General features: G+C 71.2%; 99 protein-coding genes and 1 riboswitch (1 of these 100 only partly in view). Of the genes, 33 read left to right on the forward strand and 66 right to left on the reverse strand.

Going from position 1 to position 114,249, the window contains the following annotated elements:
* The first annotated feature begins 418 nt into the window (after positions 1-418).
* Positions 419-868 (forward strand): PTS glucose transporter subunit IIA, encoded by a 450-nt coding sequence (locus ACFY10_RS50005; RefSeq protein WP_390672082.1) that lies wholly within the window; start codon positions 419-421, stop codon positions 866-868.
* Between the two features lie 77 nt (positions 869-945).
* On the forward strand, positions 946-2,616 hold the full coding sequence (gene ptsP, locus ACFY10_RS50010; protein WP_390672083.1) for a phosphoenolpyruvate--protein phosphotransferase: 1,671 nt from the start codon (positions 946-948) through the stop codon (positions 2,614-2,616).
* A 78-nt stretch (positions 2,617-2,694) separates the two neighbouring features.
* On the opposite strand, the gene ACFY10_RS50015 is transcribed toward ptsP, so the two are convergent.
* Complete coding sequence (locus ACFY10_RS50015) at positions 2,695-3,588, reverse strand: hypothetical protein (RefSeq protein WP_390672084.1); 894 nt, start codon at positions 3,586-3,588, stop codon at positions 2,695-2,697.
* A gap of 22 nt (positions 3,589-3,610) precedes the next feature.
* Positions 3,611-4,825, reverse strand: a complete 1,215-nt coding sequence (locus ACFY10_RS50020) for an MFS transporter (RefSeq protein WP_390672085.1) — start codon at positions 4,823-4,825, stop codon at positions 3,611-3,613.
* Positions 4,826-4,936: 111 nt separating this feature from the next.
* Here ACFY10_RS50020 and ACFY10_RS50025 point away from each other — a divergent pair, with 111 nt between their 5' ends.
* Entirely contained in the window at positions 4,937-6,256 is a 1,320-nt protein-coding gene (locus tag ACFY10_RS50025) for an aminotransferase class I/II-fold pyridoxal phosphate-dependent enzyme (protein WP_390672086.1), read from the forward strand.
* 10 nt (positions 6,257-6,266) lie between these two features.
* Here the strand turns inward: ACFY10_RS50025 and ACFY10_RS50030 are convergent, their stop codons facing one another.
* Positions 6,267-8,234 carry an acetoacetate--CoA ligase gene (locus ACFY10_RS50030; RefSeq protein ID WP_390672087.1) on the reverse strand — a complete coding sequence of 656 codons (1,968 nt, stop codon included), beginning with the start codon at positions 8,232-8,234 and terminating at the stop codon, positions 6,267-6,269.
* A 214-nt stretch (positions 8,235-8,448) separates the two neighbouring features.
* Between ACFY10_RS50030 and ACFY10_RS50035 the strand changes: the two genes are divergently transcribed.
* The gene (locus ACFY10_RS50035; RefSeq protein WP_390672088.1) at positions 8,449-10,815 is read left to right on the forward strand and encodes a TIM-barrel domain-containing protein; all 2,367 of its coding nucleotides are present in this window, start codon (positions 8,449-8,451) and stop codon (positions 10,813-10,815) included.
* A 1-nt stretch (position 10,816) separates the two neighbouring features.
* Here the strand turns inward: ACFY10_RS50035 and ACFY10_RS50040 are convergent, their stop codons facing one another.
* Together ACFY10_RS50040 and ACFY10_RS50045 are read right to left on the reverse strand one after the other, a co-directional pair.
* Complete coding sequence (locus tag ACFY10_RS50040) at positions 10,817-11,353, reverse strand: NUDIX domain-containing protein (protein ID WP_390672089.1); 537 nt, start codon at positions 11,351-11,353, stop codon at positions 10,817-10,819.
* A gap of 47 nt (positions 11,354-11,400) precedes the next feature.
* Positions 11,401-12,210 (reverse strand): M15 family metallopeptidase, encoded by an 810-nt coding sequence (locus ACFY10_RS50045; RefSeq protein WP_390672090.1) that lies wholly within the window; start codon positions 12,208-12,210, stop codon positions 11,401-11,403.
* A gap of 77 nt (positions 12,211-12,287) precedes the next feature.
* Here ACFY10_RS50045 and ACFY10_RS50050 point away from each other — a divergent pair, with 77 nt between their 5' ends.
* The 4 genes from ACFY10_RS50050 (at position 12,288) to glpK (ending at position 17,680) form a co-directional block, all read left to right on the forward strand.
* Positions 12,288-12,734 carry a Zn-ribbon domain-containing OB-fold protein gene (locus ACFY10_RS50050; RefSeq protein ID WP_390672091.1) on the forward strand — a complete coding sequence of 149 codons (447 nt, stop codon included), beginning with the start codon at positions 12,288-12,290 and terminating at the stop codon, positions 12,732-12,734.
* Positions 12,731-13,921: a lipid-transfer protein gene (locus ACFY10_RS50055; RefSeq protein WP_390672092.1), complete on the forward strand. Its 1,191-nt coding sequence runs from the start codon at positions 12,731-12,733 to the stop codon at positions 13,919-13,921. The genes ACFY10_RS50050 and ACFY10_RS50055 overlap by 4 nt, the downstream gene beginning before the upstream one ends.
* Positions 13,922-14,029: 108 nt before the next feature.
* Positions 14,030-15,682 carry a GGDEF domain-containing protein gene (locus tag ACFY10_RS50060; protein ID WP_390672093.1) on the forward strand — a complete coding sequence of 551 codons (1,653 nt, stop codon included), beginning with the start codon at positions 14,030-14,032 and terminating at the stop codon, positions 15,680-15,682.
* Positions 15,683-16,168: 486 nt separating this feature from the next.
* The gene (gene glpK, locus ACFY10_RS50065; RefSeq protein ID WP_390672094.1) at positions 16,169-17,680 is read left to right on the forward strand and encodes a glycerol kinase GlpK; all 1,512 of its coding nucleotides are present in this window, start codon (positions 16,169-16,171) and stop codon (positions 17,678-17,680) included.
* Positions 17,681-17,749: 69 nt separating this feature from the next.
* On the opposite strand, the gene ACFY10_RS50070 is transcribed toward glpK, so the two are convergent.
* Genes ACFY10_RS50070 through ACFY10_RS50090 form a run of 5 tightly spaced genes read right to left on the reverse strand, consistent with a single transcriptional unit; the run spans position 17,750 to position 25,750 of the window.
* Positions 17,750-18,355, reverse strand: a complete 606-nt coding sequence (locus ACFY10_RS50070) for an ATP/GTP-binding protein (RefSeq protein ID WP_390672095.1) — start codon at positions 18,353-18,355, stop codon at positions 17,750-17,752.
* Positions 18,336-21,965: a hydantoinase B/oxoprolinase family protein gene (locus tag ACFY10_RS50075; RefSeq protein ID WP_390672096.1), complete on the reverse strand. Its 3,630-nt coding sequence runs from the start codon at positions 21,963-21,965 to the stop codon at positions 18,336-18,338. Before ACFY10_RS50075 ends, ACFY10_RS50070 begins: the two co-directional genes overlap by 20 nt.
* A 24-nt stretch (positions 21,966-21,989) precedes the next feature.
* Positions 21,990-22,385, reverse strand: coding sequence for a DUF742 domain-containing protein (locus tag ACFY10_RS50080; RefSeq protein ID WP_390672097.1), 396 nt, complete (start codon positions 22,383-22,385; stop codon positions 21,990-21,992).
* A gap of 9 nt (positions 22,386-22,394) precedes the next feature.
* Entirely contained in the window at positions 22,395-22,832 is a 438-nt protein-coding gene (locus ACFY10_RS50085; protein WP_390672098.1) for a roadblock/LC7 domain-containing protein, read from the reverse strand.
* Positions 22,829-25,750, reverse strand: a complete 2,922-nt coding sequence (locus tag ACFY10_RS50090; protein WP_390672099.1) for a nitrate- and nitrite sensing domain-containing protein — start codon at positions 25,748-25,750, stop codon at positions 22,829-22,831. The genes ACFY10_RS50085 and ACFY10_RS50090 overlap by 4 nt, the downstream gene beginning before the upstream one ends.
* Before the next feature lie 417 nt (positions 25,751-26,167).
* Here ACFY10_RS50090 and ACFY10_RS50095 point away from each other — a divergent pair, with 417 nt between their 5' ends.
* Entirely contained in the window at positions 26,168-26,698 is a 531-nt protein-coding gene (locus ACFY10_RS50095) for a hypothetical protein (protein WP_390672180.1), read from the forward strand.
* A gap of 31 nt (positions 26,699-26,729) precedes the next feature.
* On the opposite strand, the gene ACFY10_RS50100 is transcribed toward ACFY10_RS50095, so the two are convergent.
* From ACFY10_RS50100 to ACFY10_RS50115, 4 genes are all read right to left on the reverse strand, one after another.
* Positions 26,730-31,367 (reverse strand): hypothetical protein, encoded by a 4,638-nt coding sequence (locus ACFY10_RS50100; RefSeq protein WP_390672100.1) that lies wholly within the window; start codon positions 31,365-31,367, stop codon positions 26,730-26,732.
* Between the two features lie 37 nt (positions 31,368-31,404).
* A complete protein-coding gene (locus ACFY10_RS50105; RefSeq protein ID WP_390672101.1) occupies positions 31,405-32,295 on the reverse strand; it encodes a hypothetical protein in 891 nt (296 codons plus the stop codon).
* Between the two features lie 31 nt (positions 32,296-32,326).
* Positions 32,327-33,853: a hypothetical protein gene (locus ACFY10_RS50110; RefSeq protein ID WP_390672102.1), complete on the reverse strand. Its 1,527-nt coding sequence runs from the start codon at positions 33,851-33,853 to the stop codon at positions 32,327-32,329.
* A gap of 133 nt (positions 33,854-33,986) precedes the next feature.
* The gene (locus ACFY10_RS50115) at positions 33,987-34,691 is read right to left on the reverse strand and encodes a GntR family transcriptional regulator (protein ID WP_390672103.1); all 705 of its coding nucleotides are present in this window, start codon (positions 34,689-34,691) and stop codon (positions 33,987-33,989) included.
* A 176-nt stretch (positions 34,692-34,867) separates the two neighbouring features.
* On the opposite strand from ACFY10_RS50115, the gene ACFY10_RS50120 reads away from it, so the two are divergent.
* The 5 genes from ACFY10_RS50120 to ACFY10_RS50140 are packed head-to-tail and all read left to right on the forward strand — an operon-like array spanning position 34,868 to position 39,248.
* A complete protein-coding gene (locus tag ACFY10_RS50120; RefSeq protein WP_390672104.1) occupies positions 34,868-36,163 on the forward strand; it encodes an MFS transporter in 1,296 nt (431 codons plus the stop codon).
* Positions 36,160-36,981 carry a putative hydro-lyase gene (locus ACFY10_RS50125; RefSeq protein ID WP_390672105.1) on the forward strand — a complete coding sequence of 274 codons (822 nt, stop codon included), beginning with the start codon at positions 36,160-36,162 and terminating at the stop codon, positions 36,979-36,981. The genes ACFY10_RS50120 and ACFY10_RS50125 overlap by 4 nt, the downstream gene beginning before the upstream one ends.
* A 19-nt stretch (positions 36,982-37,000) precedes the next feature.
* Entirely contained in the window at positions 37,001-37,759 is a 759-nt protein-coding gene (locus ACFY10_RS50130; RefSeq protein ID WP_390672106.1) for a LamB/YcsF family protein, read from the forward strand.
* The gene (locus tag ACFY10_RS50135; protein WP_390672107.1) at positions 37,756-38,373 is read left to right on the forward strand and encodes an allophanate hydrolase subunit 1; all 618 of its coding nucleotides are present in this window, start codon (positions 37,756-37,758) and stop codon (positions 38,371-38,373) included. Before ACFY10_RS50130 ends, ACFY10_RS50135 begins: the two co-directional genes overlap by 4 nt.
* Positions 38,370-39,248: a biotin-dependent carboxyltransferase family protein gene (locus tag ACFY10_RS50140; RefSeq protein ID WP_390672108.1), complete on the forward strand. Its 879-nt coding sequence runs from the start codon at positions 38,370-38,372 to the stop codon at positions 39,246-39,248. The genes ACFY10_RS50135 and ACFY10_RS50140 overlap by 4 nt, the downstream gene beginning before the upstream one ends.
* A 64-nt stretch (positions 39,249-39,312) precedes the next feature.
* On the opposite strand, the gene ACFY10_RS50145 is transcribed toward ACFY10_RS50140, so the two are convergent.
* The 5 genes from ACFY10_RS50145 to ACFY10_RS50165 form a co-directional block, all read right to left on the reverse strand.
* Positions 39,313-40,161: an SGNH/GDSL hydrolase family protein gene (locus ACFY10_RS50145; protein WP_390672109.1), complete on the reverse strand. Its 849-nt coding sequence runs from the start codon at positions 40,159-40,161 to the stop codon at positions 39,313-39,315.
* The gene (locus tag ACFY10_RS50150) at positions 40,158-41,315 is read right to left on the reverse strand and encodes a glycosyltransferase (RefSeq protein WP_390672110.1); all 1,158 of its coding nucleotides are present in this window, start codon (positions 41,313-41,315) and stop codon (positions 40,158-40,160) included. Before ACFY10_RS50150 ends, ACFY10_RS50145 begins: the two co-directional genes overlap by 4 nt.
* Positions 41,312-42,457: a glycosyltransferase family 4 protein gene (locus tag ACFY10_RS50155; RefSeq protein WP_390672111.1), complete on the reverse strand. Its 1,146-nt coding sequence runs from the start codon at positions 42,455-42,457 to the stop codon at positions 41,312-41,314. The genes ACFY10_RS50150 and ACFY10_RS50155 overlap by 4 nt, the downstream gene beginning before the upstream one ends.
* 186 nt (positions 42,458-42,643) lie before the next feature.
* Positions 42,644-44,062: a HEAT repeat domain-containing protein gene (locus ACFY10_RS50160; protein WP_390672112.1), complete on the reverse strand. Its 1,419-nt coding sequence runs from the start codon at positions 44,060-44,062 to the stop codon at positions 42,644-42,646.
* 301 nt (positions 44,063-44,363) lie between these two features.
* The gene (locus ACFY10_RS50165) at positions 44,364-44,756 is read right to left on the reverse strand and encodes an ankyrin repeat domain-containing protein (RefSeq protein ID WP_390672113.1); all 393 of its coding nucleotides are present in this window, start codon (positions 44,754-44,756) and stop codon (positions 44,364-44,366) included.
* Positions 44,757-45,017: 261 nt separating this feature from the next.
* Between ACFY10_RS50165 and ACFY10_RS50170 the strand changes: the two genes are divergently transcribed.
* Positions 45,018-45,212, forward strand: a complete 195-nt coding sequence (locus ACFY10_RS50170; protein WP_099934012.1) for a hypothetical protein — start codon at positions 45,018-45,020, stop codon at positions 45,210-45,212.
* Positions 45,213-45,252: 40 nt separating this feature from the next.
* The gene (locus ACFY10_RS50175) at positions 45,253-46,887 is read left to right on the forward strand and encodes a hypothetical protein (protein ID WP_390672114.1); all 1,635 of its coding nucleotides are present in this window, start codon (positions 45,253-45,255) and stop codon (positions 46,885-46,887) included.
* Between the two features lie 60 nt (positions 46,888-46,947).
* On the opposite strand, the gene ACFY10_RS50180 is transcribed toward ACFY10_RS50175, so the two are convergent.
* The gene (locus tag ACFY10_RS50180) at positions 46,948-48,447 is read right to left on the reverse strand and encodes a PLP-dependent aminotransferase family protein (RefSeq protein ID WP_390672115.1); all 1,500 of its coding nucleotides are present in this window, start codon (positions 48,445-48,447) and stop codon (positions 46,948-46,950) included.
* A 98-nt stretch (positions 48,448-48,545) separates the two neighbouring features.
* On the opposite strand from ACFY10_RS50180, the gene ACFY10_RS50185 reads away from it, so the two are divergent.
* The 4 genes from ACFY10_RS50185 to ACFY10_RS50200 all read left to right on the forward strand — a co-directional run bounded on the left by ACFY10_RS50185 (position 48,546) and on the right by ACFY10_RS50200 (position 52,002).
* Positions 48,546-49,199, forward strand: a complete 654-nt coding sequence (locus ACFY10_RS50185) for a YitT family protein (protein ID WP_390672116.1) — start codon at positions 48,546-48,548, stop codon at positions 49,197-49,199.
* Positions 49,196-49,963, forward strand: coding sequence for a glycerophosphodiester phosphodiesterase (locus tag ACFY10_RS50190; protein WP_390672117.1), 768 nt, complete (start codon positions 49,196-49,198; stop codon positions 49,961-49,963). The genes ACFY10_RS50185 and ACFY10_RS50190 overlap by 4 nt, the downstream gene beginning before the upstream one ends.
* A 62-nt stretch (positions 49,964-50,025) precedes the next feature.
* Entirely contained in the window at positions 50,026-51,360 is a 1,335-nt protein-coding gene (locus ACFY10_RS50195) for an MFS transporter (protein WP_390672118.1), read from the forward strand.
* A 267-nt stretch (positions 51,361-51,627) separates the two neighbouring features.
* Complete coding sequence (locus tag ACFY10_RS50200; protein WP_003977404.1) at positions 51,628-52,002, forward strand: RNA polymerase-binding protein RbpA; 375 nt, start codon at positions 51,628-51,630, stop codon at positions 52,000-52,002.
* Between the two features lie 98 nt (positions 52,003-52,100).
* Here ACFY10_RS50200 and fxsA read toward each other — a convergent pair whose 3' ends face one another.
* The 4 genes from fxsA to ACFY10_RS50220 form a co-directional block, all read right to left on the reverse strand.
* A complete protein-coding gene (gene fxsA, locus ACFY10_RS50205) occupies positions 52,101-52,658 on the reverse strand; it encodes an FxsA family membrane protein (protein WP_390672119.1) in 558 nt (185 codons plus the stop codon).
* Positions 52,659-52,761: 103 nt separating this feature from the next.
* Entirely contained in the window at positions 52,762-53,556 is a 795-nt protein-coding gene (locus tag ACFY10_RS50210; protein ID WP_390672120.1) for a polyprenol monophosphomannose synthase, read from the reverse strand.
* A 536-nt stretch (positions 53,557-54,092) separates the two neighbouring features.
* On the reverse strand, positions 54,093-55,694 hold the full coding sequence (locus ACFY10_RS50215; protein ID WP_390672121.1) for an amidohydrolase: 1,602 nt from the start codon (positions 55,692-55,694) through the stop codon (positions 54,093-54,095).
* A 95-nt stretch (positions 55,695-55,789) separates the two neighbouring features.
* Positions 55,790-56,230 carry an Lrp/AsnC family transcriptional regulator gene (locus ACFY10_RS50220; protein ID WP_030946711.1) on the reverse strand — a complete coding sequence of 147 codons (441 nt, stop codon included), beginning with the start codon at positions 56,228-56,230 and terminating at the stop codon, positions 55,790-55,792.
* A 269-nt stretch (positions 56,231-56,499) separates the two neighbouring features.
* Between ACFY10_RS50220 and ACFY10_RS50225 the strand changes: the two genes are divergently transcribed.
* Complete coding sequence (locus ACFY10_RS50225; RefSeq protein WP_390672122.1) at positions 56,500-56,934, forward strand: hypothetical protein; 435 nt, start codon at positions 56,500-56,502, stop codon at positions 56,932-56,934.
* Between the two features lie 10 nt (positions 56,935-56,944).
* Here ACFY10_RS50225 and ACFY10_RS50230 read toward each other — a convergent pair whose 3' ends face one another.
* On the reverse strand, positions 56,945-58,042 hold the full coding sequence (locus ACFY10_RS50230; protein ID WP_390672123.1) for a phosphotransferase family protein: 1,098 nt from the start codon (positions 58,040-58,042) through the stop codon (positions 56,945-56,947).
* A 12-nt stretch (positions 58,043-58,054) separates the two neighbouring features.
* Positions 58,055-59,155: a hypothetical protein gene (locus ACFY10_RS50235; RefSeq protein WP_390672124.1), complete on the reverse strand. Its 1,101-nt coding sequence runs from the start codon at positions 59,153-59,155 to the stop codon at positions 58,055-58,057.
* Positions 59,156-59,293: 138 nt separating this feature from the next.
* Between ACFY10_RS50235 and ACFY10_RS50240 the strand changes: the two genes are divergently transcribed.
* On the forward strand, positions 59,294-59,542 hold the full coding sequence (locus ACFY10_RS50240; protein WP_390672125.1) for a hypothetical protein: 249 nt from the start codon (positions 59,294-59,296) through the stop codon (positions 59,540-59,542).
* On the opposite strand, the gene ACFY10_RS50245 is transcribed toward ACFY10_RS50240, so the two are convergent.
* Positions 59,505-60,677 (reverse strand): acyl-CoA dehydrogenase family protein, encoded by a 1,173-nt coding sequence (locus tag ACFY10_RS50245; RefSeq protein ID WP_390672126.1) that lies wholly within the window; start codon positions 60,675-60,677, stop codon positions 59,505-59,507. The genes ACFY10_RS50240 and ACFY10_RS50245 overlap by 38 nt on opposite strands.
* Before the next feature lie 350 nt (positions 60,678-61,027).
* Between ACFY10_RS50245 and ACFY10_RS50250 the strand changes: the two genes are divergently transcribed.
* Complete coding sequence (locus ACFY10_RS50250) at positions 61,028-62,260, forward strand: glycoside hydrolase family 18 protein (RefSeq protein WP_390672127.1); 1,233 nt, start codon at positions 61,028-61,030, stop codon at positions 62,258-62,260.
* A gap of 51 nt (positions 62,261-62,311) precedes the next feature.
* On the opposite strand, the gene ACFY10_RS50255 is transcribed toward ACFY10_RS50250, so the two are convergent.
* The 5 genes from ACFY10_RS50255 to ACFY10_RS50275 all read right to left on the reverse strand — a co-directional run bounded on the left by ACFY10_RS50255 (position 62,312) and on the right by ACFY10_RS50275 (position 67,416).
* On the reverse strand, positions 62,312-62,971 hold the full coding sequence (locus tag ACFY10_RS50255; RefSeq protein ID WP_390672128.1) for a TetR/AcrR family transcriptional regulator: 660 nt from the start codon (positions 62,969-62,971) through the stop codon (positions 62,312-62,314).
* Between the two features lie 125 nt (positions 62,972-63,096).
* Positions 63,097-63,237 (reverse strand): SCO1431 family membrane protein, encoded by a 141-nt coding sequence (locus ACFY10_RS50260; protein ID WP_390672129.1) that lies wholly within the window; start codon positions 63,235-63,237, stop codon positions 63,097-63,099.
* A gap of 144 nt (positions 63,238-63,381) precedes the next feature.
* Positions 63,382-64,734 (reverse strand): peptidase C39 family protein, encoded by a 1,353-nt coding sequence (locus tag ACFY10_RS50265; RefSeq protein ID WP_390672130.1) that lies wholly within the window; start codon positions 64,732-64,734, stop codon positions 63,382-63,384.
* 207 nt (positions 64,735-64,941) lie between these two features.
* Positions 64,942-66,396, reverse strand: coding sequence for an amino acid permease (locus ACFY10_RS50270; RefSeq protein WP_390672131.1), 1,455 nt, complete (start codon positions 66,394-66,396; stop codon positions 64,942-64,944).
* A gap of 69 nt (positions 66,397-66,465) precedes the next feature.
* Positions 66,466-67,416 (reverse strand): hypothetical protein, encoded by a 951-nt coding sequence (locus ACFY10_RS50275; protein ID WP_390672132.1) that lies wholly within the window; start codon positions 67,414-67,416, stop codon positions 66,466-66,468.
* 219 nt (positions 67,417-67,635) lie between these two features.
* Between ACFY10_RS50275 and ACFY10_RS50280 the strand changes: the two genes are divergently transcribed.
* Positions 67,636-68,289, forward strand: a complete 654-nt coding sequence (locus ACFY10_RS50280; RefSeq protein WP_390672133.1) for a uridine kinase — start codon at positions 67,636-67,638, stop codon at positions 68,287-68,289.
* Positions 68,290-68,716: 427 nt separating this feature from the next.
* Positions 68,717-70,582, forward strand: a complete 1,866-nt coding sequence (locus ACFY10_RS50285) for an AAA family ATPase (protein ID WP_390672134.1) — start codon at positions 68,717-68,719, stop codon at positions 70,580-70,582.
* Between the two features lie 103 nt (positions 70,583-70,685).
* Here the strand turns inward: ACFY10_RS50285 and ACFY10_RS50290 are convergent, their stop codons facing one another.
* From ACFY10_RS50290 to ACFY10_RS50330, 9 genes are all read right to left on the reverse strand, one after another.
* Positions 70,686-71,771, reverse strand: coding sequence for a hemolysin family protein (locus ACFY10_RS50290; RefSeq protein WP_390672135.1), 1,086 nt, complete (start codon positions 71,769-71,771; stop codon positions 70,686-70,688).
* Positions 71,768-73,093, reverse strand: a complete 1,326-nt coding sequence (locus ACFY10_RS50295) for a hemolysin family protein (RefSeq protein WP_390672136.1) — start codon at positions 73,091-73,093, stop codon at positions 71,768-71,770. The genes ACFY10_RS50290 and ACFY10_RS50295 overlap by 4 nt, the downstream gene beginning before the upstream one ends.
* 176 nt (positions 73,094-73,269) lie before the next feature.
* Complete coding sequence (locus ACFY10_RS50300) at positions 73,270-73,713, reverse strand: PH domain-containing protein (protein ID WP_390672137.1); 444 nt, start codon at positions 73,711-73,713, stop codon at positions 73,270-73,272.
* Positions 73,714-73,727: 14 nt separating this feature from the next.
* Positions 73,728-74,585 carry an ATP phosphoribosyltransferase gene (hisG, locus tag ACFY10_RS50305; protein WP_390672138.1) on the reverse strand — a complete coding sequence of 286 codons (858 nt, stop codon included), beginning with the start codon at positions 74,583-74,585 and terminating at the stop codon, positions 73,728-73,730.
* A 51-nt stretch (positions 74,586-74,636) separates the two neighbouring features.
* Positions 74,637-74,909 carry a phosphoribosyl-ATP diphosphatase gene (locus tag ACFY10_RS50310; RefSeq protein WP_030946750.1) on the reverse strand — a complete coding sequence of 91 codons (273 nt, stop codon included), beginning with the start codon at positions 74,907-74,909 and terminating at the stop codon, positions 74,637-74,639.
* 34 nt (positions 74,910-74,943) lie between these two features.
* Positions 74,944-75,429, reverse strand: coding sequence for a 6,7-dimethyl-8-ribityllumazine synthase (gene ribH / locus ACFY10_RS50315; protein ID WP_003988915.1), 486 nt, complete (start codon positions 75,427-75,429; stop codon positions 74,944-74,946).
* A 33-nt stretch (positions 75,430-75,462) separates the two neighbouring features.
* The gene (locus tag ACFY10_RS50320; protein ID WP_390672139.1) at positions 75,463-76,752 is read right to left on the reverse strand and encodes a bifunctional 3,4-dihydroxy-2-butanone-4-phosphate synthase/GTP cyclohydrolase II; all 1,290 of its coding nucleotides are present in this window, start codon (positions 76,750-76,752) and stop codon (positions 75,463-75,465) included.
* Positions 76,749-77,390 (reverse strand): nicotinamide riboside transporter PnuC, encoded by a 642-nt coding sequence (gene pnuC, locus ACFY10_RS50325; RefSeq protein WP_390672140.1) that lies wholly within the window; start codon positions 77,388-77,390, stop codon positions 76,749-76,751. The genes ACFY10_RS50320 and pnuC overlap by 4 nt, the downstream gene beginning before the upstream one ends.
* Positions 77,387-77,992, reverse strand: coding sequence for a riboflavin synthase (locus tag ACFY10_RS50330; protein ID WP_390672141.1), 606 nt, complete (start codon positions 77,990-77,992; stop codon positions 77,387-77,389). Before ACFY10_RS50330 ends, pnuC begins: the two co-directional genes overlap by 4 nt.
* A 146-nt stretch (positions 77,993-78,138) precedes the next feature.
* Positions 78,139-78,269, reverse strand: a riboswitch (FMN riboswitch).
* A gap of 231 nt (positions 78,270-78,500) precedes the next feature.
* On the opposite strand from ACFY10_RS50330, the gene ACFY10_RS50335 reads away from it, so the two are divergent.
* The 3 genes from ACFY10_RS50335 (at position 78,501) to ACFY10_RS50345 (ending at position 80,444) form a co-directional block, all read left to right on the forward strand.
* Positions 78,501-79,388, forward strand: coding sequence for an RNA polymerase sigma-70 factor (locus ACFY10_RS50335; RefSeq protein WP_390672142.1), 888 nt, complete (start codon positions 78,501-78,503; stop codon positions 79,386-79,388).
* 124 nt (positions 79,389-79,512) lie between these two features.
* On the forward strand, positions 79,513-80,247 hold the full coding sequence (locus ACFY10_RS50340) for an SDR family oxidoreductase (RefSeq protein ID WP_390672143.1): 735 nt from the start codon (positions 79,513-79,515) through the stop codon (positions 80,245-80,247).
* A 38-nt stretch (positions 80,248-80,285) separates the two neighbouring features.
* Positions 80,286-80,444, forward strand: coding sequence for a hypothetical protein (locus tag ACFY10_RS50345; protein ID WP_390672144.1), 159 nt, complete (start codon positions 80,286-80,288; stop codon positions 80,442-80,444).
* On the opposite strand, the gene ACFY10_RS50350 is transcribed toward ACFY10_RS50345, so the two are convergent.
* Positions 80,411-81,895: an ROK family transcriptional regulator gene (locus ACFY10_RS50350; RefSeq protein WP_390672145.1), complete on the reverse strand. Its 1,485-nt coding sequence runs from the start codon at positions 81,893-81,895 to the stop codon at positions 80,411-80,413. The two genes, ACFY10_RS50345 and ACFY10_RS50350, sit on opposite strands and share 34 nt — an antisense overlap.
* Before the next feature lie 139 nt (positions 81,896-82,034).
* Between ACFY10_RS50350 and ACFY10_RS50355 the strand changes: the two genes are divergently transcribed.
* Complete coding sequence (locus ACFY10_RS50355; RefSeq protein ID WP_390672146.1) at positions 82,035-83,246, forward strand: MFS transporter; 1,212 nt, start codon at positions 82,035-82,037, stop codon at positions 83,244-83,246.
* 27 nt (positions 83,247-83,273) lie between these two features.
* Here the strand turns inward: ACFY10_RS50355 and ACFY10_RS50360 are convergent, their stop codons facing one another.
* On the reverse strand, positions 83,274-84,533 hold the full coding sequence (locus tag ACFY10_RS50360) for an alginate lyase family protein (protein ID WP_390672147.1): 1,260 nt from the start codon (positions 84,531-84,533) through the stop codon (positions 83,274-83,276).
* A 201-nt stretch (positions 84,534-84,734) separates the two neighbouring features.
* Entirely contained in the window at positions 84,735-85,850 is a 1,116-nt protein-coding gene (locus ACFY10_RS50365) for a glycoside hydrolase family 6 protein (RefSeq protein ID WP_390672181.1), read from the reverse strand.
* A 162-nt stretch (positions 85,851-86,012) separates the two neighbouring features.
* On the opposite strand from ACFY10_RS50365, the gene ACFY10_RS50370 reads away from it, so the two are divergent.
* A complete protein-coding gene (locus ACFY10_RS50370) occupies positions 86,013-86,699 on the forward strand; it encodes a DUF5995 family protein (protein ID WP_390672148.1) in 687 nt (228 codons plus the stop codon).
* Between the two features lie 88 nt (positions 86,700-86,787).
* Positions 86,788-87,720: an LLM class F420-dependent oxidoreductase gene (locus tag ACFY10_RS50375; protein ID WP_390672149.1), complete on the forward strand. Its 933-nt coding sequence runs from the start codon at positions 86,788-86,790 to the stop codon at positions 87,718-87,720.
* A gap of 15 nt (positions 87,721-87,735) precedes the next feature.
* Here ACFY10_RS50375 and ACFY10_RS50380 read toward each other — a convergent pair whose 3' ends face one another.
* The 13 genes from ACFY10_RS50380 to rpe all read right to left on the reverse strand — a co-directional run bounded on the left by ACFY10_RS50380 (position 87,736) and on the right by rpe (position 101,167).
* Positions 87,736-89,436, reverse strand: a complete 1,701-nt coding sequence (locus ACFY10_RS50380; protein WP_390672150.1) for a flavin monoamine oxidase family protein — start codon at positions 89,434-89,436, stop codon at positions 87,736-87,738.
* A 41-nt stretch (positions 89,437-89,477) separates the two neighbouring features.
* Complete coding sequence (locus ACFY10_RS50385) at positions 89,478-90,266, reverse strand: carbon-nitrogen hydrolase family protein (protein WP_390672151.1); 789 nt, start codon at positions 90,264-90,266, stop codon at positions 89,478-89,480.
* A 278-nt stretch (positions 90,267-90,544) separates the two neighbouring features.
* Complete coding sequence (locus tag ACFY10_RS50390) at positions 90,545-90,919, reverse strand: DUF742 domain-containing protein (protein ID WP_390672152.1); 375 nt, start codon at positions 90,917-90,919, stop codon at positions 90,545-90,547.
* Complete coding sequence (locus ACFY10_RS50395; RefSeq protein WP_390672153.1) at positions 90,916-92,877, reverse strand: nitrate- and nitrite sensing domain-containing protein; 1,962 nt, start codon at positions 92,875-92,877, stop codon at positions 90,916-90,918. The genes ACFY10_RS50390 and ACFY10_RS50395 overlap by 4 nt, the downstream gene beginning before the upstream one ends.
* 56 nt (positions 92,878-92,933) lie before the next feature.
* The gene (locus tag ACFY10_RS50400) at positions 92,934-94,142 is read right to left on the reverse strand and encodes an MFS transporter (protein ID WP_390672154.1); all 1,209 of its coding nucleotides are present in this window, start codon (positions 94,140-94,142) and stop codon (positions 92,934-92,936) included.
* Between the two features lie 135 nt (positions 94,143-94,277).
* Entirely contained in the window at positions 94,278-94,730 is a 453-nt protein-coding gene (locus tag ACFY10_RS50405; RefSeq protein WP_099927428.1) for an Lrp/AsnC family transcriptional regulator, read from the reverse strand.
* A gap of 10 nt (positions 94,731-94,740) precedes the next feature.
* Entirely contained in the window at positions 94,741-96,243 is a 1,503-nt protein-coding gene (locus tag ACFY10_RS50410) for an amino acid permease (RefSeq protein ID WP_390672155.1), read from the reverse strand.
* A gap of 233 nt (positions 96,244-96,476) precedes the next feature.
* Positions 96,477-96,965: a GNAT family N-acetyltransferase gene (locus ACFY10_RS50415; protein WP_390672156.1), complete on the reverse strand. Its 489-nt coding sequence runs from the start codon at positions 96,963-96,965 to the stop codon at positions 96,477-96,479.
* A 73-nt stretch (positions 96,966-97,038) separates the two neighbouring features.
* Positions 97,039-98,481: a GuaB1 family IMP dehydrogenase-related protein gene (locus tag ACFY10_RS50420; RefSeq protein WP_390672182.1), complete on the reverse strand. Its 1,443-nt coding sequence runs from the start codon at positions 98,479-98,481 to the stop codon at positions 97,039-97,041.
* Positions 98,482-98,632: 151 nt separating this feature from the next.
* Positions 98,633-98,950: a barstar family protein gene (locus tag ACFY10_RS50425; protein ID WP_390672157.1), complete on the reverse strand. Its 318-nt coding sequence runs from the start codon at positions 98,948-98,950 to the stop codon at positions 98,633-98,635.
* A complete protein-coding gene (locus ACFY10_RS50430) occupies positions 98,947-99,318 on the reverse strand; it encodes a ribonuclease domain-containing protein (protein ID WP_390672158.1) in 372 nt (123 codons plus the stop codon). Before ACFY10_RS50430 ends, ACFY10_RS50425 begins: the two co-directional genes overlap by 4 nt.
* A gap of 40 nt (positions 99,319-99,358) precedes the next feature.
* Positions 99,359-100,402, reverse strand: coding sequence for a sugar-binding transcriptional regulator (locus ACFY10_RS50435; RefSeq protein WP_390672159.1), 1,044 nt, complete (start codon positions 100,400-100,402; stop codon positions 99,359-99,361).
* 78 nt (positions 100,403-100,480) lie between these two features.
* On the reverse strand, positions 100,481-101,167 hold the full coding sequence (rpe, locus tag ACFY10_RS50440; protein WP_390672160.1) for a ribulose-phosphate 3-epimerase: 687 nt from the start codon (positions 101,165-101,167) through the stop codon (positions 100,481-100,483).
* Positions 101,168-101,301: 134 nt separating this feature from the next.
* On the opposite strand from rpe, the gene ACFY10_RS50445 reads away from it, so the two are divergent.
* Positions 101,302-103,461: an MMPL family transporter gene (locus ACFY10_RS50445; RefSeq protein WP_390672161.1), complete on the forward strand. Its 2,160-nt coding sequence runs from the start codon at positions 101,302-101,304 to the stop codon at positions 103,459-103,461.
* Here ACFY10_RS50445 and ACFY10_RS50450 read toward each other — a convergent pair.
* Both ACFY10_RS50450 and fmt read right to left on the reverse strand, forming a co-directional pair.
* Entirely contained in the window at positions 103,442-104,860 is a 1,419-nt protein-coding gene (locus ACFY10_RS50450) for an RsmB/NOP family class I SAM-dependent RNA methyltransferase (protein WP_390672162.1), read from the reverse strand. The two genes, ACFY10_RS50445 and ACFY10_RS50450, sit on opposite strands and share 20 nt — an antisense overlap.
* Positions 104,861-104,924: 64 nt before the next feature.
* The gene (fmt, locus tag ACFY10_RS50455; RefSeq protein WP_390672163.1) at positions 104,925-105,857 is read right to left on the reverse strand and encodes a methionyl-tRNA formyltransferase; all 933 of its coding nucleotides are present in this window, start codon (positions 105,855-105,857) and stop codon (positions 104,925-104,927) included.
* A gap of 291 nt (positions 105,858-106,148) precedes the next feature.
* On the opposite strand from fmt, the gene ACFY10_RS50460 reads away from it, so the two are divergent.
* Positions 106,149-106,691, forward strand: a complete 543-nt coding sequence (locus tag ACFY10_RS50460) for a hypothetical protein (protein ID WP_390672164.1) — start codon at positions 106,149-106,151, stop codon at positions 106,689-106,691.
* 754 nt (positions 106,692-107,445) lie between these two features.
* On the opposite strand, the gene ACFY10_RS50465 is transcribed toward ACFY10_RS50460, so the two are convergent.
* From ACFY10_RS50465 to pyrF, 7 genes are all read right to left on the reverse strand, one after another.
* Complete coding sequence (locus ACFY10_RS50465) at positions 107,446-109,599, reverse strand: primosomal protein N' (protein ID WP_390672165.1); 2,154 nt, start codon at positions 109,597-109,599, stop codon at positions 107,446-107,448.
* Between the two features lie 177 nt (positions 109,600-109,776).
* Entirely contained in the window at positions 109,777-110,985 is a 1,209-nt protein-coding gene (metK, locus tag ACFY10_RS50470; protein ID WP_390672166.1) for a methionine adenosyltransferase, read from the reverse strand.
* A gap of 240 nt (positions 110,986-111,225) precedes the next feature.
* A complete protein-coding gene (coaBC, locus tag ACFY10_RS50475) occupies positions 111,226-112,428 on the reverse strand; it encodes a bifunctional phosphopantothenoylcysteine decarboxylase/phosphopantothenate--cysteine ligase CoaBC (protein WP_390672167.1) in 1,203 nt (400 codons plus the stop codon).
* 113 nt (positions 112,429-112,541) lie between these two features.
* Entirely contained in the window at positions 112,542-112,814 is a 273-nt protein-coding gene (rpoZ, locus tag ACFY10_RS50480) for a DNA-directed RNA polymerase subunit omega (RefSeq protein WP_003977348.1), read from the reverse strand.
* A gap of 53 nt (positions 112,815-112,867) precedes the next feature.
* Positions 112,868-113,461 (reverse strand): guanylate kinase, encoded by a 594-nt coding sequence (gmk, locus tag ACFY10_RS50485; RefSeq protein ID WP_390672168.1) that lies wholly within the window; start codon positions 113,459-113,461, stop codon positions 112,868-112,870.
* Positions 113,462-113,520: 59 nt separating this feature from the next.
* Complete coding sequence (locus ACFY10_RS50490; RefSeq protein ID WP_003977346.1) at positions 113,521-113,844, reverse strand: integration host factor; 324 nt, start codon at positions 113,842-113,844, stop codon at positions 113,521-113,523.
* Positions 113,845-114,154: 310 nt separating this feature from the next.
* Positions 114,155-114,249: the 3' portion of an orotidine-5'-phosphate decarboxylase gene (pyrF, locus tag ACFY10_RS50495; RefSeq protein WP_390672169.1), read on the reverse strand. It continues 751 nt past the right edge of the window; 95 of the gene's 846 nt are visible here — the last part of the coding sequence; its start codon lies off the right edge, out of view; the stop codon is at positions 114,155-114,157.

The following is a 114,249-nucleotide window of genomic DNA, read 5'->3' on the forward strand; positions in this document are numbered from 1 at the left end:
CTGGCGTTGATTTTTGGCACGCTGTTGAGTTCTCAAGGAACGGACGCTTCCTTCGTACTCACCCTCGCGGGCTTTCCTCCGGGCGCTTCCCTTCGCTGCTCCAAACTCTATCAGTGTTTTTCCGTCTCTCTCACCACCTGCCTGCAGGCATGCAGAAGGTGACCCCGAGATAGGATCTGACGAGTTTGGGTCCTGCTGAACCAAGGACGCTTGGTCGCGTCGCTCGGCCTCAAGCAGGAGTACGACTGTACACGGGGCTGGGAAGCGGGTGCAAATCGATTGAGGCTGGTGGTCTAGACCACTATCCGGTATCTTCCATACGGAACCGTCAGTTCATATGACATACCCTGCTCCACAGTGCGCCGTCCGGTACAGGCAGTGACGGCCCATATGGATCTCCACCCCTGGGAGGCTTCCCATGACCACCGTGACGTCCCCGATTGCAGGACGCGCCATCGGCCTGGCAGCAGTGCCGGATCCAGTCTTCTCCGGGGCCATGGTGGGCCCGGGAACGGCGATCGACCCCGTGCGCGAGCCGTCCGAGGCAGTCGCTCCTGTGGACGGAGTCATCGTCTCTCTGCACCCGCACGCCTTTGTCGTCGTCGACGAGCAGGGGCACGGAGTGCTCACCCACCTCGGTATCGACACCGTGCAGCTCAACGGTGACGGTTTCGAGCTGCTCGTGAACAAGGGCGACACCGTGACGCGGGGGCAGGGCGTGGTTCGCTGGAACCCTGCCGCCGTGGAAGCCGCCGGCAGGTCGGCGGTGTGCCCCATCGTGGCGCTCGAGGCCACTGCCGAGGCTCTCTCCGATCTTCGTGACGATGGTGACGTGAAGGCGGGCGACACTCTTTTCGTCTGGAAGTGACGTCAGTGCCGTCGTATGACGGCAAGCAGACAACCACAGCGGCGGCGGGACCCGCCGCACTATCGGAGACGGGTGAGATGGAGACAACGCTGCGAGGCGTCGGTGTGAGCCACGGTGTGGCGATCGGCGAGGTTCGGCACATGGGAACGGCGGTGCTGGAACCGCCTGCCAAGCAGATTCCGGCGGAGGACGCGGAGCGTGAACAGGGGCGCGCTCGCCAGGCCGTGGTCGCTGTGGCAGCCGATCTGATGGCGCGCGGCAATCTGGCGGGGGGCGAAGCCCAGGCGGTGCTCGAGGCGCAGGCCATGATGGCGCAGGACCCCGAGCTGATGGCGGATGTCGAACGGCGTATCACCGTCGGGAGCACGGCCGAGCGCGCCGTGTACGACGCGTTCGCCGCGTACCGCGCCCTGCTGGCCGGTGCCGGCGAGTACCTCGCAGGTCGTGTGGCCGACCTGGATGACGTGCGGAACCGTATAGTCGCCCGGCTGCTCGGCGTGCCGATGCCGGGTGTTCCGGACAGTGACGAGCCGTACGTTCTTATTGCACGTGACCTTGCGCCTGCCGACACGGCGCTGCTGGATCCGACCCTGGTCCTCGGTTTCGTCACCGAGGAGGGTGGGCCGACCAGCCACAGCGCGATTCTGGCGCGGGCGCTCGGTGTTCCGGCCGTGGTGGCGCTGCCGGGTGCCGGGGAGCTCGCCGAGGGCACGGTGATCGCTGTCGACGGCAGTACCGGCGAGATCTTCGTGAACCCCAGCGATGAGAAGAAGGCGCAGTTGGAGGCCGCGGCCGCCGAGCGCAAGGCGGCGCTCGCCGCCTCGACCGGTCCGGGCGCCACCTCCGACGGTCACAAGGTGCCGCTGCTGGCCAACGTCGGCGGTCCCGCGGACGTGCCGGCCGCCGTCGAGGCCGGGGCCGAGGGTGTGGGTCTGTTCCGCACCGAGTTCCTCTTCCTGGACGACAGCAAGAACGCCCCGTCGGAGGCGAAGCAGGTCGAGGCCTACCAGCAGGTGCTCGAGGCGTTCCCCGAGGGCCGTGTCGTCGTCCGTGTCCTGGACGCAGGCGCGGACAAGCCGCTGGATTTCCTCACGCCGGCCGACGAGCCCAATCCCGCGCTGGGTGTGCGCGGTCTGCGGACCCTGCTCGACCACCCGGAGGTTCTGCGCACCCAGCTGACGGCGCTCGCGAAGGCTGCCGAGGGTCTGCCGGTCTACCTCGAGGTCATGGCCCCGATGGTGGCGGACCGTGCCGACGCCAAGGCGTTCGCGGACGCGTGCCGTGAGGCGGGGCTGCAGGCGAAGTTCGGCGCGATGGTCGAGATTCCTTCGGCCGCGCTGCGGGCCCGGTCGATTCTGCAGGAGGTCGAGTTCCTGTCGCTGGGGACCAACGACCTCGCGCAGTACACGTTCGCGGCCGACCGCCAGGTGGGTGCGGTGTCCCGTCTGCAGGATCCGTGGCAGCCGGCGCTGCTCGACCTGGTGGCGCTGTCCGCTGAGGCGGCGAAGGCCGAGGGCAAGAGCTGCGGTGTCTGCGGTGAGGCTGCATCCGACCCGTTGCTCGCGTGTGTGCTGACCGGTCTTGGTGTCACCTCCCTTTCCATGGGCGCGGCGTCAATTCCTTATGTGCGGGCGACTCTTGGCAAGTACACGCTGGCCCAGTGCGAGCGTGCTGCTGCTGCGGCCCGGGCTGCGGAGAGCGCCGAGGAGGCGCGCAACGCGGCTCAGGCGGTGCTGTCGGGCGAGTAGCCGGGCCGGCGTCGGCTGTTGTTCCGCCGGCTGTTCTTGAGAGGCGCTCCACCCGCGGGTGGAGCGCCTCTCGTGTTTTCAGTGGCGGTGCCCCGGTGTCTGTCCTTCGTCCCCGAGGTCCGGCGGTACGCAGTAGTCGACGTCCGATTCCGGGGAGATCAGGTCTCCGGATTCGATGTCGGTGCAGTAGGCGTCGAACACCTCGCCGGCCGTGAGGGGTTCGAGGCCTTCTCCGCGCAGACGCCAGCCGTAGACGCGGTCAGTGGTCCCGGGGGCGCTGGTGCGCATGACGAGCCCGCCGGGGCTCTGGGTGGCGATGCCGAGGGCCAGGACTGTGGTGAATTCGAGGGCTTCGGCCTCGTCGAGTTGGATGGCGCCACGGTCGTCCTCGTCTGCGTGGAGGACGGAGACGAGTGTCTCCGGTGTTGCCGAGACGCTGCAGACGAGGTGGCGGTTGCCTGCTCCCGCTGTGTCGAGAATGCGTACGAGGAGATGGGAGGCGCGGGTGAAGGCGGCGCGGCCGATGTCCTCGCCGCACGAGGCGCAGGCGCCGAGGCGGGCGAGGAGTGTGGATGCGTACTCCCAGGTGGCCTGTCGGACGGCTTCGTCGACGAGGGCGGGGACGAGGTCAGTCAGAGGCTGGCCCTCGTAGGGAAGCACGGGTCCTGTGGTCGCCAGTTCGGCGGTGAAGCGTGTGCGGCTGGACTGGACGTCGGGGTCGAGGCCTGTGTCCGCGCAGAATTCGGCGTACTCCTGCGGGTCGAAGAGGGCGACCGCGGTGTGGCTGCCCTGGGAGGCGCGTGTCTTGAGGAGCGCTTCCACCTGTTGGAGATAGCTCGTGTGGTTGTCGAAGGTGAAGCTGCGGTAGCGCCGCATGGCACGGAAGTCGTGCTCATCGGTCAGCAGGCCGATGGTGCCTGCGATTTCACGGCGCAGGACGCGTCGCATGGTCTGGTGGTCGGTGTGCGCCATCTTTCCCCCTGTGCATGGTCGATCAATGCTCACTCACAGTAACCGTCGGCACTGACAACGGCGTCCGAGTGAGGCGATCACGGACTAGGCGGCGCTGAATCAGGCAGGTCAGAGCGATGATGGCGCCGAAGGTCGTCCAGCCGGCCGGGCCAGTGGTGATGGCCGCGGTGACGGCCAGTGGTCCGACGCTGCGTTGGGCGGACTGGGCCAGACCGTGTACGCCGAGGTAAGCGCCCTGCGCGGTGCCGGGGGCGAGGGCGACGGACAGTTCCCAGGAGATGGTGGCGTGGAGCATCTCGGCCAAGGTGAAGGCGGCGGCCGCAGCCGTGAGGAGCAGGGTGGCGGTGACGGCTCCCCCGGTGGCCGAGAGCGCCATGGCGATGCCGCCGAGAGCAAAGGCGGCTGACAGCGGAAGGAGGAGCGCGCGGGCGGCCGCAGTAGTGGTCCCGAAGCGGGCCAGGGGGACCTGGAGGGCCACCACCATCACGTTGTTGAGGACCAGCAGCAGGGGCGCGAGGCCGTGCGGTGCGTTGTCCGCGTGAGCGATCCACAGGGGCAGGCCGACCTTGAAGACGGCGTCGTCGAGGAAGAGGACGGTTTCGGTGGCGACGTAGGCGAGGTAGGTGCGGTCACGCCAGGGATTGGCGCGTGTCGGCTTGGTCGCGGGTGCCGGGGTTTTCGAGGTGGTGACGGTGCGCGAGGCGGACGGGGGTTCGCCGCAGCGCAGGGTGAGGAGGGCGGAGGCGAGGAAGGAGAGTGCGTCGCCGGCGAGGAGCCACTGGTAGGCGGTGGTGGTACCGAGGGCCAGGGCCGCCGCGGCGGCGAGGCCGCCCAGGGCCCAGCCCGCGTTGGCGATGGTGCGGTGGACGGCCTGGTAGCGGACGCGGTCGGGTCCTGCCACGCGGGTGGCGTAGAGCCTTGTGAGGACGCTCGCCGCGCGGTCTCCGAGGCTGCCGACTGCAGAGAAGGCGAGGAGCAGGGCGTAGTCGTTCGTGGTGAGGAGCGCCAAGGAGGCCAGTGCGCGCAGGAGTTGGACGGCGAGCAGGACGCGGGTGAGCGGGAACCGGTCGGCGATGCGGCCGCCCAGGGGTGCGCCGGCGATGCCGATGGCTCCGGCGGTTGCGGCGAGCGTGCCGACCTGGGCGACGGAGAGTCCCGAGACGTAGGTGAAGTACAGGACGGACACCGAGGCCCACAGTCCGCTGCCGATGCGGTCGACGAGCGCGATGGTGAGCATTCTGCGTCCGTCGCGCCCTCCTGGTATGCGGCTCGACCATGCGGCTGCGCGGCGCATCGGATGCACTGCTCCCCCTTGCGTTCAGTTATGTACTGGTACATAATTTCCAACGTGGCAACACAATATGGGATCTCTGGTACGACGGCCAAGGGAATTGCCGCGTCCGTCGAACGGGCCGTGGCGGAGGGATCGTTGGGGCCGGAAGCCGCGCTGCCTCCGGTGCGACGGCTCGCGGACGACCTCGGGGTCAGTCCCGGCACGGTCGCCGCGGCCTACAAGGAGCTGCGACAGCGCGGAATCGTGGTCACGCGCGGGCGGGGCGGGACCGTGGTGGCGCCGGCTCCCGCGGTCGCGTCGCGGCGGCCGCCCAAAGTCCCTGAGGGCCTGCGGGACTTGTCCGGCGGGCACCCGGATCCCGCCCTGCTTCCCGCTCTCGTACCGCCGTCACGCCTGTCCCCCGGCGCCCGGGCGCATCGCTCGACGCCCAGGCTGGCGCGGCTGGAACAGCGTGTGCGCGACTCGATCGGGCCCGAGGGTGTCCCCGTGGACCACGTGACCTTCGCGCATGGGGCGCTGGATCTGATCGGCCGACTGCTGTCCGTGGAGTTGCGGCCCGGCGATGCCGTGGCCATGGAGGATCCCGGATACCACCATCTGCTGGACCTGGTCACGGCGTTGGGGCTGCGCATCGTCCCAGTGACCGTGGATGACGAGGGCGTGCGTCCCGAGGCCCTGCGCGGGGCGCTGCAGGCTGGTGTGCGGGCCCTGGTGTGCAGTCCGCGGGCGCAGAATCCGTACGGCGGCTGCTTCTCCGTTGCGCGCCGGGACGCACTCGTGGAGGTGCTCCGGGACGAGCCAGATGTGCTGGTCGTCGAGAACGACCACGCGTCGGCGGTGTCCGCCGCCCCGCTGCACTCGCTGACCGTCGGCGGGTTGGCGCGCTGGGTGCATGTGCGGACGGTGAGCAAGTTCCTCGGTACCGACCTGCGGTGGGCGACGGCGGCGTGTGATGCGACCACGCTGGCCCGCCACGACGGCCGGCTGCTGCTGACCTCGGGCTGGGTCAGTCATCTGCTGCAGGAGATCGTGTACGGGTTGCTGGCCGACGACGGCACGCGCGCGTTGGTGGCCCGCGCCCAGGAGACGTACGCGCTGCGCCGTGGCGCCCTTCTCGACGAGCTCGGCGCGCGAGGTATCGGTGCGCACGGGGCGAGCGGGATGAATCTGTGGGTGCCCGTGCGGGACGAGTCGGCCGTGGTGAACGGGCTGCGCTCGTATGGCTGGTGGGTCGCGGCCGGGGCCCGGTTCCGGTCGTCGTCACCACCGGGGGTGCGGATCTCCGTGGCCGAGCTGGAGCCTGCCGACGCGGCGCGGCTGGCCTCGGACTTCGCTGCCGTGCTCGATGAGTCCGAGGCCACCTACGGCGGTTGAGCCGCCCCCGTCAGGCGCGTTTGCGGGCGAGGTCCTCGTAGAAGTGCAGTAGATCCAGGTTGTCGATGGAGCCCGGGTTGACGGCCTTCTCCAGTGGAGTGCCCTGGAGGAGGCGCTTGACCGGGACCTCGATGCGCTTGCCGGTGAGGGTGTGCGGAATGCCGGGTACCTCGATGATCTCGTCGGGGACGTGGCGCGGTGAGAGCTGTTCGCGGATGGTCTGCTTGATGCGGGCCAGCAGGGCCTCGTCCAGGGTTGCTCCGGGGACCAGGTGCACGAAGAGGGGCATCCAGTAGCCGCCGTCGGGCTGTTCGATGCCGATGACGAGAGATTCCCTGATCTCGGGGATGCGCTCGACGGCTTCGTAGATGTCGGCCGAACCCATGCGCACGCCCTGGCGGTTGAGCGTCGAGTCGGAGCGGCCGTGGATGACGACGGAGCCGCGGGTGGTGACGGTGATCCAGTCGCCGTGGCGCCACACACCGGGGTAGGTGTCGAAGTAGCTGTCGTGGTAGCGGCTGCCGTCGGGGTCGTTCCAGAAGTGGATCGGCATCGACGGCATGGGGTTGGTGACCACGAGCTCGCCGACCTCGTCGATCACGGGCTTGCCGCTCGGGTCCCAGGACTGCAGGTCGGTGCCGAGGCCGGGTGCCTGGAGCTCGCCGATGTACACCGGGAGGGTGGGTACGGCTCCTGCGAAGCAGGAGCACACGTCCGTGCCGCCGCTGACGGATGCGATCCACAGGTCGTCGCGGACCTCGTCGTGCAGCCAGCGGAACCCGTCAGGGGGCAGGGGAGATCCGGTCGTGGCGACGCACTGCACCCGGGAGAGGTCGAAGTCGCGCGCCGGGTGCACGCCGGCCTTGCGGCAGGCCATGACGTAAGCCGCCGAGGTGCCGTAGAGGGTGGCTCCGGTCCGTTCGGCGATGCGCCACTGGGCGCCCGTGTCCGGGAAGCCGGGGCTGCCGTCGTAGAGCACGATCGTCGTGCCGGTGAGGAGGCCGGAGACGAGGAAGTTCCACATCATCCAGCCGGTGGACGTGTACCAGAAGAAACGGTCCTCGGGGCCCAGGTCGCAGTGCAGGCCGAGCTGTTTGAGGTGCTCGATCAGGATGCCGCCCTGGGACTGGACGATGGCCTTGGGCAGGCCGGTCGTGCCCGAAGAGTAGAGCACCCAGAGAGGGTGGTCGAAGGCGACCTGCTCGAAGACGGGCTCCACGTCCGCGCTGGTCAGGGCCGACCAGTCCAGGGCGCCTTCGGGGGGCTCGGTGCCGAGGAGGGGGATGTGGACGACGGCACGCAGCGTGGGCAGTTCGTGGCGCAGCTCGGCGACGATGTCGCGGCGATCGTGCTCCTTGCCGCCGTAGCGGTAGCCGTCGACGGTGAACAGGACGACCGGTTCGACCTGCTGGAAGCGGTCCAGGACGCTACGGGCGCCGAAGTCGGGGGCGCAGGACGTCCAGACGCCGCCCACGGCGGCCGTGGCGAGGAGGGCGACGACGGCCTGCGGGATGTTCGGGAGGTAGCCGCTCACGCGGTCTCCGGGGCGTAGGCCGAGGGCGCGCAGCTCGGCGGCCAGGGAGCCGACCTGGCGACGCAGCTCGGACCAGGTCACCGGGCGCGGCTCGTGCGTCTCGTCGACGTAGAGGAGGGCCGGTTCGTCCGCGCGGGTCGTGGCGGCGCGCAGGGCGTGCTCGGCGTAGTTCAGGGTCGCCCCGGGGAACCACTGGGCACCCGGCATCGAGCGGTCGCCGAGTACGCGCGCGTAGGGTGTCGAGAACCGTACGTCGAACCACTGAGTGACGGCTTTCCAGAAGGTGTCCAGTTGGTCGACGGACCAGCGGTGCAGTGCCGCATAGCCGCCCTCGGCCGGTGCGCCGTGGTGCTCGGCCGCCCAGGCCTGGAACTTTGTGACCTGCGCCTGGGCGATGCGTTCCGGATCTGGCTGCCAGAGCGGCTGGGGGTTCACGGTCGACATGGGGCGGCTCCCGGACTGTGCGCGTCGTATGCGTCGGTCGCGCACGTGCTGGGGTTGTGCGCGTGACGCGGCTGACACGGACGATGCCATGTGATCGACTTCTACACCAGGGCGCGCCCCACATAGTCCGGGTCGTGAAGATGTGGTCCCGGCACGGGTGAACGGCAGTTGAACGACACGCGCGCGTGGGGCGGTCAATGGCAGGGTGAGCAGCATGGACGGTCGTGACCTGGTGCGTTCGATAAGGGTGGTCGGTTCGGTGAGGGCGGCCCAGGGGTTGCGTACCGTGAAGGCGGCATGGCGGAGGAGGCGTGCCGACGCCTCCGCGCTGCCGTCGCGGGGCGCCGAGCGAGCGCGGGTGCCCGGGCCCGTGCAGGAGGTGGAGCCCGGTCCGGGTGGCGGCGTCGTCCGGTTCAGCCGGTCCGAGCTGCGCATCTTCGTCGCTGTGAACGGGGCGGTCTTCTGGGGCTGGGACGGGGCCTCTCCGGAGCCGTCGTACGCGCTGGCTGGCCGCTGCCCGGAGCCGGATCCCCGGGCCGTCCTGGAGCCGGACAAGGACGGCGGCTGGCGGGTGGTGGCCGAGCGGGTGACGGTCGTCGTCTCGCGGCACGGGGCAGTCGAGGTGCTCACACCCGGAGGCGTGACCCTGCGCCGTGATCTGCCGCCCCGGTGGTGGGAGCCGGTCGGGGGCGGTGTTGCACGCTGGATGCAGCGCTCGGAGGTGGCCGCGGACGCGCGGTTCTTCGGGCTCGGCGGGCGGGCATCGGGCCCACGGCTGCGCGAGGGAACGTACCGCCTGTGGAATACGGACCCGGGGCGCACGTTCGGTCCCGGCGACGATCCGCTGTACATCACGATGCCGGTGCAGCTGGTGGTGGCCGACGCGGCGACGCATCTGGTGTTCCACGACACCTCGTGGGACGGCACGGTGACACTGCGGGAGGGCGAGGAGGGCGCCGGTTCCGGGCACGACCGTGCAGGGATGTGCGAACTGCGGGTGGACGGCGGTCCGTTGCGCTGCTGGGTGGTCGTGGGCACCCCCGCGCGCGTGCTGCACACCTGGGCGTCTCTGACGGGTGCGCCTGCGCTACCGCCCGCGTGGGCGCTGGGTCATCATCACGCGCGCTGGGGCTTCGGCAGTGAGCAGGAGGTGCGGCGGATCGTCTCCGGCTACCAGGAGCGCGGGCTGCCGCTCGACGCCGTCCATCTGGACATCGACCACTACGACGAACACCAGGTGTTCACCGTCGCCCACGAGCACTTTCCGAAGCTGCCGGTGCTGGCCGAGGAGCTGCGGCGGGACGGGATCCGGCTGGTGTCGATCGTCGACCCTGCGGTCAAGGCCGCCGAGGGCAACGCGGCGTACGACAGCGGGACCGCCGTGGACGCGTTCGTGCGGGACGCTTCGGGGCGGCTTGTGCGCGGGGTGGCGTGGCCCGGGGAGGCGGTCTTCCCGGACTTCACGCACGCGCGTGTGCGTGAGTGGTGGGGCGCTCTGTACGAGGAGCGGCTCGCCCAGGGGTTCTCGGGTTTCTGGCACGACATGAACGAGCCCACCTCGTTCGCCGCCTTCGGGGAGTCGACGCTGCCGCGTTCGGCCAGGCACTCGCTGGAAGGACGGGGCGGGGACCATCGGGAGGCGCACAACATCTACGCGCTGTGCATGGCCAGGGCGGCCTACGAAGGGCTGCGCGAACTGGCTCCCGAGGAACGGCCGTTCATTTTCTCGCGCTCCGGTTGGGCCGGCCTGCAGCGCTACGGCGGCACCTGGTCCGGAGACGTGGCCACGGGCTGGCCCGGGCTGCGGGCCTCACTGTCGCTGGTCATGGGGCTGGGTCTGTGCGGGGTGCCGTATTCGGGGCCGGACGTGGGCGGTTTCGACGGGAGTCCGTCGCCCGAGCTGTATCTGCGCTGGCTCCAACTCGGTGCGTACCTGCCGCTGTTCCGTACCCACGCGAGTCTGCGGGCGGGGCGCAGGGAGCCTTGGGAGTTCGGTGCCGAAGTGCTGGAGCACGCGCGCGTGGCGCTCGTCGAACGCCGGCGGCTGCTGCCGTACTTCATGACGCTCGCGCATCTGGCCCGACGCAACGGAGCGCCCTATGTGCGGCCGCTGTGGTGGGCGGCGCCCGAGGACCGTGCGCTGCGCGACTGCGAGGACGCGTTCCTGCTGGGCGACTGTCTGCTGGTGGCGCCGGTGCTCGACCCGGGCGCCGACCGGCGGGCGGTGCAGCTGCCCCGGGGGCGCTGGTACGACACGGTGACGGAGCAGGTGTACGAGGGGCCGGCGCAGGTGCTCCTCGAGGCCCCCTTGTCGCGGATTCCGGTGCTCGCGCGCGCGGGTGCCGTCGTCCCCGTACGCGGGGACGACGGCGGGCTGGAGCTGGAGGTCTGGGCGCCCGCCCGGGGACGGAGCGGTGGCGGACTGGTGGTGCAGGACGCGGGTGACGGATGGGCCGAGCCGGAACTCGAGCGCTACGTCGCCCGTTGGACGGGACGGCGGCTGGTGGTCGAGCGCGAGGGCGAGGGCGGCGCCGGCGAGCCGCCCTACCCGGTGCGTGTGCGAGGCCTGAAGGGGGACTGACTCAGACGTACCGGCCCTCGAACCACGCCCGTACGGCCAGCGTGTGCAGGGGGAAGGCGAGCTCCTCCGGCCTGCGCAGGAGGTGCCAGCCCTCCGTCTCGTCGGTGGCCGTGGACTGCGGGAGGCCCTCGGCCGGGCGCTCGGGGAGGAGCCCGAACAGCAGCAGGTGCCCGTCGGGCGAGCTCATGGCGTCGACGAGCCGTACGTCGCGGCCGGCCGCGTCGATGCCGGTCTCTTCCTTGAGCTCGCGGACGACGGCCTGCCGCCAGTCCTCGCGGTCGTCGATGTAGCCACCGGGCAACGCGATGCCTCCGCGCGCGGGGGCGACGGTTCGGGTGATGACGACCAGGGCGGTGCCCTTCGTGTCGTACACGGGCTGGAGCGCGATCGCCACCGGCAGGGGGTTGCGGTAGGCCACCGCGTGGCAGGCCGGACAGGTGCGGGGCCAGCCGGAGACGCCCTCTCCGTAGGGCGCTCCGCAGCTCGAACAGTGGGAGTCGGGCGCGGAATTGGGGGTGGAGGCTTGAGTTTCGGACACGAAGCGGAATGTATCCGATCAAGTGAAGAGCGTCTTCCGGGGGCGCCTCAGTGCCCGCTGGTGAGCGACTTCCGAGAGACGGGGAAGTCGAAGTAGGTGTCCGGGTAGGGCTCGGGCTTGTACGTGTAGTGCCACCACTCCTCGGCGAGGTTCACGAATCCGAGCCCCTCCATGGTGCTCTTGAGGAGCAGTCTGTTGGCGCGCTGTTCGCCCTCGATGCGCGGGTCCAGGGTGTGGGCGAGGGTGTCGAAGCAGTCGAACCCGGTGCCCATGTCGACGGAGTTGTCGGGGAAGCGCTCGTCCCTGGGCGCATAGCAGGGCACGAGGGGCTCTCCCGGGTGGTACGGCCGGGTCGGTCTCGCAGGGAGCTTCACGATGGTGAGGTCCATGGTCGAGCCACGGCTGTGGCCGGATTTCTCCGCGATGTAACCGTCCGCGAACAGACGGGTCTTGTCGACGTTCGGATAGAACTCGCCCTTCGTCGCCTGGTCGTCGAGGTCCTCGGCCCAGCGGACGAAGTGGTTCACGGCGCGCTGCGGCCGGTAGCAGTCGTACACCTTGAGGGTGTAGCCCTCGCGCAGCAGCTTCGCCTGGGCCTTGTGGAGCGCTTCGGCGGCCGGCCGGGTGAGGAGGCAGATCGGCTGCTGGTAGCCGTCGATGCGCTCGCCGACGAAGTTGTGCGGGGTGAAGTAGCGCATCTCCTGGATGATCGTCGGGTCCACGGTTCTCAGGGCCACGAAGTCCTGCGGTGCTTTGGGCTCGGTGTTCGCCCGGGCGGTGGCCGAGGCGGCCGTCACGGCCAGCAGGGCGGCCAGGGCGGTGATCAGACCGCGTACTGAACGGGTGAGTCGTGTCATGTCTCCTGCCCTGCCCAATTCCGGATGCCCGTGACACACTTCTGACGTTCCGTCAGATCGTATGCCAGGGAGGGGCTTTGTCTCGTACACGCACGCCCGTCGTCGACGGATGGTTCACCGGCGACGGGGACGGCTTCAGGCTCCTCGGCACCCGCTGCGCGGCGTGCGGTTCGGTGTTCTTCCCCCGCGAGGACACCCACTGCCGGAATCCCGGATGCCCCGGCGGAGATCTCGAGGAGGTGCCGCTGTCCCGGCGCGGGCGCGTCTGGTCGTACACGGACAGCCAGTACCGGCCACCGTCACCCTATGTGAGCAATCCGGAACTTCCGTGGGAGCCGTACACGTTGATCGCTGTGGAGCTGGAGGCCGAGCGGATCGTGGTGCTGGGGCAGGCGGCGCCCGGGGTCACCGTCGCCGATCTGACGGTGGGCATGGAGGTGGAGGTCGTGCCCGGAGTGCTCCATGAGGACACGGAGACGACCTGGACGACCTGGCATTGGCGGCCGACGGGGGTGAGGGCATGACGGGTGAGGTGGCGGTGCTCGGCGCGGGCATGCACCCGTGGGGCAAGTGGGGGCGCAGCTTCGTCGAGTACGGGGCTGCAGCCGCCCGTGCGGCGCTCGCCGACGCCGGGCTGGAGTGGCGGGACATCGGCTCGATCGTCGGCGCCGACACCGTGCGGGGCGGCTATCCGGGCTATGTGGCCGGTGCGACCTTCGCGAAGGCCCTGGGCTGGCAGGGCGCCCGGGTGGCGAGCGTGTACGCGGCGTGCGCGTCCGGGGCACAGGCCGTCAACACCGCGCGGGCACAGATCCTTTCGGGTCTCGCGGACGTGGTCCTCGTGGTGGGCGCCGATGCGGCGCCCAAGGGGTTCTTCCGGCCGGCGGGAGGCGACCGGCCCGACGATCCGGACTGGCTGCGCTTCCGGGTGCTGGGGGCGACCAATCCCACCTACTTCGGGCTGTACGCGCGCCGTCGCATGGCCGTGCACGGCGACACGGTCGAGGACTTCGCACAGGTCAAGGTGAAGAACTCGGCCCTGGGGGCGCTCAATCCGAACGCCCGCTACCGCAAGCGGGTCACCGCCGAGGAGGTCGCTGCCTCCGTGGTGGTCGCCGATCCGCTGCGGCTGCTCGACATCTGCGCGACGTCGGACGGAGGTGCGGCCCTGGTGCTGTCCAGCACGGAGTTCGCACGTCGGCACGGGGCGGACCGGCCGGTGCGGATCCGGGCCGTGTCCACGGTGACGCCGCGTTACCCCAACACGGTGCTGGATCTTCCGGACATCGCGACGGACTCCGCCGTGGCGGTGCAGCCTGCCGCCGACACGTTCCGCACGTCGATCGCACAGGCGGCCTACGAGGAGGCGGGCCTCGGCCCCGAGGACCTCTCCCTCGCCGAGGTCTACGACCTGTCCACCGCCCTGGAGTTGCAGTGGTACGAGGATCTGGGGCTGTGCGGGCAGGGAGAGGCCGCGAAGCTGCTGCGGGAGGGCGCGACGACCCTCGGCGGGCGAATACCGGTGAACGTGAGCGGTGGGCTGGCCTCCTTCGGAGAGGCGGTTCCCGCTCAGGCGATTGCTCAAGTCTGCGAGCTGACCTGGCAGTTGAGGCGGGAGGCGGGTGAGCGGCAGGTCGCGGGGGCGCGCGTGGGGATCACGGCGAACCAGGGGCTGTTCGGGCACGGGTCGGCGGTGATCGCGGTGCGGTAGGCAGGCGGAGCAAGCCCTTTCTCGCACGCTGCGTGATCGCCTCGAAATCCTGCGTGAGCGTCTCATGAACTGGGCCTGGGCGTGCGTCGGCGGAGCCATCATGCTCCCGTGCACTCCTGGACGGATACTCTCCGCTTCGCCTTCCAGCCGGTGGTCAACCTGACCACCGGAGGGGTCGCAGGGCTGGAGATACTCGCCCGCCCGGAGGCCGGCGACATCCTGGCCGAGGCCCGTCGAGACCCTGAACTCGACGGCCGGCTGGCGGTGTTGGCGGTCCGTGCGGCGGCTCACAAGGAGACACTGCTGCCGCTGCACGTCAACGTGTTCGCGGGCACCCTCGCCGACCTGGGAGGCCTCACCCCGCTGCACGCCGCCGTACGCGAGGCGGGACGGCTGCCGTGGGAGGTGACGATCGACATCGGGCCGCCGTACACGCACGTCCCGCAGCAGGCGCTGCTGGAGGCGGTGAGCGCGCTGCGGACGCAAGGCTTCCGGATCAGTGCGGACGGCGTCGGAGACGGGGACGTACCCCTGCGGCTGCTCACCGACATGGGGCCCGACCTGGTGAAACTGGATGCGTCGCTGCTGGCGCGGCCGGCGGCGGTGAAGGCGATGCGGACGCTGTGCGAGCAGCTGGGAGCGCTCCTGTCCGTCGAGGGCGTCGAGACGGAACTGCAGTGCGCGGCCGCGATCTCGGCCGGTGCTCAGCTGGCGCAGGGCGAGCTGTTCGCACCGCCGGCCCGGTTGCCCGCGGCGGACGTATACGTTCCGCCTCGTTCCTCGGGCGCCGTGACGGTCCCGAAGTCGGGGCCTTCGGTGCGGGAGTTCGTGCGGCCCGCCGCGCTGCTGCCCGCCACCGCGTCGGCCGGTCAGGTACGGGCGCTTCTGACCGGTTCTCCGGAGGTGTCGGGCGTGCTGCTCGTGGACGCAAACGGACTCCCGGTCCGGTCGGTGCACCGCTCGCGGTTCCTGCTGTCGATGTCGGGGCGCTACGGACATGCTCTGTACGCCGACCGGCCCGCCGCGAAGCTCGGGGATCCGCCGCGGACGGTGGGTGTCGACGCCACCGCATGGGAGGTCCTGGACGTGGTGGCCGTCGGCGGCCGGGGGCGCACGTCGGACGATGTGGCGGTGGTGGACCGGATCGGGCGGTGCGTGGGTGTCGTACGGCTCGCGGACCTCGTGCGGGCACTGGCCGAGAGCCGGGTCGAGGAGGCGGCCGGGCTCAATCCGCTCACGCGCCTGCCCGGCTCGGACGCGATCACCGGCGAAGTGGACCGCCGCATCGCGGACGGCCGGCCCTTCGCCCTGAGCTGGCTGGACGTGGACCACTTCAAGCAGGTCAACGACGGGGCCGGGTTCGCGGCGGGCGACGAGCTGATCCGCTCGGTGGGGCGGGCGCTGCAGCACGCGGCGTCCGGGAGCACCCGCGTGGGCCACATCGGCGGGGACGACTTCCTGGTGCTCGCCGAACCGGAGTGGCTGGATCCGCTGGCCGCCTCGATGCTGGACGCGCCCTGGTCGGCCGGCGGGCGTCCCGTCACGTTGTCCCTGGCCACAGTCCTGTGCCCGCCGGGCAGTGTGACGGACCACCGGCAGGCCGCCGCGTGTCTGGCGCCGCTGAAGAAGGCCGCGAAATCGCTGCACGGGGCGAGTTGGGTGCTGGGCCGGGCGGGTCTGCCGGGCCACGAGATCCGGCGCGGCTCGGGGACGGCGCCCGCCCAGGCCGGGTGCGCGGTGGCGGAACCGGGCCTAGGCTGATCGTCGTAACCGACCGACCGTAATGCCCTTCGCTCGGAGACAACGGCGGCTGTCACCGTTGGTGTCGGCGACCTTGACGCTCTGTGGGCGCCGGTGAACACTTCCGGTGTCAGTCGACATCGCCGTACATACACGGTGTATCCAGGCACGCGCCGCGCGGGCCCCGCCTGAAGAACAGGCCCGTTCCCCCACGGGCGATTCGGCTGCGACGGCACGCTCGTCACGGACGCCGGACGGGGCGCGGGAGCTCCCCCGCCTTCGGCTGAAGTCGCCACGGGAAACGCACCCTGCACCGAGGACCGGGGTCGATCACCCCGGGACAGGGCCCTAGGAGCCGCCATGAGCAACGCAGACATCCACGGCGAAGGCCACGGCATGTGGATCCCGGTGGTCGGACCGCTGATCGGCGGGGTGCTTTCCGGGCTGATCTTCACAGCAGCCCTCTGATTCAAAGCAGCCTTCTGAAGGAACGACGAAGGGGACGTCATGACGGACAAGTTCGTCGCCGCTATCGACCAGGGCACCACTTCCAGCCGCTGCATCGTCTTCAACCAGGACGGCGCGATCGTCGCTGTCGACCAGCGCGAGCACCGCCAGATCTTCCCGAAGCCCGGCTGGGTGGAGCACGACGCCACGGAGATCTGGTCCAAGGTGCAGGCCGTGGTCGCCGGAGCGATCGCCAAGGCCGGGCTGCGCGCCGACCAGCTCAGCGCGCTCGGCATCACAAACCAGCGCGAGACCACGGTCCTGTGGGACCGCGCGACGGGCAAACCCGTGCACAACGCCATCGTGTGGCAGGACACCCGCACCGCGGCGCTGACCAACCAGCTCGGCGGCTCGGATGGGCAGGACCGTTTCCGCGAGCAGACCGGACTGCCGCTGGCCACCTACTTCTCCGGCCCCAAGGCCGCCTGGCTGCTGGACAACGTGCCCGGTCTCAGGGCCCGCGCCGAGAACGGTGAGATCGCCTTCGGCACCATCGACTCCTGGCTCATCTGGAACCTGACGGGCGGCACCGACGGCGGACAGCACGTCACGGACGTCACCAACGCCGGCCGCACCATGCTGATGAACCTGGAATCCCTCCAGTGGGACCCGTCCATCCTCGCCGCGATGAACATCCCCGAAGCCGTCCTCCCCGAGATCAGGTCGTCGGCCGAGGTGTACGGCACCGCCGTGGGCCAGCTGGCCGGGGTGCCGGTCGCCTCGGCCCTCGGCGACCAGCAGGCGGCCGTGTTCGGGCAGGCCTGCTACGACGTGGGCACGGCGAAGAACACGTACGGCACGGGCAGCTTCCTGCTGCTCAACACGGGCAACCGGCCGGTGGCGTCGAAGAGCGGGCTGCTGACGACGATGGGCTACAAGATCGGCAGCGAGGCACCGGTCTACTGCCTGGAGGGGTCGATAGCCATAACGGGTGCCCTCGTGCAATGGTTCCGCGACCAGCTGGGCATCATTCGTACCGCCGACGAGATCGAACCGCTGGCGGCGAGTGTCGAGGACAACGGCGGAGCGTACATCGTGCCCGCCTTCTCCGGCCTGTTCGCGCCGTACTGGCGCTCCGACGCGCGCGGTGTGATCACGGGCCTGACCCGCTACGTCACCAAGGGGCACCTCGCCCGAGCCGTGCTCGAAGCGACAAGCTGGCAGACGCGCGAGGTCGTGGACGCCATGTACCAGGACTCCGGGGTGCACATCACCACCCTGAAGGTGGACGGCGGCATGACCAAGAACAACCTGCTCATGCAGCACCAGGCGGACGTGCTCGACGTTCCGGTGGTCCGCCCCAAGGTCTCCGAGACCACCTGCCTCGGCGCCGCGTACGCGGCCGGGCTCGCCACCGGCGTGTGGAACGACCTCGACGAGCTGAAGTCCCACTGGCAGAAGGATGTCGAGTGGACGCCGGCCATGGAGGCATCCGTCCGTGACCGCCAGTACCACAACTGGCGCAAGGCCGTTGAGAAGAGCTTCGGCTGGGAGGAAGACGGCGAAAACTAGGCACGCGCGCGCGTGCCCATGGCTGCGGCCCGTACCCCGGTCGGCGGGGGTACGGGCCGCGCACATGGTTCAGGTGGTGACGGTCTGGCGGCGGTCGGCCGCGTACGCCATGGCGTGCTGGACCACGCCGATCAGGACCTCCTTGACGGACTCCCGGTCGCGGGCGTCGCACAGCAGGAGCGGTACGTCGTCGTCCAGGTCGAGGGCCTGGCGGACGTCGTCGGCCGGGTAACGGGAAGACCCCTCGAAGCAGTTGACGCCGACGAGGAAAGGTATGGAGCGCCGCTCGAAGTAGTCGACGGCGGCGAAGCAGTCCTCCAGGCGGCGGGTGTCGGCGAGCACGACGGCGCCGAGGGCGCCCTCGGAGAGCTCGTCCCACATGAACCAGAACCGCTCCTGCCCGGGCGTGCCGAACAGGTACAGCACGAGGTCCTCGCGGAGGGTGATGCGGCCGAAGTCCATGGCCACGGTGGTGGTGTTCTTGCCCTCCACGCCGCTCGTGTCGTCGATGGGCCGGCCGGCCTCGGTGAGCAGTTCCTCGGTGCGCAGCGGCCTGATCTCGCTGACCGCGCCGACGAGGGTGGTCTTGCCCACACCGAAGCCGCCGGCCACCAGGATCTTGAGCGTGACGGGCTCGACCGGAGGCTTCCCGCGCTCAGAACGCCCGAAGATCATCGTTCTCTTCTCCTGCTTGATGGGGGTGGGACGACGGCGGGCCGTAGCCTCCGCCGCCGGGGGTTTCGATGACGAGTACGTCGTCCGGGCCGACGTCCGCCGAGTCGCTTCCGCCGAGCGCGGTGACCGTGCCGTCCGCGTGCTCGACACGATTGGCGCCCAGCGCACCGGGCTCGCCGCCCGCCATGCCGTACGGCGGGACTCTGCGGTGCTGGGAGAGCGTGGAGACCGTCATGGGCTCGTGGAAGCGGATGCGGCGCACCGCACCGTCGCCGCCGTGCCACCGACCGCGCCCGCCACTGCCGTCCCGGACCGCGAACTCGTCGAGCTGTACGGGAAGCCGCCACTCCAGGACCTCGGGGTCGGTGAGCCGCGAGTTGGTCATGTGGGTCTGTACGACGGGCGCGCCGGGGAAGCCCTCTCCCGCGCCGGAGCCGGAGGCGACGGTCTCGTAGTACTGGTACCGCTCGTTGCCGAAGGTGACGTTGTTCATGGTCCCGGAGCCCTCGGCCTGGACGCCGAGCGCGGCGTAGAGGGCGCCGGTGATGGCCTGGGAGGTCTCGACGTTGCCTGCGACCACTGCGGCCGGCGGTTCGGGCGCGAGCATGGAGCCGGGCGGGACGACGATGTCGAGGGGGCGCAGGCAACCGTCGTTGAGCGGGATGTCGTCGGCGACGAGAGTGCGGAACACGTACAGGACGGCCGCGTTGACCACTGCGAAGGGGGCGTTGAAGTTGCTCGCCAGCTGGGGGGAGGTACCGGTGAAGTCAACGGTCGCGGAGCGGTTTTCGCGGTCCACGCGCACGCGTACGCGGATGACGGCGCCCGAGTCGGTCTCGTAGGCGTACTCGCCGTCGTCCAGGGCGTCGACGACCCGCCGCACGGCTTCCTCGGCATTGTCCTGGACGTGCTTCATGTACGCCTGCACCACGTCGAGGCCGAAGTTCTCGATCATGCGGGCGACTTCGTCGACGCCCTTCTGGTTGGCGGCGATCTGGGCGCGCAGGTCGGCGAGGTTGGTCTTGGGGTTGCGGGAGGGGTAGGGCGCCTCGGTGAGCAGGCGGAGGGTCTCCTCCTCGCGGAAGCGGCCGTTCTCGGCGAGCAGCCAGTTGTCGAAGAGGATGCCTTCCTCCTCGATGGTGCGGCTGTTGGCGGGCATGGAGCCCGGGGCGATGCCGCCGATCTCGGCGTGGTGGCCGCGGGAGGCGACGTAGAAGAGGATTCGGTCACCCTGCGTGCCGAAGACCGGGGTGATCACCGTGACGTCCGGCAGGTGAGTGCCGCCGTGGTACGGGTCGTTGACGGCGTACGTGTCGCCGGGCCGCATCGAGGTGCCCCGGCGGCGGATGACCTCCTTGACGCTCGTGCCCATGGAGCCCAGGTGGACGGGGATGTGCGGCGCGTTGGCCACCAGGTTTCCGTCCGGGTCGAAGAGGGCGCAGGAGAAGTCGAGCCGCTCCTTGATGTTGACGGACTGGGCCGTGGACTCCAGCCGGGCGCCCATCTGTTCGGCGATCGACATGAAGAGATTGTTGAAGACCTCGAGGAGAACCGGATCAGCTTTTGTGTCGAGATCGGAACTCTCCGTAATCGCCGCGCGTTCCATGACCAGATGCCCGTCGTCTCGTGCCACGGCCTGCCAGCCGTCGTCGACGACGGTCGTCGCACTGGATTCCGTGATGATCGCGGGGCCGGTGACGGTTTCGCCGGGAGGGAACTCCTCGCGGCGGTGCAGGGGGACGTCGCGCCAGGCGCCGCCGGTGTGGAGGCGGACGGTCCCGGGCGCGGCCGAGCCGTCTGTGCGGGCGGCTTCGTACGGGGCGAGAACAGAGAGATCGGGGGGTTCTGTGATGCCGGTGGCTTCGACGGAGAGGGCTTCGACGACGATCGGGCGGTCGAGCGTGAAGGAGTACGTGGCGCGATGACGTTCTTCGAAGGTGTCACGCATCGTGTCGGGCTCGGTCAGCTCGACGGACAGGGTGGTGTCGGTGCCGTCGTAGCGCAGCTGTGCGCGGCGGGTGACCCGGATGCGGTCCTCGGGGACGTCCTCGGCGAGAAGTTCCGCGCGGGCCGCTCCCTCCAGGTCGTCGGCCGTCTTGAGGACGGCGGGCATGGACGCGGGCTCCAGGGAGGCTTCGACGGACTGTTCGCGCATGGCGGTGGTGTCGGCGAGGCCGATGCCGAGTGCGGACAGGACGCCGGCCATGGGCGGTACGAGAACGGTCCGGATGCCGAGCGAGTCGGCGACCATGCATGCGTGCTGGCCGCCCGCGCCACCGAAGGTGGTCAGGGCGTAGCGGGTGACGTCGTGGCCCTTCTGGACGGAAATCCGCTTGACGGCGTTGGCGATGTTGGCGACGGCGATCTGCAGGTATCCCTCGGCGACCTGCTCGGGGGTGCGGTCGTCTCCGGTCCTTGTGCGGATCTCGCGCGCGAGGGCGGCGAAGCGGTCGCGGACGAGATCCGCGTCGAGAGGCTGATCGCCGTCCGGGCCGAACACCTTGGGGAAGTAGGCGGGTTGGATCCGGCCCAGCATGACGTTGGCGTCGGTGACGGCGAGCGGGCCGCCGCCGCGGTAGCAGGCGGGCCCCGGATCCGCGCCCGCCGAGTCCGGCCCTACGCGGTAGCGGGAGCCGTCGAAGTGGAGGATCGAGCCGCCACCTGCTGCGACGGTGTGGATGTCCAGCATGGGTGCGCGCAGCCGGACGCCGGCGATCTGTGTGTTGAAGACGCGCTCGTACTCACCCGCGAAGTGCGAGACATCGGTGGAGGTTCCGCCCATGTCGAAGCCGATGACGCGGTCGAAGCCGGCCAGCTGCGACATCCGGGCCATGCCCACGATGCCTCCGGCCGGCCCGGAGAGGATGGCGTCCTTGCCGCGGAACTGCCCGGCTTCGGCGAGCCCGCCGTTGGACTGCATGAACATCAGCCGTACGCCGTGGAGTTCATCGGCGACGTGCTGGACGTAGCGGCGCAGTACGGGCGACAGGTAGGCGTCGACGACCGCGGTGTCCCCGCGCGGCACGAGCTTCATCAGCGGGCTGACCTCGCTGGACAGCGAGATCTGCGGAAAACCGAGGCGGGCGGCCAGCTCCCCCACGGCCTGCTCGTGGGCGGGGTGCAGATGGCTGTGCATGCAGACGACGGCGACGGCGCGGATGCCGTCGTCGTACGCCTCCTGGAGGGGGCCGAGGAGGGCGTCCAGGTCGGGGGCGCGAAGGACGGTGCCGTCTGCGGCGATCCGCTCGTCGACCTCCACGACCCGCTCGTGGAGCAGTTCGGGGAGGTCGATACGGCGGGCGAAGATGTGCGGGCGGTTCTGGTAGGCGATGCGCAGCGCGTCACGGAAGCCCCGGGTGACGACGAGCAGTGTGCGTTCGCCCTTGCGTTCCAGGAGCGCGTTGGTGGCGACCGTCGTCCCCATGCGGACGGCCTCGATGGGGTCCTGGGAGCCGTCCAGCAGTTCTCGTACGCCCGCGACCGCTGCGTCGGAGTATCGCGCCGGATTCTCCGACAGCAGCTTGTGCGTCAGCAGGCGGCCGTCCGGGCGCCGCGCGACGATGTCGGTGAACGTGCCGCCTCGGTCGACCCAGAACTGCCAGCCTGTCACGTCAGTACCCCGCTTTCGCGCCGCTCAGAGCGCCCGGAGGCCGTTGATCACGTCGCGCAGAATACTCTCGTCCGGCAGTTCGGCTGGGGGTACGGGCCGCGTCACATGGACGAATTCCCCGGTGACGAGGTCGCCGACCAGGACGCGCACCACTCCGATGGGCAGATCGAGTTCGGCGGCGAGTTCGGCGACCGACTGGGGGGCGCCACGGCACAGATCGACGATGTCCACGTGTTCCGGCGACAGCGTCACGTCGGCATCCGGATCGTCCGCCTGGGGCTCCGTGACGACCACCGCGATCAGGTCGAGGCGGTGCTGGCCCGCACTGGTGGTACGGCCGCGCGTCATCGCGTACGGGCGGACGACCGGGCCGGCTTCGTCGTCGAACCAGTGGCTTCTTCCCTGACCGTCAGCGCTCATGACATCCCACTACCCACCTGCGGGCAGATCGGTGCGCGGAGCGGCGCCCAGATGCACACCGACCCGCTTCACGAGGAGCGTCATCTCATAAGCGACCTGGCCGACGTCCGAGTCGGCGTCCGAGAGGACGGCCAGGCAGCTGCCGTCGCCGGCGGCCGTCACGAAGAGGAAGGCGTCGTCCAGTTCGACGACGGTCTGCCGGACGTTGCCGGCCTCGAAGTGACGGCCCACGCCCTTGGCCAGGCTGTGGAATCCGGAGGCGACGGCGGCGAGGTGCTCGCTGTCCTCCCGGGACAGATCCTGGGACACGCCCGTGGCCAGGCCGTCGCCGGACAGCACGATGGCTTTGCGGATGCTCGCGACACGGTCCACCAGGTCGTCCAGGAGCCAGTTGAGCTCCCCGGACTTGGTGGTCGCAGTGTGGCCGGTCGCCTTCGGTGCGGTCATCGACCGTCCCCCTTTGTCGTTCGTTGTGGTGCTGCGCCGCTGTGGGCGTCGTCGCCCGCGGCGTTCTCATCACGGCCGCGCTGCCAGCCGCGCTGGAGCGAGGCCATACGGCTGCGTACCTCGTCGGCGTCCCGCTCCACGAGCTCCGGGTCGTCCTCGGTGCGGCGCTGGGCGCTCTGCTTCAGCTGCGGAGCCAGGTTGGCCTGCCGAACCCGCCGAGGCAGCGGGCCCGCGCCGGGGCCTGTCTCCTGCGGTGCGGTGCCGGGGCGCGGGCCGGCGGTGTCCTGGCCGCTCGGTGCGATCGCGGTGGGGCAGCTGCGCATGGGGAGGGCGGGGGGCTGCGGGCTCTCGCCGCGGCCTCCTCGCTCGGGTGCCGGGGATGCGGCGCGTTCAGCGGGCCGGTCGGCCCCGCCCGTGCCCGGGCGCAGCGGTGAGGCACCGCGGCGGCGGGTGGGCAGCGGTGGCGCGGCTTCCTGGTCGGGCCGGCCCGGACCCCGCCCAGCCGACGGCTCCTCGGCGCGACGACGGGACGGCAACGGTGCGGCGGCTTCCGGCCCGGGGCGTCCCGAACCCGTCGGCGGCTCGTCTGCGGCGTCCTCGCGCCACGACCGCTGCTCGGTGACCGGGCGTCCGTGCGAGCTGACCAGCTTGGGCGTACGGCGGCGGGGCAGCGGGACCGGCGCGCCCGTGTCGTCGCCGGGGGCCGCCTCATGGAGGTGCGGGTCGCCATGGAGCTGACCGCCGTTGCGGCCGGTCGTCTCGTCCTCCGCGAGGGCAATGGAGCGACGGGGGCGGAAGAGCCCTCCGCGTTCGCTGTCCTCGTCGTCGAGCGCGCCCGGGAAGTCCTCGATGGCGTCGAGGTCGACCGGTGCCTCCAGTTCGACCGGGCCGTCCAGGAGGCCGGCGGGCAGACCGGGAAGCGGCACGGGGCTCCGGGAGAGCGCGCTCCCGTGGCCCTGCTCCAGCTCGGCCTCCTTCGAGTGGTGGGGCCGGTCGAGTCGGAAGCCGATGCCGTTGGTGTCCGGGACGTCGTCCGTCAGCAGGGCGTCGGGGACGAAAAGGACCGCGGTGGTGCCGCCGTACGGGGACGGCTGCAGGGAAACTCGGACGTTCTGCCGCTGGGCGAGCCGGCTGACCACGAACAGGCCGAGGCGGTCGGTGTCGGACAGCTCGAACTCCGGTGTCTCGGCGAGCCGGAGGTTGGCGTCCAGGAGGGCGTCGGCCGCCATGCCGAGGCCGCGGTCGTGGATCTCCAGGGTGAAGCCGTTGGCGACCCGCTCGCCGAGGACCTGGACGGCCGTGTGCGGCGGAGAGAACACCGTGGCGTTCTCCAGGAGTTCGGCCACGAGATGCGTCAGGTCGGCGACGGCCGGACCGGTGACGGCGATCCGCGGCAGGCGGCGGACCTCGATGCGTTCGTAGTCCTCGACCTCGGCGACGGCGGCCCGGACGACATCCATGAGCTGGACGGGCTTGCGCCACTGCCGGGAAGGAGCGGCGCCGGAGAGGATCACGAGACCCTCGGCATGCCGCCGCATACGGGTGGTCAGGTGGTCGAGGCGGAACAGGTCGGCGAGTTCGTCGGTGTCCTCGGTCCGGCGTTCCATGGTGTCGAGCAGGGTGAGCTGCTTGTGGAGCAGGACCTGGCTGCGGCGGGCGAGGTTGACGAACACTTCGGAGACGCCGGCGCGCAGTTCGGCCTGTTTGACGGCGGCCTCGACGGCGGCACGCTGCAGAGTGTTGAGGGCCTGGCCGACCTCGCCGATCTCGTTCTTGTCGAACTCCAGGCGGGGGACCTCGGTCTCCACGTCGACCTGTTCGCCCGCGGACAGGCGCCGCATGACGCTGGGCAGCCGTACGCCGGACGCCTCGTGGGCCTCCAGACGCAGTTGACGCAGGTCGCGGATGAGAGTGCGGCCGATGCGCGCCGAGACCACGAGCGAGAGCAGCACGGCGACCAGGCCCAGGACGCCGGCTACGGCCGCCTTGACGATGACGTTCATCGCGACCGGTTGCACGCGGTCCCGCAGACGGTCACCGGCCTGGTCGTTGAGGGTGGCGAGTTGGTTGAGGACGCTGTCCGCGGTGGCGTCCCAGCTCTTGGCGTCGACCGAACGGGGCGTACCGGCGCCGGAGTCGATGACGGACCGCTCGGCCGAGCGCAGCGGGGCGGTGGCGGCGTTCTTCCAGAACCGGTCGTAGCGTTCACGCTCCGCCGACGGCAGCACCGGCAGGCTGATGTCGTACAACTGGGTGCGCTGCGCGACCAGGTCGGAGACCTCGCGGACCTCCTCGCGGGTGAGCTTGCCGACCACCAGTCCGGAGCCGAGCAGGGCGTCCTCTCTGGAGAGGAGTTCGCGAGCGCGGGTGATGTTGACGAGGGCGCGGGCCTGCCGGTCCATCTCCACGTTGTCGACCGCGTCGAGGGCGGCCAGGAAGGCGTAGCAGGGGTCCACAAGGCGGTTGTAGAGGTGGAGGGCCTCGGCGCGGCTCACCGTGCCCTGCTCGGCGCTGCTGCGCAGGGAGTCGACGCCGTTGAAGGCGTCCAGGACGGCGGTGAGGCGTTCTTGGTCACCCGCGTTCAGTCCGTCGCGGACGTCGGGGTCATTCGCGTTCTTGCGGACCTTGGCGATGGCCTCGTCGGAGGCGCGGCGGGTGCTGCGCAGCGCGGCGAGCGCGTCCGAAGCCCGCGGGTCGGCGAGATAGACGAGAGTCTGGCGGCGTTCCTGCTGGATCACACGGACGGTGTCCTCGATGGGATAGCCGACGTCCTCGACAGCGGTCGACACCTGGAACAGCTGAGTGACCGCCCGTCCCGTCAGTACCGTGGCGAATCCCCAGATCGCGGTCAGGGACACCAGCGGCACGAGAAGCAGCGCCACGATCTTCCGGCGGATCGACTTCCCGCGAAAGCGCATGGCCTCCCCCAGCTCGACCCCCGCGGGCCGGGGGTACACATGTGCGTCAACAAACGGCGCGAGCCTACTACCGACCCACAGTTAACTCGAAGACCCGTCCGGAGGCTGAACTACCGCACTGGCTCAGCTGGATGGGGAGTTGTCCGGGCATTGCGGGAGATTGCCGCCCGCAATCGTGCGGCGACCACCCGTACAGATCCGGTCGGCGTGGACGGTCAGTTGGCCGGAAATTTTCGTTTCTTGGGAATCTTCGGGACGCGCCGTTCGTCCTTCTCTTCGGGAAATGAGGGCGGAATCGGCCACACGAGCCGCATCCCGCAACCGGGCGGCGTAAAGCAGCGCAAGCCGGGCAGCCACTGGGGAGCCGTGCGTTCGGACACGGGCGGGGGTCTGCTGGCGGTGGGGAGTGACACGTTGATGGGCACGGCGGAGCGGCGCGAGGCGCCCACAGAGGGCGATGCGGCGCACCTCACGGTGCGGCGGAGTCCCGAGGCACGGGATCACGACATTCCGGCGCACGGGGGCGGGACCGGGCCCGCTGGGCGCGCCACGGCTGAAGAGCAGCCGTACAACCGGCCCTTGTGGGTCGAGGAGTCCGCACGGCGGCGTCGAATGCCCGATCCGGTGCGTACGGCCGCGGTGCGGGCGGTGCTGATCATCGCCGTGACGCTGATCCAGGCGATGGTGGCGTTCCTGTGCACTCTGGCCGGATCGTGGCTGACCTTCCCGATGGTCCTCAGCAGCGTGGCGAGCACCGTGGCGGCGACCTGGGCTGCGCTCGACGTCTGGGTGACCCGCCAGGTGTGGAACCAGCGCAACGGCGTGGTGTCGGTCCCGAGCAGCACCGCCCGTGCCCTGCGGCGCGAGCGGCGAAGGGCACGGCGGCAGGCGCGGGCCCAGCAGCGGATACGGCGGCGGGGCGGAGCAGGGCAGTTGTCGCACTCCTGAGAAAGCCCCGCATCGCCCCGGTCGCGCGCCTCTATGGGGTTGCAGGCGCTGGGCGTTTGAACATCCGCGTCGCCGTGATCTCGCTGTGCACCGCCTCCTCCGCCTGGGACTGCTGGGGCAGTCCGGGGCGGAGGTGTTCCTCCACGCTGATGTACTTGAGGCCGGCGCGGAGGTCGGCATCGTTCCGCAGCCGGATCACCAGCGGGAACTCCGCGAGCGCCGTCGTGTCGAACAGGCCGGTGGTGTAGAGGAGTTGGACACCCAGCGCGTCCGAGACGGCCCGTTGCAGCTCCAGCAGATAGGTCGCGTTGGCACGGCCGATCGGGTTGTCAAGGAACAGCGTGCCCGCATGGCGGTGCTTGTCGCGGCCCCGGTCGTTCGACCGCAGCGCGGCCATGGTGCAGTACAGGGCGATGGCCGCGGTGAGCAGCTGGCCGCCGGAGAACACGTCGCCCATCTGCCCGACGGGCACCCGCTCGGCGCGCAGCACGGCGTCCGGCTTGAGGATCTCGACGGCGATGCCCTTGGGCTGGAGTGCCGCGCCCACGCCCCTCAGCAGCAGGGACATGCCGTCGCGTCGCAGGTCGGAGTTCTTCTTCACGGCCGCCCGGGTCGCCTCGTCGATGACCTCGCCCAGCCGCTCGGTGAGCGTGGCCTGGTCGGGCTCCTCGAAGCGGATACGCAGGAACTCCTGCCCGGACCACTCCCCCAGCCCCTCCGGCAGCCGGGACAGCCGCTGGGCGGACCGCAGCGTCGCCAGTGCCGACTCCACGAGGCCGCGCAGCCGGTCCACGATCGAGTCCCGGTTGCGCTCCAGCTGCGCCAACTCGTCGGTGAGGACGCGGAGTCGGGGCGCGAACGCGTCCGCCCACTTCTGGGCGTGCTCGGGCAGCGCGGCGGCCGGCAGCTCGCGGATCTGCTGGCGTGCGGGGGTGCGGACCTGCTCGTAGCGGGTGGAGTTGGCGTGCCGGACCAGCACGTCGCTCGCCTCGCGTACGGCGGCCTCGGCCGCCGACAGGTCTGCGGCGCAGCCGCGCAGGGAGCGGCGGGCCTCGGCGGCGGCCTGCCGGGCCTCCTCGATGCTGCCGGGGTAGGGCTCCGGCTCCTCCTGCTCCTCTTCCAGGGCGTGTTCGCGCAGCAGATCGCGGAGCATCGCGGCGATCTCGTCAAAGCCGCCGGCCGCGTCCTCGGCGGCGCGGTGGGCGTCGAGGAGCTCGGCGTGCGCCTCGCGGGCCTGGCTCAACGCCTCGGTGCGGGAGGCGAGTTCGGCCGTCGCCGTGCGCAGCAGCGCCTGCGCGTGCTCGGCGTCGCGCGGCTGGAGTTCCTCGGGCAGCTCGGTGTGCGCCTCGCCGTCCTCGGGCGCGTGCCGCTCGGCCTCGCCGCGCAGCCGCCCGAGCTGCTCGCTCGCGGTGGACATCCGGGTCTCCAGGAGCTGCACCAGTTCCTCGGCCCGGGCTGCGGCCGCCTGCCGGGACGGCCCGTCGGACCCGTCCGGCGACTGCAGCAGCTGCTCCGCGCGCGTACGGACCTTGTTGCTGAGGCGGTCCAGCTCGGCGCGGGCGGCGCTCTCGTCGCTCTCCGCGCGGGCCTGCTCGGCGCGCAGATCGGCGCCGACGCCGACCTTCTCGTAGACCTGGGAGGCGGCGCGGTAGGCCTCGCGGAGTGCGGGCAGCGACGACCTGTCGGCTGCCCCGTCGTCCTCGGGTACGTCGTCGGGGGCGCCCGCGATCTCCGCGCGTTCGGCGCGCAGTGCCCGTGCCGTGCGGCGGGCGTCGTCGGCGGCGCGCTGGGCGCCGCGGCGGTCCTCGTCGGCGGCGCGGGCGCGCTCCAGGCAGGCCTGGGCGCGGGCCTCCGACTCGACGCCGTCGTCGGCCAGTTCGCGCAGTTTGACCTGCCAGCCGGCCCGCTCGCGCAGCCGGAAGGCGAGTCCGGCGAGGGCGTCGGCCGCGCGCCGGGCCTTCTGCGCCGTCTCCTGCCGCTCGTCCCGCACCTGCGCGGCCTCGGCGGCGACCTCGTCGGCCTCGGCCCGCGCCGAACGCGCCTCGGTCAGCTCGGCTTCGGCCTCCTCGGCGAACACGCGCGTGTCGTGCGCGGCCTGGGCCAGCTCGACGAGCCGCCCTGCGGGGCAGCCGGTACGCCAGGAGGCGAGCCGTGCCGCCAGCTCCCGGTCCTTGCCGAGGCGCGCGGCGAGCGTCCTGATCTCCTCGTCCCGTTCGGTCGCCCGCGCGCGCAGCGCCTGCCGCTCCTCGTCTGCGGCATGCTCGTCGTGCATGGCCGGATTCGGCGGTACGAGGAAGACGCTGCTCTCGCCCGAGTCGGCGGCCGGGGTGGGGGCGAGCAGGGCGGCGGCCGTACCGACGGCCACGGCGGACCGCGGCAGCAGCGCCGCGTCGCTGAGGGCCTCGCGGGCGCGGGCGTGTGTGTCGGGATCGGTGATGATCACGCCGTCGACCAGCTCCGGGCGGGCGGCGAGCACGCGCGCGTGGTCGGCGGGGTCCACGGCCTGGGCGAGATAGCGCCAGCCGGGCAGAGCCGGGATGCCGTGCTCGCCCAGGAACTCCACGGTGGCCAGCACGTCCGGCCCCGGGGGCAGCAGCCCGCCGTCACCGAGCGCGCCGAGGATCCGGGAGTCGTCGGCCGCCGCGGTGCGAAGCTCGAAGAGCTGCCGCTCGGCGGAGGACACGGAGTCGTCGAGCAGCTCGCGCAGTTCGTCGGCGAAGCGGTCGAGCTCCTCGGGGGTGAGAGCCGCTTCGTCGCTGTCCGTTTCGTGGCGCGGGTGCGGGACCGACGGCCGTGTGTCCGGGGCCGACGGCCGGGCGTCCTTGCCGGACAGGCTCAGCAGCTCCGCCAGTCGCTCCTCGGCCGCCAGCGACTCCGTGATGCGGCGCTCGGCCTCGTACGACCGCCGCGTCGCCGTCGCCGCGTCCGCCGCGCGGGCGGCCGTCAGCTCGGCGCGGGACTCGGCTGAGGCCGCCTCGCGCGCGCGCTCCGTCGCCTTGTGCGAGGCCTCACGCGCCGTGTCCCAGGCGGCGACCGCCGTCTTCTCGGCGTCACTCGCCGCGAGGGCGGCGCGGGCCGGGTCGGCGTCAGGCGCGCTGTCGTCGAGCCAGCCCGCGCGCACCGCCTCGGCCGTCTCCTGTTCGACCTCGGTGAGGCGCTGCCGCAGGTGTCCGATCTCGCTGCGGGCCCGCTGCGCCTCCGTGGCGGCGGCGGTCGAATCCCGGTAGGCGATCTCACCGGCCTCCTGCAGCGCGGCGGACCGCTCCTCCTCCTCGTTGGCGAGGCTCTCGGCGCTCTCCGCGGCCGTGTGCAGGGCTCGTACGAGATCCACTGCGGCCTTGGCGCGGGCGGCGAGCGCAGGGGCCGCGTCCCGCTCGGCCTCCTGGATCGCGGCGGCCACGCGCGCGACACGGTCGGCGGCGGCGCGGTGGCGCAGCACCGCCTCGGCGGCCTGCCAGGCGGAGTGCAGGGTGCGCGCGTCGGCGAGCTCGCGCTTCTGCCCCGCAGCGGACTTCTCGGCGACGGCGAGCGCCAACGAGGCGTTCCGGTAGGCGAGTTCGGCCGCGATCAGCGCGCTGCGCTCCCGGCCCGCCTCGGAGTGCGTGACGGCGTACGCGGCGGCGGTGACGCGCTGGGCGAGGTCGGCGGCCCGGACACGCTCCTGCACGCCCCGCGCCGACAGCCGGCGCGCCAGCGTGCGGGTACGGCGCTCGGCGCCGGCGTGGATGTCACGCGCGCGTGCACGGGCCTCGGCGGCCTCCACGATCCGACCGAGCAGGTCCACCGACCCGGCGGTGAAATCCCGTTCGGCGATCAGCTCGGCCCGGCGGCCCAGCTTGTTGCCGAAGCCGCTGACTAGGTCGGCGAGCCCGTCGGTGTCCCGGGTGTCGGTCACGGCGCGCAGCAGCAGGTCGGTGAAGTCGGAGTCCTTCTTGACCGCGAAGAGGCCGGCCGCCTCGCCCTCGTCGGCATTCATCTCCCGCTGGTAGCGGAAGAGTTCGGGGTCGAGGCCGAGGTCGCCGAGGTGCTCGATCCACCGGTCGTGGATCTCTTCCCAGTGCACCTCCAGATGCGGATACGCCTTGCCCGCCTCGGTGAGGGCGTCCCGGAAGCCCTTCATGGTGCGCCGGCGCCCCTGAGCGCCCGACTGCCCCTCGACGACCGGCCGTACCGCGGTGGCCTCGGCGACGGGCAGGTTGTCCAGGGACAGCCCCGGTCCGGGCCGGAAGGAGTACCAGGCCTCGGCGAACTTCCGCGGGTCGTTGGACACCTGCCGTCCGCGCCACTCGCTGACCTTGCCGACGACGACGCACTCGCCGGTCAGCGTGTGCTGCCACTCCAGAGCGACGTGCCCGCAGTCGTCGGCGAGCAGGAACTTGCGCAGCACGCCGGAGCTGGCGCCGCCGAGGGTGTTGCGGTGGCCCGGCAGCATCACCGAGAAGATCAGCTTCAGCAGTACCGACTTGCCGCCGCCGTTCTCCAGGAAGAGCACGCCGGCGGGCGCAGGGCGGCGCGGCGGGCCGACGGGCTCCTCCTCGAAGAACTCCGCCTGGGTGGGCGCGGGATCGGGCACGGGCTCGCCCACGCCCCGCAGGTCAAGCACGGTGTCGGCGTAGCGCGCACCGGCGGGACCGATGGAGTAGAGGCGGACCCGGGACAGCTCGTACATGGCGGACTCTCGTAAGTCTTCGGCAGGTCGGGGAGGTTCAGGAGTGCGACGGCGCGTGGAACGGCAGCCCGGCGTCGGCCGCCAGGTCCAGGTCGTCGGTGTCCTCGGGCGGCAGCAGCGTCGGGGTGCCGTCGGTCACCGGGACCACGCCCAGCTCCAGCAACTCGGCCATCGCGGCGCTGCCCGCCATGTCGCGCACCTGGAGCTGATAGCGGGAAGTCGTCCGGTACGTGCCGCCGTTGTCGTCGCCGGTGCGCTGCAGGAATCCGGAGTCGGTGAGGAACGCGGCGGCCTTGCCGACGATGCCGGTGGTCGAACCGGCGAGTCTGCGCGCGTCCTTGGTGGCACCGGCCGCGCTGCGTCTCGCCCAGATCCGCCACGCGGCCTCCAGCCCGGGCGCGTCGGTGGCCGGGTCGGTGTTGTCGCCGTGCTCGTCGGCACGCTCCTCCAGGCGGCGGCAGGCCTGCCGTACGAACGCGTCGACACCGTTGACCGTCACGCGCCCGATGTATCCGTCGTCGGCGAGGTCCTCGGGGCGCGGGAACGCCATGGCGGCGACGGCGAGATGGGCCAGTCCGTGCAGGAAGCGGTCGCCGCCGTCGGCCGACGTACGACGCGCGTAGTCGCCCATGCGGACGGCGAACACCGAGTCCTCGGCCGCCGTCACGGCCATCCCCGCGCGCGGGGAAACCTCCAGCACCACGAGTCCGAGCCCGGCGGCCACGGCGTCCGCGAGCCGCGCGAACGGCGAGTCCTCGCGGTAGCGGCGCAGCAGCTCGGCGTACTCCTGGTCCCGCGCGGGCTGCAGCTTGGGCTGCAGCCCGAAGGCGACGAGCCGGGCCGCGTCGGCGGCGTCGGCGGGGGTGACGGCGGCGGTCGCCGACGAGGCCGGGGCCTCCGTTTCACTCCACTCGACGTGCTCACTCACTGCTCGGGCTCCTTGTCGCGTTCTTGCTCACTCATGCTGCTTCCGTCCGGTCCGCCGCCATCCCTGCCGCGTCCAGCAAGGCCGTGCCGACGATGAGATCGGCTCCGCCGAACTCCGGATCGTCCAACTCCGTCCCGTCGTCCACGGCGAACAGCAGCTTCTCCTCGCCCTGGCGGTATGCCGTACCGACAGCCGGACTGGCCGCGTGCACCGCCAGCAGAGCCACCAGGTACGGCAGATCGGGATCCTGGCGCCTGGCTTCCGCCAGCAACCCCGACAACCGACGCGGCGCATCGGCAGGCAGATCCAGCAGCTCCGTCGCCGCGGCCAACTGCTCCTCGCTGAACCGGCTGTCGTCCGGCGTCGCGATCAGATCCGGCTCCGGCATCTCCGCACCCAGGTGCTCCCGCTCCACCGGCGGCGTCAGCAGTATGTCGACAAGGTCCCCCACCCTCACGGACACCGGCGTACGCAGTCCGGTGCCCCGGGCGAAGAAGGCATCCGTGACCCGGACCGCCTGCTCCAGCGGCAAGGGCAGCACGGGGGCGAGCAGGTGTCCGTACAGGTCGATCCCCGACGACGTCATGGGCGTCGCAAACGCCTGCCGGTCCTGCTCGGCGCGGAACAGCGGCCCGGCCTCGAGCAGGCGGGACTGCAGCTGTGTGTGCCTGCGGATGCAGTCCTTGACGATGTCGACGAGCTCGGCAGCGCGCCGCTTGTGCTCGGGGTCCTCGGTCTCGTCCCGCGCCTTGCGGATGTTGGTGAGGATCGCGTTCTCGTGCCGGTAGCGGTCGGCCACGTGGTCCAGCGCCTCGGCGATCATGTCGGGCACGGAGTTGAGCCAGTCCACCGCCCGGACGTTGCGCCGGGTCGCGTCCAGGGCTCTGCGCAGGGTTTCCGAGTACTGCACCGTCCGGTAGCGGGCCTGCTCGGCGGCGAGCTGGGCGTCGGCTAGGCGGCCCCGGTTGATCAGGACCTCCAGCTTGACCTCGGCGGCGATCTGCGCGCTGGTGACGTCCGTGTCCAGGGCGCCGACCAGGACGTTGACCGCCTCGTCCGTCGTACGGAGGTAGACGGTGCCGCCAGGGCCCGGCACCTCTTCGATCAGTTTGAAGTCGTAGTCACGACGGACGTAGCTGCCGTCGGTCGTGAACGTGCCGTAGACGGCCCGGAAGCCGCGGTCGACGCTGCCGACGTTGATCAGGTTCTCCAGCACCCAGCGGGCCACGCGCTCGTGCTCGGCGACCGGCCGCTGCGGGGCCTGGGCGGCGATGCGCGGGATGAGCCGGGCGACTATCTGGTCGTGGTCGGCGCCCGTGTCGAAGTCCATGTTCAGGGTGACCAGGTCGATGGCGGCCAGGGCCACCTCCGCCATGCCGTACACCGAGTACTCGCCCGCGAGGTTGGCCTTGCGTGCGTCGAGGTCGTGCAGCGGCGCGGTGCAGGCGAGCGCGCGCAGCCGCCGCGCCAGCCCCTCGTCGGCGGCCGGGCCCGGTGCGGGGCGCGGCCCCGCGCTGAGCTGGGGCGGAACGCTGTCCGTCGATGCAGGCGAAGTCACGGTGCACAGACTAGGTCCTCGGTCTGACAACGACCCAAACGACGCGGATCGCCCCCGGCGGTCGGGCGGGCGGCTACCGGTCGGGATTCGTGTGCGGGCCGGAGGGGGTTTCTCGCGCGGTTCCCCGCGCCCCTCAGAGGAGGGCTTCGCCCTCCCCCACCCTGCGACGGTAGACGTCGACCACGCGGTCCAGGGAGTCGTCCAGATACACCGCGAGCAGCTTCTCGGCCTCCGGCCGGTCCCCCGCCTGCAGGGCCTGCAGGATCTGACGGTTGCGCGCGAGATACGGCTCATGGAGTCGCTTCGGGTCGTCCACGATGTGGAAGGCGAGGCGCAGTTCGGCGAAGACGCTGCGCATCAGTTCGTCGGTGCGGGCGCTGCCGGCGAGGGCCACCAGCTCCCGGTGGAAGTGGATGTTGGCGGTACCCACGCCTTTCCAGTCACCTTCGCGCGCGGCCCGCTGCCCCTCCTCGACGACCTCACCGAGCGCGTCCAGGCTGTACGGCGGCTCGCCGAGCCCACGGACGACGGCGCACTCGACGAGGCGGCGGGTGCGGTAGATGTCCTCGACGTCCTCGACGGTCAGGACCCGGACGAAGACGCCCCGGTTCAGCTCGTGGACGAGCAGACGTTCGTGCGTGAGCAGCCGGAACGCCTCGCGCAGCGTGTTGCGGGAGACACCGAGGGCGCCGCCGATGCTGTCCTCCGAGAGCCGGGTGCCGGGCGGGAAGAATCCCTCGGCGATGCGGCCCCTGAGGATGTCCGAGACGCGCTCGGCGGTGCTGGTGCGCCCCAGGAGAGCCCGGTCGTCGGCCAGTCCTGTCAGCTGCTCTGCCATGCCCGGAATTCAATCGCAGATACAAGAACGAAACAACATGGGTATTGAAGGATCGTTCAACGATCCTCTACCTTGCTACGCACGGCGCCGTCTCCCGCACCCGGGCGCCGACCGCTCCTCCCGCACGGCACGGCTCACTTCTGAAGCACCCTCCGTCCTCCCACTGCGAGGTGCCCATGAGCACGACCCCTCCACCCCAGGCCCTGACCGAACAGCCCGGAACCGGTGAACACGCCCTCGACGACGGCGCGTTGGGCTGGCTGCGCGCCCTCGGTCCGCGCGGCCGCCGCGCCTTCGCGGGCGCCTTCGGCGGCTATGCCCTGGACTCGTACGACTACTTCACGCTGCCCCTGAGCATGGTCGCGCTGGCCGCGTACTTCGGTCTGGACAGCGGCCAGACCGGCCTCTTCACGACCGTCACGCTCGTGGTCTCCGCGGTCGGCGGCGCCGTCGCGGGGGTGGTGGCGGACCGGGTCGGCCGGGTCAGGGCGCTGATGATCACGGTGATCACCTACGCGGTCTTCACCGTGGCCTGCGGCTTCGCGCCCAACTACGAGACGCTGCTGGTCTTCCGCGCTCTCCAGGGCCTCGGTTTCGGCGGTGAGTGGGCGGTCGGCGCGATCCTCGTCGCCGAGTACGCGAGCGCCAGGCACCGCGGCCGTACCCTCGGCGCGGTCCAGAGTTCGTGGGCCGTGGGCTGGGCCCTGGCCGCGATCGTGTACACCCTGGTCTTCTCGTTCGCCGGCAACGACCTGGCCTGGCGCATCATGTTCTGGACGGGCGCGCTGCCCGCACTGCTGGTGATCTGGATGCGGCGCCGGGTGCACGACGCCCCGGAAGCGGCCGCCGTACGCGAACAGAGCACGCAGAAGGGCTCGTTCACAGCGATCTTCAAGCCCGGCCTGCTGCGCACGACAGTCTTCGCCGGACTGCTCTCCACCGGCGTCCAGGGCGGCTACTACACGCTCGCCACCTGGGTACCGACGTACCTGAAGACCGACCGCGGTCTGTCGGTCGTCGGCACCGGCGGCTACCTGACCTTCCTGATCTCCGGCGCCTTCCTCGGCTATCTGACCGGCGGCTACCTCACCGACCGGCTGGGCCGAAAGCGCAACATCTGGCTGTTCGCCCTGCTGTCGGCGATCTGCATCCTGGCGTACGCGAACATCCCGCACGGCGCCAACACCCTGCTCCTGGTGCTCGGTTTCCCGCTCGGCTTCTGCATGTCGGCGATCTTCAGCGGCTTCGGGTCCTACCTGAGCGAGCTGTACCCGACGGCGGTTCGGGGCACGGGACAGGGCTTCACGTACAACACCGGGCGCGCCGTGGGCGCCGTCTTCCCCACCACGGTCGGCTTCCTGGCCGACAGCTGGGGCGTGGGCGGCGCGCTGGTGTTCGGCGCGATCGGCTACGGCCTCGCGGCGCTGGCGCTGCTGGGCCTGCCGGAGACCCGTGGGAAGGAACTCGCGTGAACCGTACGGAAGACCGCGCTCTGACCATCGTCGACGAGCACGCGCACGCGTGGAGCCCGGAAACCGCCCGGGCCCGCTTCCGGGAAGGACTCGCCGGGCCCACCGCCGGTGTCGCGGCCGGCCACACCCAGGTCAACCTGATCTCGGTGCCCGCGGACTGGGCGTACGACATGCTGCTGTTCTGCCAGCGCAACCCCAAGCCCTGTCCCGTGCTCGACGTCACGGACGCCGGCTCCGTCACCACGGTCCTCGCGGACGGCGCGGACCTGCGTACCGACCTGCCGCGCTACCGGGTGTGGCAGGACGGCGAGTTGGTGGACGAGCCGACGGACGTACGCGCGCACTGGCGCGAGGACCTGGTGTCGTTCCTGATCGGCTGCAGCTTCACCTTCGAGTGGGCGCTGGCCGGGGCGGGCGTGCCGATCCGCCACGTCGAGCAGGGCCGCAACGTCCCGATGTACGTGACGAACCGTCAGTGCCGTCCGGCGGGGCGGCTGCACGGCCCGCTGGTGGTGTCCATGCGGCCGGTGCCGCCGGAGCACTTGGCGGCGGCGATACGGGAGAGCAGTCTGCTCCCGGCGGTGCACGGCAGCCCCGTACACTGCGGCGATCCCTCGGGGCTCGGCATCGACGATCTCGGCCGCCCCGACTTCGGCGACCCGGTGGACGTCGAGCCGGACGACATCCCGGTGTTCTGGGCGTGCGGAGTGACCCCGCAGGCAGCGGTGATGGCCTCGCTCCCGCCGTTCGCCATCACGCACGCACCGGGCCAGATGTTCCTGACCGACGCCCGCGACGAGCAGTACCGCGTCGCCTGAGACGAGACACGAAGGATCCATGACCTCGATCGATCTGAACGCCGACCTCGGCGAGGGCTTCGGCCGCTGGCAGCTGACCGACGACGAGCGGCTGCTGTCCGTCGTCACCAGCGCCAACGTGGCCTGTGGCTTCCACGCCGGGGACGCGGCCACCATGCGGCGGGTGTGCGAGCTGGCGGCCGAGCGCGGCGTCCGGATCGGCGCCCAGGTCTCCTACCGGGACCTGGCGGGGTTCGGGCGACGCGCGATGGACGTGCCGCCCGCGGAGCTCGCGGCCGAGGTGGCGTACCAGATCGGCGCCCTGGAGGTCTTCGCGCGCGCGGCGGGCACGCGCGTGTCGTACGTCAAGCCGCACGGCGCGCTCTACAACCGCGTCGTGCACGACGAGGAGCAGGCCGACGCGGTCGTGGACGGCATAAGGCTCGCCGACGCCTCGCTGCCCGTGCTCGGCCTGCCCGGCTCGCGCCTGCTGGAGCACGCCGCCAAGGCGGGCCTCCCCGCCGTCACGGAGGCCTTCGCGGACCGGGCGTACACCCCGGAGGGAACGCTCGTGCCGCGCGGCCACGACGGTGCCGTGGTCACCGACCCGGAGGCCGTCGTGGAGCGCTCGGTGGGCCTGGCCCGCTTCGGCACGGTCACCTCGCACTCCGGTGCGCGCGTCGACGTACGCGCGCGTTCCCTGTGCCTGCACGGTGACACTCCCGGCGCCGTCGAGCTGGCCCGACGGGTCCGGGAACGCCTGCAGGAGTCGGGGGTCCGGGTGGAGGCCTTCGCATGAGGGCGCTGCCTGTCGGGGACAGTGCCCTGCTCGTCGAGGTGTCCTCCGGAGACGAGGCACAGGCCCTGCACGCGGAGCTGCTGCGGCGCCGGGCGGAGGGCCTGCTCACGGTGCGCGAGATCGTCCCTGCGGCCCGCACCGTCCTGCTCGACGGCCTCGACGACCCGGTCCGTCTGGCTTCCGAACTGACCGCCTCCGAGGTGCCCGCCGCTCCCCGTCGCGAACAGGCAGTCGTGGACATTCCGGTGCGCTACGACGGTCCCGACCTCGCCGACGTCGCCTCTCACTGGGGCGTCGGCGAGCAGGACGTGGCCCGTATCCACGCGGCCACCGAGTTCAGCGTCGCCTTCTGCGGGTTCGCCCCGGGCTTCGGCTACCTCACCGGCCTGCCGCCGCTCTACGACGTCCCGCGCCGGGCCACCCCGCGCACGGCCGTCCCGGCAGGTTCGGTGGCGCTGGCGGGCCCTTACACGGGCGTGTACCCGCGCTCGTCGCCGGGCGGCTGGCAGCTGATCGGGCGCACGGACACCGTGCTGTGGGACCACGCGCGCGTGCCGGCCGCGCTGCTGTCGCCCGGCACGCGTGTGCGCTTCGTCCCGGTGGGGTGCCCGTGACGGACCGCGCACTCGTCGTCGTACGAGCCGGAGCGCTGACCACCGTGCAGGACCGGGGACGCCCCGGGCACGCACACCTCGGCGTGCCCCGCTCGGGTGCGCTCGACGGCCCAACGGCGGCGCTCGTCAACCGGCTGGTCGGCAACCCGCCCGAGGCGGCCGTTCTGGAGACCACGGTCAACGGGTGTGCCCTACGGCCGCGTTCGACGGTCACGATCGCGGTCGGGGGCGCCCCCTGCCCGGTCAGGGTGAACGGACGGCCGGTCGCCTGGGGAGCGCCGGTGAGTGTGCCGGCCGGTGCACTCCTGGAGGTTGGCACGGTCGTCTCCGGAGTACGCAGCTATGTGGCCGTCTCCGGCGGCATCACCGTCGAGGCGGTACTCGGCAGCCGCTCGACAGATCTGCTGTCCGGCCTCGGCCCGGCACACCTCGCGGACGGCATGGTGCTGCCCCTGGGTACGCCGAAACACTTCCACGCGCGCGTGGACGTCGCCCCCCAGCCCGCGCCTCCGACCGAACTCGTCCTACGGGTGACGCTCGGCCCACGCGACGACTGGTTCACGCGGAAGGCACTGCACACGTTCATCTCTCGCACGTACCGGGTCTCCCCCGCCAGCAACCGCATCGGCCTGCGCACGGAGGGCCCCGCCCTGGAACGAGCCCTGCCGGGCGAGCTCCCCAGCGAGGGCATGGTGCTGGGCGCGGTTCAGGTGCCCCCGGACGGCAGACCGGTCGTCTTCCTGGCCGACCACCCGACCACCGGCGGCTACCCAGTGATCGCGGTCGTCCACCCACAGGACCTCCCGACCGCAGCCCAGGCGGCACCGGGCACACCGGTCCGCTTTGTGGGGATACGCACGCACCAACGCCCTTAAGGGGCGCGGGGAACTGCGCGACCAGCCCCACCGAACCCGCAGAGAGCCACGGGCCCGCGCAGCGCTACGCCGCATCGGGCTGCTCCACCACAGAAACTGCAGCCAACGCCGCCGACACAGCCGCAGCGGCCCGCAGATCCAACCGCGCACTGGTCCCCCGCACCCGATGCCGCATCTCGTCCGCGGCCAGCCGCAACAGCTGCGGCAACAGGTCGGTGCACCGCCGCGCCACCCACGCGGTACCCGCCGTGGCCAGCCACAACAAGCTCGCCGACCGTGTGGGCACGGGGAACTCCGGCTCGGGCGAGGGCGCGGTGCCCGTCGTGCGGTCCGCTTCCGCCAGCAGCGAGTGGAAGCGCACGGCCAGTTGCCGGTGCCCCTGTTCGCCCGGGTGCAGCCGGTCCGCGCTCCACATCGCGCGGTCCGTGATCCAGGCTTCCTCGGCCGCGTGGAGGTGGACGGCCCCGTAGCGGTCGGAGAGCGCGTGGACCACCCGGTTGACGGCTCGCTGCCGCCGGGCCAGCGGACGGGCCAGGGAGCCCGGCAGGCCGAGCATCGAGCCGGGGTCGGGCAGACAGGCCGTGAGCAGGGTCGCGCCCTGCTTGGTGAAGGCGGCGTACACCTTGTCGAGCCGTTCGGCCACGGCGTGGATGTCGAAGGTGCAGCGCAGGGTGTCGTTGACGCCGATGACCACGGACACCACGTCCGGCCGCAGGGCGAGCCCGGCCGGCGTCTGCTGCTCCAGCACCTCCCGGGTCTGCGCGCCGCTGACGGCGAGGTTGGTGAACTCCACGGGCTCCTCGGCGAGCCCGCCGGCGAGCAGCGCGGCCCAGCCGCGCCACCCGTCGGCGACGGGGTCGCCCACGCCTTCGGTCAGCGAGTCGCCGAGGGCGACGAAACGCACGGGTCTCATGCCACGCCCCCGGGCACGAAAGGACGCACCGGTGCCGTCGCGTCGTGTGCGGCGAGGAACGCGTCGACGGCCGTGCCCCAGCTGAAGCACTCCGCACGCGCGCGTGCGGTCTCGCGCCGCTCCCGCTCGGGGAGTTCCAGCAGCATGTCGACGGCGTCCGCGAAGGCGTCCCCGTGGTCCGCCGCGACGGCTCCGGCGGATCCGATCACCTCGGGCAGCGCGGACGACGTGCTCACCACCACCGGCGTGCCGCAGGCCATCGCCTCCAGCGCGGCGAGCCCGAAGGTCTCGGCGGGCCCGGGTGCCAGGCACACGTCGGCGGAGGCCTGGAGCGCGCCCAGCGCGCCACGGTCGGAGACGTGCCCGAGGAAGGTGACCGGCAACCCGCGTTCCCGCGCCCGCTGTTCGAGCCGCGGTCGCAGCGGACCGTCCCCGGCCACCACCAGCACCGCCCGCCTGCCCCGGCGCAGCAGCGCCTCGAGGGCGTCCAGCGCCGTGCCGGGCCGCTTCTCCACGGACAGCCGGGTGCACGTCACGAGCAGCGACTCGTCCACGCGCGCGTAGCGTGCACGCAGCCCCGGGTCGCGCAACGCGGGGTGCCGCTCGACCAGGTCGACGCCCAGCGGGGCGCGTACGACATTGCGGGCGCCGATCCGCACGAACTCCCGCTCGGCGAACTCGGTGGTGCACACCACGCGCGCGTACGTGTGCGCCGTACGGACGTTGAGGGCGTCGGCGGCTCGGCGGGCCGCGCCCTCCGGCAGGCCCCAGGTGCGCAGGACGCCGTCGGCGGTCTCGTGGGAGACCATCACGGCGGGGACGCGGGCCCGTCGCGCCCACTTGCCGGTCCACCTGAGGGTCGTGCGGTCGGAGACCTCCAGGCGGTCGGGGGCCAGCTCCTCCAGGAGCCGGGCCACGCGCCGCTTGTCGGTGAGCACCCGGTACCCGCCCGTGCCGGGCAGCAGCGGTCCGGGCAGGGTGATGACGCGCCCCTGCTCGGTGTCGCGGTCGTCGGCACGCTCGCCGGGGACGATGAGCACCGGCTCGTGACCTGCGGCCTTGAAGCCCTTGCCCAGTTCGCGCAGGGCGGTGCGCAGACCGCCGGAGGAGGGAGCGACGAAGTTCGCCAGGCGCACGATCCGCAACGAGGTCATGCCGCCACCGCCGTCTTCTGCCGCGCGGCGAGCACGTCCGCGTAGTGCCCGATCAGCTGGTCGCCCACGGCGGCCCAGGTGCGTCCCTCGACGGTGGCGCGCGCGGTGGCGCCGAAGGTGACCCGCTGCTCCGGGTCTGCGGCCAGGGACCGCACGGCATCCCGTACGGCGTCCGCGTCATGGGGTGGCACCAGCAGCCCGGTGCGCCCGTGGGCGACCAGGTCGAGGGGGCCGCCGACGGCGGGCGCGACGACCGGAACGCCGCTGGCCATGGCCTCCTGCACGGTCTGGCAGAAGGTCTCGAAGGGGCCGGTGTGCGCGAAGACGTCCAGCGAGGCGTAGATCCGGGCGAGTTCGTCACCGGTGCGGCGGCCGAGGAAGACCGCGCCCGGCAGTGCCTCGGCGAGGCTCGGCTGGCTCGGGCCGTCGCCCACGACCACGACCTTCACTCCTTCGAGGCCGCATACGCCGGCCAGGAGCTCGATGTGCTTCTCGGGGGCGAGCCGGCCGACGTAGCCGACGATCAGCTCACCGTTCGGGGCGAGTTCGCGGCGCAGGGCCTCGTCGCGCAGGTGGGGGCGGAAACGGACGGTGTCCACGCCGCGCTGCCAGAGCTTGACCCGGGGCACGTCGTGGGTCTCCAGGTCGTGCATCGAGGCGCTGGAGGGGGCGAGGGTGAGGTCGGCGGCGGAGTGGACGGAGCGGATGCGCCGCCAGGCCGCGGCCTCGCCGGCGCCCATGTAGGTGCGGGCGTATCCGGCCAGGTCCGTCTGGTAGACGGCCACGGCCGGGACGCCGAGACGGGCGGCGACCGCCATGCCGCGGACGCCGAGGACGAAGGGGCTGGCCAGGTGGACGATGTCGGCCCGGTGCTCGACGACGGCCGCGGCCAGACGTCGGCTGGGCAGGGCGACACGGACCTGGGGATAGCCAGGGAGCGGGAGGGAGGGGACACGGACGACGGGGCACGGCGCCTGGGCGTCGGGCCCGGTCCCGGCCCGGCCGACGAGAGCGGTGCTGGCCGGGGCGACGACGAGGGGAAGGTGACCGCGATCTACGAGGTGCCGGGCGGTCTGGAGCGCGCAGTGGGCCACGCCGTTCACGTCGGGGGGAAAGGATTCGGTCACTATGACGACACGCATACCCGTGTTGTCGCCGTGCTGGACGTGGTCGCGTCAACGTGGATCTTTGCGAACGATGAACGTCCCGTGAGCGTTCCTCTGCACACCCGAGCAGGTCAGGCCGTGTCCATGACCACCTGACCCGCGGGTCACCCGTTGTTCACCCAGTGGCCGTGCCACGGCCCGGAGTACGCGTGCGTGGCTGGCTCAAACAGCGGGTCCGTCGGGAGCGATCCGACTTCGTACGGCGGTCTGCACTTCGGCTTCCTCGGCCGGATCGGCGGCGAGCCGGCGGAGTTGTTCGACGACGCGGGCGTCGCCGGTCTCGGCGTGCCTGGCGGCGATTTCACGGGTGGTCTCCTCGCAGTCCCAGAGGCACTCGACGGCGAAGCCTGCCGGGAAGGAGGGATCGGTGGCGGCCAGCGCGCGGGCGGCCCGGCCGCGGAGATGGGAGGAGGCGGTTTCGCGATAGATATGGCGCAGTACGGGGGCGGCGCAGGCGATGCCGAGCCGGCCGGTGCCGTCGACGAGGGTCCACAGGGTCGGTGCGTCCGGCCCTTCGCCCCGTACGGCTTCGCGCAACGCACCGAGGACGAGGTCCTTGTCCTCGGTTCCCCCGCGGCAGGCGAGCATACGGCCGGCGGCGGCGCCCAGGGGGTCGGGCCGGTGGGCCCAGCCGCGGGCCCGGTCGACGGCGGCGACACTGCGCATCCGTTCGAAGGCGTCGACGGCGGCCTCCACGACGGCTGGAGTGCCGGTGAGCACGGCACCTTCGATCAGGTCGAGAGCGTCGGGATCGTTGCTGTCGGCGAGGTAGCGCAGCGCGGTGCAGCGGGCTCCGTCGGTGCCGTCCTTGGCGGCCTGCACGATTTCGGGCCGGTCCTCGGGGCCGGCGACGGCGGTGAGGCAGCGGGCGGCCGGGACGTGCAGCGCGGCGCCACGTTCGACGCCCTGCTGGGCCCACTCGAACACGGCCCGCACGCTCCACCCCGGACGGGGCCCGGATGGTCGCATCTGCCGCTGCCAGCGGTCGAAGCAGCCGGCCTCCTGGGCGGCACGCACACGCGTGGCGATCGATTCGCGCGGATCCTTCGCCCACAGCCGCCACGGCCGGGGCTCGAAGGCGTCACGCACGACGGTGGCCAGTTCGGCCTCGCCCTCGGCGTCGGTGGCGAAGCGGGCCAGTACGGGAGCGGCGAGGGCCCGTAGCCCGGCGTCGTCGTCGCGCAGCGCCAGTTCGTCGAGGGCCCAGGCCCAGTTGGAGCCGGAGGCGGCATACCTGCGCAGCAGTCCGAGCGCGTCCAGCCTGCCGTACGAGGCGAGGTGGCCGAGGACGGCCAGGGCCAGCCCGGTGCGGGACTCCTCGGTGTCGAAGACGTCCTCGACGTCGAAGAGGTGCGCCTCGATCTCGTCCAGCTCGCCGCTCAGGTCGAGATAGAGACGGGCGTAGTAGAGGGAGCGGTTCTCCACCTGCCAGTCGTGGCGGGGGTCGCGCAGCACACAGTGGTTCAGCGCCGCGAGCGCCTCGGCGCGCGGGGCGGTGAGCGCATGCAGTGTGCCGTCGCCGCGGCCCCGCTGGAGCAGGCCGAGCAGCGTACCGCTGGGCGCTATGACCGGTTCGAACATGGGAAACAGCCTCACATCAAGCGTCGACGCAACCGGGGAACACGCATTACCTGGCCGCGTGACACAACGTCGGGGCGCCCGCCGTCTCTTGCTTGCTGTAGACCATCTTCCTCTGCCTCTCGTCATTGGCCCATGCGGACCGCATCACGGCCCGCGCGGTGCGGCAACACCTGCCCAGCCATCGCGTCCGTGAATCACGACGTCATGATGACTCGGCACTTCGACCTGCCGCGACCGATATTTCGGCGGCCCTGTACCGCCTCCCCCGTTTTCTGTGTTTTCGCTGGTCAGAACATTCGGATCAGTGTGCGCCGAACAACTCGAGCAGTTCCGTCTTGCCGAACATGCGCGCCGTGTCGAGGGCCGACGGGGTGCCCGCGGCCGGATCGGCGCCGCCCTCCAGGAGGGCCTTGATCACTTCCGTCTCGCCCTTGAAGACGGCCCCGGCGAGCGGAGTCTGGCCCCGGTCGTTGATCCGGTCGCCCTCCGCGCCCCGGGCGAGCAGGGCGCGTACCGCGTCTGCATGCCCGTGGTAGGCGGCGAGCATCACGAGCGAGTCACCGCGGTCGTTGGTGAGGTTGGCCGGAACTCCCGCGTCGACGTACGCCACGAGTGCCTCGGTCCGCCCCTGCCGGGCCAGATCGAAGATCTTGGTCGCCAGCTCCACGACCTCGGGGTCGGGGGCTTCAGTCATCGGCCGGACCGCCTCTCAATACAACCGTTCAGGTGAATCGCCAGGGTACTGGCTCCCGCGGTACATGACCCGATCCGCCGGAGGTAAAGATCACCACAGATCAGGCAGCACAAGGGAGCCCGGCCCGGCCACACCGGATCGGCTCGACCACCTGGGGGAAATCTACCGAGATTCACCCATTTGCACCTTTAATAGTATGGATACATGCTGTGATCCTGGAAGTACTCATGGTGACTGTCCCCGTGAACCAGGAGAAATCAAATGATTTTGTCCATCTCAGGCGTGGTCCTGCTCGGCATCATCGTCTTCCTCTTCTTCCGCAAGGACGGCCTCAAGGCGTCGCACATGCTGGTCTCGGCCCTGTTCGGCTTCTACCTCGCGAGCACGGCGATCGCCCCGAGCATCAAGGCCGGAGGCGAGAGCCTCGCGAGCCTCCTCGGCGGCATCAAGTTCTGACGCCGCCCCTCCCGCCCGTACGCACCACCAGGAGAATGCAGTGGCCCGGCGCCCCCTCCCCCGCATCCTGAGCAAGGACAACGCGCAGATCGCCCGGATGCAGATCGCCCGGAGCCGGGAGCTGGCCCGGACGGCGGCCGACAGCGCCACCGACGTGCTCCACCCGCTGATCACGATCACCCGCGGTCTGCGCCGGCTGACGGCAGCCGGGCGGCGCAAGTGGGCCGACACCCCCAAGGACAGGCGCGGACCGCTGCTGTTCCTGGTGGCCTCGGTGATCCTGGTCGTGGCACTCGTGCCGTACGGCCCGCTGCTCGCCGTCATCGGCCTGATGGCGGCGGCAGCCCTGCACGGCCGGGACCGCGAACCGGCGGCACCCGAAGGGCCCGACGAGTCCCAGGTACAGCGCCTCAAGTCGCTGTACGAGGCCCTGATCCCGTACTTCTCGCTCGCCGAGGACCCCACCCCCCTGTACGCCCACGGCGGCGAGTGGGAGAAGGCCTTCCCCGCGTACGAGTTCGACGAATCGGGCCGGGTCAGCCACCTCGTGATCCGCTACCCGGCGTACTTCACCGACGGCGAGGCCGACTCCCGCGCCCGGATCGAGCAGCTGCTGCACGCCAAGTCGGGACGCGGCCGCGAGTACCACTTCGCATGGGAGGAAGAGGGCAACGAGCTCACGGTCACGGTGCTGCCCCCACTGCCCACCGACATCGCCGCCCAGCGATTCGTCACGGCGCCGGGCGAGACGGTCCTCGGCTTCACGGACCCCACCGAGGTCCAGCGCACGCTTCCCCTCACCTACGGTGAGAACAGACGCGACGTTCCGCCGGTGGTCTGGCGCACCGGCATCCGCTCCACCGCGCCGCACCTCCTGATCATGGGCCAGCCCGGCAGCGGCACCTCGACCCTGTTGCGCTCCATCGCTCTGCAGGCACTCCAGCACGGCGACGTGGTGATCGTCGAGGGCGGCACCGGCGAGTACGCGTGCCTGACCGGCCGGGACGGTGTTCTGGCCGTCGAGTGCGGGCTGACCGGGGCGCTGACGAGCCTCGAGTGGGCCGCCCTCGAGACGGAGCGCCGTCTGATCGCCACGAACCGCGCCCGGCAGGCCGGCCACCCGCCGCCGGAGGACACCAAGCGTCCCCTGTGGCTCCTGCTGGACCGCCCGAGCGCCTTCGCCCACCTCGCCGCCGGGGACGGCCGCGAGGATCCGCAGTCCCTGCTCCAGGTCCCGCTCCGGCACGGCCGCGCGGTGAATGTGACGGTCGTGGTGGGCGACCAGTTCGACCACGCCGAAGCGCTGAGTGATGACGTACGGCAGCACACACGCGCGCGTGTCGTCCTCGGCCCCGCCACGGCCGAGCAACTGGCAGGGGTCCTGGGAGCCCTTCCGCCCACGACTCCGGCCGCCGATGTCCCGCCCGGCCGCGGCTACGCCCGCCTCGGCACCGGCCCGGTGCACCGGCTTCAGGTGCCGTCGACCCCGGACCCGTACGACGACACGACGAGCGACGCCCACCGGAAGGCGGTGCAGGCGCTGCTGCCGCCACGGACCACGCCGGTCGAGGCGAAGCCTGTCGAGGCCGTGCCGGTCGAGGCGGTGCCCATCGACAAGGAGCCGGTCCAGGCGGAGCCGGTGCCTGCGGAGGCCATGGCGGCGGAGGCGCAGTAGGTTCCACCGCCGGGTGCCGCCGCGGAGACGCATGCACCCCGGCGGCGCCCCTGCCTGCAGCTACGCCACGAACGTCCGCGGCGTCTCCCCGCCCCCGGACGCCCCGCTCTCCACCAGCCGCGCCGCCGCAGCCAGCCGCGCCGCCGCCTCGACGGCGACCGCACCGCCCACGGTGAACGGCAGCCGCACATACCCCTCGAAGGCGCCGTCGACCCCGAAGCGCGGCCCGGAGGGAACGCGCACCCCGACCCGCTCCCCCACCTCGGCGAGCCGAGAGCCCGACAGCCCCCCGGTCCGCACCCACAGCGTCAGTCCGCCCTTGGGAACCTCGAACTCCCAGTCGGGCAGCTCCCGCCGCACCGCGGCGACCAGCGCGTCCCTGTTCTCCCGGGCCTGCCCGCGCCGCACCTCCACGGCCTGTTCCCATCCTCCCGTGCTGAACAGCCAGTTCACGGCGAGCTGCTCCAGCACGGGGGTGCCCAGATCGGCGTAGGCGCGCGCGGCGACCAGGCTGCGGATCACGTCCGGTGCCGCGCGCACCCAGCCGATGCGCATCCCCGCCCAGAAAGCCTTGCTGGCCGACCCGACGGTGATCACCGTGGACCCGGCGGGGTCGAAGGCACACACGGGCCGCGGCATCTCGACACCCTCGTCCAGCCACAGCTCGCTCATCGTCTCGTCGGCGATCAGCACCGTCCCCGCCGACCGGGCCGCCTCCACGAGTTGCCGCCGCTGGCCGTCGCCGGCGAGTGCGCCGGTCGGATTGTGGAAGTCGGCGACGATGTACGCGATCCGCGGTGCGGCGTCGCGCAGCACCTGCCGCCATCGGTCCAGGTCCCAGCCCGCCAGTCCCTCGGCCATCGCCACGGGCACCAGCCGCGCCCCCGCCTCCCGCATCAGCTGGAGGATGTTGGCGTACGACGGCGACTCGACGGCGACGCGCTCACCCCGTCCGGCGAAGAGGTGGCAGATCGCGTCGATCGCTCCCATGGCTCCCGTGGTCACCATGATCTGCTCGGGCATCGTCGGGATCCCGCGCGCGGTGTACCGGTCGGCGATCATCGAGCGCAGCGCGGGCAGCCCGGCCGGGTAGTCGCCGTGCGTGTGGGCGTACGGCGGCAGTTCCTCCAGGGCGCCCTGGACGGCACGGGTCAGCCATGGCTCGGGCGCGGGGAGAGCGGCGGTGCCCAGGTCGATCATCGAGCCGAGGGCCTCGGGCGGGAGGGGTTCCAGGCCGCGCGCGGGGAGCGGGTTCCCGGCCGGTACGGCGGTCCAGCTGCCCGCGCCGCGCCGGGACTCCAGGAACCCCTCGGTGCGCAGCGCCTCGTAGGCCGCCGCGACCGTCGTACGGCTGACGGACAGGGCCAGGGCCAGCTCGCGCTCGGCGGGGAGCCGGGCGGCCACCGGAACACGCCCCTCCAGCACCAGCAGCCGGATGCCGTCGGCCAGCGCCCGGTAGGCGGGCGGACGGCGCGTGCCGGGGCCGGCCGGGCGGTCCTGCTGGGAGTTGAGCAGCCGGGCGAGCTGCGCCGCCCCCATCGCCGAGGTCCACGACGCCATGGAAATCAGTCCACCTTCCCCGAATTGGCCATGGATGATGTCTCCACCCAAGCCACAGGGTGTCACGAACCAGGCCACTGCGACCACAGGGGGGCATCTTGTCCACGAAGAACCGTCTCTGGCGACGGTTGATCCAGCTGTACGTCGGCCTCGCGCTGTACGGCGCGAGTGCCGCGTTTCTCGTCGAGGCGGGTCTGGGACTCGAACCCTGGGGGGTGCTGCACCAGGGACTGGCCGAGCTCACCGGCCTGACCATCGGTGTCGTGTCGATCGTCGTGGGCGCGGCGGTGCTGCTCCTGTGGATCCCGCTGCGCCAGCGCCCGGGCCTCGGCACGGTCTCCAACGTCTTCGTGGTCGGCATCGCCATGGACGGCACGCTCGCCCTCGTCCCGGACGTGCACTCCCTGGCCGTACGGATCCCGCTCCTCCTGACCGGCATCCTGCTCAACGGCGTGGCCACCGGGCTCTACATCGCCGCCCGCTTCGGGCCGGGCCCGCGGGACGGGCTGATGACCGGCCTGCACCGGCGCACCGGCCGCTCGATCCGCCTGATGCGGACGGCGATCGAGCTGGCCGTCGTCGCGACCGGCTTCACCCTCGGCGGCACCGTCGGCATCGGCACGGTCCTCTACGCGGTGTCGATCGGCCCGCTCGCCCAGCTCTTTCTGCGGACGTTCGACGTCCCATCGGCATCCGGCAGCAGCACGGTCGTTGCCGAAGGGCAACCCCGCAGAGCGATACTGCGACGGTGACCACGCGGATACGCCACCCCTATCTCGACCATCCCGGCCCGATCGCGTTCGCCCACCGGGGCGGGGCTGCGAACGGTCTGGAGAACACCGTGCTGCAGTTCCGGCGGGCGGTGGAGGCGGGCTACCGCTATATCGAGACCGACGTGCACACCACGGCGGACGGCAAGCTGGTCGCCTTCCACGACTCGACCCTGGACCGGGTGACGGACGGCGCGGGACGCATAGCGGACCTGCCGTGGAAGGAGGTGAGCCACGCGCGCGTGGCGGGCAAGGAGCCGGTTCCCCTCTTCGAGGAGCTGCTCGAGATCTTCCCCGAGGTGCGCTGGAACGTCGACCTCAAGGCGGAGTCCTCGCTCCACCCCTTCCTGGACCTGATCGAGCGCACGCGCGCGTGGGACCGGATCTGCGTCGGCTCGTTCTCCGAGGCGCGCGTGGTGCGCGCCCAGCGGCTGGCCGGTCCGCGCCTGGCGACGTCGTACGGCACGCGCGGCGTGCTCAACCTGCGGCTGCGCTCCTGGGGCGTCCCGGCCGCGCTGCGCGCCTCCGCGGTCGCCGCCCAGGTGCCCGAGTCCCAGTCCGGCATCCAGGTCGTCGACCGGCGCTTCGTCCGCACCGCCCACGCGCGCGGGCTGCAGGTGCACGTCTGGACCATCAACGAGCCCGATGACATGCACCGGCTCCTGGACCTGGGAGTCGATGGCATCATGACCGATCACATCGACACGTTGCGCAAGGTCATGGAAGAACGCGGCGTCTGGGTCTGAGCGCCCGGCACCCCCTCCCCCGAGCCTTCGCACGGCACTTCAGCGGGGAAGCGAGGGCACGGGTGAGCGCCGACACCGTGCGTACGGACGTCATCGACCGGCAGCGCGAGCAGCGCGGCTGGTACTTCTACGACTGGGCCTGCTCCGTCTACTCGACGAGCGTGCTCACCGTGTTCCTGGGCCCCTATCTGACGGCGGTGGCCAAGTCCGCGGCGGACGCGGACGGATTCGTGCATCCGCTGGGCATCCCGGTGCGGGCCGGCTCGTTCTTCGCGTACTGCGTCTCCGCGTCCGTGATCGTGTCGATCCTCGTGATGCCGCTGGTGGGCGCGGCCGCCGACCGCACGGGGCGGAAGAAACCGCTGCTGGCCGCCTGCGCCTACGTGGGGGCGACGGCCACAACGGGCCTGTTCTTCCTGTCCGGGGACCGCTATCTGCTGGGCGGCCTCCTGCTGATCGTCGCCAACTCCTCCGTGGCCGTCTCGATGGTCGTCTACAACTCCTACCTCCCGCAGATCGCACCGCCCGAGGACCGCGACCGGGTGTCCTCGCGCGGCTGGGCCTTCGGCTATGCGGCCGGCTCGTCGATGCTGATCGTGAACCTGGTGCTGTTCACCGGCCACGACTCCTTCGGAGTGTCCGAGTCGACGGCGGTCCGCATCTGCCTGGCCTCCGCGGGCCTGTGGTGGGGCGCCTTCACCCTCGTACCGCTGAAGCGGCTGCGAGACCGCCCTACGACGTCCACGGCGCCCGCGGTCCACGGCTGGCGGCAGCTGGCCTCCACCGTCCGGGACATGCGCGGCAAACCGCTCACCCTGGCCTTCCTTCTCGCCTACCTCATCTACAACGACGGCATCCAGACGGTGATCTCACAGGCGTCGGTGTACGGCTCGGAGGAGCTGGGCCTGAGCCAGTCCACCCTCATCACGGCCGTGCTGATGGTCCAGGTGCTGGCGGTGGCGGGCGCGCTGGGGATGGGGAGGCTGGCCCGGACGTACGGAGCCAAGCGCACCATCCTCGGCTCGCTGGTGGCGTGGACGGTGACCCTGGGGGCCGGGTACTTCCTGCCGGCCGGGGCACCGGTCTGGTTCTTCGTGCTGGCGTCCGGGATCGGTCTCGTGCTGGGCGGCAGCCAGGCCCTGTCCCGCTCCCTGTTCTCGCATCTCGTCCCGCCCGGCAAGGAGGCCGAGTACTTCTCGGCGTACGAGATGAGCGACCGGGGTATGAGCTGGCTCGGTCCGCTTCTGTTCGGGATCACCTACCAGCTGACTGGAAGTTATCGCGACGCGATCATCTCGCTCGTGGCCTTCTTCCTCATCGGATTCGCCCTGCTCGCAAGGGTTCCGGTGCGGCAGGCGATCGCGGAGGCGGGCAATCCGGTTCCTGAGAGGATTTAGCACTCACGGCGAAAGGGCTGTAGTGTACGCGTTTGGCCTGCCAGGCGTACCGTTACTGCGCGTCAAAGATGCCGAAACGCTGGGTGACATCTGCTAGCAGATGTGACAAACCGGGCGCTGGTGGGTACAACAAGGGGCGGCTACGACGGCGACGCATGACCCGGAACGGGACACGGAACGGGAATCTTTACCGCCGACCGGACGTTGACCGGATGACGACGACAGCGACACCTGTCCTGTGGGCGACAAGCCCGGGAGGCACGATTCATGAGTGAGCGAGCTCTTCGCGGCACGCGCCTCGTGGTGACCAGCTACGAGACGGACCGCGGCATCGACCTGGCCCCGCGCCAGGCCGTGGAGTACGCATGCGAGAAGGGGCATCGGTTCGAGATGCCCTTCTCGGTCGAGGCGGAGATCCCGCCGGAGTGGGAGTGCAAGGTCTGCGGGGCCCAGGCACTCCTCGTTGACGGCGACGGCCCTGAGGAAAAGAAGGCCAAGCCCGCGCGTACCCATTGGGACATGCTGATGGAACGGCGCACCCGCGAGGAACTCGAAGAGGTCCTCGAGGAGCGCCTGGCCGTTCTCCGTTCGGGCGCGATGAACATCGCGGTTCACCCGCGGGACAGCCGCAAGTCGGCCTAGTTCCTGCCGGGGTCGGGCGGACAACAACGCACGCAAGCGACTGCGGGCGTCTACGTGGATTCACGTAGGCGCCCGCAGTCGTGTGTCGTACGGAGCTGTCAGCGGGACAGCGGCGGCCGCGGGTCCTGCGGGGTGTCGCCACCCGGCTCGTCCCTGATGACCTCGCCCTGGACGACCTTGCCGTCGGGGCGGTGGATACGGGCCTGCTGGAAGGCGTCGCCGAAGGTGCCCGGACCGGCCTCGCGCAGCTTGCGGTCGAGGGTGCGCTCGGTGAGGCAGCTCAGGGCCTTCTGGACCGGGGGGATCAGCAGAAGCAGGCCCACCGCGTCCGAGATCAGGCCGGGGATCATCAGCAGCAGGCCGCCGAGCATCAGCAGGCCGTTGCCCCCGCCGCTCTGCGGGGTGCCGCCGCGCTGCAGCGCCTCGTTGAGGTTCTGGAAGGCGCGCCGGCCCGCCTTCTTGATCACTGCCGCGCCGAGGACGAAGCCCGCGAGCAGCAGCAGGAACACGGTGAGCCCGCTGGAGGCGCCCGCGACCACGGTCAGCAGCCAGATCTCCAGCACCAGCCAGGCCGCGATTCCGAGCGGCAGGAAGGTCCGCAGCCGGGAGCGCCGCGGCCGGGCGGGATATGTGGGGGTCGGAGCACCAGTCGTCATGCGTCCAGTGTGCCTGGGCCCGGCTCAGTGCGGGATAAGTGAATGATCAACCAGGCCTGTGAGAGCGTACGCGCGCCCTGTGAAGGCGGATGGCGGTCAGGCCTCAGGCCTTCTTGCCGCGGCCCGTGATCTTGCCGACCCGCTCCCCCACGCCCCACGCCGTGACCCGCCAGAGGGCCTCTACGAGGATGTCGCGGCTCATCTTGGAGTCGCCCAGTTCACGCTCGACGAAGGTGATGGGCACCTCGACGACGTGGTAGCCGGCCTTGACCGCGCGGCGGGCCAGGTCGACCTGGAAGCAGTATCCCTGGGAGGCGACCTCGTCGAGGCCGAGGCCCTCGATGGTCTCGCGGCGGAAGGCGCGGTAGCCGCCGGTGATGTCGCGCAGCGGCAGGTCGAGGGCGAGGCGGGAGTAGAGGCTGCCGCCGCGGGAGATGACCTCGCGGCTCTTGGGCCAGTTCACGACCCGGCCGCCGGGCACCCAGCGGGAGCCGAGGACCAGGTCGGCACTCTTGAGCGCGGTGAGCAGCCGGGGCAGCTCCTCGGGCTGGTGGGAGCCGTCGGCGTCCATCTCGACGAGGACGCCGTAGCCGTTGTCCAGGCCCCAGCGGAAGCCCGCGAGGTAGGCGGCGCCGAGGCCCTCCTTGCCCTTGCGGTGCAACACCTGGACGTGGTCGTCCTCGACGGCCAGTTCGTCGGCGAGCTTGCCGGTGCCGTCGGGGCTGTTGTCGTCGGCCACGAGGACGTGCGCCTCGGGGACCGCCTTCCGTACCCGGCCGACGATGGACTTGATGTTCTCCGCCTCGTTGTAGGTCGGAATGATCACCAAGGCCGTGCCGAGCGGGCCGAACTGCCTCCCCTGGGTTTTTGCCTCCAGAGTCCCGTCGCCGTCGTTCACTGCTGCCCCTTCGTGTCCGTACGCAGACGTCCACCATAGTGGCCACGGCCTGCGATGACGCGACAGGACGTTCGTATAGTGGTGTCGATTCCACAAGAGCGGGGTAAGAGCGCCTGTTCGGGCACGTTCGCGCATCTACGGATGGGGGCCCGGCGCCCTTCGGGCCGACCTGGGGCCCGCTGGCTGCGGGTCGACCGAGAGCCGTTGTCTACTGAGCCCGGGCCCCACCCGGGTCACACCTCCCCGACCGGCCGGAACGTTCCCCCGTCGCGGCGCGGGCGCTGAGCCTGGCTCCCAGTGGCGGTGCCCCGGTGCGGCACACCGTCCCTGACCCAGCGGCGCTGCGACGAGTGCGCGGAAGTTCCCCGGTCGGGCGTCCGGTGGTGGACTCGGCCGAACCTACCGGCCCCCTGCCATCGGCTGTCAACAGCCGTTTGACCTGCGTATTTTTCGTCAACGCCCTGGTCAGGGCGGAGGATACGCAGGTCGTGCGACGCGGCTGAGGGCGTCGATCGGCGCCGCGCCACCCCGGGAGATCACTCGCCCGGCCGTACGAACACCGTCCGCCCGCCGACCACGGTGCGCAGACAGACGGGGAGGTCGCGGCCGGGGCCGAGGTCGGGCAGGCCGGGGGTGCCGGAGCGGGGGTCCGTGGACCAGCGGGCGACCCGGTCGTCGGGGGCCTGGACCACCAGTTCGTCGGTGCGCCACACGGCGTAGTCGGCGGGTGCCCCGGGCACCAGGACGCCCGCGTCGTCCCGCCCGATCGCCCGCCAGCCGCCGCGCGTGTGGGCGGTGAAGGCGGCGCGCACGGAGACACGGTGCTCGGGTGTGCGGTGGAAGGCGGCGGCTCGGACCGTGCCCCACGGGTCGAGGGGCGTGACCGGGCTGTCGGAGCCGAACGCGAGGGGGACGCCGGCCCTAAGCAGGGCCGCGAAGGGGTTCAGGGTGCGCGCCCGGTCGGCGCCCAGCCGCTGGGCGTACATGCCGTCCTCGCCGCCCCACAGTGCGTCGAAGGCGGGCTGCACGGAGGCGGTCAGGCCCAGCTCGGCGAAGGCGGCGATCGTCTCGGGGGTGAGCATCTCGGCGTGTTCGACGCGATGGCGGGCGGCGCGGACGCGGGCCAGGCCGACCTTCTCAACGGCCGTGCGCACACCGTCGACGACCGTGGTCACAGCCGCGTCGCCGATCGCGTGGAAGCCCGCCTGAAGGCCGGCCTCGGTGCAGGCCACGACGTGGGCCGCGACGGCGGCGGCATCCAGGTAGGCGGTGCCCGTGTGGTCGGCGTCGGTGTACGGCGTGTGCAGGCACGCGGTGTGCGAGCCGAGGGCGCCGTCGACGAAGAGGTCACCGGCGGCACCGGCCGCGCCCAGCTCGCGCGCCTTCTCGACGTCCCGTTGGGCCCAGTAGCCGATCACTCGCGGCCCTGTCTCCTCGGCCGCGAGCCGGAGCAGACCGGTGAAGTCGTCCTCGGAGGAGATCTCCGGTCCCGCACACTCGTGGACCGAGCCGATACCGAGGGAGGCGGCGTGCGCGAGCGCGATGCGCTGGGCCTCGGTGCGCTGGACCGGCGTCACGGCTGCGAACGCGGCGGCGCGTACGGCGTGGTGGGCGTCGGCGGTCAGCGGACCGTCCACCGTGCCGAGACCGGGGGCCAGGTCGAGCAGGGCCGTGGTGACGACCGCCGAGTGGACGTCGATACGGGAGAGGTAGAGGGGGCGGCCGCCGGTGGCCTCGTCCAGTTCCGCCCGCGTCGGGGGCCGGCCGCCGGGCCAGCGGGCGGCGTCCCAGCCGTGCCCGAGCAGCACCTTGTCCTGCGGGCGGGCCGTGGCGAACTCCCGTACCAGGGCGAGGGCAGCCTCCAGGGAGGGCGCGTCGGACAGGTCGAGGCCGGTGAGCGCGAGGCCGGTGGAGGTGGTGTGCACATGGGCGTCGGTGAAGGCCGGGGTGACGAGGGCGCCGTCCAGGTCGACCACCTCGTCGACACCGTCCGCGAAGGCGTCCGCGGCGCCCTCCGAGCCGACCCAGGCGACCTGGCCGCGCTCCACGACCATCGCTGTCGCGAACGGGTCGGCGGGGCTGTGCACTTCTCCGCGGCGGAGCAGGACGGTGTTCGGCTGGTCGGTGCGATCGCTCATGACCGACAGTTTCTCGCGGCGCGCGGCCGGCGCTGCACCTGGGGCGTGTTCGAGGGGCACCCGGCTCAGCAGTGGCAGACGTACCCGCGGCCGACTCAGATCCGCGGCGGCCGCGCCTCGTACGGCGTGGACAGGACCACCGTCGTGCGCGTCGAGACGCCCGCCAGCGTGCGCAGGCGCGCCAGCAGTTCCTCCAGCTCGTGCGGTGTGGCCACCCGCACCTTGAGGATGTAGTTCTCGTCGCCCGCGACGCTGTGGCAGGCCTCGATCTCGGGGACGCCGGCCAGGCGGTCCGAGATGTCGTCGGGGGCGCTGGGGTCGAACGGTTTGACCGAGATGAACGCGGTCATGGGCAGCCCGACGGCCTCGGGGTCGACCACCGCGGCATAGCCGCGGATGACGCCACGCTGTTCCAGCCGGCGCACCCGCTGGTGCACGGCCGACGTGGACAGGCCCGTGGCCTTGCCCAGGTCTGTGTAGCTCATCCGCCCGTCCTTGACGAGCAGCTGCACGATTTGACGGTCCAGCTCCTCCATGACGCAAGAACCTACAGTGCGCTTGATCTCCTCGGATACCTGAGCAGTCCAGGTCATACCCGCTTTGTGATGTGCCCGAGAGCTGCCTGTGAGCCGTCCGAGGGACAAAACGTCCGCCTCGGGCACCTGCGGGCGGCATGTGACGAAGGACACAGCCGCCGCGACGTCTCCGTGATGTTCTCGTGATTACCGCCGAGACGGGGCGGGAAGTGCTTGCTGTGGTCGAGGCCGCAGTGCCCGAACGGCCCAGCCCGAGGGGGAGAACCCATATGCAGAGTCTTAAGCGTCCTGGTCGTACCGCGCCCAAGCGGCTCCAGGCGGTCGTCGAGCCCGAGCCGGAGGGCGTCGAACCCGACGCCCTCGAGGACGAACTCGACGCGTACGACACCTTCGAGATGTACCGGGTGATCTGCCCGGACTGCGCGCAGCCCATCGCCCTGCTGGCGGACGAGGAGATCCTGCCGGAGCACGCGCTGTGTGCCTCGCCGTGGAACCCGTTCGGCCTGACGGTCTGCGCCGGCACCGGCCGCAGGGCGGCCGAGGCCCGCTCCACGGACGAGTCGGCCGAGCCCCAGGAGCAGGACAGGGCCCTCCTGTTGACGCTCCCTCAGGGGCTCGACTGGCGGACACAGCCGTTCTCGCACGTCGGTGGCCCGGGCTCGCGCCCGATGCGCGTGCCGGCGATGCGCCGTCAGGCCGCCTGAACCGCCTCGCTCAACTCCAGTAGCTGCCCTGCACCATGGCCCGCAGGCTGCCGTGGTGCAGGATCAGTGTGTCCGGATCCGCCGGGACGGCGGCCTCCCCGAAGTGCACCTGCCGGTAGGCGACGCGGAGCATGACGATCGCGTGCCGCAGCGCGGCGTACAGGGTGTGGAAGTCCATGTCGCGCGGTGTGTGGCCGGTGAGTTCGGCATAGCGGGCCTCGATGCGGTCGCGGCGCAGGAAGTCCGGCAGACCGCGCTGGCCGAAGGCGACCGTCAGGTCCTGGAAGAAGCGGTGCAGATAGACGGTCCAGCCGAGGTCGACCTCGCGCGGGGCCGGCGCCGCCATCTCCCAGTCGAGGACGGCGGCGGGCTCGAAGCCGTCGTAGACGACGTTCCCGATGCGCGCGTCGCCCCAGTTGAGCACCGGTGTGCCCGGATCGATGGGCCAGAGTTCCTCCAGCCGGTCGAACGCGGCCTCGATGAGCGGTGAGCGGGCGCGTCCGTCGACGACCCAGTCGTAGTAGGCGCGTTGGGCGGTGACGTGGCGGCGCAGGGCGTCGCCCTCGCCCGGGAGTGCGAGGAACTCGGCCTCCTTCGGCGGCACTTGGTCGTGCAGTCGGGCCAGCAGTCCGATCGAGGCCGCCTCCAGGTGCTCGCGCTCGGCGTCGCTCGCCGCGTGCAGCCAGTTGCCCTCGTACGTGTAGGGCATGACGTCGGGCGGCACGCGTCCCTCGACGCGCTCCATCACGAAGAACGGCGCCCCGAGCGGGCCGGGATCCTCCTCCAGCCACAGCACCTTCGGCACGGGCAGGTCCGAGTGCTCGGCCACGACGCGCATCGTGCGGTACTGCCGCGGCATGTCGTACACCGGGAAGACGGTGTACGCCGCCGGGTCGGCCGCCAGCCGCAACGCGCAGGCACGCACGGGTGGTTGGGGGTGCTCGAGGTCGAAGAGCAGAGTCTCGCTGGACATGCCGTTGGACTCGGGGACGGTCACGCCCACCGCCTTGGCGCCGGGCAGGCGGGTGGAGAGCCAGGCGGTGAGCCGGCGGGCGAGCTCCTCCGGGTCGCGGGTGGTGGTGCGGGGGCGGGGTGCCGTGGGTGCCATGTCACATACCACCTATGGTGCGACCGACTTGAAGTCCGTGAACCCGCTCGGGTCGTGCCGCCCGAACGAGCCGTGCTCGAAGATGCCGTGGCCGATCCGGCCGTCCAGCCGGAAGCGGGCGGCATGGTCGGTGACCCCGTAGGCGGCCAGGGCGTGCGGCTGCGACAGGTCGTACGTACGACGGTCCGTCCAGCCGCGGCCGTGCCAGGTGCCGTGCTGCCAGTCGTCGGCGGGCGGGTAGCCGGCACCGAGCGCGAGCGGCGAGGAGGTGAGGATCTCAACCTCAAGTTCCTGGGGTTTGCGCAGGTCGCCGAGGTGGATGAGCGCGCGATCCGGGCGGCGGGTGCCGGAGCGGTAGGTGATCTCGGGCTGGGGCCAGCCGAGTTGATGGTCGCGGTGGCCGGGGCGGACGAGCGTGGCGTCGTTCAGGGAGCGATGGCCGTCGGCGTCCTCCTGGACGATGACCATGAGGAAGCGGTCCTCGAAACGGACCGGGCACCACAGCCAGTGGAAGCCCTCGGTCGGGTGCTCCTGCGCCAGGCGGCCGCCCTCCTCCCCCGGTATGGGCCGCACGCCCCAGCTGCGGTCACGGGTGCCGGTCCACTCGGCGGCGGTGACCCGCAACTCCTCACCCGCGGCGCGGATCACGCCCTCCACGCTGCCCGCCTGGACGAAACGGCGCCCTTCGAGGGTGAGCCGGTCGCCACGGCGCTGAAGGTGGTGGGGTTCCCACAGGGCGGGGAAGTCGGCGGTCCAGGTGAGGTCGTACGACAACAAGTCGTCGTCGGCCACCAGCCGCAGCCGCCGCAGCGGCTCCTCGACCTCGATCCTGAGCGGGCCGACGGCGAGCCGCATGCGGTCCTCGCCGAGGGCGTCCGAGGCGCGCACCGCGTGCAGGGCCTCCCCGGTCCGCAGGGTCGCGTACGCGTCGATCACACCGAGGTTGGGGTACACCCCGAGGCCCGCGATGAGCAGTGCGCGCCCCTCGTGGTCGAGGACGTGGAAGATGCAGCGGTCGTAGGCGTTCCGGTCCCCGGTGGCCACATGCTTCATGGACAGGGGGACCTGGTGCACGGGGTACTCGTCGAGCGGTACGGGGCGGTCGTCGGCCACGCCAAACCTCCCTGGGACGGCTGGGCTGACGGTACGTCAGACAGCCGACGGAGACCAGAGAGGGAACCGGACGTCCGGGAACTCACGCTCGATTCCACGGATGGGTGACCTGTCCGCCTACCTCCGCGTTGCCCTGGTATGACCCCCACCTATTCCGTGATCGGGCGTCAGCGCCGCGTGTTCGTTCCGCCGCCGGCAGGAACGGTTCCGCCGGTGCCGCCGCACCTGCAGGATCCGCCGATCTACCGCGAGCTGATGCGCGCCTGGGCCGACCGGGGCCGTACCCTGCCGGGCCGCCACGACCCGGAGTGGATCAGGCTGGTGGCCCCGCAGGTCACAAGAGGCCAGTTCAGCGGGTTTCAGGACCCGCGAGGTGACGGGCGATGACCATCCGCTGGATCTGGTTGGTGCCCTCGACGATCTGCAGCACCTTGGCCTCGCGCATATAGCGCTCGACCGGGAAGTCCGCGGTGTAGCCGTACCCGCCGAGGACCTGGACGGCGTCCGTGGTCACCTTCATCGCGGTGTCCGTGCAGTGCAGCTTGGCCATGGCCGCCTGCTTGGCGAACGGCCGCCCCGCGTCGCGCAGCCGCGCCGCCGCCAGATACAGGGCACGGCCCGCCTCGATCTGGGTCGCCATGTCGGCGAGCATGAAGCGCAGCCCCTGGAAGTCGGCGATGGGCCGCCCGAACTGCTGCCGCCCGGTGGCGTACGCGACCGCCTCGTCCAGCGCCGCCTGGGCGAGGCCGATCGCACAGGCCGCGATGCCGAGCCGGCCGGAGTCGAGCGCGGCCAGGGCGATCGCAAAGCCCTGGCCCTCCTCGCCGATGCGCCGCTCGTCCGCCACTCGCACGCCGTCCAGGTGGACCTGCGCGGTGGGCGAGCCCTTCATCCCCATCTTCTTCTCGGGCACCGCGCCACTCAGACCCTCGGCATCACCCGGGACCAGGAAGGCGGTGATGCCGCGCGCGCCCTCCTCGCCGGTCCGGGCCATGACCGTGTAGAAGTCGGCGATCCCGCCGTGCGTGATCCAGGCCTTGGTGCCGGTGATCACCCAGTTGTCGCCGTCACGCACCGCCCTCGTACGAAGAGAGGCGGCATCGGAACCGGACGACGGCTCGGACAGGCAGTACGCACCCAACAGCCCTCCGCCGAGCATCGCGGGCAGGTGCTCGACCTGCTGCTCCTTGGTGCCGTAGGCGGCAAGTGCGTAGGAGGCGAGCGTGTGCACGCTGACGCCGAGGCCGACGGTGAGGCGGGCCGCGGCGAGTTCTTCGAGGACCTGGAGGTAGACCTCGTAGGGCTGGTCGCCGCCTCCGTACTCGGAGTCGTACGGCAGGCCGAGCAGTCCCGACTCCGACAGCAGCCTGAAGACCTCGCGCGGGAAACGTCCGGCGTCCTCCTCCTCGGCCGCCTTCGGGGCGATCTCGCGCTGGGCGATGTCGCGGACGAGCGAGATCAGATCCCGGGCCTCGTCCGTGGGCAGTTGACGGTCCACCGGCTGCGGGGCGCGGTCGGGCATAGGACGCTCTCCTCCCTGTTCGGGCACATCGGCGGAGGTGCGCCCTGGGTGGGGGCGGCTCCGCCGGGTCTTTCCGGTGCTCAGCCGATGCTCGCTCTCCCGGGTCTCGGACGCTGCTGACCAGCGGCTGCGCGCTGTGAGTATGCCCGATTGCAGGCATCCCGTCACCAGTTAACGACCGCTTACTTCAAGAATATCCCGGCCTCGCCGGAAAGCCGTGGCAGGTCCTCGCGAAATTGGTCCGCACCATTGACCGAACTGGTCTAGTCCTCCTACTGTTCCTGACCAACGCTTTACCGCGTTCATGCCAATCGGCGCGCGTTCCCCTCTCCCCCACGAGGAGACACCCGATGCACATTCCGCACCGCCCCCGCGCCTCCTTCCGGGCGCTCGTCTCGGCCGCGTGTTGCGCGGTCCTCGGCGCCGGGCTGCTGGCCGGCGCAAGCACGGCCACCGCCAGGCCCTCGGCGCAGGAGGCCGCCGGCTCGAAGGTCGTCGGCTACTTCACCGAATGGGGCACCTACGACCGCAAGTACTACGTCAAGAACATCGAGACGTCCGGCTCGGCGGCCAGGCTCACGCACATCAACTACGCCTTCGGCAACGTCACCGGCGGCAAGTGCGCGATGGGCGACTCGTACGCGGCGACCGACCGGGCCTACACCGCGGCCGAGTCGGTGGACGGGGTCGCCGACACCTGGGACCAGCCCCTGCGCGGCAACTTCAACCAGCTGCTGAAGCTGAAGAAGAAGCACCCGGGCCTCAAGGTCCTGTGGTCCTTCGGCGGTTGGACCTGGTCGAGCGGCTTCGGCGAGGCCGCGAAGAACCCGGCCGCGTTCGCCCAGTCCTGCTACGACCTGGTGAAGAACTCCAAGTGGGCGGGCGTGTTCGACGGCATCGACATCGACTGGGAGTACCCGAACGCCTGCGGCAACAGCTGCGACACCAGCGGCAAGGAAGCCTTCAAGAACGTGATGGCGGCGCTGCGTTCGAAGTTCGGCAGCAGCGCACTCGTCACCGCGGCCATCACCGCCGACGCCACCAGCGGCGGCAAGATCGACGCGGCCAACTACGCGGGCGCTGCGCAGTACGTCGACTGGTACAACCCGATGACGTACGACTACTTCGGCGCCTGGGACGCGAGCGGCCCGACGGCCCCGCACTCGCCGCTGAACTCCTACTCCGGCATCCCGAAGGCGAACTTCTACACCTCGGCGACCATCGCCAAGCTCAAGGGCCTCGGCATCCCGGCGTCGAAGCTGCTGCTCGGCATCGGGTTCTACGGCCGCGGCTGGACCGGCGTCACGCAGGCGGCACCCGGCGGCAGCGCGACCGGCCCGGCCGCGGGGACGTACGAGCAGGGCATCGACGACTACAAGGTGCTCAAGTCCAAGTGCCCGGCGACCGGCACGGTGGGCGGCACCGCGTACGCCAAGTGCGGAAGCGACTGGTGGAGTTACGACACGCCCTCGACCATCGCGACGAAGATGACGTACAAGAACCAGCAGGGTCTGGGCGGTACGTTCTTCTGGGAGCTGAGCGGGGACACCGCGGGCGGTGAGCTGATCAAGGCGATCAACTGACCGCAGGAGTACGGTAGTTGGGGTGGGGGTGCGGGAGCCCCCGCCCCTCGCTCATGCGTCCCGGCGGGCCGGGGCCGGAGTGGGGTAGGCCGGGTCCAGTTCCTCGATGGCGCGCAGGGCGCCGCCGAGCGTCTTGACCAGGAGTTCGCGCATCTGCTCGCGGGAGAGCTGGGGGCGGTCGATCCAGTCGAGGGTGGCGCCCTCCACACTGCACACCCACGAGAACAGGCCCATGCGGGCGAGCGGGGCGATGTCCGTGCGGCCGTACGCCCCTTCGGCGACGGTCGCCACGATCGCGTCGCGCACGCCGTCCCGGATGGCGTGCACCTCGGCGTCGAAGCCGACGCCGCCGCTGACGACCGCACGGAAGGCGGCCTGATTGTGCTCGGCGTAGCGCAGATAGCCGTCCATGGTGCGGTTCACCCTGTCCAGCTGCTCCAGTTCGAGGCCGCTCGCCGCGTAGGTGATCAGGTCGGCCACCGAGTCGTTGATGATCGCCAGGTAGTAGCCGCGCTTGGACTGGAAGTAGTAGTAGATCAGCCCCTTGGCGACATGTGCCTGCCGCGCGATGTCGTCCATCGAGAGCGCGTCGTACGAGGTGTCGGCGAACAACTTCCGCCCGATGGCGATGAGTTCGGCGCGGCGCGCCATCGAGCGCTCGGTGCCGCGCGCCCGGGGCCGGGTGGCGTCGCTCTGTTCGCTGATCTTCAATTTCGACCCTGGTCTTGGGCAGGTGGCGGGACATCCGCAGTATGTCAGAACAACAACGTCCACTCGTTCGAGTCCGATCGACGAGTGGGCGCAGGGGAGACCGGGCGGGTGCTGCGTTCGTCAGATCACAGCAGGCCGAGCTGGGTGACGAGCATCGCGACGACCACGACGAGGGTCCAGCCCATGACGTGCTCGAGGATCTTCGGGCCGTCGTCCTTGGGGCCGCCGGTGCGGGTGCGGGCGGCGGTGGCCGAGTGTGCGGTCATGGCGTCTCGCTGAGGTCGGGCGTGCGGTGGACTCCCCCCAGGGTGCTGTCCACCTTGCCACCTGGAACGGCTTTTGCGGCAGAGACGTTGGTCACAGGCGAAAGGCCCCGGTTCGGCGATTTCCCGGGGCCTGTCCCCTGTCGTTCAGTGCACGCCGACCGCCGCGAGCGCCTTGCGCTGGCGGGGTGTGGGCCGCGCCGGGAAGTACAGGTAGCAGACGCCTCCGGTGCCGGAGACGACCTTGCCACTGGCGTTGTACCGCTTGGTCCTGAGCCAGATGTTCTCCCACTCGCGCCGCTTGTAGACACGGCGCACCGCGTCATCGCTCGGCGAGAACGGGTCGTTGGCGATCACGTCGCCGCCGGCGGTGAAGCCGATGACGGTCATCAGGTGCCCCGCAGTGCCGTAACCCGCCCCCGTCAGCTCCTCCTTCAGGAACGACTGGGACGTTATGGCCGGGATGCCGGCCGCGATCAGCGTCTCCAGGTCGGTGAGCGAGCCGAGCCGGGTGACCACGCCCTGCAGGCCCTTGTACGTGGCCGCGTAGGCGGCGTTGAACGGCCAGTTGCCGCAGCCCTCGTACTGGTAGTCGTAGGTGAAGCGGGCCGCGTGGTCGACCTGCGGGTCGGCGTAGCTCGGGTCCACCCAGGCCAGCTGCTCGGGGGTGAGCCGGCCGCCCCAGTACTCGATGATCATCTGTGAGGAGGTGGGGCTGCACCAGGCCTCGCCGCCGTTGTCGTACTCGGGGTACTGGCCCTTGTGGATCTCCTGCGAGTAGCGCGGGACGATCAGCTCTCTGGCAAGGCCGGGCGTGGAGGCCGGGACGGTGAAGCGGTCGGGAATGTCCGAGCCCATCGCGCCGAGCCGCCACACGATGGGGGTGAGCTTGGTGCCGGGCTTGCGGTAGAGGGTGAGGCGGAGACGGTACGAGTTCAGGCGCAGGCCGGTCGTCGCGTCGTCAATGGCGAAGGTGTCCGTCCAGATGGTGCTCTTCCCGTCCTTCTGGTCGTCGACCGAGGTCCGCTTGATGTCCTGGTCGCCGGCCGCCCAGCGGCCCATGACGTACCAGGGGGTGTCCGTGCCGTCGGAGTACGTGCCGTGCAACTCGACCTGGAGCCAGGTGCCGGCCGGGGTGTGTGCGTTCCAGGAGGCGACCAGCTCGGTGGCGGGGACGTGGAGCCTGTGGACGGGGGACGTCCAGGTCGCGTACTCCCAGGTGGCGGTCGTGCCGGTGTGCGGGTCGGTGTAGTCGGTCGTGCCGGCGGGGGTGGCGATCACCGCGCCGGGGCGGGCGCCGGCGACGGCGCGGGTGCCATGCGCGGTGCCGGCGCGCCAGTCGGGGTACGTGGTCCAGGCGCGGTAGTCGACCTGGCCGGTGGGGGCCACGGCGGACTCCTCGGCGTCGGCTGCGTCGGCGGTGACGGCGGGGCCCACCACCGCGGCGGCCACCGCGGCGGCGAGGACGGTTCTGCGGGACGGCTGTTCGGCTCTGCTCATGGGCGGAACGACCCCCAGGTGTCCGAGTCGGGCAGGTCCAAATGCGCGGTTGCGCTGCATTGTTGTGCGCCAACTATGGCCTCGGGGGGAACGTCCTGCCAGCACTTCGGCCCGTGCCACGCCCACGAATATTGGTCTGAACCACTGGCATGACCTGCCGGACCGTCCGCCCGGCGCGCCCGCCGCGGGACACGCCGGGCCCCGGGCTCAGATCAGGTCCATCGCCGCGACCTCGTCGGGGCGGCCGTAGCTGACCGGTCCCTGGAAGCGGCGGCGGGCGGTGGCGAACCACCAGAGCGTGGCGACGACCAGGACGACGGCGAGTGCGATCGGCGCGTAGTTGAAGGAGTCGACGGTGATCGGCGAGGCCTGCGGGAGCATGAACAGGACGCTGCTGAGCAGGATCCAGGCCACGGCGATCACACCGACGGGTTTGCTCCAGCGGCCCAGGTGCCACGGCCCCGGCTGGAACTCGTCGCCCAGGCTCAGCCGGAGCAGGATCGGCACGGCATAGGCGAGGAAGAGCCCGACGACGTTGACGCTGACGATGGCGGTGAACGCCGTGTGCGACCACCAGCCGGGCACGACGAGGGCGAGCGAGCAGGCGACCGCGAGCCAGACGGCCTTGACGGGGGTGCGGGTGCGCGGCGAGACCGAGTGCCACAGCCGGGAACCGGGCATGGCGCCGTCGCGGGAGAAGGCGAAGATCTGCCGGGTGTTGCTGGTGAGATTGGCGAGACCGCAGAAGAGCATCGCGCCGATCACGATCAGCAGGAGCACCTTGGCGGTGCCCAGGCCGAGACCGTCGATGAGAATCTGGACGGGCGGCGCGGATGCGCTCGCCACATGGTCGTAGTCGTGAATGCTGTAGACCAGTGCGAGCATCAGGATCAGGCCGGTGATCGCCGAGTAGCCGATCGCACGTGTGATCCCCTTCGGGGCGTTGACCGTCGCCCTCACTGTTTCCTCGGACATGTGGAAGCTGCCGTCGAAGCCGGTGAAGGTCCAGCTGGTGACGAGCAGGCCGAGCATCCCGCCGTAAAGCCCGCTCGTGAAACCGGTGTTGTTCGCGAAATGCGTGACGAACGACGCCGACTGGTGCTCGTCGGGTCCGACGATGAGGGCGCCCACGATCACCACGAGACCGATCAGCAGCCACCACACGGAGATCCGGTTGAGAAGCGCGACCAGCTGGACCGTGTAGGTGTTGGCCAGCCCCTGCAGCACGATGAGCAGCGCCGTGATCAGCACCGTCTGGTGGGCGGTGGGCACATAGGAGTGCCACTGCAGGGCGATGAAGGCCTGGATGAAGGTGGCCGCCGCGTAGCCGGTGGCGGCCGTGCCGCCGATCTGGCCCACGAAGTTCAGCCAGCCCGTGTACCAGGACCAGGCTCCCTTGTGCCGTTTGGCGAGTTTCCCGGCGGAGAAATACAGCGCGCCGCTCGTCGGATAGGCGGAGGCGACTTCCGCCATGGCAAGACCGACGAACAGCACCATGACGGAGACGCCGATCCAGCCGAAGACGAGAATACGGGGGCCTCCGGCGTTCAGACCGAACCCGAAGCCGGAGAAGATTCCCGAGATGATGTTGATGATCGTGAATGAGATGGCAAAATTGTCGAACGCCTGAAATCGACGGGTGAGTTTTCTCGGGTAACCCATCTCGTGAAGTACGGCGTCGTCGTCCGATATCCGTTCCGGCACAGGTTGGCCTTTCTCTCTGTGGGGGGTCTACGGGGGGACAGGGAGGCCGCAGGCGCGGCGGGCCCTGGACAGCTGGTCGGCCGGCTCCCCGAAGGCGGACCAGGGCATTCGGGAGGCGTACGGCCCCATCGCCGCGAAGACCGCGCGGGCCTCGAACTCCCGCTTGCCCATGACCAGGGCGTGCGCGAGGTAGGCCAGGTCGAGCACCGGGGTGAAGCGGTAACCCGGCATCGTGGGCAGCCAGTTCTGGTAGATCGCGAGGGCGGTGGAGCGCCACTGCGGCTGTTCCCAGACACGGTCGGCGAGCAGCTGGGTCGGGTTGTAGCTCTCGACCAGGGCGACGAGGGGCAGCAGCCGCAGTGGGGAGTCGGCGGGTGCGCGCTGGCCGAGGAAGGCCGCGACGTCCCAGGCGGCGTTCACGGAGCCGCCGTGGCGGGTGAAGAAGCAGGCCAGGAAGCGGTGGTGGGCCTCGCGGTGGAAGGGGTCGAGGGACAGGACGTGCGCGAACAGCCGCCACGGTCCGGGCGGCGCGGTGAGCAGTCCGCGCGGAGCGGGGTCGGTCAGCCGGTGCAGCCGGGCCATGGCCAGCCGGGCGACCCAGGGAGTGGGATCGGCCGGATTCACCGTCGCCGCCCGGTCGCAGGCGGTCAGCGCGATCCGCTCCAGGGCCTCGGCCCGCTCGTCGTGCGCGTCGGCCGCGCGCAGCGCCCGTAATACCGCCACCCGCGCCCACAGCAGCGCCGCCTCCGGGGTCGGCTCCTCGGCCAGCCAGCGCTCGGCCAGGTCCGAGTCGGCGGCTTCCGAGGCGAGGACCAGGGAGCGATGGGCGCGCAGACCGAAGTCGCCGCGCGTTTCGGCGAGGGCTTCGTGGGCGCTCCGGTATCGGCCGGCGCGTACGTCGACGCATACGCTCGCGAGCAGGCGGTCGTCGGCCGCCGGATGCCACACATACTGCCCTTCGAATAACCCAGCGGCCATCTGCTCCTGTCTCCCCGTACGACGCCTCGCAGTTGTACACCTGGCACCTTACTCAGCGATGAGGGCAACCGGAACGCGGTTTTCGAGATGGCGGTCCGAGATTCGGTCGGGGGATTAACACTGGCTCGCGGCCAGCCAACGACTGGTTCAATGCGACACTATTTTCCGGCCCACCCATTCGCCCCGATTTCACCCACCACTAGAATGTTCCCGTCGAATATGCCCAACTCTCCAGTCAGCCAAGGAACGGCCATTCACGCCCTCGCCTCCCGGCTCCGCCGCCTGCCCCCGTCCTGCGGCCCGGTCCGCCTGATCGGCGTCGACGGACACGCCGGCTCCGGAAAGTCCACGTTCGCCGGGCAGTTGGCCCGGGCACTGAACGGGGCGCCGGTGCTGCACCTCGACGACATCGCCAGCCACGACGAGCTGTTCGAGTGGACCGGGCGGCTGCTGGCCCAGGTGATCGAACCGCTGAGCCGCGGCGAGAGTGCCCACTACGCCCCCTACGACTGGCGCGCCCGCCGCTTCGAGCCGCCCCGCGCGCTGCCGCCCGCCCCGGTGATCCTGGTCGAGGGCGTCGGCGCCGGCCGCCGCGCATTGCGCCCGCACCTCGCCGCCCTGCTGTGGATGGAGCTGCCGCACGAGGAGTCCTGGACCCGAGGACAGCAGCGGGACGGGGAGGAGCAGCGGGAGTTCTGGGCCGGGTGGGTCGGGGCGGAGCGACGACACTTCGCCGAAGATCCCTCGCGACCCTTCTCCGACCTTCTGGTACGGCAGTCGGAGAAGGGGTACGAGGTGCTCCCGGGGCCCAGGAAGACTCTTGGACCGGACCAGACGCTCACGCACGGTGACGGGCCATCGGCAGTGTGCTGAACTTGTGAAGACGCCCGCCGGAGAACTTCCTGGAGTGCCCCAACTCCGCTTGACCGGGGGGTCGTACAGGACTTACGTTCTCAATGTGCGGCCGTTCGAAGCCGCCCACTGTCGCGAAGCCCCCGGTTGTTCCCCCGTGATCGGGGGCTTCGTTCTGCCCGCACCCCGTTTTCCGGACGCTCCGCGGTGCATTTCGCTCACCCACGGTCACCGTCCGAAGTGCGCCCCATCTGCTCCCACCTCGCCAAACGGCCCGTGCGGCACCCTTCGGCGGGCGACACCACCGCAGGTACGATGCCCTCGGTGCGACCTGATGGACGGCTGCGCGCACCGCAACTCCGGTCCGCGGTACGGCGGTTCGATCAAGGCGGCCGGCGGACATCGGTCCGGCGGTCAACCGACGGGGGCACGGTTTGTGGGGGACGTGATGGATTTCGGCACGCAGGGCCCCGAGGCCCCGGCCGACCTCGCCTGGCTGCGAGGTGTGGATGCCTACACCATGGGCGCCTATCCGCAGGCGGAGGAGGAGTTCCGGGCTGCGGTCCGCATGGATCCCGGGATGGCCGACGGCTGGCTCGGACTGCACGCGCTGCGCGTCGACACGACGACCGCGCTGTTACGGATGTTCCGGCACCGGGACCGATTCGGCGACCAGCGCGCCCGGCACCGCCGCTCCCTCAACTCCTGGTACTGGCTCGGCTGGTGGGTGCAGCCCGTGCTGGAGAGCCCGCGCGATCTGCTGCTCGCACACGCCTCCCACTGGCTGGACGGCCGCCATGTCCCGGAGCTGGACCGGGCCCTCGCCGGCCTGCCGCCCGTGGACACCGACCCGCAGGTCCGCTTTCTGCACGCCTGCCGTGCCTACCTCGTCAAGGACTGGGACCAGCTCGTCCGCCACACCGACCCGCTGATCGACGACGCCCTGCTCGGCATCGAGGCCGGCCTGTTCGGCGGCATGGCGCGGGTCCGCCTGGAGATGTACGGCCAGGCCGAACCGCTCCTGTCGTCCGCCCTGATGCGCTGCCGCAGCGAACAGCCGCAGCGCAAGGAGCTGCGCTACTGGCTTGCGCGGGCCCACGAGGGCACGGGCCGCTCGGCCGCCGCCCTCCCCCTGTACCGGGCCGTGCACCGCGTCGACCCCGCCTTCATGGACACCTCGGCCCGACTCGCGGCGATCGCCGAGAGCGACGGGTACGACGAGGCCACCGACCTCGCGGCGATCACGCTCTCCGGCGGCCAGGACGCCCTGGAGGGCCCCGACACCCTGGACCCGCTCTTCGGCGCCGAGGGCCGGGACCTGAGGCTCTCCGAGTCCGACCTGCCGCCGGTCGGCCCGCTGCCGTCGGCGATCGACCCGGCGGTGCGCGAGAAGACCGTCGGCCCGTCGGGGTCCCCGCTGCCCGCCGGGCCCACCGATCCCGCACTGCTCGAGGAGGCGCTCGCCGAGCTCGAGCGCATGGTGGGCCTGGAGCCGGTGAAGCGACAGGTCAAAGCGCTGTCGGCCCAGTTGAACATGGCGCGGCTGCGCGCCGGCCAGGGCCTTCCGGTGCAGCCGCCCAAACGGCACTTCGTCTTCTCCGGCCCCTCCGGCACCGGCAAGACCACGGTCGCCCGCATCCTCGGCCGCGTCTTCTACGCCCTCGGCCTGCTCGGCGGCGACCACCTCGTGGAGGCGCAACGGGCCGACCTGGTCGGCGAGTACCTCGGCCAGACCGCGGTGAAGGCCAACGAACTGATCGACTCCGCGATCGGCGGTGTGCTCTTCGTCGACGAGGCGTACTCGCTCTCCAACTCCGGCTACGGCAAGGGCGACGCATACGGCGACGAGGCCCTGCAGGTGCTGCTGAAGCGGGCCGAGGACAACCGCGACCACCTGGTGGTCATCCTGGCCGGCTACCCGGAGGGCATGGACCGCCTGCTGGCCGCCAACCCCGGCCTGTCGTCCCGCTTCACCACCCGCGTCGACTTCCCCTCGTACCGGCCTCTCGAACTCACCTCGATCGGTGAGGTGTTGGCTGCCGAGAACGGCGACGTGTGGGACGAGGAGGCCCTCGACGAGCTGCGGTCCATTGCCGGGCATGTGGTGGATCAGGGGTGGATCGACGAGCTCGGGAACGGGCGGTTTCTGCGGACGCTGTATGAGAAGAGCTGCGCGTATCGGGATCTGCGGCTGTCGACGTATCCCGGGGTGTTGTCGCGGGACGACTTGTCGACACTGCGGCTGCCTGACCTGATGCAGGCGTATGGGGAAGTGTTGTCCGGGCGGGGGCCGCAGGATCCGTCGGGGTTGTGAGCTGCGCCCACGAGCTCGGTCGAATTTGATGTCTTGCGGATGCGGGTGCGTTGCGGCTTGTCGGCAGTTCCCCGCGCCCCTAGGGGGTGCGGGGAACCCGGCATCAGCCTGCCAAGGCCTGTTCCGGCTCGCCGCTTGCCCGCGGCTCCGTCACCCGTACCTCCGGTACCTCCCGGTGCGCCGGGTCCGTGACCTCGCCGACCAGGAGTTCCAGTACGTCCTCCAGGGCGACCAGGCCGAGCACCTTGCCGGACGCGTCGGCCACCTGAGCCAGGTGGGTGGCGGCGCGGCGCATCACCGTCAGGGCGTCGTCCAGGGGGAGTTCTGAGCGCAGCGTCGTCATCGGGCGCCACAGCTGCTGCGGCACCGCCCGGTCCGAGTCCTCCAGGTCGAGTACGTCCTTCACGTGCAGGTAGCCCATGAAGGCGCCGTTCTCCGCGGCTATGGGGAAGCGGGAGTATCCGGTGCGGGCGGTGAGCTCGACGATCCGGCCCGGGGTGACCGACGGAGGGACCGTCACCAGGGACTCGCGTCCCAGGAGCACGTCCGTCACCGGGCGGGAACCCAGTTCCAGGGCGTCCTCGAGGCGTTCCTGCTCCTCGGGGTCGAGCAGGCCGGCCTGGCCGGAGTCCTCCACCAGCCGGTTGAGCTGCTCGCTGGTGAAGACGGCCTCGACCTCGTCCTTCGGCTCGACGCGGAAGAGCCGCAGGATCGCCTGGGCGACGGCGCCGAGCGCGATGGTGATCGGCTTGCAGACACGGGCGAAGGCGACCAGGCCCGGGGCGAGCCACAGCGCGGCCTTCTCCGGGGCCGCCATCGCCAGGTTCTTCGGGACCATCTCGCCGATGACGAGGTGGAAGAAGACGACCGCCGCCAGCGCGATCACATAACCCAGCGGGTGGATCATGCCGTCGGGCAGGTGGATCCACTCGAAGACCGGTTCCAGCAGGTGCGCGACGGTCGGTTCGGCGACCGCGCCCAGGGTCAGCGAGCAGACGGTGATGCCGAACTGGGCCGCGGCCATCATCTGCGGCAGCCGCTCCAGGCCGTAGAGGACCTGGCGGGCCCGGGCCGTGCCCAGCGGTTCGATCTGGCTGCGGCGTACGGACACGAGTGCGAACTCGGCGCCGACGAAGAAGCCGTTGGCGAGCACGAGCAGGCCGGCGAACAGAAGTTGGAGCACGCTCATCGGGCGACCTCCACGACCAGGCCGGTCCGCACCAGCCGGACCCGCTCGGCGCGGTAGTGGCCGACGCGGCGCACGGTCAGCCGCCAGCCGGGCAGTTCGGCCTTGTCGCCGACGGCCGGGATGCGGCCGAGCCGGTCGGCGACCAGTCCGGCGACGGTCTCGTACGGGCCCTCGGGCACGTCGAGTCCTATGCGCTGCAGGATGTCGACACGGCAGCTGCCGTCGGCGTCCCAGGCGGGCCTGCCGTCCTCCGGCGGGGCGGCGGCGAGTTCGGGCACGTCCTGCCCGTCGTGCTCGTCGCGGACCTCGCCGACGATCTCCTCGACGATGTCCTCCAGGGTGACCACGCCCGCCGTGCCGCCGTATTCGTCGACGACGACGGCGATGGGCTGCTCGCTGCGCAGCTGGGCCAGGAGCGGCTGCACGGGCAGCGTCTCGGGGACCAGCAGCGCCGGGCGGGCGATGCGGCCGACGGGGGTGCGCAGGCGCTCGTGCACCGGGACCGCCAGGGCGTCCTTGAGGTGGACCATGCCGACGACCTCGTCGATCCGCTCCTTGTAGACGGGGAAGCGGGACAGGCCGGTGGCGCGGGTCAGGTTGACCACGTCCTCGGCGGTCGCCGACGACTGCAGTGCGCTCACCTTCACGCGCGGGGTCATGACGTGCTGCGCGGTCAGCTCCGCGAGCGACAGGGTCCGTACGAACAGGTCGGCCGTGTCCTGCTCCAGGGCGCCGGCCTGCGCGGAGTGCCGGGCCAGGGACACCAGTTCGCCGGGGGTGCGGGCGGAGACCAGCCCCTCGGCGGGCTCGACGCCCAGGGCACGGACGAGACGGTTGGCGACCGCGTTGAGCGCGGCGATGACCGGGCGGAACAGGCGGGAGAAGGCGTGCTGCGGGCCGGCGACGAAGCGGGCGACCTGCATCGGCTTGGACACCGCCCAGTTCTTGGGCACCAGTTCGCCGATCACCATCTGCACGGCGGATGCCAGCAGCATGCCGACGACCACCGCGACACCGGAGACGGCGCCTTCGGGGATGCCGATCGCGGTGAACGGGCCGTGCAGCAGCTGAGCGAGTGCGGGCTCGGCGAGCATGCCGACGACGAGGGAGGTGATGGTGATGCCGAGCTGGGTGCCGGAGAGCTGGAAGGACAGCTCTCTGAGCGACTCGGCGACCCTGAGGGCCCGTTTGTCGCCCTCGGCGGCGGCCTTCTCGGCGTCCGTCGACTCGACCGTGACCAGGCCGAACTCGGCGGCCACAAAGAAGCCGTTGGCCAGAATCAGCAGGAGAGCCGCTCCGAGGAGCAGCAAGGGGGTGGTCATGATGCCGCCGCCTCGGTATGTCGTGAGGGGGCGGCGCAGGTACTACAGGACGATCCGTCCATCGCTGGAGGGAGTCACTCCTCGGGTAGCAGGGGCCTCTGAAGACCGGCGGGAACATCAGCGGCGGAGGCGCAACGAAAACGCCTCCGCCAACAGATTAATCAAGACATGGGCTTTTACGGCAGATCCCTTGTCGAGCGGGCCTCGGCGAGCGCGCGCAGGGTGCGTGCGTCCGCGATGGCGCGCTCCTTGGCGATGCCGGGCTGGATGCCGAGCGCGGGCAGGCTGGTGCCGTCGCTGAGGTTGAGGAACACCCAGGGGTCGCCCGGGCGCAGGTTCACATGGAGGATCTCGGCCCAGTCCAGGTGCCGCCTGCTGGCGATGTTCACCACTGTGACGCCGGTCTCGTCCGCGACGACCTTCACCCGGGCGAGCATCGCCAGCACACCGAAGAGGAGCGCTCCGGTGAGGACGAAACTGAGCTTCTCGCCGGGGCCGAGCTGCTCCAGGAGCAGCGCGACGGTCGTGATCACCACGAAGATCACCGCACCGGAGGTGAGCAGCACGGCCCGGGTGCGGCCCGGCCGGAAAGTGACGGGAAGAACGGGCAGGTCGGACATCTCTCGGGCGCCCCTCAGAGACGGCAGGCGTGGATGGCCGTGGTCAGGATGGCCCGGGCACCGATCTCGTACAGGTCGTCCATGATCCGTTGGGCTTCCTTGGCGGGAACCATGGCACGGACGGCGACCCAGCCCTCGTTGTGCAGCGGCGAGATCGTCGGCGACTCCAGGCCCGGGGTGAGGGCGACGGCCTTCTCCAGCTGCTCGACGCGGCAGTCGTAGTCCATCATCACGTACGTCCGGGCCACCAGGACGCCCTGCAGGCGGCGCAGGAACTGCTGGACCTTCGACTCAGCGGCCTCCTCGCCGTCCGCGCCGGTACGGCGGATGACGACGGCCTCGGACTTCATGATCGGCTCGCCGATGACCTCCAGGCCCGCGTTGCGCAAGCTGGTGCCGGTCTCGACGACGTCCGCGATGACCTCGGCGACGCCGAGCTCGATGGCGGTCTCGACCGCGCCGTCGAGGTGCACGACGGAGGCGTCGACGCCCTTGTCGGCGAGGTGCTTGGCGACGATGCCCTCGTAGGAGGTGGCGACCGTCATGCCGTTCAGGTCCTCGACGCCGTTCGCCGTGCCCGGCTTGGTGGCGAAGCGGAAGGTGGAGCGGGCGAAGCCGAGCGGAAGGATCTCCTCGGCGTTGGCGCCGGAGTCGATCAGCAGGTCGCGGCCGGTGATGCCGATGTCGAGGCGGCCGGAGGAGACGTAGATCGCGATGTCGCGCGGGCGGAGGTAGAAGAACTCGACCTCGTTCGACGGGTCGACGATCCGCAGCTCCTTGGACTCGCGGCGCTGCTGGTAGCCGGCCTCATGCAGCATCTCCGCCGCAGGGCCTGACAGGGAACCCTTGTTGGGGACGGCGATGCGCAGCATGAGGTCGGCTTCCTTTGTTCGTTTCGTACGGGGATGTGTGCGGGTTACGGCTCAGAGGTGGGCGTAGACGTCGTCCAGGGAGATGCCGCGGGCGACCATCATCACCTGGACGTGGTACAGCAGCTGCGAGATCTCCTCGGCGGCCGCTTCCTTGCCCTCGTACTCGGCGGCCATCCAGACCTCGGCGGCCTCTTCGACGACCTTCTTGCCGATGGCATGGACGCCCTTGCCGACCAGTTCTGCGGTGCGGGAAGTGGCGGGGTCGCCGTGGGCTGCCTTGTGCTGGAGCTCGGTGAAGAGCTCCTCGAACGTCTTATTGGACATGGTGACGCTCAGCCTATGCCAAACCCCGCATACGTCAGCGCCACGGTTCAGATACTGAGCGGAGGGTCGCCGCGGTCGCCACCGCCGCGGTCACCGCCTCGTGCCCCTTGTCCTCGTTGGAGCCCTCAATGCCGGCCCGGTCCAGGGCCTGCTCCTCGGTGTCGCAGGTCAGCACGCCGAAGCCGACGGGGACGCCGGTCTCGACCGAGACCTGGGTGAGGCCCTGGGTGACGCCCTGGCACACGTACTCGAAGTGCGGGGTGCCGCCGCGGATGACGACACCGAGGGCGACGATCGCGTCGTAGCCGCGGCCCGCCAGGACCTTGGCGACGACCGGGAGCTCCCAGCTGCCGGGGACCCGCAGCAGGGTCGGCTCGTCGATGCCGAGGTCGTGCAGGGCGCGCAGGGCGCCGTCCACCAGGCCGTCCATCACCTTTTCGTGCCACTGCGCCGCGATGACGGCGACCCGCAGGTCTCCGACGTTGCGTACGGACAGTTCCGGTGCGCCCTTGCCGCTCACGTTCTCTTGTCTCCTAGGGGTGCAAATACGCAATTACTGGTTGCTGCAGGTGGACACGGGGGCCGCGTCCAGCCAGGGCAGGTCGTGGCCCATCCGGTCCCGCTTGGTGCGCAGGTAGCGGAGGTTGTGCTCGCCCGCCTGTACGGGCATCGGCTCGCGGCCGGTGACCTTGAGCCCGTGGCGGACCAGCGCGTCGGTCTTGTCGGGGTTGTTGGTCATCAGGCGCACGCTGCGGACACCGAGGTCCTCCAGGATCTGGGCGCCTGCGCCGTAGTCCCGGGCGTCGGCGGGCAGGCCGAGCTCCAGGTTGGCGTCGAGGGTGTCGCGGCCGCGCTCCTGGAGTTCGTAGGCGCGCAGCTTGGACAGCAGGCCGATGCCGCGTCCCTCGTGGCCGCGCAGATAGACCACCACTCCCCTGCCCTCGGACTGGATGCGCTCCAGGGAGGCGTCCAGCTGGGGGCCGCAGTCGCAGCGCAGGGAGGCGAAGATGTCGCCGGTCAGGCATTCGGAGTGGACGCGGACCAGGACGTCCTCGCCGTCGCCGATCTCGCCGTGGACGAGGGCGACGTGCTCGACGCCGTCGACGGTCGAGCGGTAGCCGTAGGCCTTGAACTCGCCGTGCGCGGTGGGCAGATGGGTCTCCGCCTCGCGGCGGACGGTCGGCTCGCTGGTCCGGCGGTAGGCGATCAGGTCCTCGATGGAGATGATCGTCAGGCCGTGCTTGCGGGCGAAGGGGATCAGTTCGGGGAGGCGGAGCATACGGCCGTCCTCTCCCGCGATCTCGACGATCGCGCCGGCCGGGCGCAGGCCCGCGAGGCGGGCGAGGTCCACGGCGGCCTCGGTGTGGCCGTTGCGCACGAGCACACCACCGGACCTGGCGCGCAGCGGGAAGATGTGGCCGGGGCGGACGAAGTCGTCAGCCTGAGCAGTGCCGTTCGCGAGGAGTTGGAGGGTGGTGGCGCGGTCGGAGGCGGAGATGCCGGTGGTTACGCCGTGCGCGGCGGAGGCGTCGACGGAGACCGTGAACGCGGTCTTCATCGACTCGGTGTTGTCCTCGACCATCTGCGGGAGCCTCAGCCGCTCCAGCTCGTCGGCCTCCATGGGCGCGCAGATCAGGCCGCGGCACTCGCTCATCATGAAGGCGACGATCTCGGGGGTGGCCTTCTCGGCGGCGATGACGAGGTCGCCCTCGTTCTCGCGGTCCTCGTCGTCGACGACCACGACCGGGCGGCCGGCCGCGATGTCGGCGATGGCCTGCTCGACCGGGTCCAGCGACCAGTCCTCGATGCCGTCGGTGCTGTAGAGAATCGGTGCCGCAGTCATGCCGGCGCTCCTTCCAGGACGGGCTGCGACGCCCTGCGGGAGCGCAGCCACCAGTCGCGCATGCCCCACAGGACGAGTGCGCCGTAGATGACGTAGACGAAGCCGGAGAAGGCGTAGCCGTTGGCGAAGTTGAGGGGGACGCCGACCAGGTCGACGAGGAGCCAGGCGATCCAGAACTCGGTCATGCCGCGTGCCTGGGCGTACATGGCGACGATGGTGCCGACGAAGATGTAGGCGTCCGGCCAGGGGTCCCAGGACAGGGACGGGTAGGCCTTGAAGAGCAGGGCGACCGCGACCGTGCCGACCGCTGCGGCGGCGATCATCGCGCCGCGCTCGCGCCAGGTGGCGAACCGGGGAGCGATGTGACCGTCCTCCGCCTGGCCCTTGTTTCGGTTCCACTGCCACCAGCCGTACAGCGCCACGACCATGACGACGACCTGCTTGCCGGCGCTGCCCGCGAGGTGGCCGTAGAAGGCGATGAACAGGACCAGGCCGGAGAGGAACTGCACCGGCCAGGTCAGCAGGGAGCGGCGCCAGCCGAGGGCGAGGGTGATCAGGCCGAGTATGTTGCCGATCATGTCCGACCAGATGATGCGCTGGTCGAGGAGGGTGAAGGCCTCCGAGTTCAGCCAGTTCACCGGTCCGCCCCCCGACCGGCCCCGAGCAGCCGCTCGACATACTTGGCGACGACGTCGACCTCGAGGTTGACCGGGTCGCCGGGCTGCTTGAGGCCCAGCGTGGTCAGGTCGAGGGTGGTGGGGATGAGGCTGACGGTGAAGTAGTCCGGGCCTGCGTCGACCACGGTGAGGCTGATGCCGTCGACCGTGATGGAGCCCTTCTCGACGACATAGCGGGTCAGGTCCGCGGGCAGGGAGATCTTCACGATCTCCCAGTGCTCGGAGGGCTTGCGCTCCAGGACCCGGCCCGTGCCGTCGACATGGCCCTGGACGATGTGGCCGCCGAGGCGGGCGCCCACGGCCATGGGGCGTTCGAGGTTGACGCGGGAGCCGACGGCGAGGGCGCCGAGGCTGGAGCGGTCGAGGGTCTCCGCCATGACGTCGGCGGTGAACTCGTCGCCTTCGTGGTCGACGACGGTGAGACAGACCCCGTTCACGGCGATGGAGTCGCCGTGCTTTGCGCCGTCCGTGACGACGGGGCCGCGCAGCCGGAAGCGGGAGGCGTCGCCGAGGTTTTCGACGGCCGTGATCTCGCCCAGCTCTTCGACGATTCCGGTGAACACTTCCCGGGTCCTCCTGCCTCTTCGGGCACGGACTCCGGGGCCTGTCGATGACGACAGAATGTACGAGCGAGAACACCGGGGGCGACGCCGGACGCATTCGTCCCGCAGGACGAGCGGATACGGCGGCGCGCACGAATGCCCGCCCGCCGCGCACTGCCTCCCATCCGGACTTTAACCGTCGGTCCAGGAATTTCACCTGGTCAACCGGCCGCTGGAAGCGGTCGGGTCGCGGACTGTAACCGCCGGTTCGGACTTTCACCGACCCCGGAGTGCGCTGCTTCTGGTACAGGGCCAGTGTGCCACGCCCGATCGAGGTCCAGACGGGTGAACGGTGTGGGGTGGCTCACAGGGAGAGTCGATGGACTTCTCAACCCGGCCCACCTGTTGGACCCTTTGGTCTAGTCCTTTTAGGATCTTCCTGGACCGGCCCGGCGGTGGTGACGACGGCCCTTGCCCGCCGCCGGGCCTCTCAACTCCCCTGCCCGCATGCTCTGGCAGGGTGGTGTTCATGAGCAGCGCCATCGCCGACGAGTTCGAGACGCACCGCCCGCGGCTGTTCGGCCTCGCCTACCGCATGCTGGGCTCGGCCGACGAGGCGGAGGACGCGGTGCAGGACGCCTATCTGCGGTTCAGCGGGGCCGACCGCGCGGACATCGAGTACCCGGCGGCCTGGCTGGCCAAGGTCGTCACCAACCTCTGTCTCACCCGTCTGACCTCGGCCCGCGCCCGGCGCGAGCACTACGTGGGGACCTGGCTGCCGGAGCCCGTGGTCACCTCGGACGGCACGCTCGGCCCGCTGGAGTCGGCCGAGCAGCGCGATGCCGTGTCGATGGCCATGCTGGTCCTGCTGGAGCGGCTCAGCCCGACCGAGCGCGCGGTGTACGTGCTCAGGGAGGCGTTCGGGTACGGGCACCGCGAGATCGCCGCCGTACTGGACCTGAGCGAGGCCAACTGCCGTCAGCTGTACCGGCGGGCGGTGCAGCGGGTGGGCGAGGACAGGTCCCGTTTCGAGCCGGCGCCCGAGCGGCAGGAGGAGCTCGTCGCATCGTTCCTCATGGCGGCCCGGGACGGTGATCTGGCCGGGCTGGAGAAGCTGCTGACCGCGGATGTGGTCTGGTCCAGCGACGGCGGCGGCCAGGTCAGCGCGGCCCGGCGCCCGGTCGAGGGGCTGGACAAGGTGGCGCGGCTCGCGGTGGGCGGTGCCGAGCGGTTCGCGGCCGGCCTGCACTTCACCACGGCCGAGGTCAACGGCGAGACCGGGCTGGCCGCGTGGGCGGGTGACGCGCTCGTCGGCATGGTCGCGTTCGAGGTGCGCGACGGTCTGATCTCGCATGTGCGGGTGGTGGTGAACCCGGACAAGCTGGGGTTCGTACGCCGTCAGCTCACGCGGTCGTAGTGCCATGTCACATTCCACTCGCGCTTGGTCGTAGTGGCATGTCACATTCCACACGGCTGCGCGGTCTCAGCTGACGTGGGGCGCTCCACCCGGGAGCGCCCGGCGTCGGAAGGGGCTGAACAGCATGACCACGATCCTGGTGACCGGCGGCACCGGAACCCTCGGCCGGCTCGTCACCGAGCGGCTGCGCGCGGACGGGCACGACGTGCGGGTGCTCAGCCGGCACACCCAGCCGTACGCCGTCGATCTACGCAAGGGCGGTACGGGCCTGGAGGCTGCGGTCGCGGGCGTGGACACGATCGTGCACTGTGCGACGACACAGACCGGCGGTGACGAGAAGGCGGCCGGGAACCTGATCGCGGCGGCGCGGCGGGCCGGGGTGGGGCACCTGGTCTACATCTCGATCGTCGGCGTCGACCGGGTGCCGTTTCCGTACTACCGGGCCAAGTTCGCCGTCGAGAAGCTGATCGAGGAGTCGGGGCTGGGCTGGACCGTGCTGCGCACGACCCAGTTCCACGACCTGCTCGTGATGCTGTTCAAGGCGCTGACCAAGCTGCCGGTCGTACTGCTGCCGGCCGGTGTCCGGGACCAGCCGGTCGAGGTGGCGGAGGTCGCGGCGCGGCTGGCCGAACTGGCCGCCGGTGCTCCCGCCGGACGGGTCGAGGACATGGGCGGGCCGGAGATCCGGACCTTCGAGTCGCTGGGCCGCGCCTACCTGAAGGCGACGGGGCGCCGCCGGGCCGTGCTGAACGTGCCGCTGTGGGGCAAGGCGTACCGGGGGTTCCGCAGCGGTGGGCACCTCGCTCCCGAACACGCCGTCGGCAAGGGGACGTTCGAGCAGTACCTCGCGGGGCGATGAGGGTCCCCCCGCTCGAGCGGAGCCGAGAGTGGGGCAGGATGAACCGGCGCGACCGGCTCCGCGCGGGCCTCGCGCTCCTCGCAGGTATGCAGGTGCTGCTGTCCGAGCCGGAGCCCGGCGCGTACCGCTCGGGAAACGGGGATCGCCGCCCCGACGGCGCGGACTACCGCGCGGGCGGCGCGAACAGCTCGTCCTGAGCGCGGTCCCGCGCGGTGAGCAGTGCTCCGCGGAGTACGGCACCCCCACCGAGGGCGCTGGCCCGGACCTCGGTGGGCAGCGGAGACATGCGGCGGACCCGTTCGGCCACGCGGCCGGCGAGTTCGTCGCCGCCCGCCCGGCCGACCTCGCCGCCGAGCACGAGGCAGCCGGGGTCGAGGACCGCCACCACGGAGGCGACACCGACGGCAAGGCGATCGGCGAGGGCGTCAAGGAATCGGGCGGCACAACGGGCGTCTGAGCCGCCGACGCCGTCACGCGTCGGCGCCTCTCGGCCGGTGTCACAGGTCTCCGCGGCGCTCTCGGCACCCCCGGCCGGCACCGGCTCGGCCTTCCCCGCCTCGTCGCCACGCGTCCCCGTCTCCGCATTTCCGACGGCTGCCGACCCGCCGCTCCCCAGTTCATTGCCAGGCATCCGGGCCCCCGCGTCCCCGACCGCTACCGCCCCACCCCTCCCCGCTTCCCCGTCCCCCGCCGCCGCGCTCCCGCGCGACCATCCAGGCAGCGTGGCCGGACCGCCGCCGTTCCCCGAAATCAGCGCCACCGCCTGCCGCACCACCCCGGCGGCAGCGGGCTCGTGGGCGGTGCGCTCCGTCGTCAGGGCGTGCTCCCGCGCCAGTTCCACGATCGCCGCCGACCCCGCCAGCGAGTGGAAGCCCCCCTCGCACTCCGTCGCCGAGGGCAGGGCGGCCGTGCCCGGTACGGGCAGGAAGCCGATCTCCCCGGTGCCGCCGGAGGCGCCGCGGCGCAGGGCGCCGTCCAGGACCACGGCCGCGCCGGTGCCGTGGCCGAGCCACAGCAGGACGAATGTGTCGCGGTCCCGGGCGGCACCGTCGCGCTGTTCGGCGAGTGCCGCGAGGTTGGTCTCGTTCTCGACGCTGACGCGGGCCTCGGGGAGGCGTTCCTGCAGGGCGGCGACCAGGCGGCGGTGCCACTCCGGCAGGCCCGAGGAGTCGCGGAGTTCGCCGGTGGACGGGTCGATCAGACCGGGGGCGCCGATCCCGACGGTGTGCAGGCGGTCGGCGCCGGCCTCCTTCGCCACGCGTTCGACCAGCGCGACCGCCTGCTCGACCGCAGGCCCCGTCCCGATGTCGCCGCCGATCGGCAGGGACGCCTCGGCGAGCACCCGGCCGACCAGGTCGGACACGAACACGGAGACGCCCTCGGTGCGCACGTCCAGCGCGGCCAGATGGGCGCGGTCCGCGACGATCCCGTACAGCTTCGCGTTCGGCCCGCGCCGCTGCTCCCCCGCCTCTCCGACCACGGTGATCAGGCCGGACGCGGTGAGGCGCTCCACGAGGTCGGCGACCGACGGCCGGGACAGGCCGGTCAGCTGTTTCAACTGCCCTGCCGTCAACGGGCCCTCCTGCTGGAGCAGGCGCAGGGCGAGCCGGTCGTTGATGGCCCGGGCGGTGCTCGGGGATGCGGGCATGCCGGGATCCTTCCAGATCGGCGGGACCGGGCTGCAGCGAGCCTGCGCCCGGGCGGCCATTAATCCCCTATCTATCAGGCAGGGTTCCTGATAGTTTACGCGACGCCGGTGGGGACGCAGGGAATCGGGAGGGCCGAGAATGAGCGACGTGGTCTACGACCTGCGCGAGGTGAGGCGCGCCCGGTACGCCGTGGCCGCCGTGTTCGCCGTGCACGGCGCCGTCACCGGTTCGTTCGCGACCCGGGTGCCATGGGTCCAGGACCATGCCTCGCTGAGTGCGGGACAGCTCGGCTTCGCGCTGGCCTTCACGGCGTTCGGCGCATCCTGTTCCATGCCGCTGGCCGGGCGGATCAGTCACCGTTTCGGCAGCCGTACGGCGCTGCGCGGCCTGATCGCGCTGTGGACGCTGTCCCTCGTGCTGCCGTCGCTGGCGCCGAACATGCTCACGCTGTGCCTGGCGATGTTCACGTACGGGGCGAGCGCGGGCATGGCCGACGTCGCGATGAACGCGCTCGGTGTCGAGGTCGAGCGGCTGCTCGACAAGTCGATCATGTCGGGTCTGCACGGCATGTGGAGCGCGGGCGCCCTGACCGGCTCGGCGGCCGGCACGCTCGCCGCGCACCTCGGTTCGGACGCGCGCCTGCACTTCGCGCTGGCGGCGGTCACCCTCACGCTGCTCGGCGTGCTGGCCTGCCGCTGGGTGCTCGATGTGCAGGCCACCGAGGGCGAGGAGCCGCCACCGAGGTTCGCGCTGCCGCCGAAGTCCGCGCTGCTGATCGGCACCGTCGGCTTCTGCGCGGTGTTCGCGGAGGGCGCCAGCCTCGACTGGTCGGCGGTCTATCTGCGCGACCAGCTCGACACCTCGGCGGGCCTGGCCGCCGCGTGCACGACCGGTTTCATGCTCACCATGGCGCTGGCCCGGCTCGTGGGCGACGTGGTGGTCAACCGCTTCGGCGCGGTGCGCACCGTGCGGGCAGGCGGTGGACTGGCCGTTCTGGGCGGGCTGCTCATCGTCGTCGCGGGCCATCCGGCCGTGGCGATGGGCGGGTTCGCGCTGCTCGGCCTCGGCATCGCGGTCGTCGTACCGCTGTGCTTCGCGGCCGCCGGACACAGCGGCCCGAACCCTAGCCAGGCCATCGCCGGCGTGGCGACCATCACGTACACCTCGGGTCTGATCGCGCCCAGTCTGATCGGCGGGGTGGCGCAGGCGTCGAGCCTGGTGGTGTCGTTCGTGCTGGTGACGGTTCTGGCGTGCGGCCTTGCGGCCTTCGCGGGCGTCCTGCGCACCGGCGACCGCAGCCGCCCGAAGGTCAGCCGTCCGGGCGCAGCGGTTCCCAACCCGCGGCCCTGAAACCGCTCACTGCCGGAAAGGCCCTGGTCAGCCCGCTATCGAGTCCAGCTGCTCGGCCGCCGGGCGCAGCGCCCAGAGGTCACCGCCGGGCGGTGTCTCCAGCTTCGGGACGGCCTTCTGCGCCGCCTTGTCCCCCGCGTCCGCCGCCGCATGCACGACGTCGCTCGCCGCGTACCGGTGGAACTCCAGCTCCGGATGCGGCCATGCGGCGGCCCCCGTCGCGGCGGGCAGCAGATAGTCGACGGCCTTGAACAGCCCCTGCCCGTCCGGCCCTTGATACGTCCACAGGTTCACACCGACGTGCCGGCCGATCGCCGCGAGCCGCGTGTACGCGACCAGGTCGAAGGTCGAGTAGTGCCAGCTCCGCGTCCGCGCGAGCTCCTGCGGCTGGCTGCCGTCGGCCGCGATCTGCGGGTCGATACGCTTGGTGCGCGCATCGAGGACGGTTCGGCGGGCCAGCGCCCGGTCGCCGGTCGCGTACGCGAGGGCGGCGAGCTGCATGTCGTAGAAGGTGCCGTGGTTGTTGGCCGCCGCGCCCTCATCCTTGCCGAAGGCACTGTTCTTCAGCCAGCCGAGGAAGTCTGAGTTCCACCGGGCCATCCCCGTCCGGTCGGTCTTCGTCCAGCCGGGGGCACCCGTGCCGAGGATCGCCAGGGCGTCGACGACGCTGGTGTAGGACTGCGAGAAGTCGATGATGCCGATGGCTCGGCCGTCGTACTTGCAGGGGATGAACTGGGCGTGGTCGAGGTCGGGGTTCATGCGCGTGGCCGGGTCGAGGAACCAGGTGCGCAGGACCTGGGCCGCCTTCTCGGCGTATGCCTGCTTACCCGTGTAGTACCAGGCCAGGGAGAGGTCGTAGGTCGAGTCGAAGACCTTCTCGACGTCCTGGCGGTCGGTGCCGGAGTCGACCTCGGGGTTGCGCTGTCCGTCCCGCTGGACGTACGGGCAGCCCCAGGGGTTGTCGGCCGTCGGGGTCCGGGTCGGCCACCAGTAGGGGGCCTGGCTCAGGTAGTCGTGGATGTCGCCGCCGGGTGCCGGTTTGGGCTTGTCGACGACCGTCCAGGGGCCCTGGTCCAGCCAGTTGTCCGCGCGGGTCGTCAACTCCCGCAGGGCGCGCTGCAGTTGCGGATCGCCTTGGTCCAGGCGGAGCTTCGTCCGCTGCAGCCGGGCGCCGTCGAGGACGGCGGTGTCGGGAGCCTTGGGTGCCGCGTGCGCGGAGGGGACGAGGACGGCTCCGAGGGTCACCGCCGCGGCCAGCAGGGCGGCGGCACGGGATCTTCCACTCATCGAGCACTCCGATCCATCGAACGAGTGGTCAGGAATGTGAACGCAGTTCATGAGTAGGACCGTGCGAGCGTAGAGCTGGCGGCCGGCCGTGACAATGGTCCGGACAGCCTTCATGTACAGAACAGAGGGGACGTGTCACGCAGGCCGGCGGCTTCCACCTCTCAGGACGCGGCAGCCGCTTCTCGGCGAGGGCACGTCCTCCTAGGACGAGGCCAAGTCATAGGCGTACGACGGGCTGAACGTGCCCGGAGCCCCCTTGCAGCCGTCCGACTCCCCCGGCAGCTTCACCCACAGATAGGCGTCGATGCGCGCCTCGCCGGTGCTGAGCGTGGGTGCCCGGCCGATCCTGCGGCCCGCCGGGTCGCACCACTCGCCGTCGGCCGGGGCGCCGTTGCCGTTGCGGCTGGTGTCGATGACGGCGCCCAGACTCGCGGGGCCCCCGAGGGCGGCGAGGACCTGACGGTCGTAGGCGATCTCGTCCGACGTCATGCGGAAGTTGGAGACGTTGCTGAAGATCCCGTCGGAGGAGGCGGCCGAGGCGGCGCCCGCCTTCTTCAGCAGCGCCGCCTGCTGCGCGGCCGGGTTCCAGCCGGAGTGCCCGGCGTCGTAGTAGACCCGCGCCTTCGGGTCCGCGGCCTTCAGGACACGGCCCGCGCGGGCCAGTGAGGCGAAGCGGTCGGCGCGTGCGCGGTCGGAGAGGCAGTCGGACTGGGCTATGGAGTCGGGCTCCAGGACGACGACGACCTCGCCGGAGCCGAGTCCCGCCGCGAACTTGTCGATCCACCCGTCGTAGCCGGCGAGGTCGGGGGCTCCGCCCTTGGAGGCGCCCCCGCAGTCGCGGCCGGGTATCGCGTACGGCACGACGACGGGCACCCGGCCCTGTGCCGCGGCGTCGGAGGTGACCGCGCGGACGCGGGAGGTGATGGTCGCCGGCGTGTAGTCGGCGAACCACACGGCGGCCGGCTGGTCGGCTATGCGGGACTCTATGACCGGCGTGCGCGGGTCGTCCGGGTTGGCGCGGACCCAGTCGAGCACCTGGGAGTCCGAGTGGCGATAGAGGCGGGCGGACACGATGGCGGGCTGCCGCTTCTTCTCCGTCCTGGTGGGCGACGGACTGGCCTTCTTCGTCGAACTCGGCGTCGGGGAGGCGGACTTGGTGGCCGTGGCCGACACGGAGGGCACCACCGGCAGTTGCTCGAGTCGCGGCGAACTGGTCACGTCGGGCTTCGCCTGCTCCGAGCCGCGTCCGTCGTCGAGCGCCGACATCATGCCGGTCGCGGTGCCGACGGCGACCACGACAGAGGCCGCCGCGACCATGGCGCTGCGCCGGTTGGCCCGCCTGCGCTCGGCCCTGCGTGCGGCCAGGCGCTGCGCGCGTAAGCCTGACACAGTGCTGCTCCCCCCACTCCGTTCCCCCGTTCTGGGGAAGCGCCGGGCCCGCCGACACTCCCGTCAGCCTATGACTGGGACCCTTCCCCCATGGCGCAATTGGAACAGTTCACCACTTCTGTAGACGCAGTCGTCTCCCGGATGCGCGCCCTCGACGCAGCCCTGCCCGAACGGGACGGTGTCGCGGTCTTCAACCGCGTCTACCTCACCGTCACCGAGGCGGTCGACCGGACCATCGACGCCGGGCGGTTCACGGACGTGCGCGCGGCGATCACGCTGGACGTACGGTTCGCGGAGCGCTATCTCGCCGCCGTCGACGCGGTCACCGCCGAGCGGCGACCGCCGGCCTGCTGGCGGCCGCTGTTCCAGTTCCGCCGCCATCCCGGAGTACGACCGCTGCAGTTCGCGCTGGCGGGCATCAATGCGCACATCGGCCACGACCTGGCGCTCGCCGTCGTGGACAGTTGCCGTACGTTGGACTGCGAACCGGCGGAAATGGAGGACGAGTTCGATCGCGTGGGCGACCTCCTCGTCTCGCTGGAGGAGCGCATCCGCGAAGATCTGATGCCGGGCCCCGACCTCCTCCAGATCGCCGACCCGCTGACCCATCTGCTCGGCTCCTGGAGCCTGGAGCGGGCGCGGGACGCCACCTGGACGGCGGCCCGCGCACTGTGGGCGCTGCGCGGACTCCCGGACGTGGCCCAGGAGTTCACCGAGCGGCTCGACACGGCCGTCGGCTTCGCCGGACGCATGCTGCTCACGCCACTGCCGGACTGATCCGGCCACTCCTGCGCAGCGGTCCGTCAACTCGTAGATGAAAGTTGTACGTTCGACAGGAGCGGACCTACTGCAAAGGAGCACAGGTATGGCGACCCGGCTCGGACTCGGCCTCCCCCAGAACAAGCAGTACGACCTCGGCCGCGACGTGCCCGACGTGGCGCGCACGGCGGAGCGGATCGGCTACGAGAGCCTGTGGGTGTACGAGCGGCTGCTGGTCCCCGAGCCCGCCAGGCAAGGCCTGTACGGCGTCGAAGGCCTTCCCTGGCCGGACGCGTACCGTGGCGTGGCCGAGCCCCTGGTCACCCTCACCCTCGCCGCCGCGGCCACCGAACGGGCCCGGCTCGGCACCAGCGTCCTCGTCGCCCCGCTGCACGTGCCGTTCCAACTCGCCAAGGCGCTCGCCACGTTGGACGCGGTGAGCGGCGGGCGGGTCCTCGCGGGCCTCGGCACGGGCTGGTCGCACGACGAGTACGCGGCCGCGTCCGTCCGCCCCTTCGAGGAGCGCGGCCAGGTGCTGGACGAGCTGATCGAGGTGTGCCGGGCCGTCTGGGGCCCGGACCCGGTGTCGTACGAGGGACGCGTCACGACGGTCAACCCGTCCGTGGTCGGCCCCAAGCCCGCCCGGCCCATTCCGATCCTGCTGGCGGCGGGGTCGGCGAAGGCCCGGCGCCGTCTCGTCGACCACGCCGACGGCTGGCTGCCGATCGGCATGGGAAGCCCTGAGGTGCTCGCCGCGCAGTGGAAGCAACTTCAGGAACTGGCCGCCGAACGCGGGCGCACCGAGCCGATCCAGACGGTTCTGCGCGCCAACCCCCGCTATCTGGCAGGGGGTTACGCCGGTGCCGACCGTCAGCCGTTCCACGGCAGCGTCGACCAGATCGTCGAGGACCTGGTCGCGCACGCCGAGGTCGGCCTGGACGAGATCCTCATCGACCTCCAGCACGACCTGCGGGACGCGCAGGAGCTCAAGGATCTCGCGGCCGAGGTGTACGAGAAGGCGCGGGCGGCCGGGATCTGAGCCTCTCCCCGAGGCTCAGTCCTCGGGCAGCTCGACCGGCGCGATCTCGTCGTAGAGATCGCCCGGGCCCGGGTTGGAGGCATCGGTCTGCCCGCCGAAGTGGTGCATGACGCCCCAGACCGCGTTCAGCGCGGTCTGGATCGCGCCCTCGGCCCAGCCTGCCGTCCAGGAGATGTCGTCGCCTGCCAGGAAGATGCCCCGCTTGTCCTCGGGCAGCCGGTCCTGCATGAAGTGCGTGAACAGGCGCCGCTGGTAGCGGTAGTGACCGGGCAGGTTGGCCTTGAACGCGCCCATGAAGTAGGGCTCGTTCTCCCAGGACACGGTCACCGGGCTGCCGATGATGTGCTTCCTGATGTCGACCTTCGGGTAGATCTCGCCGAGCGACTTCAGCATGACCTCCATCCGCTCGTTCGCGGACAGCGGCAGCCACTTCAGGCTGTCGTCGCACCAGGTGTAGGAGAGGCAGATGACGGCGGGCTTGTCCGGGCCGTCGTCGAGGAGGTAGGTCCCGCGCGTCATACGGTCGGTGAGCGTCATCGACATGACGTCCCGGCCCGTCTCCTCGTCCTTGTCCAGCCAGAAAGGCCGGTCGACGGGCACGAAGAGCTTGCTGGACTCCATGTAGTGGGTCCGCTCGATGGCCGTCCAGTGGTCGATCGGGAAGAGCGAGTCGTCGCAGGCGATCTTGGACAGCAGCATCCAGGACTGGGCGGTGAAGATCGCCGCCTGGTAGGTGCGGATGTCGCCGTCGGCGTCCGTCACCGTGATCCGGTTGTTCGCGGTGCGGTGCAGCCGGGTCACGGCCGGGCGGGGCTCGCCGTCCACGTGCAGGGACTTGAGGGACGTCCCGTACGGCCAGTGGACGATCTTCTCGGGCTCGCGCTCCCAGAGCCGGAGCGGGAGCTGCTGGCTGCCGCCGACGATGCCGCGGTGGTGGTCGTCGGCCTCGGTGTAGACGACCCGCAGGATCTCCAGGATGGAGTTGGGGAAGTCGGTGTCCCAGCCGCCCGTCCCGAAGCCGACCTGGCCGAAGATCTCGCGGTGGCGGAAGGACTTGAAAGCCTCGGAGTCGCAGAGGAAGCCGTAGAAGGTCTGGTTGTCGAGCTTCTCGACCAGCTTCGCCCAGATCTCGCGGATGCGCGGCACATCACGCTCGCGCAGGGCGCGATTCATGTCGGAGAAGTCGGCGCCCTCTTCCAGGCACTTGTTCCACGCCTCGGCGACGTCGCGGTAGACCTGCGGCAGGTCGTCGACCGTCTCGGCGTAGTGCGACTCGCCCTTGAGGTCGACGACGGTCGAAGGGGTCGCCTCCGCAAGGGGGTTGGGGAAGGGCCGGGTCTCGAGTCCCGCCAGGTCGATGTAGTGCTGAAGGGCGGTCGAGGACGGCGGGAAGCGCATCGCGCCCATCTCGGCGGTGAGGGACGGGGCGCAGCCCTCGAACCCCACGGTCCTCAGGCGCCCGCCGATCCGGTCGGCCTCGTACACGACCGGCTTGAGGCCCATCTTCATCAGCTCGTAGGCGGCCACGATGCCGGACAGTCCGCCGCCGATGACCGCGACCTCGGCGCCGTGCTCGGTCGCCGGTATCTGGCCGAGACCCGCCGGGTGGGCGAGGAAGTCGTCGTACGCGTACGGGAAGTCCGGGCCGAACATGGTGATCGGCGGCAGCTGCTGCTCGTCTGCGTGCTCGACGGCGTTGGGCACGGTGGACGTCATGGGGTACGGACTCCTTGCACAGAAAGTACGGGGTGAGGGATTCAGACGAGGGACCCGTAGAGGCCGGGGCGGCGGTCCTTCAGGTACGGGTTCGCCTCGCGGGAAGCGGTGAGGAAGGCGGGGTCGGCGTCGGCGAACACCAGCTCCTCGCCGCGTCCGGCGCGGGCGCGGGCGACCCCGTCGGGACCGGCCAGCGCGGAGAGGCCGACGAAGTCGAACTCCCCTTCCTGGCCGACCCGGTTGACGTACGCGACGTACATCTGGTTCTCGAAGGCGCGCACCGGGATCATCGACTCGGCGACGAACTGGAACGGGTGCATCTGCGCCGTCGGCACGACGAGGAGGTCGGTGCCGGCCAGGGCGTGGGCGCGGACGTTCTCCGGGAACTCGACGTCGTAGCAGATCATGAGGCCGACGGTCAGTCCGCCCAGCTCGGCCTGGACGACCGGCTGCTCGCCCGGCGTGAAGTGGTCGCGCTCGAAGCAGCCGAAGAGGTGGGTCTTGCGGTAGTTGGCGAGGCGGATGCCCTCGGCGGAGATCAGCTGGGCGGAGTTGAAGACGGTCTCGCCGTCCCGCTCCGGGTACCCGTACGCGATCGTGAGGCCGTGCCGTCCGGCGATGTCGGCGACCGCGTCCGCGGACTCGCCGTCGGCGGGCTCGGCGAGGCGGGCGATGTCGTCGCCGATCGCGTACCCGGTCAGGAACATCTCCGGCGCGGCCAGCAGCGTGGCGCCCGCGGCAGCGACACGGCCCGCGGCGGCGTCGAGGACCTTGAGGTTCTCAGCGACGGAGCCGGGGCGGCCGGAGCTCTGGAGCAGGGCGGTACGCATGCGTGTTCCTCACCGGTACGGAAGGTTTGGGGGGCCAGATAGACGGTACGGTTGCGGGGCTCGGCCCAGCAAGAAGGAGCCGTTGCGCGCCGGTGAGCGGTTCGTTGCGCACCTCATCGTTCCGGCAGCGATTCGTTGCGCGCGTTCGGGCGCCGGGGGCCTGCAGCGGCCCTTAGGGGGCGCGGGGCTGTGACATCAGCGGCTCCGCCACGGGGCGCGACCAGCCACGACGCGGCCGCAGACGACCGACCGCCCATCCCGGCGCACCCCGCGGAGCGCTAAAGCTCCCGCAACCGCTCAATGATCTCCCGCAGCAACTCAGGATCATCCGCGGGCCTGCCCGCCGCCACGCGCCGCGGCGCGTCCACCCGCACAAGCCCGGCCTCGGCCAGATCCCCCAGCAGCACCCGTACGACGGTCAGCGGCAGATCCGCGTCCGCGGCAAGCTCGACGACGGGCCGGGGCCCGTGGCGCACCAGGGCGAGGAGGGCGGCGCCCATGTGGTCGCCCGGCGGCATCTCGCCGTGCACGGCGGTGACCTGCGACATCAGATCGATCCGGTGCCGGTCGGAAGGCCGGGTCCTCCCCCGCGTGACGGTGTACGGCCGTACCATCGCCCCCGTCTCGTCCTCGTACCAGTGCTCGTCGCTCACGACAGGGACGCCCGTGCCGACACGTCCTCCGTCCCCTCGGCGCCGCCGCCCTCCTCCGCCAGCACCGCCTCCGGCAGGCAGACCACGGCCGTCGTCCCGCCGTACGGCGACGGGCCGAACGTCACCTCGATCCCGTGCCGGGCGGCGAGGCGGCCCACGACGTACAGCCCGAGCCTGTCGTGCCGGGTCGGGTCAAAGTCGCCCGGGTTCCTGATCGTCCGCTCCGCCTCTTCCAGCTGCTCGGTGTCGAACCCGAGCCCGCGGTCGTCGATCTGCAGGACGAAGCCGCCGTCGGCCCGAGCGGGGCGCATGGTCACACGGGTGTCCGGCGGGGAGAACACCGTGGCGTTCTCGACGAGCTCGGCGATCAGATGGACGACGTCGGCGACGGCGTCCGCCGCGACGCCCACCCGGGGCATCGGCGGCACCTCGACCCGGGCGTACGCCTCGATCTCGCCGACGGCGGAGGCGACGACGTCGGCGACGGGCACCGGGCGCCGCCATCGGCGGCCGGGCGCCGAGCCGGAGAGGACGATCAGGTTCTCGGCGTGGCGACGCATACGGGTGGTGAGATGGTCGATGCGGAAGAGCTGTTCGAGAACGTCCGGGTCGTCCGTGCGTCGCTCCAGCGTGTCGACGAGCTTCAGCTGCCGGTGCACGAGCGACTGGTTGCGGCGGGCGATGTTGAGCAGCACCGCGGAGAGCCCACGGCGCAGGCCGGCCTGCTGCACGGCCGCCTCGACGGCCGCGAGGCGCGCGGTGTTGAAGGACCGCCCCACGTCTCCGATCTCGTCGGCGCCCGCCTCCCCGTCCGCCAGCGGCGGCGCCTCCGTGACCGCGTCCACGTCCTCGCCCGCACTCAACCGCGCCATCACATCGGGCAGTTGACGGGTGGTCAGCAGATCGGCGGCATCCCGCAGCGTCTCCAGCCGCCGCGAGATGCGACGGGCACCCCGCACCGCGAACCACAGCGACAGCCCCACGGCAGCCAGCCCGACCACTCCCACCGCGGCGGCCCTGGCCAGCTCCCGGTAGGCGAACTCCCGCCCGCGCCCGGCGGAGTTCATGGCGGACCGGGTGCACAGCCGCATGTACTGCTTGACCGCCCGGTCGGTGGTGGAGCGCCAGGAGTCGGCCGCGACGGCATCCCCCGCCGCTGAGGCTCCCGCCCGCAGCAGCGCGTCCTCGCTGCTCACCAACTCCTGGTACAGCTGCCCGCGTTGGAACTCCTCGAACAGCGCCCGCGAGTCGCCCGGCAGGTCGGGCACATACGTCCGCTCGAAGACCCGCCGGTCCTCGATGGCCGCCGTGAGTGTGTCGTACTGCCGGTCGGTCAGTGTCCCGGCGGCCCGCGCGCCGGCGACCAGCGCGTCCTCCCGCGACACGAACTCCCGTACCCGTACCAGCTCGACGACGACCTGGGCCTCCCGCGCCAGCTGCCCGGCCTGCAGCGCGGTGAGCGTCGACTCGACGTCGAAGCCGGGTTCCACCAGCGCGCTGTACTCACTCACCGCCCGGTCCCAGGAGATGTCCCGGGACAGCACCCGCTCCCGCAGCCTCTCCAGCCTGCCGGCGGTCGTGACCATGGCGTCCAGCGACTGCCGCTGCCGCCCGGAGAGCCGGCCCCGGTCCCCGGACCGGATCGCGTCGCGCATGGCGTCCACGGCCCGGTCGGTCCGGCGCTGCTGCTCCATCAGGTCGGCGAGGGTCCTCGTACGGCGGCCCGTGCCCAAGTACGTGGCCGAGAGCCGCCGTTCGATCTGGATCTGCCCGATCGCCGTGTCGACGGGGGTGCCGAAGTCCTCGTAGACCCCCTGCACCCGGACGAGCGCGCGCAGCTCCCCGGTGACGGACACCATCGCGAAACTCCACAGCACCAGCAGGGCCAGCACGGGAGCGAGCGCGAGCGCGACGATCCGGGCGCGGACCGTGGTGGGTCGGCCGATGAGCCGGCGCATGCTCTCCCCCTGGAGTTACTCGCCAGTGTTACCCGTCGGTAGAGACGCCGCACAACCTATGGGATGCTCCGCCGGGACCGCAATGGCCTCCTGAGCACCAGGAGCATCGCCGTCACCAGATACGGCACCGCGAACAGCGCGAAGGCGGTGCTGTGCGCGGCCCTCGTCTGGATCGCCGCGTATCCGCCGTACGCCGCGACCGTGGCGAGGTCGCTGCCCAGGCCCGCGACCGAGGTCAGGGTGGCCCGGCGCGTGTCGTCGATGCGCTGCTGGAGCCGGACGTCGGCCAGCACGGTCGCCAGTTGAAAGCCGCCGAAGGCGAGGGCCAACAGGCCGAGGGCGGCGGGGGTCCGGGCCGCGGCGCCCAGGGCCATGGCGAGCGCGGCTGCCACGAGGACCGCCGCCAGTCCTGCCGTTCCCATGCGTTCCCACGGCCCGGCCAGCAGGCCTCCGGCGGTCGCCCCCGCCCAGATCAGCAGCAGCAGGTAGGGGACCGTCGTCTCCGCCACGCCGGTGTCCCGCACCAGCAGTGGCGTGTACTCGTCGAGCGCCTCCCACACGGCCCCGACCGCCGGGACGAGCACAAGCGCTCCGCGCAGCGACCGGTCGCGGCGGACTGCGGCGAGCCCCTCCCGCAGGGTCGTGGCCCAGTCTTCGCCCTCGGCCTGCGGCGCCGCCCGGTCCTCCGGGAACCGGGTCGCCGTCACGGCGCTCGCCAGACAGGCCAGCACGCTCGCCGCCCCGACGGCGGGGTAGCCGCCCCAGGCGAACACGGGTCCGGCGAGCGCCAGAGCCGCCATGATCGCGACATGCCCGGCGGCCCGTGCCCGGCCCATGATCCTGGCGTACCGCTCGGCCTCACCGAGCCGCTCCAGCTCCTCGTACACCAGCGCCTCCAGCGCGCCGGAGCCGAGCGCTCCGCGCGCGCCCCACAGGACGAAGCCGAGGGCGAAGGCCCAGTAGGACGGGGTGAGCACCCACAGGGCGAAGCCGGCGGCGGTGAGCAGCGGGCCGAGCCAGAGCAGCAACCGCCGGGAGACGGCGTCGGCCCAGGCGCCGGAGGGCACCTCGAGCAGCACGCCGGTGAGGGACCAGAGGGCGAAGAGGGAGGAGATCTGCCAGACGGACAGACCGGTGTCGCTGAACAGCAGGGCGTACACCGGGTAGAGCAGGACGAAGTCGTCGAGGAACGCGTAGCCGTACAGCGTGGCCGTGAGCCGGCGGACGCCGGTGCCGACGGGCACGCGCGCAGGTGAGAGTGTCATGAGGCCTTCCCGCAGGGACGGATCGGATGCCGGAGGTACGGCGTCCGAGGCGGCCCTCGAGAGGCACGGCTGGTGGATCAATGTCGCCAGGTCATGGCACCGATGGTAGGCGCGTGCGGCGATCCCGTCCGGTGATTATGTCGGCGACCCCGACGAGAAGCGGCGCAGCAGCGGTGACAGCACCAGCACGGACTTGGTGCGTTCGACGAACGGCTCCCCGGCGATGCGCTCCAGGACCCGTTCGAAGTGCCGCATGTCGGAGGCGAAGACCTGCACGATCGCGTCCGCGTCGCCGGTGACCGTGGAGGCGGCCACGACCTCCTGGTAGCGCTCCAGGCCCCGCCGGATGGTGTCCGGCGAGGTGTTGTGCCGGCAGTAGATCTCGACGAACCCCTCGGTCTCCCAGCCGAGGGCCCCCGGGTCCACCCGTACGGTGAAGCCGGTGATGGCCCCGGTGGCGCGCAGCCGGTCCACGCGCCGCTTCACGGCGGGCGCGGAGAGGCCGACGAGCTGCCCGATGTCCGCGTAGGAGCGGCGGGCGTCCTCGGCGAGGGCGTGCACGATGCGTTCGTCGAGATCGTTCAGCACTGCTGGTGGTTCACTTCTCTGGAGTTGCGAGTACTTCTGGAGTTGCGAGTTCTTGTCGCGTGGCAAGACGGGAGCGGCGGTAGCCGTACCCGAAGTAGAACACGAGCCCCACCGCCATCCAGACCCCGAAGACCACCCAGGTGACGGCGGACAGGCTGCCCATCATCCAGATGCAGAACGCGAAGCCCAGGGCGGGCAGGACCGGGGAGAGCGGCACACGGAAGGTGCGGGGCATGGTCGGGCGGGTCCGGCGCAGCACGACCACGGCGATGTTGACCAGCGCGAAGGCGAAGAGCGTGCCGATGCTGGTGGCGTCCGCGAGCTGGCCGAGCGGGATCGCGGCGGCGAGGACCCCGCAGAACAGCGACACGATGACCGTGTTGGCGCGCGGCGCGCCGGTCTTCGGATGGACCTTCGCGAACACCTTGGGGACGAGCCCGTCCCGGGACATCGCGAAGAGGATGCGGGTCTGGCCGTAGAGCACGGTCAGTACGACGCTCGCGATGGCGATGACGGCGCAGGCGGCGAGCAGGGTGCCCCAGAAGGACTGGCCGGTGACGTCGCGCATGATCTGGGCGAGCGCGGCCTCCGAGTCGTTGAACCGCTGCCAGGGCTTCGCACCGACGGCGACGGCGGCGACGAGGACATACAGCGCGGTGACGATGACGAGCGACAGCATGATGGCCCGCGGCAGGTCACGCTGGGCGTTCTTGGCCTCTTCACCTGCGGTGGAGGCGGCGTCGAAGCCGATGTAGGAGAAGAAGAGCGTGGCACCGGCAGCACTGACGCCCGCCATGCCGAGCGGCATGAAGTGCTCGTAGTTCCCGGACTTGAAGCCCTGGATTCCGATGGCGCAGAACAGCACCAGCGCGGCGATCTTCACACAGACCATGATCGTGTTGGCGCGGGCGGACTCCCGGGCGCCGCCCAGCAGGAACGCCATGGCCAGCAGGACCACGATCAGCCCCGGCAGGTTGAAGATGCCGCCGTCGCCGGGCGGGGCGGACAGGGCGTCCGGGATGGTGACGCCTATGGTCCCGTCGAGCAGCTCGTTGAGGTACTCGCCCCAGCCGACGGCCACGGCGGCGACCGAGACGCCGTACTCCAGGACCAGACACCAGCCGCAGATCCAGGCGATCAGCTCGCCCATGGTTGCGTATGCGTACGAGTACGAGGACCCGGCGACCGGGATGGTGCCCGCGAGCTCGGCGTACGACAGCGCCGAGAAGAGCGCCGTCAGACCGGCGATCACGAAGGAGAGGGTCACGGCCGGGCCGGCCTTCGGGACGGCCTCGCCGAGGACCACGAAGATGCCGGTGCCGAGGGTGGCACCGATGCTGATCATGGTGAGCTGCCACAGCCCGAGGGAGCGGCGCAGGGTCCCTCCCTCACCCTGGCCGCCCTCCGCGACCAGGCGTTCCACCGGCTTGCGTCGCATGAGGCGCGCGCCGAAGCCCGGGGACGGTGGGGCGTTCGGGGTGCGGCCTTGCGGGGGTGCGCCTTGGTCGAGCACGCGCTGACTCCTTCGTCGCTACGGTCAGGGCGGCGGGGACCGGCGGCACGCCTGCGCGAGCAGGAACCCACCGAGCGGGGTCCCTGCCACGCCACGTACAGGGCATGACCCTACGGGCCAGGGCTTCGCAGGCGAAATGCAGCAACCTTGCGCATACCCGCAAGATCATTGCGTTCATCGCAGGGGGGCGGGTGTTCGTTGCGCAGGGGCTTTCGAGCGTTGCGTACGGCTGCTCAGCGCAGCTCCCTGACCATGAAGGTGCAGGCGTCGATGCACTCGCGCTCGGCGCCGTCCGCGTCGACGTAGGTATAGCGGTCGAGGTAGTCCGCCACCGGGCGGTACCCGAGTCGCGCGTACAACGCGGCCGCGCGCGGGTTGTCCCGTCCGACGCCGATGCCGACCACCGGCAGGGCCCGCTCCCGGGCCAACTCCTCAGCCTCTCGGATCAGTTGGGTGCCGATCCCGCGCGAGCGGAGCTGCTCGGGCCAGACGCTCAGCCCGCCGATCTCGGGGCAGTCCACGGCGACTTCGGGCGCCTCGCAGCCCACCCAGCGGATCTCGGTGTGCCCTACGGGCCGGCCTTCCAGCCAGGCGAGCAGATAGGTGCAGTCCCCCGCCTCCTGCCGGGCGAAGCGCCGGGCGTGGAACGAGGTGACTCCGGGCGAGGGCATGTACCGGTCGAGCAGCGCCACATCGGCGGCCCGGCAGACGGTGATCTCCATACGACCGACGGTAGAGCCCCGGCCCGCGGACGGCCCCCGATTTTCAACGGGGGCCGTCGGCAAGGGACTTGGCTCAGCTCCAGCTGGCGTGCAGCGGCTTGCCCTCCGCGTAGCCGGCCGCGCTCTGGATGCCGACCACCGCCTTCTCGGCGAACTCCTCCAGGGAGCCCGCACCGGCGTAGGTGCAGGACGAGCGCACGCCCGCGATGATCGAGTCGATCAGGTCCTCGACGCCGGGACGGACCGGGTCGAGGAACATGCGGGAGGTGGAGATGCCCTCCTCGAACAGCGCCTTGCGGGCGCGGTCGTACGCCGACTCGTCGGAGGTCCGGTTGGCCACGGCACGCGCCGACGCCATGCCGAACGACTCCTTGTAGAGCCGCCCGCCCGCGTCCTGCTGCAGATCGCCCGGCGACTCGTACGTCCCCGCGAACCACGACCCGACCATCACGTTGGACGCACCGGCCGCCAGCGCCATGGCGACGTCGCGCGGGTGACGGACACCGCCGTCGGCCCACACGTGCTTGCCGTACTTCTTCGCCTCGGCCGCGCACTCCAGGACCGCGGAGAACTGCGGCCGGCCGACGCCGGTCATCATGCGGGTGGTGCACATGGCGCCGGGACCGACGCCGACCTTGATGATGTCCGCGCCCGCCTCGACGAGGTCGCGCACACCCTCGGCGGCGACGATGTTGCCGGCGGCGATCGGGACGTGCGGGTCGAGGGCGCGCACCACCTTGATCGCGCTGATCATCGACTCCTGATGGCCGTGCGCCGTGTCGATGACGAGCGTGTCCACGCCCGCGTCGAGCAGCTGCTTGGCCTTGCCCGCGACATCGCCGTTGATGCCGACGGCGGCGGCGATGCGCAGCTTGCCCTGCGCGTCGGTGGCCGGCGTGTACAGCGTGGCGCGCAGGGCGCCCTTGCGGGTGAGGATGCCGGCGAGCTTGCCGTCCTTGTCGACGGCGGGGGCATAGCGGCGGTTGGCGTGGTCGAGCCGGTTGAACGCCTCGCGCGGATCGATGTCCGCGTCCAGGAGCAGCAGATCCCGGGACATGACGACCTCGAGCTGCGTGAAGCGGTCCACGCCGGTCAGGTCCTGGTCGGTGACGACGCCGACCGGCCGGCCGTCCTCGTCGACGACCACGCCGGCGTTGTGCGCGCGCTTGGGCAGCAGGGCCAGCGCGTCGGCGACGGTCTGGTGCGGGGCCAGCACGATCGGGGTGTCCAGGACGTGGTGGCGGCTCTTCACCCAGGAGACGACCTCGGTGACGACCTCGATCGGAATGTCCTGGGGGATGACCACGAGGCCACCGCGCCGGGCCACCGTCTCGGCCATGCGGCGCCCGGCGATGGCGGTCATGTTGGCGACGACCAGCGGGATCGTGGTGCCCGTGCCGTCCGGGGAGCTGAGGTCCACGCCCTGCCGCGAGCCGACCGCACTGCGGCTCGGGACCATGAAGACGTCGTCGTACGTCAGGTCGTACGCGGGCTGGATGTCGTTGAGGAAACGCACGTGCTGCACATCCCAGTCGATCAGAGGTGGCCCCCGGACAGGTCAGCCAGGGGGAAGAGCACGTACTTCATTGTCCCATGTCGACCGGAATGCGATGCACGGGCAGATCATCCAGGCAGGTCAGAGGGGCCTTCGGAGGAACCTCCAAGCACTATCGCGCCGCACCCCCGAGAGCCAGCGCCACGGAGAGCTCCGGCGTCCGGTCCGCCGCCTCGGCGAACACCTCCTGCGCGGTCTCCCACTCCTGCGGGCTCGCCTTGGCGTACGCCTGCCAGTTCCGGACGACGACCAGCAGCCCCTTCTCGGCGGCGTCCTCGGGCCACACACCCGGGTCGGACAGGACGTCCGCCAGCGCATCCCAGTTGCGGCCGAAATAGTCCGGCAGCCGCAGGTCCCGGGCGCACCGGTCCATCAGCCCCGCCTTGTCCGAGACCCCGTCGAGGTCCAGCGTGACCACGAGCTGCGTCATCTCAGTACCGCCCTGAACGAGTTGTAGTGATCATCGGTGTAGTAGATCTCGCCGCCCTGCCCGGTGACAATGCGCCGGGCCCCGCGATCGCGCGAGCCCGGCGTCCTGACGGTGTACTCGTGGTAGTAGCCCCGCTTCTGCTCGGGCAGCAGGCCCTCGAAATTCCCGAAGACGACGCCGTCGCGCGCGTACGGGAAGGGGCCGCCCTTGTCGATGAGGGCCAGCGTCTGCCGTGCCTCGGTGGGGAGTTGGGACACACGGACGGTGGCCATGCCATCGGCGCGCGCAGGTCCTGAGTCGGTGGAGGAGCACCCCACCACGAGAACCAGCAGACACAGAAACAGACGAGGGACGAACCGCGGCACCATGCGCCCGATGCTGCCACGGCCGTCCCCTCATGACGCGCTGTCAGGGCCCGTCCGGGTCGGCCCTGTTGAGGGCCGGCCGCGGCGTCGGACCCGCCGTCATCAGCACGTCCGCCGCCGACGTGTCCGTCACCAGGCTGGTGACGAGCCCGGAGCGCAGCACCGCGTCGATCGCGGACGCCTTGCGCGCCCCGCCCGCGATCGCGACCACTTCGGGGATACGCCGAAGCTGGTCCGCCTTGACGGTGATGCACCGCTCGCCGAGGTCCCGGCCGACCCGGCGGCCCTGGCCGTCGAAGAGGTGCGCGGACATCTCGGCGGCGACGCCGAGCGAGGCGTAGTGCGCGCGCTCCTCGTCGCTGAGCATGTCGTGCACCGTCGAGATGCCGGGCTCCCAGGAGCCGATGGAGACGCAGGCGACGGTGACCTTGTCGAAGTACTCGAAGGCCCGGGCGATCCCGGTCTGGTTGCGCAGCGCGGCCGCGGTGGCCGCGTCGGGCAGCAGCATCGGCGCGTAGATGGGGTGGGCGTCGCCGCCGGAGACCTGGGCGGCGCGGCGCACGGCCTCGACGGAGCCGCGCTCGGCGGTCCCGGCGTCGTACACGCCCGTCAGCTGCACCACCGTGCACGGCGGCAGCCGGTCGAGGGCCGCGGCCATGTGGATGGTGGAGCGGCCCCAGGCCAGGCCGAGGACATCGCCCTCGTTGACTAGCTCGCCGAGCAGGTCGGCGGCCACCTCACCGAGGTTCTCGGGGTCGGGCGAGTCCTGGGCCTCGGCCGGGGACTCGACCACGACGGCGTGCCTGAGGCCGTAGCGGGCGCGCAGCGCGTCCGAGCGCTCGGCGTCCAGCTCGGCCGGGACACGGATCTCGATGCGTACGAGATCCCGTTCGAGAGCCGTTTCCAGGACCCGGGCCACCTTGAAGCGGCTGACGCCGAACTCCTCCGCGATCTGGATCTTGGACTTGCCCTCGAGGTAGAAGCGGCGGGCCATGGCCGCCGCCTGCACCAGCTCAGCGGGTCCCATCCGCACTGCTGACCGGCCCGCCGACATACCCGACACGGCGATCTCCTCACTGCTGTTCACACTCTGGATTCGCCGTTCATCCTTGCAGATTCGGCGCACTTGATCCGCCCTGATGGGCGCCGTTCACGTTGTCTTGGCTCAGTGGTCGCACGCCCAGCTCGCCTTGGCGGTCACCGTCTCAGCTTGGGTGCGCAGTGCACGTACCGCCTGCGCCGGGTCCTCCGCCCCGTACACCGCCGAGCCCGCGACGAAGACGTCCGCGCCGGCCTCGGCGCAGCGCTCGATGGTGGAGGCCGAGACTCCGCCGTCGACCTGCAGCCACAGCTCGAGGCCGTGCTTGCTGATCAACTCGCGGGTGCGGCGAATCTTCGGGAGCATGATGTCGAGGAACGCCTGCCCGCCGAAGCCCGGCTCGACCGTCATGATCAGCAGCATGTCGAGCTCGGGGAGCAGGTCCTCGTACGGCTCGATGGGCGTCGCGGGCTTCAGGGCCATGGAGGCGCGCGCGCCCTTGGCCCGGATCTCCCGGGCGAGCCGCACCGGCGCGGCGGCCGCCTCGACGTGGAAGGTGACGGACGAGGCCCCCGCTTCGACGTACTGCGGGGCCCAGCGATCGGGGGCCTCGATCATCAGATGGCAGTCCAGCGGGGTGTCCGTCGCACGGGCCAGGGACTCTACGACCGGCACGCCGAGCGTGAGGTTCGGGACGAAATGGTTGTCCATGACGTCGACATGGAGCCAGTCGGCTCCTTCGACCGCCTTCGCCTCGTCCGCGAGGCGGGCGAAGTCGGCGGACAGGATGCTGGGGCTGATCTGCGGGGCCATGACCCAAGCCTGCCATGTCCGGGCACGTTTGTTCGCGCCGGTCCAGACCTGGGCCGTTCAGCCCATGCCGCCAGGGGGCGGTGGGTGGCATGCTCGGTGGCCGATCGGCACCACGTACGTCTACGGGGGTCGCCATGAGGCAGCTCGACGCCTTGAAGCGGAACACCATCCGATTCGTCTGCGGGCGGCGCTCCAAGTGGCTGGTCGTGGTCCTGTGGCTGGTGGTTCTGGTGATCGCGGCGCCGTTCGGGGCGAAGCTGAACGACGCCCAGGACAACGACGCCCAGTCCTGGCTGCCCGGCTCCGCGGAGTCCACCCAGGTTCTCGACATCTCCGAGCACTTCAGGCCCGAGCAGATCCCCGGCGTCGTCATCTACGCACGGGCGAGCGGACTGACCGCGCAGGACCGGCAGCAGATCGCCCAGGACATCCGGCAGATCAGGGCGCTGCGGGCACACGGCGTCCGCGGGGCCGAGACACAGGGTCCCGTCTTCGACCGGCAGTCCGCGCCGCGCGCCGCCCAGATCTACGTTCCGATCACCATGAACGCGCAGGGCTGGCAACGCATCGCGCCCGCCGTCGACTCGATCCGCGACCAGGTGGGCAAGGGCGGCGGCGGGCTCGCGGTGCACATCACCGGGCCCGGCGGCACATCGGCGGACTTCTCGAAGGCCTTCGAGGGCATCGACACGACGCTGCTGTTCTCCGCGATGACCGTCGTGATCGTGATGCTGCTACTGACGTTCCGCAGTCCGACGCTGCTGTTCGTGCCGCTGCTCGGGGTGGTGGCGGCGCTGTTCACCGCGCAGGCGCTGATCTATCTCCTCGCCAAACACGCCGGTCTGACGGTCAACGGCCAGAGCGCCGGGATCCTCACGGTGCTCGTCTTCGGCGCGGGCACGGACTACGCCCTGCTGCTGGTCGCCCGCTACCGGGAGGAACTGCGCCGGCACGAGGACCGCCACGAGGCGATGGCGCTGGCCATGAACCGCGCGGGGCCGGCGGTCCTCGCCTCCGGTCTGACGGTCGTCCTGAGCATGCTGGTGCTGCTGGTCGCCGAGATGAACTCGACGCGGGGCCTGGGCCCGGTGGCGGCCATCGGCGTGACGATCGCCCTGCTGGCCATGCTCACCCTCTTCCCGGCCCTGCTGCTGATCTTCGGTCGCTGGATCTTCTGGCCGACCGTCCCGCACTTCGGGTCCGCCGATCCGACCGAGCGGGGCCTGTGGGCGCGTATGGGCCGTCGTATCGCGCGCCGTCCGCGGCTTGTCTGGGGCGCCACGGCCGTGGTCCTCGTGGCCCTGTCCCTGGGCCTCTTCCAGCTGCGCGCGGCGGGGATCGCCAACGCGGACGCCTTCACCAACACGCCGGACTCGATCGTCGGGCAGAAGGTGTCGGCGCGCTACTTCCCGGCGGGCACCGGCGATCCGCTCGTGATCGTCTCCAACAAGGCGCAGGCCACCCAGGTGGGCCGCGCCGTCGCCGCGGACCGCGGAGTCGTGCCGCAGAGCATCGGCGTACCGCCCGGCACCGCGCCCGAGCACAACGGGCAGGTGCTGTTCGAGGCGACGATGCGCGCCCCGGCCGACAGCGACGCGGCCAAGGCGACCGTGCAGCGAGTGCGCGACGCGGTGCACGCCGTGCCCGGCGCCGACGCCCAGGTGGGCGGCGGCACGGCCGCCCTGCTCGACATGGAGAACGCCCAGACCCACGACAACTACCTGGTCATCCCGCTGGTCCTGACCGTCGTCCTGCTGGTGCTCGGCGTGCTGTTGCGAGCCCTGGTGGCCCCGCTCCTCCTGATCGGGACGGTGGTGCTGTCCCTGGCCACGGCACTCGGCCTGAGCGCCCTCGCCTTCCGGCACGTCTTCGACTACGCGGGCGAGGACGTGGCCTTCCCGCTGTTCGTCTTCGTGTTCCTGGTGGCCCTGGGCATCGACTACAACATCTTCCTGACCACCCGCATCCGCGAGGAGGCCATACGTCAGGGCACCCGTCCCGGTGTGGTGACTGGCCTGGCCACGACCGGCTCGGTGATCACCTCGGCCGGACTGGTCCTCGCGGGCACGTTCGCCGCCCTGGGCACCCTGCCCATGGTGGGCTTCGCGGAGATCGGCTTCGCGGTCGCGCTCGGCGTCCTGCTGGACACGTTCGTCATCCGCTCCGTGCTGGTCACCTCCCTCTTCCTCGATGTGGGGAAGAAGGTGTGGTGGCCGCACCACCTGGCGCACGAGGACGGGGAGACCCACCCTCACGAAGCGCTCGGCGCGAGGGTCAGCCAGTCCTCCGAATGAGCGCCAGATACATGGCGTCGGTCCCGTGCAGATGCGGCCACAGCTGTACGTCGGGGCCGTGGCCGAGGTCCGGTACGCCCGGCAGGAGGGGGCGCGCGTCGATCAGTTCGGCGTCCGGGTGCTGCTTGAGCAGGTCGTCGACGACGGCCCTGGTCTCCGCCAGATGCGGCGAGCAGGTGGCATAGCCGACGACGCCGCCGACCCGTACGGCGTCCAGCGCGGTACGCAGCAGGGAACGCTGCAGCGGCCCGAACGCGTCCAGGTCCTCGGGACGGCGCCGCCAGCGTGCCTCGGGCCGCCGGCGCAGCGCGCCGAGACCGGTGCAGGGCACGTCCATCAGGACACGGTCGAAGGAGCCGGGCCGCCACGGCGGGCGGGTCCCGTCCGCGGCGATGACCTGGTAGGGCCCGGGGTTGCCGTGCAGGGCCTTCGCCACCAGACCGGCCCGGTGCGGCTGCTTCTCGGAGGCGAGCAGCGTCGCCCCCCGCTCTGCGGCCAGCGCACCGAGCAGCGCCGCCTTCCCGCCGGGTCCGGCACACCCGTCGAGCCACTTCTCGTCCGGCCCGTCCAGGGGAGCGTTGGCCAGCGCCAGGGCCACGAGCTGGCTGCCCTCGTCCTGCACGCCCGCGCGGCCGTCCCTTACGGCCTCGATCGCACCGGGCTCGCCGCCTTCGCTGAGCCGCACGGCATACGGCGACCAGCGCCCCGCGACCGCGGCCTCCTCCCGCAGCAGCTCCTCGGTCGTGGCCCGCCCGGGCCACGCGACCAGGGTCACCTCGGGCCGCTCGTTGTCGGCCTCCAGCAGCTGCTCGATGCCGGCCCGGCCGCCGCCGAGGGAGTCCCACAAGGCGGAGACGACCCAGCGCGGATGCGAGTGCACGACGGCGAGATGGTCCTCGGGATCCTCGTCGTACGGCGGCGCCACGCGCTCGATCCAGGTGTCGAGGTCGTCCTGCGCGACCTTCCGCAGCACGGCGTTGACGAACTTGGCCCGCCCGTCCCCGAGCACGACCCGGGCGAGCTCGACGGAGGCGGACACGGCGGCATGGGTCGGAATCCGCGTCCCGAGCAGCTGATGCACACCGAGACTCAGCACATCCAAGACCGGCGGGTCGACTTCACGCAGCGGCCGGTCCACACAGGCGGCGATGACGGCGTCGTAGGTCCCCTGCCGCCGCAGCGTCCCGTACACCAGCTCTGTCGCGAGCGCCGCGTCCCGCCCGTCGAAGTCGCCTTTCTCCCGCGCCTTGCGCAGCAGCGGCGGCAGTACGAGGTTGGCGTACGCGTCCCGCTCGTCCACGGCCCTCAGTGCCTCGAAGGCGAGGATGCGTACGGGGTCCTTCTTGGGCCGCCGGTGGGGCTTGCCGGGCTTGCGGGGCCCACGGGAGGTGTCGCTCACGAAAAAAGTGCTCCGGATGTTTGATTTGGATACGCCCCAAGGGTACGTCCCGCTCGTCGCCCCGCTACCCGCCGAGCGTCTCCCCGTCCGCGATCCGCACCCCGCGCGCCCAGTCCGCCGCCCGCATCGGCTTCTTGCCCTGGGCCTGCACCCACAGCAGCTCGACGGCGTGCGAACCGGTACCGACGTGAACACTGTTCTTGCCGACCGACAGCTGCGCCGGTGCGAGGTCCGCCCGGTCCGGCGCGGGCGTGACCTGAATGAGCTTGAGCCGCTCACCGCGGAAGGTCGTCCAGGCACCGGGCGCCGGGGTGCAGCCGCGCACCACCCGGTCGACCCGCAGCGCCGGGGTGGCCCAGTCGACCTGGGCGTCCTCGACGGTGATCTTCGGGGCGAGCGTGATGCCCTCGTTCGGCTGCGGTACGGCCTTCAGCGTGCCGTCCTCGATGCCGTCCATGGTCGCGGCGAGCAGTCCGGCACCGGCGAAGGCGAGCCGGGTCAGCAGGTCGCCGCTGGTGTCGGTGGCCCGGATCTCCTCCGTGACCGTCCCGTACACGGGCCCGGAGTCGAGCCCTTCCTCGATGAGGAAGGTGGAGGCCCCCGTGATCTCGTCTCCGGCCATGAGGGAGTGCTGCACGGGCGCAGCTCCCCGCCACGCGGGCAGCAGCGAGAAGTGCAGGTTGACCCAGCCGTGGGCGGGGACGTCGAGGGCGACGCGCGGCAGCAGGGCGCCGTACGCGACGACGGGACAGCAGTCGGGCCCGATCTCCCGCAGCCGCTCCAGGAACTCCGGGTCCCGCGGCTTGAGCGGCTTCAGCACCTCGATCCCGGCCTCCTCCGCCCGCTGCGCCACGGGCGACGCGACCAGCCTGCGCCCCCGCCCGGCCGGCGCGTCGGGCCGCGTGACGACGGCGGCCACCTCGTGCCGCCCGGAGGCGATGAGAGCGTCCAGAGCGGGAACGGCGACCTCGGGGGTACCGGCGAAGACGAGCTTCATGGGTGGGCGGGGCCTCTCGGACGGGGGCTGTTGTGGCAACGCACAAGTCTATGACCACGCCCGGAAAGCTCCACGTCTGCGCCCGCAACGCTCTGCCACTACGGCCGCAGAGCCACCGGGGGACGCAGCCCCGGGCGCAAACCCGCTCCACGGGGGGCGTACGCATATGCCCCTACGCCCCCAGACCGTGACCCCCGAAGCAAAAACACGTTGGTCAAGAAAGAGTTGACCACAACGGGCCGCAATCGCGCGGCCCGGATCCTTTTCAACGCCGGTTCGAGAGGCTTGTTCATGGCCGACCACGCAACCCACGACGCCCAGGCTCGGGCCAGCCTGCACTTGCTGGTGCGGGACATCGAGCGGGTCCGCCGGCAGGTGGACGCACTGCGCACGCTCACCGCGCAGTTGGGCAATGTCTACCGCCCGCGCCGCTCCGGCCCCTCCACGGGCTTCGTCGTGTACGGACGCGCCCCCGCCCCGACGGTCCGTCTCGCGCAGGAGCTGCGGGACAGTGTCGAGACCCTGGTCACGGCTGCGGTCGACTTCGACCGCTCCCTCGGCTTCTCCTGGGACGCGGTGGGTTCCGCGCTCGGGGTCACCAAGCAGGCGGTCCACCGCCGTTACGGTGCCCGTCGCGCCGCGGCCCAGGCGGCCGCCGAGACCGAGCGGGCCGCCGAGCCGGCGGGCTCCCGGACCGTCAGCGTGAACACCGGCATCCCGACGGTGCCGACGGTCCCGGCCGCGCGCTCCATGCCGACCCAGCCGACGGCCGGCAGCCCCTCCCTCCGCGACGAGGCCAGGCCAACAGCCTTCCCCGGCCCTCGCAACGGCTGAGCCACCTCTCCCCCCTGCCCTCCCGGACAGCCCCGGGAGGGCAGACGTACGTCAGGGCAGGCCTCGGGAAACAGGTTGGGCCGCGCACACGGGAACACGACGGGACGCTCCCTCAAAAGCACACTGCGGTGCGTCTTCGGGAACCCACTGGGGTCCGTCTTCGGGGCACGTCGGGATGCCCCTCCGGAAACGCTTCGGGATGTGCCTCCTGAAAGCGGCCCCCGCCCCCAGGCGGAGCAGCCTCACCCGCCGCCCGGCGGTCCCAGGGAGGTCATGCGGTCCCACCCACTGTCCAGCGCCCTCCCCGACATCCCGCAGCCTCACCCAATGCCCGACGGCTCCGCCCAATGCCCGACGGCCCCACCCGACAGCAGCCGCCCTCAACCCGAGCCAGGCAGCTGCACCCGCCGCCCGGCGGACCCACCAAAGTCACGCGGCTCCCACCCACTGCCCGACGGCCTCCCCGACATCCCGCAGCCCCGCCCAATTCCCGACGGCCCCACCCGACAGCAGCCGCCCCCAACCCGAACCAGGCAGCTGCACGCGCCGCCCGGCGGACCCACCAAAGTCACGCGGCTCCCACCCACTGCCCGACGGCCTCCCCGACATCCCGCAGCCTCACCCAATTCCCGACGGCCCCACCCGACAGCAGCCGCCCCCGACCCGAACCAGGCAGCCCCACCCGCCGCCCGGCGGACCCACCGAGGGCATGCGGTCCCACCCACTGCCCGGCCGCGCACGACACCCGACCGCCTCACCCAATATCTGGCGGATCGATCCGCACCCGAACCAAGGCCTCCCCGGCCCCCCGCGCCATCCGTGCAGCCTGCGCAGCCTTCAGGGCCGACGCCAGCGCGGCTCCGCGCCCCGGTGGCACCCGAATGAGTGCCCGCTCCCAGTGCTCCCCGGGCGGAGGCGCGCCCGCCCGCCGCGGCCGACCGGCCGCCGTGACCGGAAGCGGCACGGGCCCCAGCACCTCGGCCTCCCGCGGTAGTTCGGCCGTACGCAAGAATTCGGCGATTGCCTCCGCGTCCCCGGACAGCGCCGCCATCCGTGACACCGGCGGAAAGCCCAGCTCGGCCCGCTCGGCAAGCTCCCGCACCGCGTGTCCGACGGGATCCCACCGCACCAGCGCCTGCACGGGCCGCAGCGTCGGCTCGGCGACGACGACCACGGTGCCCCCGGCACCCTGCGGCCGGACGAGCGCGGCGGCCGCGATCCACCGCCGCAGGGCGTCCTCACCGGCGCGCAGATCGGGCCGCCCGAGCATCGCCCAGCCGTCCAGCAGCAGCGCCGCCGCATACCCACCCTCGGCGACGGGCTCGGCCCCCGGCGTGCTCACGACCAGCGCGGGCGCACCCGGCACGGTGTCCAGCACATGCTCACGGCCGGAGGTCCGCACCGGAACGGCGGGAAACGCCCGCCCCAGCTCCTCGGCGGTCCGCCGCGCCCCCACAACCTGCGCCCGCAACCGGAACCCGCCGCACTCCGGGCAGTGCCAGCCGCTCTCGTCCCGCCCGCACCACCCGCACCGCAGCGCGGCCCCCTCTTCCTGTCCCTCCAACGGCCCGGAGCAGTGCCGACACCGCGCGGGCGCCCGGCAGTTGGCGCACGCCATCCGAGGGACGTAACCACGCCGGGGCACCTGCACGAGCACCGGCCCATGCCGCAGCCCCTCCCGCACGGCCTGCCAGGCAAGGGTCGGCAACCGGGCGGCCCGGGCGGCCTCGTCCCGCGCGAGATCCTGGTCCCCGACGGTCCGTATGAGCGGGGCGACGGCGCGCACCTGTTCCCGCCCGGCGACGAGCGGGCGGGCCCAACCGGTCTCGACCAGCTGAGCCGCCTCGACGGTGCAGCTCCAACTGCCCAGCAGAAAACCGCACTTGTCCAGGGCGGCCCGCAGCAGCAGCACTTCCCTCGCATGCGGCTGGGGCGCGTGCTGCTCGCTGTGGCTGTCGTCCCCGTCGTCCCAGATGGCGACAAGGCCGAGATCCTGAACCGGGGCGAACATGGCGGCCCGGGTCCCGACGACGGCCCGCACGGCTCCCCGCCGCACCGCGAGCCACTCCCGGTACCGCTTCTCGGGCCCGGCGTCGGCGGTGAGCACCGCATGCCGCCCCTCCCCCAACAGCGCGGTCAGCGCCGCGTCGACCCGAGCGACCGCCCGCCCGTCGGGCAGCACCACGAGCGCACCGCGCCCGGAGACCAACGTCGCCGCCACGGCCCGCGCCAGCTCGTCGCTCCACTCGGGCCCGGGCAGCGCATTCCACACCGCACGCGGCGCGCCCCCCGACGCCAGCGACTCCAGAAACGCGGCCCCTCGCTCGTACCGCACCCACGACCCCGCCTCCGGCATCCCCGGCGGCGGCAGCGGCTCGGGCGAGGGCCGCTGCTCGGCCCGTGCACTGCGCGGCGGCACGGCGAGCTGGAGCACATCGGCAAGACTCCCCGCATACCGATCGGCGACGGCCCGGGACAGCCCCAGCAGCTCCTCGCTCAACACCCGCTCGGGCGAAACGACCTGGGCCAGCGCGGCGAGCGGCCCGGAGTAGTCGGACTCGGCAAGCCTCTCGACAAGAAACCCGTCGATCAGCCCACCACCCTCACGCCGCCCTTCCCGCACCCGATGCCGCCCGGCCCCGAACCGCACTCGCACCCGCACCCCGGGCTGAGCATCTGCATCGAGCTCCTCCGGCACCGCATAGTCGAAGTACCGATCAAGATGCAGCACCCCCTTGTCGACCAGCACCCGCGCGACAGGCAGCTCCTTCGCCAGCGCGGCCCCCCGCCAGGTCCGCGGCTTGGCCCTGGGCACCTCGGCCTTGCGCACGCTCTCCCTGATGAGCGCAAGCTGCTCGGGCGGCGCCCCCTCGGCCCCACCGTCCACCGACCCGTTCTCGCTGCTCACGCTTGCATTCTTCCAAACGCCACTGACAACCGACGGCGCCCGAGATCAGTCCGGCCCCGGATCACCAACGCCGTCAGGCGCTTCTGACCAGCGGTCCGGCGGGCGAGCCAACTACGGCCGCAACGCACCGAGGCCCGGCTCCCCAAGGGAACCGGGCCTGGCAAAGAGCCGCAGAGCTTACAGCCCCGCCGCCTTCCGCAGCGCGTCCACGCGGTCCGTCTGCTCCCAGGTGAACTCGGGCAGCTCACGGCCGAAGTGGCCGTACGCCGCCGTCTGGGCGTAGATCGGGCGGAGCAGGTCGAGGTCGCGGATGATCGCGGCCGGGCGGAGGTCGAAGACCTCGTCGATGGCCTTCTCGATCCTCTCGGTCTCGACCTTGGCGGTGCCGAAGGTCTCGACGAACAGGCCGACGGGCTCGGCCTTGCCGATGGCGTACGCGACCTGGACCTCGCAGCGGGAGGCGAGACCAGCGGCTACCACGTTCTTGGCCACCCAGCGCATCGCGTACGCGGCGGAGCGGTCGACCTTGGACGGGTCCTTGCCGGAGAAGGCGCCGCCGCCGTGGCGGGCCATGCCGCCGTACGTGTCGATGATGATCTTGCGGCCGGTGAGGCCGGCGTCGCCCATCGGGCCGCCGATCTCGAAGCGGCCGGTGGGGTTGACCAGGAGGCGGTAGCTGTCCGTGTCGAGCTTGATGCCGTCGTCCAGGAGCGCCTTCAGCTCCGCCTCGACTACGAACTCACGGATGTCGGGGGCAAGGAGCGACTCCAGGTCGATGTCGCTCGCGTGCTGCGAGGAGACGACCACAGTGTCGAGGCGGACGGCCTTGTCGCCGTCGTACTCGATGGTGACCTGCGTCTTGCCGTCGGGGCGCAGGTAGGGGATCGTGCCGTTCTTGCGGACCTCGGACAGCCGCTTCGACAGGCGGTGCGCCAGGAAGATCGGCAGCGGCATGAGGGTGGGCGTCTCGTCGGTCGCGTAGCCGAACATCAGGCCCTGGTCGCCGGCGCCCTGGCGGTCCAGCTCGTCCTCGTCGCCCTCGACCCGGGACTCGTACGCCGTGTCGACACCCTGCGCGATGTCCGGGGACTGCGCGCCGATGGACACCGAGACGCCGCAGGAGGCGCCGTCGAAGCCCTTCTTCGAGGAGTCGTAGCCGATCTCGAGGATCTTGTTGCGGACGAGGGTCGCGATGTCCGCGTAGGTCTTGGTGGTGACCTCTCCGGCCACGTGCACCAGACCGGTGGTGATCAGGGTCTCGACCGCGACCCGGGAGGTCGGGTCCTCGCGCAGAAGCGCGTCGAGAATGGTGTCGCTGATCTGGTCAGCGATCTTGTCGGGGTGACCCTCGGTCACGGACTCCGAGGTGAACAGGCGACGGGACACAACGCTCCCTGGGGTTGCAGCGGCTGCTGGCTGATCATTGGCGGACGGGCTCGGGGGCTGCGCCCGGCCTCGTCCGAGAACAGTTTATCGGTCGTGCTCCGCGGACGGCCCCCCTGTCTCGCCTCTCGGGAGGGCTGTGACCTGCGGCACGCGCATTCTGCCCAATTCCGAGCGGCGTTGACCAGAGGCGCCACACCCCTGTGGCAGAGGTTTGAGGGGACCGAGAAGCGAATGAAACATTCAGCCGAGGCGCTCCACCACCAGGTCCCACACAGTTTCGGCCAAATGTTCCTTCGGACCGCGGCGGACGGGAGTCTCGGTGCCATCGGCGCCCAGCACCACGGCCTCGTTCTCCTCGGAGCCGAAGGTCTTGCGCTCCCCCACCTCGTTCACCACGAGGAGGTCGCAGCCCTTGCGCTCCAGCTTGGTGCGGCCGTTGGCCAGGACGTCGTCGGTCTCGGCGGCGAAGCCGACGATCACCTGACCCGGGCGGGCGCGCTCCGCCGAGATCTCCGCGAGGATGTCCGGATTCCGCACCAGGACGATGGGGTCCGGGTCCTGGCCGTCCTTCTTCTTGATCTTTCCGGCCGCGTATGTCTGCGGCCGGAAGTCCGCGACCGCTGCGGCCATGACGACGGCGTCGGCTTCCGGGGCCGCCTTCAGTACCGCCTCGCGCAGCTGCACGGCGGTGCCCACCTGGACGACGTCCACGCCCGCCGGGTCCGGCATGCCGGTGTTCGCGGCGATCAGCGTGACCCGGGCGCCGCGCGCGGCGGCGGTGCGGGCGAGGGCGTAGCCCTGCTTGCCGGAGGAGCGGTTGCCGAGGAAACGCACCGGGTCGAGGGGTTCGCGGGTACCGCCGGCGCTGACGACGACGTGCCGGCCCTTGAGGTCGGGCTCGGTGATGCCGCGGGACAGCACGCGGCGGCAGATCGCGTAGATCTCCGTCGGGTCCGGCAGGCGGCCCTTGCCGGTGTCGACGCCGGTCAGACGGCCGACGGCCGGTTCGATGACGACGGCGCCGTGGCGGCGCAGCGTCGCCACGTTCTCCTGGGTGGCCGGGTGCTCCCACATCTCGGTGTGCATGGCGGGTGCGAAGACGACCGGACAGCGGGCGGTCAGGAGCGTGTTCGTGAGCAGGTCGTCGGCCAGGCCGTGGGCGGCCTTCGCGAGGATGTCCGCGGTCGCCGGGGCGACGACCACCAGGTCGGCGTGCTGCCCGATGCGGACGTGCGGGACCTCGTGGACGTCGTCCCAGACCTCCGTCGAGACGGGATTGCCGGAGAGGGCGGACCAGGTGGCGGCGCCGACGAAGTGCAGCGCGGAGGCGGTCGGCACCACGCGTACGTCATGCCCGGACTCGGTCAGCCTGCGCAGCAGCTCACAGGCCTTGTAGGCGGCGATGCCACCACTGACCCCCAGCACGACCTTCGGCTTGTCCACCGTCTCTCCCCGGCTCGGCAACGTACGCGTCCCATCAACGAGTCCATCACACACCACAGGCCCGACAGTCGCGCTGTCGGGCCTGTGGAAAAACCAACTGCAATACGAAAGTACTACTGCGCCGGACCCTCGATGGCCTCGGACGTCAGCAGACCCGCATTGATCTCGCGCAGGGCGATCGAGAGCGGCTTCTCGTGGACGTGGGTGTCCACAAGCGGACCGACGTACTCGAGGAGGCCCTCGCCGAGCTGCGAGTAGTACGCGTTGATCTGGCGGGCACGCTTGGCCGCGTAGATCACGAGGCTGTACTTCGAGTCGGTGGCCTCGAGGAGCTCGTCGATCGGCGGGTTGATGATGCCCTCGGGCGCGGAGATGGAAGAGGACACGCTCTACCTTCCGATGGATGGGAAAAGATCGGTCGTGATCACATCACTTGTGATCACAGGACATCCATCAAGGCTAGCAGCTCGCGAGCCACGTCCTCGACGGAGGTGTTGACCAAGGTCACGTCGAACTCCGGCTCGGCCGCCAGCTCGATCTTGGCCGCGTCGAGACGACGCTCGATCACCTCGGGCGGCTCGGTCCCCCGCCCGGTGAGCCTGCGCACGAGCTCCTCCCACGAGGGCGGAGCCAGGAACACCAGCCGGCCCTCCGGCATGGTCTCGCGGACCTGCCGGGCGCCCTGGAGGTCGATCTCCAGGAGGACCGGCACGCCGTCCTCCAGGTGCTCCAGCACGGCCGTACGCGGCGTGCCGTAGCGATTGCCGGCGAACTCGGCCCACTCCAGCAGCTCGCCGTTGGCGATCAGCTTGTCCATCTCCTCGTCGGTGACGAAGAAGTAGTGGACTCCGTGCTTCTCGCCGGGGCGGGGCTTGCGGGTCGTCGCCGACACCGAGAGCCAGACCTCGGGGTGTTCCTTGCGCATATGGGCGACGACCGTGCTCTTGCCGACCCCGGAGGGGCCGGAGAGCACGGTCAGCCGCGGACGTACGTCCGGGGGCTCGGGGGTCGTCCCCCGGAATGTTGCAGCCATGCAGCGATTATTCCAGCAATCCCGGAGTGCCCGGGACTCCCGGTCCGGAGTACCCGGACTCAGGAGCCGGTGCTGCCGAACTCACGCTCCAGGGAAGCGATCTGGTTGGAACCGAGGCCGCGCACACGGCGGCTCTCGGAGATGCCCAGACGCTCCATGATCTGCTTGGCGCGGACCTTGCCCACGCCCGGCAGGGACTCGAGCAGGGCGGAGACCTTCATCTTGCCGATGACGTCATTCTCCTGGCCCTGCTTGATGACCTCGTGCAGGGAGGCGCCGGAGTGCTTCAGTCGATTCTTGACCTCGGCCCGCTCCCGGCGAGCCGCGGCGGCCTTTTCGAGCGCGGCTGCGCGCTGTTCAGGGGTAAGGGGCGGAAGAGCCACGCCTACGTCACCTCGGATGTCGAACTGTCGGATACGGACCGGTGAGGAACCTAGTCGCCCCACACCTGGGGAGCCACGAGCAACACGCTTGCCCGTTGACTCTCGTCGGAGACTAGCGGGCAAGTCCGCCAGAGTCAGCGAGAACAGCGGAAAAGTCCTGGTCAGCCTCCGTCAGGCCGGACATTTAGGACATAATGCCCCGGATTTGAGGATGTATCCAGACTCAAGCGGGCCTGGAAGCACCCCCCGACCACTCATCGGAGGACTCGAGCGAGCGCCTCGAACACCCGCGACGACCGTCGAGAAAGCCTCATACGGTTCCCACGGCGGCCCTGATCTCCTCCGCGAAGCGGTCCGCGGCCGCCCGCAGCGCCCCGGCGTCGGGACCGTGCCGCAGCACCCCCC

This window comes from Streptomyces sp. NPDC001401 (genome assembly GCF_042895385.1).
Taxonomy (GTDB): domain Bacteria; phylum Actinomycetota; class Actinomycetes; order Streptomycetales; family Streptomycetaceae; genus Streptomyces.

Excerpts from the sequence above, each read along its gene's own strand:
- ACFY10_RS50005 (WP_390672082.1), top strand. The coding sequence starts at position 419 with ATGACCACCGTGACGTCCCCGATTGCAGGACGCGCCATCGGCCTGGCA.
- ptsP (WP_390672083.1), top strand. The coding sequence starts at position 946 with ATGGAGACAACGCTGCGAGGCGTCGGTGTGAGCCACGGTGTGGCGATC.
- ACFY10_RS50015 (WP_390672084.1), bottom strand. The coding sequence starts at position 3,588 with ATGGCGCACACCGACCACCAGACCATGCGACGCGTCCTGCGCCGTGAA.
- ACFY10_RS50020 (WP_390672085.1), bottom strand. The coding sequence starts at position 4,825 with ATGCTCACCATCGCGCTCGTCGACCGCATCGGCAGCGGACTGTGGGCC.
- ACFY10_RS50030 (WP_390672087.1), bottom strand. The coding sequence starts at position 8,234 with ATGTCGACCGTGAACCCCCAGCCGCTCTGGCAGCCAGATCCGGAACGC.
- ACFY10_RS50035 (WP_390672088.1), top strand. The coding sequence starts at position 8,449 with ATGGACGGTCGTGACCTGGTGCGTTCGATAAGGGTGGTCGGTTCGGTG.
- ACFY10_RS50045 (WP_390672090.1), bottom strand. The coding sequence starts at position 12,210 with ATGACACGACTCACCCGTTCAGTACGCGGTCTGATCACCGCCCTGGCC.
- ACFY10_RS50055 (WP_390672092.1), top strand. The coding sequence starts at position 12,731 with ATGACGGGTGAGGTGGCGGTGCTCGGCGCGGGCATGCACCCGTGGGGC.
- glpK (WP_390672094.1), top strand. The coding sequence starts at position 16,169 with ATGACGGACAAGTTCGTCGCCGCTATCGACCAGGGCACCACTTCCAGC.
- ACFY10_RS50070 (WP_390672095.1), bottom strand. The coding sequence starts at position 18,355 with ATGATCTTCGGGCGTTCTGAGCGCGGGAAGCCTCCGGTCGAGCCCGTC.
- ACFY10_RS50080 (WP_390672097.1), bottom strand. The coding sequence starts at position 22,385 with ATGAGCGCTGACGGTCAGGGAAGAAGCCACTGGTTCGACGACGAAGCC.
- ACFY10_RS50085 (WP_390672098.1), bottom strand. The coding sequence starts at position 22,832 with ATGACCGCACCGAAGGCGACCGGCCACACTGCGACCACCAAGTCCGGG.
- ACFY10_RS50090 (WP_390672099.1), bottom strand. The coding sequence starts at position 25,750 with ATGCGCTTTCGCGGGAAGTCGATCCGCCGGAAGATCGTGGCGCTGCTT.
- ACFY10_RS50095 (WP_390672180.1), top strand. The coding sequence starts at position 26,168 with ATGGGCACGGCGGAGCGGCGCGAGGCGCCCACAGAGGGCGATGCGGCG.
- ACFY10_RS50100 (WP_390672100.1), bottom strand. The coding sequence starts at position 31,367 with ATGTACGAGCTGTCCCGGGTCCGCCTCTACTCCATCGGTCCCGCCGGT.
- ACFY10_RS50115 (WP_390672103.1), bottom strand. The coding sequence starts at position 34,691 with ATGGCAGAGCAGCTGACAGGACTGGCCGACGACCGGGCTCTCCTGGGG.
- ACFY10_RS50120 (WP_390672104.1), top strand. The coding sequence starts at position 34,868 with ATGAGCACGACCCCTCCACCCCAGGCCCTGACCGAACAGCCCGGAACC.
- ACFY10_RS50130 (WP_390672106.1), top strand. The coding sequence starts at position 37,001 with ATGACCTCGATCGATCTGAACGCCGACCTCGGCGAGGGCTTCGGCCGC.
- ACFY10_RS50135 (WP_390672107.1), top strand. The coding sequence starts at position 37,756 with ATGAGGGCGCTGCCTGTCGGGGACAGTGCCCTGCTCGTCGAGGTGTCC.
- ACFY10_RS50145 (WP_390672109.1), bottom strand. The coding sequence starts at position 40,161 with ATGAGACCCGTGCGTTTCGTCGCCCTCGGCGACTCGCTGACCGAAGGC.
- ACFY10_RS50150 (WP_390672110.1), bottom strand. The coding sequence starts at position 41,315 with ATGACCTCGTTGCGGATCGTGCGCCTGGCGAACTTCGTCGCTCCCTCC.
- ACFY10_RS50155 (WP_390672111.1), bottom strand. The coding sequence starts at position 42,457 with ATGCGTGTCGTCATAGTGACCGAATCCTTTCCCCCCGACGTGAACGGC.
- ACFY10_RS50160 (WP_390672112.1), bottom strand. The coding sequence starts at position 44,062 with ATGTTCGAACCGGTCATAGCGCCCAGCGGTACGCTGCTCGGCCTGCTC.
- ACFY10_RS50165 (WP_390672113.1), bottom strand. The coding sequence starts at position 44,756 with ATGACTGAAGCCCCCGACCCCGAGGTCGTGGAGCTGGCGACCAAGATC.
- ACFY10_RS50170 (WP_099934012.1), top strand. The coding sequence starts at position 45,018 with ATGATTTTGTCCATCTCAGGCGTGGTCCTGCTCGGCATCATCGTCTTC.
- ACFY10_RS50180 (WP_390672115.1), bottom strand. The coding sequence starts at position 48,447 with ATGGCGTCGTGGACCTCGGCGATGGGGGCGGCGCAGCTCGCCCGGCTG.
- ACFY10_RS50200 (WP_003977404.1), top strand. The coding sequence starts at position 51,628 with ATGAGTGAGCGAGCTCTTCGCGGCACGCGCCTCGTGGTGACCAGCTAC.
- fxsA (WP_390672119.1), bottom strand. The coding sequence starts at position 52,658 with ATGACGACTGGTGCTCCGACCCCCACATATCCCGCCCGGCCGCGGCGC.
- ACFY10_RS50215 (WP_390672121.1), bottom strand. The coding sequence starts at position 55,694 with ATGAGCGATCGCACCGACCAGCCGAACACCGTCCTGCTCCGCCGCGGA.
- ACFY10_RS50220 (WP_030946711.1), bottom strand. The coding sequence starts at position 56,230 with ATGGAGGAGCTGGACCGTCAAATCGTGCAGCTGCTCGTCAAGGACGGG.
- ACFY10_RS50225 (WP_390672122.1), top strand. The coding sequence starts at position 56,500 with ATGCAGAGTCTTAAGCGTCCTGGTCGTACCGCGCCCAAGCGGCTCCAG.
- ACFY10_RS50230 (WP_390672123.1), bottom strand. The coding sequence starts at position 58,042 with ATGGCACCCACGGCACCCCGCCCCCGCACCACCACCCGCGACCCGGAG.
- ACFY10_RS50240 (WP_390672125.1), top strand. The coding sequence starts at position 59,294 with ATGACCCCCACCTATTCCGTGATCGGGCGTCAGCGCCGCGTGTTCGTT.
- ACFY10_RS50245 (WP_390672126.1), bottom strand. The coding sequence starts at position 60,677 with ATGCCCGACCGCGCCCCGCAGCCGGTGGACCGTCAACTGCCCACGGAC.
- ACFY10_RS50250 (WP_390672127.1), top strand. The coding sequence starts at position 61,028 with ATGCACATTCCGCACCGCCCCCGCGCCTCCTTCCGGGCGCTCGTCTCG.
- ACFY10_RS50260 (WP_390672129.1), bottom strand. The coding sequence starts at position 63,237 with ATGACCGCACACTCGGCCACCGCCGCCCGCACCCGCACCGGCGGCCCC.
- ACFY10_RS50265 (WP_390672130.1), bottom strand. The coding sequence starts at position 64,734 with ATGAGCAGAGCCGAACAGCCGTCCCGCAGAACCGTCCTCGCCGCCGCG.
- ACFY10_RS50270 (WP_390672131.1), bottom strand. The coding sequence starts at position 66,396 with ATGGGTTACCCGAGAAAACTCACCCGTCGATTTCAGGCGTTCGACAAT.
- ACFY10_RS50275 (WP_390672132.1), bottom strand. The coding sequence starts at position 67,416 with ATGGCCGCTGGGTTATTCGAAGGGCAGTATGTGTGGCATCCGGCGGCC.
- ACFY10_RS50280 (WP_390672133.1), top strand. The coding sequence starts at position 67,636 with ATGCCCAACTCTCCAGTCAGCCAAGGAACGGCCATTCACGCCCTCGCC.
- ACFY10_RS50285 (WP_390672134.1), top strand. The coding sequence starts at position 68,717 with ATGGATTTCGGCACGCAGGGCCCCGAGGCCCCGGCCGACCTCGCCTGG.
- ACFY10_RS50290 (WP_390672135.1), bottom strand. The coding sequence starts at position 71,771 with ATGAGCGTGCTCCAACTTCTGTTCGCCGGCCTGCTCGTGCTCGCCAAC.
- ACFY10_RS50295 (WP_390672136.1), bottom strand. The coding sequence starts at position 73,093 with ATGACCACCCCCTTGCTGCTCCTCGGAGCGGCTCTCCTGCTGATTCTG.
- ACFY10_RS50300 (WP_390672137.1), bottom strand. The coding sequence starts at position 73,713 with ATGTCCGACCTGCCCGTTCTTCCCGTCACTTTCCGGCCGGGCCGCACC.
- hisG (WP_390672138.1), bottom strand. The coding sequence starts at position 74,585 with ATGCTGCGCATCGCCGTCCCCAACAAGGGTTCCCTGTCAGGCCCTGCG.
- ACFY10_RS50310 (WP_030946750.1), bottom strand. The coding sequence starts at position 74,909 with ATGTCCAATAAGACGTTCGAGGAGCTCTTCACCGAGCTCCAGCACAAG.
- ACFY10_RS50320 (WP_390672139.1), bottom strand. The coding sequence starts at position 76,752 with ATGACTGCGGCACCGATTCTCTACAGCACCGACGGCATCGAGGACTGG.
- ACFY10_RS50335 (WP_390672142.1), top strand. The coding sequence starts at position 78,501 with ATGAGCAGCGCCATCGCCGACGAGTTCGAGACGCACCGCCCGCGGCTG.
- ACFY10_RS50340 (WP_390672143.1), top strand. The coding sequence starts at position 79,513 with ATGACCACGATCCTGGTGACCGGCGGCACCGGAACCCTCGGCCGGCTC.
- ACFY10_RS50345 (WP_390672144.1), top strand. The coding sequence starts at position 80,286 with ATGAACCGGCGCGACCGGCTCCGCGCGGGCCTCGCGCTCCTCGCAGGT.
- ACFY10_RS50350 (WP_390672145.1), bottom strand. The coding sequence starts at position 81,895 with ATGCCCGCATCCCCGAGCACCGCCCGGGCCATCAACGACCGGCTCGCC.
- ACFY10_RS50355 (WP_390672146.1), top strand. The coding sequence starts at position 82,035 with ATGAGCGACGTGGTCTACGACCTGCGCGAGGTGAGGCGCGCCCGGTAC.
- ACFY10_RS50360 (WP_390672147.1), bottom strand. The coding sequence starts at position 84,533 with ATGAGTGGAAGATCCCGTGCCGCCGCCCTGCTGGCCGCGGCGGTGACC.
- ACFY10_RS50365 (WP_390672181.1), bottom strand. The coding sequence starts at position 85,850 with ATGGTCGCGGCGGCCTCTGTCGTGGTCGCCGTCGGCACCGCGACCGGC.
- ACFY10_RS50370 (WP_390672148.1), top strand. The coding sequence starts at position 86,013 with ATGGCGCAATTGGAACAGTTCACCACTTCTGTAGACGCAGTCGTCTCC.
- ACFY10_RS50375 (WP_390672149.1), top strand. The coding sequence starts at position 86,788 with ATGGCGACCCGGCTCGGACTCGGCCTCCCCCAGAACAAGCAGTACGAC.
- ACFY10_RS50380 (WP_390672150.1), bottom strand. The coding sequence starts at position 89,436 with ATGACGTCCACCGTGCCCAACGCCGTCGAGCACGCAGACGAGCAGCAG.
- ACFY10_RS50385 (WP_390672151.1), bottom strand. The coding sequence starts at position 90,266 with ATGCGTACCGCCCTGCTCCAGAGCTCCGGCCGCCCCGGCTCCGTCGCT.
- ACFY10_RS50395 (WP_390672153.1), bottom strand. The coding sequence starts at position 92,877 with ATGCGCCGGCTCATCGGCCGACCCACCACGGTCCGCGCCCGGATCGTC.
- ACFY10_RS50400 (WP_390672154.1), bottom strand. The coding sequence starts at position 94,142 with ATGACACTCTCACCTGCGCGCGTGCCCGTCGGCACCGGCGTCCGCCGG.
- ACFY10_RS50415 (WP_390672156.1), bottom strand. The coding sequence starts at position 96,965 with ATGGAGATCACCGTCTGCCGGGCCGCCGATGTGGCGCTGCTCGACCGG.
- ACFY10_RS50425 (WP_390672157.1), bottom strand. The coding sequence starts at position 98,950 with ATGACGCAGCTCGTGGTCACGCTGGACCTCGACGGGGTCTCGGACAAG.
- ACFY10_RS50430 (WP_390672158.1), bottom strand. The coding sequence starts at position 99,318 with ATGGTGCCGCGGTTCGTCCCTCGTCTGTTTCTGTGTCTGCTGGTTCTC.
- rpe (WP_390672160.1), bottom strand. The coding sequence starts at position 101,167 with ATGGCCCCGCAGATCAGCCCCAGCATCCTGTCCGCCGACTTCGCCCGC.
- ACFY10_RS50445 (WP_390672161.1), top strand. The coding sequence starts at position 101,302 with ATGAGGCAGCTCGACGCCTTGAAGCGGAACACCATCCGATTCGTCTGC.
- fmt (WP_390672163.1), bottom strand. The coding sequence starts at position 105,857 with ATGAAGCTCGTCTTCGCCGGTACCCCCGAGGTCGCCGTTCCCGCTCTG.
- ACFY10_RS50460 (WP_390672164.1), top strand. The coding sequence starts at position 106,149 with ATGGCCGACCACGCAACCCACGACGCCCAGGCTCGGGCCAGCCTGCAC.
- gmk (WP_390672168.1), bottom strand. The coding sequence starts at position 113,461 with ATGGCTGCAACATTCCGGGGGACGACCCCCGAGCCCCCGGACGTACGT.